The following is a 112,943-nucleotide window of genomic DNA, read 5'->3' on the forward strand; positions in this document are numbered from 1 at the left end:
AAATGGAATCGATCACGGACACGCTGGCCTCGTACCAGCTGCGGTTGGAAGCGGTCGACTCGAACAAGTACGGGGAGACGCGATCCTTCACAATCCCGTCCGGCGGCTCACTGGTAACCACCTTCCAGCGCGGGAACGCTTCGGCATACCCGGTGGTCGTGGTCAGCGGCAGCATGCCTGGCGGGTACGAGTTCGCCACGGCGGGCGGCACAACATTCCGGGTTACCCGTGCGCTGACGTCGGGCACACCGCACACCATCGACATGCGCAACGGCTCCCTGAAAGTCGGGTCCAGTTACGTGTCACTGGGGGTGGCTGAGGCTGGCATTTATCGGATCTTCCAAGCAGCCCAAGTCCCCGTGCGACTCACGGCAATCACAACCGGCAGTGGCACAGCCACAGCCTATGTCACCGACACGTACAGCTAGGAGGCCCTTTTGATAGTCGAAGAGAGGGTCTGGATTTGTGACACGATCACAGGCGCAAAGATCGGGCTGCTGCCCTCCGATGACATGACCTGGGCGCGGGTCCTAAACGGGGGCGCTGGCGGCTCAACCACAGTCCTGGTCAATGATCCTGACGTTCCCAAGTTCATCAAACCGCGGGATATCAAAGAAGTGCAGCACACCCTCGTCTATGAGGCAGACAAGAAGGTTGTAGCGGCCGGGATCATCACCAGCACGGACTATGACAAGGACGCCGGAACACTCACCCTCGGCCACGATGACCTGTGGTGGTTGCTGGCATTGCGTTTGGCCATTGATCACGGGCCGAATAACTCTGAGAAGACGATCCTGTCTTGGACGGGATTGTCTCTGGGAACTATTATCAAGCGGCTCTTGCAGGAGGCTGTCTGGCCGGACAGGTCTTGGTACGCGCTGCCGCTGGCACTACCCGCCGATGTGTCTGGGGCTGAGGCGCGGAAGTACTTCGGGTATTCGTACCAGTACATTGCTGATGCTATCCGTGAGCTGATGGAGGTTGATGGTGGGCCGGATGTGGACTTTGAGCCGCGCTGGTCTACCAGTGACCGCCTCGAGTACAACGTTCGCATGGGTGAGGGCATGACATCGGGCAAGGTATGGGAGATCAACCTTGACGCTCCGGAGTCGCCTGTGTCCGGGGTGAAGCGCAAGACGACCACTGACCGGATGACGACCAACGCGTACTCATTGGGCGAAGGTTCCGAGAAGAACATGCTCGTACGGTCCCACCCAAATCTGGATCCGGCCATCCCGGCCATGGAGCGCACCGAGCCTTACAAGACGGTGAAGGTCGCGGAGACTTTGTCCAAGCACGCACAGGAACGCATCCGGGCTTTGTCGCGGCCGACCGAGCAATGGTCCATGGACATCTTCAAAGACGGAGCGAATCAAGACAGCGTCGTCACCTTGGCCATGCCCCGCGTGTCAGACCTTCGCCTGGGCGATCAGATCCGTATTTACTCCACAGCGGACCCTGTCTTACCGGTGGGGTGGACGACGCTGCGGCTGATCCAATTCTCCGGCAGCCTGAGCTCACCTGACGTTTCTCTCCAATTCCAGCAGATAGGGGCATGACCATGGGCATCATCCATAACCTGGACAGCAGTCAGCTCCAAGACATCCTGCGCCGCCTCCGTCAGCTTGAAGCCGGATCCCCCATGAACAACTCCGCGATCGGATCCGGCGGCATCGAGGTGTACGACGGCGGCACAATCAACGTCAGCAATGGCTCAATCATCGTCAACGGTTCACTCACTGGCGGTGGGTCGTTCGGCTGGCAGGGTTCATTCAACCAGTCCGGCACAACCACTTTCAGCGGGGCCCTGACGATTGCCGGTCCCACTGGGATCACAGGCGCGTTGACCATTCAGGGAACAACATCTGTGACTGGCGCCTTCACGGTCACGGGGCCAACCAAGTTGAACGGAGTCACAGATGTTGGCGGGGCATTCACCGTCACTGGTGACACGAAGCTCAACGGCAAGACGGACGTTGGCGGCGCGTTCACTGTGACAGGTCTAACCAAACTGCAGGGCAACACCACCGTATCGGGCACACTCGACGTAACCGGTGCGATGGCCACCAAGGGCACACTCTCCGTCGAAGGTGTGACCACACTCAAGAACGATCTGAACGTGACCACAGGCGGGAAGATCAAGGTTGGTGCCCTTACGATTGAGCCAATCGCAGGGGGTCAGTTGAACTTCACAGGCGGGGCAATCAGCCGCAGCACCACATTCGGGATGCTCATCAACGACGCCATCGCCGTTGAACTAGCAGCCCCGGTAGTCAAATTCAACGGTCCCAATATCCAGATCCCGAATCTTCCATCCACCACCTCAGCGGCCAATGTGTACTACGACGCGACCAGTAAACGCCTCTACTACAAGGCGTAATCCGTGCAGTGGACCTACACGGATTTTCAAGGAGATGTCAGTCGTACCTGTTCCACATCCGAGCGTTAGCTTCATCCGTCGCAATCAGTGCGGCAGCGGCGGCGAGCCGATATGCGCTGACGGGCTCAGGTTGAGCCAGCGCCCATTTTTCGAGCTTGTCGGCGACGTTTTTGATGTCTTTTTCTTCTGGCAATTTCTGACCCCAACTATGACATGCGTGAAATGGCGGCGCGACACCCTGTCGCACCGTCACATCCTATACAACTTCTAACGATGTTGAGACCTGAGGAGCAACCATGAACCCCGACATTGAAGCGATCCACCAAGCAGTTCATGCCGAGTACAAGCAGCGTCTCGCTGATGCTGAGTGGGACGCAGTCGTGCAACGAGCCAACGTGAAAGAGCGTGAGGCACAGATTACCAAGCTCACCGCGCTACTCGACACGGCCACCACACCCTAGCCCCGACCAACTTTGACCGCCTGACATGGGCGGTTTTTTCATGCCCTCAGGAGGCGCACATGGCTACTGCCACAATGACCGGAACACTGCGGGATTTCTCTCGCGGCTCTATGTCCGGGAAGCAGGTCCGGATCGGCTTCTTCCCCTCGGACGTGGGCACGCGTGGCGGATACATTTTCCCGACAGATCCGCGTTGGGCGATCCCTGACAGCTCAGGGCTTTTCTCTATCGACCTTGAGGTGACGGCTGGGCTTGTTCCGCAGGTTTGGTACAACATCAAGATTGAGTGGCTCGATACTGGCGGGAATTACCAGTCGTTAGACACTCCGGATTGGGTGCTTGTCGTTCCTAGTAATGGTGGCACCGTCTCGGACAACATCGCCGAAGTGAAGCCGGACCGGATCATTACCAAGGGCGACCCTGGCGATGCTTCGGAAGTGACGGTGGCTGCGGCCATTGAGGCGGCCAAGAAGACTATCGGGCTATCCGACTTGTTGGGTGCGGATGATCCTGGTGCCCTGCGCATTGCGCCTGACGAGGTGAACTATGCGATCGCACTGACAGATGATGCCGGGTATGTTGCTGCCGGTGCGACCGCTGACGGTGACTTCAATCTAGAATCCCAGCTGCTAGTGCAGGGTGAGACAGGAATGGCGTTTCGTCCGGCTGATGCACCGGGCTGGCAGCACGTGTTCACCGATAAGGAAGGCTATCTTGCCCTCGGCATCACAGACAGTGGGACGGTCGTCATCCCTGACGGCAACTTCGCGGGTGGAGTCACGTCCCTACAGGCGGCCAATGATGCGCTCGGGTATACGCGTTCCAGCAGGCTCCGAGTGGCCTGCGTGGGCGACTCCCTCACGCGGGGCTTTGACAACGTTTCTGGTAACTGGACCCAAGGCGAATCGTGGCCGGGCGTTCTGCAAACACTGGTCACATCCGGGGTGACGGTTTTCAACCGTGCCATTGCTGGGTGGGCTACTGATGAGATCGGTATCCTACTCGGCGCGATTCCCCTGCCTCTCGCGGTAGCCGGTGGAAGCATCCCAGCATCGGGTCCCGTATCGGTCACCACGAGCGCATCTATTGGCTGGGTGCCCGGTAGCGCCCGCTCCTTGCCGGGATCTCTTGCAGGCATTCCGGGCACAGTGGACCGCACCACAGGCGGGGCCATGACGTTTACCCGCACCACAGCGGGGTCCGCCACGGCAGCCCCAGGCATCGTGGCTCTGGCCCCTAGTTGGGATGTGCACCAGCTTGACACGCTGATCCTGTTCCTTGGCCGCAATGATGTCACGTACGGCATCACAGGCGGGGACGGCAACGTCATCGACCACGTGGTGAACTCCACGAAGAAGATTGTCGACCACCTGTCAGTGGACTTGAAGGCAGTCATTGTCGTGGGAACGATCACCAAGACCACGGAAACAACCGGAACCGGAAATTACGTCCTCGTAACGGCCATCAACGACCAGCTCAAGGAACTCTACGGGCCCCGGTTTCTGGACATTCGCCACTACCTGGTCACACAAGCCATCTACGACCAGGGCATCACTCCAACCACGGATGACTTGGCCGCGATGGCTGGGGACACGTGGCCGTCGTCCATCGCCGCTCCGGGTGATGGCGGCACCCACTACAACAAGGCCACAGCCCGACTGCTCGCTGAGAAACAATTCGCGCCTTACCTGACCACGAGAGGATGGGTATAACCCATGCCCGCAAAAGTTATTTCTGGCCTCACCTCCTACGGTGACACGACCCGGCCCCGCATCAACCTCAGCTACACCCGGCCCCTAGCTGGAGCCGTTGTTGACTTTGCCGCTGACAACCTCCCCTTGGGCCCGTTGCCGGTCTGGTACGACCTCATCAACGGATTGGCAGCACCCACCCGAGCAAACTACACACAGCCCACGGTTGTGGATGACGGCGCTAACGGCAGGGTCGTGCGCTTCAATGGCACCTCAGACGCCATGCTGGCCAAGGTAGTGACCCCTCAGCCCATGACCATGGTCCTGGTAGGCAGGATTCGTGTACTGAACCCGACCACCTACCTCAAAACAGGTGGCGCCACACTTGGCACCAACTCGACCAGCAACTGGCTCGCATTCGCCGGAACAGGCGGTGCATACGGGCCTCCCGGGCTGCTAGCTAACACGAACCAGCACATACTCGTTGCCTCGTTCAATGGAAACAGCTCGGCGTTGAGTGTGGACGGAAACGACCGCGCAGGTCAGGCGGCTGGAACAAACGGCAGCTCCCTGATCGGATTCGGAACTGATCCCAACTCGACCGCGTTCATGGCCATCGACATCAACCGATTCGCCATACTGCCCTACGCCGCAACCCAAGCCCAGCGAGACGCCCTCTACCAGACCCTCGCAGCAAGGTACGGATCATGACCGGGATCTGGCCAACCCTCCCTAGGGTGGTGACGGATGCCTGACTGGCTCCCGTATCTGATAACAACCGTGATCGGCATGCTGATCGGCGCGGTCATCTGGCTTATCAAAGTGTTTTGGCCGTTCGTGAGGAAGGTCAGTCACTTTGTGGATGACGTGGCCGGCGAACCCGACCGACCCGGGGTGCCCGGGCGGCCGGGACTCATGGAGCGTGTAGCTCACATTGAGCATGAGGTGAAGACCAATCATGGATCCAGTCTCAAGGACGCCGTCAAACGCATCGAAGAAGTTCAAGAAGGCCAATCCGCCAAGATCAAAGATCTTCACGAGCGGTATACGCGGCCACGAGACCGCACTGCAGAACCACCACAAGCCACCTGACCGGGTGGCTTTTTCTATGCCCTCTGGAAGGGGACAGCATGACTCTCAACGGAATTGACATCAGCCGCTATCAGGCGGGCATCGACCTGAAAACCGTGCCAGCCGACTTCGTCATCATCGGGACCTCCGATGGTAGCTTCGTGAACCCTGAGGCTGACAAGCAGTACCAAGCCGCTGTGGCAGCCGGCAAGGAAGTAGGTGTTTACCATTACTTCCGCAATGACCCGATCACCGAGGCCCGGTTCTGGGCTGGGATCACCAAGGGGTACCAGGACGGCAAGACCGTGTTCTTCACGGACGCCGAGACTGATCACCCGAACATGGTGGCTTTGTCCAAGCAGTTCAGTGACGAGTTCCTGCGCTTGACCGGGGTCCGCCCAGTGACCTACACCTACTGGCACTTGCTGGCCAAGTACAACTGGCAGTCGCACGTCGATGCGAACATCGGCTTGTGGGGCGCTTGGTACCCGCTGCTGAACCAGCCTGCCGGATACACCATCCCTGATCGACAGTCTCCGCCGTATTGGGGCGAGAGCATGATGGCGTGGCAGTACACCTCAGCCGGTCGCCTTCCTGGCTGGAATGGTGACCTTGACCTGAATGTCTTCTACGGCGACAAGGCAGCGTGGCGCAAGTACGCCGCAAAGAACGGTGTCGTGACCGCACCGCCGTCCGCGGTGAAGCCCAAGCCCGCTCCTGTGAAGCCCGCCCCTGCGCCTACCAAGCCTGCTACGTCCGGCACGTACACCATCAAGGCTGGGGACTCGCTGTCGGGGATCGCTGCCCGGTACGGGACGACCTACACGGAGCTTGCCCGCATCAACGGCATCTCCAACCCGGACCGGATCAACGCAGGCCAGGTCATCAAGGTCACGGGCGGCGCGGCACCCGCGAAGCCCGCGACGTACACTGTGCGGGCCGGCGACAGCCTGTCCAGCATCGCCGACGCGAATGGCACCACGTGGCAGAAGCTCGCGCAGATCAATGGTCTGGCGAATCCGGATTACATCCAGGCCGGCCAGACGCTTCGCCTCCGATGAGTGCCAAGCCCAACATGCTCGTAGTGGCGGGGGCCCTCGTGGTCCCGGCCGCCGCGGTGTGGGCCGCCCTCATCTACATCTGTAATACCCTCGTGGCCGGCGCCGCCGTCGTACTCGACATCTTCTCAAGGAGCCTCTGAATGGAACACCTCGACACTCTCTCCACCGTCATCCTGGCACTGCTCACCGTGGCGTCCCCGCTGGCGATCTCCCGCGCCAAGAATGAATCTTGGACCAAGAGCGTCAAGGTGGGTGTCCCGATCCTCGTGTCCACCGTTCTCGCCCTTGCCTATCTCTTCCTGACGGGCAGCATCACCCAGGGCATGGACGTGATCACCATGATCCTGATGGTCTACGGCGCACAACAGCTCGCGTACACCACGATCATGCGCTGGTACTCGACCATCCTTGAACAACGCGGCCAGCCCGCCGCTGACGATGGACCCGACCACCGAGCCTGAACATCGCATAAAGAAGCGCCCCACCTAGTTCCTTCACGGAGCCGGGTGGGGCGCTTTTTTATTGGCGGATCTAGTTATCTAGAGCGACATCGACGTCGGACCAAACATGACTCCCGCCGCAGGCGTCGCACCCGCTGCTGTTGTTGGACATCGAGGCGCTCTGGAAGGATATTGCATCCATCCCTACCCCTGTTGGTACATACTTGTCGGTCACTGGACATTTCATAATTACGCTACTCATGTCCGCAGCTTACCGCCCGGGCCTCACCCTGACTAGGCGCGAACCTCGGGAACAGGCCGGCTCACGCAGCGACTGCGCTCATGGATCGGCACGTCCATGTTTCCCGGTCTTGACCCAAGACCAGCTCAAAGGTGACCAGCGGGCTCCTTACGTTGTGGCCTATGCGGGCTTGCACCTGCCACACCTGCACGTCCACGAGTCGCGGGATTCTTCTGGCCGTCTTCCACCAATCCACGCGCTCAAACCAACCGACCGGCTTCACTCCGACGTTCCAGGTACGCCCGTCGCGCACGAAGGAAACCGGCCCCGACTCACACATCATTACTTCCATACTGGCCATGATTGGCACAATACGGGCAGGTACCGACAAGCATTGTCTATTGCCAAACGGGGAAGTCTCCTGGACAAATAAAAGCAGCTCCCCTTCTGTGTCCTGACGGAGACAGAAGGGGAGCTGCTTTGATTTTGGGAGAAGGGCTAAGCGACAGCGAAACCGCTGAGTGCGTCCTTGACCATCTTCACTGATTCGCCGGTGAAGTAGTTGGCGTGCGTGACTTTGACTGTTTCGATCGAGTCGGAGCCGACCAGAACGATGTCGATCGCATGGGAGTCTCTGTAGATCTGCTCCATCTCGCCATACTTTTGTGTAGCTGCATGTGAATCAGTGCCGAAGCTTTTCTGTTCAATGAGCTTGTTGGTCCGGTGGTCGAACACCAGTAGGAAGTGTTGAATTGCACTCATGGTTGGTCCTTTCAGGCTTCATTAGAAGCGTCGAGGTACTCAATGACCTCATTCCTAAGTGTATGCATCCTGTCAAGCTGGCTCTGTGAGACGGTGACGCCGGTCTCTGAAAGTGCTGCATGCTCTGACATTAATCGCAGGAAGTCCTGAATCAGGTGGCCTCCGTCTTGTTTGAAGTTCTCACCAGCGACACCCGAAAAAGCTTCAACTAGGACGGCCCAACTATGCATCGCTTCAGTGCGCAACTGGATCTCGATCTGGAAGCCGTTCTCTTTGACAATCATATGAACTGCCCGATAGCCAGAATCTCTAGGCGATTCGATGTAGTCCTTGACGTGCCCAAGATTGTCACCCCAAGAACGCCTTACCTCTTCTTCCACAAGACGCAGGTGGGGGAGTGTTTCCACCACCATTCGGCAGCCTCCGATATCCTGCATTCGCGAAAGATCGAGACCAGATTCTCTGGTGAGCTTATCCAGAATTGTCGCAAGCTTCTTTAGTCGCTGGGTGACTTGCTGAGATGGCTCCCCCTGCATGTTTAGTGCTTCATGGATTCGTCTCAGCTCTGTCTGCACGACGACAAGGGGTTCGGAGAACTGGGCGCGAAACCCAATGACTGTCTTCAGTGCTTCATCGAACTGTTCAGGAGTGCACTCGCCAGTCTTAAATCTACGTAGGTTGCTTCCTGCTCTACGTACAGCAGATTTAGCGGGCGGGGTTGCAGTCATGCGCTGATGTTATCAAAGCTGCAGTTGGTGGACTGGCGCTAGATCAAACTGACTACTCGGAGAGTTGGCAAGAACTTGGGTGCTATCAGAATTTTGGTGGTCGTTTTGGTGGTCGTTGGTGTCGGTTCCTGCAGGTATGGGGCGGTTGGCGGGGGTGGAAGTTCCGCGTGTTCTGGCGGGTGCCTGACGTGATGCGGTGTGGGGCGGGCGGGCAGGCTTGGACTCATAATCCTAAGGTCCTCGGTTCAAGTCCGAGTGGCCCTACATGTAGAGCCGCAGGTCAGAGACTCTTTCGGGAGGAACTGGCCTGCGGCTTTTTCGTTTTGGTGAGAGTTTTGGCCGCTAACCCAGAGTTTTGGTGGGAATCTCGGCTCTGACGCCGCCTCCGTGTTGCCTGTGCCACATCAGATACGGTAAGTTACTCATCAGTAACAAGTTTGGTTTTCCGCCGAACAGCTGGTGTTTACCGATGAGAACAAGCAAAGGAATTTCCGTGCCCAAGGCTGCAGTAGATATTAACAACCTCCCCTACGCCGATGGTGACTTCTATGGATTTGAGCAGCTGCTCTCCGAGAAGGAACGCGGACGCTTGCAGGAACTCCGTGAATTCTTGGCCAAGGAAGTCAAGCCGATTGCCACAGACTGCTGGAACCGCGGTGAATTCCCCATGGAGATCATCCCCAAGTTGGCCCAGTTTGACATGATGAGTCCCGTTCACCGCCAGGGATATTCAAGCCTCTTTGCTGGATTGGCGCATGCAGAATTCACCCGCGCCGACGCCTCGATTGCAACGTTCATGGGCGTCCATGACGGACTGTTCACTGGCTCAATTGAAGCGCTGGCCTCCGAAGAGCAAAAAGCTGCTTGGCTTCCGGACATTTACGCATTGAAGAAAATTGGCGCGTTCGGACTGACCGAACCCCTGGGTGGGTCTGATGTGGCCGGCGGAACCCGAACCACTGCTGTGCGTGACGGCGACAACTGGATCCTCAACGGCGCCAAGCGCTGGATCGGCAACGCTACGTTCTCCGACTGGGTAGTCATTTACGCTCGCGACGTGGCCGATAACCAGGTCAAGGCCTTCATGGTGGACACCACGCTCGAGGGCTACAGTGCCACGAAGATCGAAAATAAGACGGCATTGCGCACCGTCCAGAACGCAGACATTGTTCTAGAGAACGTGGTGGTCCCGCACGATTTCAAGCTGGCTGGTGGCAACAGCTTCCGCGATACCAATAAGGTTCTCAAGGTCACCCGTCTGGCCGTTGCATGGCAGGCAGTCGGTCAGCAGCTGGCCGCCTTTGATGTGACCCGCCGCTACGCCATTGAACGCGAACAATTTGGCCGCCCCATCGCTTCCTTCCAGATGGTGCAGGATCAGCTGGTGAAGATGTTGGGCAACATTGTCGCTTCCACCGGCATGATGGTCCGGCTCTCACAGCTGGAAGACCTTGGTCAGGCTAAAGACGAGCAATCTGCACTCGCCAAAGCCTTCACCACGGCACGCATGCGCGAGACGGTTGCGATGGGTCGCAGCCTCTTCGGCGGCAATGGCATTGTTACCGACTACGAAATCGCCAAGATCTTCGCAGACTCCGAGGCCATCTACTCCTACGAAGGCACCTACGAGATCAACACGTTGGTTGCCGGACGCGCCATCACCGGAATCTCCGCCATCGTATAGCCCGACGGCAGTGTTTATGCGAATTAAATAGAACGCAGAAATAGAACGTAGATGAGTATGGCGCCAGTGAGCAACTGGCGCCATACTCATCTACGTTCCAGTGCGTAAGGAGCCGCAATTGTGCGACGTCTAGTCTGTTGATCATGAGTCGTGCGGCGATGCTCAGTCGATCAATGGCAGCAATACGGATGGGCGCAGATCGAGGATGAACTGAAGGGGATTGAGGTACTGGTCCCCGCGGCGAACGCCCCAGTGGAGGCACGACAGAGTCACGGATCCGTCGCAATGCGTGGGCCCCTCCACCTGGCCGATCACCTGTCCGCGTGCAACGGAGTCACCGGTTTTGAGGGATGTGGTTACGGGCTCAAAACTTAGCCGCAAGCCGTTGTTCACCGCAACGGTCACTACTGACCTATCAACTACGACGCCGGCGAAGGTCACCACTCCTGATGCTGGCGCCAGCACCGCTGATCCTTGGACGGCGGCTAAATCCACGCCCCGATGGCCCGCCAACCAGGGCTGGGCAGGCGGGTCAAAAGCGCGCACCACTAACGGCTTACCCACTAGTGGCCAACCCCAGGCGAGGGTTGACGGGAGGGGAGTGGCCGACGTCGTACTTGAAAAGGGATCGAGTGAAACTGCCGGAGTGGCTGGCGCGGATCCCGGCAAGAAGACCAGCCCCAGCAATGTGCTGAGAAGAAGTGGCAAGTGACTGAAGGTGAGGTGCATTTACCTAGCGTGCGCCGAGAGTGGACTGTCCGCGAGGGGAGCATGGGCAAATGTGAGGGGTGCACCGAAAAGCCGGGCCTGTGGGGGAAGGAAAGTGGTAAGTCGCCAGGGCCGCCTTGTAGTAACATTGACAGAGCAGTGTGCTGTTTGTGCACTGACTACGCGCATCCCACCCTGACGAGGCATCCAAGAATGATCTTGGATCCTGCTGATGGATTGTGCCCATACGGTCCGCCTCACGGCGGTTCATGGAATGCACGATGGGTGCCAGGAGCAAGGGAACCTGCCCGGGAAACCGGCGGAACCAAGGCTAAATAACCGTAAATTATCAAAAAGGAGCGTCGGCATGCCCGTCGTAACAATGCGCCAGCTGCTTGACAGCGGCGTCCACTTTGGACACCAGACCCGTCGTTGGAACCCGAAGATGAAGCGATTCATCCTCACAGAGCGCAACGGCATCTACATCATCGACCTGCAGCAGTCACTGTCTTTCATTGACCGCGCATACGAGTTCACGAAGTCCACCGTCGCACACGGCGGAACCGTACTCTTCGTCGGCACCAAGAAGCAGGCTCAGGAAGCCATCGCAGAGCAGGCCACCCGTGTTGGCATGCCTTACGTAAACCAGCGCTGGTTGGGCGGTATGCTCACCAACTTCCAGACGGTTTCCAAGCGTATTGCTCGCATGAAGGAACTCGAAGAGATCAACTTCGAGGACGTTGCTTCCTCGGGCCACACCAAGAAGGAGCTCTTGCTCCTCAAGCGTGAACTGACCAAGCTGCAGACCAACCTCGGTGGTATCCGCAACCTGACCAAGGCACCGTCCTTGCTCTGGGTCGTTGACACCCCGAAGGAACACCTCGCCATCGACGAGGCACACAAGCTGAACATCCCCGTTGTTGCCATCTTGGACTCCAACTGCAACCCTGACGAAGTTGATTTCCCGATCCCGGGTAACGACGACGCCATCCGCTCCGTTGCACTGTTGACCCGCGTTATCGCTGATGCTGTTGCAGAAGGCCTGATCGCCCGCAACAACAAGGCAACCGGCAACACCGAAGCACCGGCTGAGCCCTTGGCTGAGTGGGAGCGCGAACTCCTCGAGGCACCCGCCGCTGAAGCCGCTGTTGAAGCTGCTGTTGAAGCGCCGGTCGAGGCTGCTGTTGAAGCACCCGCCGAAGCTGCTGCTGAAGCTGCAACCGAGAAGTAAGAATCTTTTCCCGGTAACTGTGACGGATTCATCCGTCGTAGCTGCCACCTGAGGAACCAGACGCTGGCAGGATCGCACCGCTCACAAGGCAAAGTGGTCCTGCCAGAACTGGCCTAAAACCGATTTACATACTCAAACATTTATTCTGAGGAGTTCATATGGCGAACTACACCGCCGCTGATATTAAGGCTCTGCGCGAGCGCACGGGCGCAGGCATGATGGACGTCAAGAAGGCTCTCGACGAGGCGAACGGCGACGCCGATAAGGCGATGGAGCTCATCCGCATCAAGGGCCTCAAGGGCGCCACTAAGCGCGAAGGCCGCTCAACCGCTGAAGGCCTCGTTGCCGCAGCCGTTGAAAACGGTGTTGGCGTCATGGTTGAGGTCGCTTGCGAAACTGACTTCGTTGCCAAGGCTGCCCCCTTCATCGAATTCGCCAACAAGGTCCTGGCCACGGCCATCTCCTCCGGCGCGGCCGACGTTGAGGCACTGCTGGCCGTTGAGGTTGACGGCAAGCCCATGTCCGAGGCTGTCATTGCCGCCGGCGCACTGCTGGGCGAAAAGGTTGCCATCCGCCGCCTGGCCCGCGTTGAAGGTGCCACGGTTGACTCCTACCTGCACAAGACGTCCAAGGACCTCCCCGCACAGGTTGGCGTGCTCTTCGCCATCGACGGTGACAACCAGGAAGTTGCGCACGACGTAGCCGTGCACATTGCCGCCATGTCCCCGACGTTCCTGACCCGCGACGAAGTTGCACAGGACGTCGTTGACAGCGAACGCCGCATCGCCACCGAAACCGCACAGGCAGAGGGCAAGCCGGAAGCGGCCATGACGAAGATCGTTGAGGGTCGTTTGACCGGCTTCTTCAAGGAGATCGTCCTGGTTGACCAGGCTTTCGCCAAGGATGCCAAGAAGAGCGTTGCCGCTGTTCTTTCCGAAGCGGGCGTCAAGCCTGTTGCCTTCGCACGCTTCCGCGTCGGAGCATAATTCTAACTTTCTGAGTTGCACGACTCCGTGCAGCAATCAGGATGTGACGAAGAAGGGGTGGCCGCAAACTGCGGTTGCCCCTTCTTTGCGCCCAAGCATCGGATATGATCTTAGACGCACCCCTTCAGTCGACACCGCCCCGGCGGAGCGCATCTGCACGAGACATTAAAAGCACAACGGCACGCAGCCGTTGGTGTGAAGTAAACACTTACACCAGCAGCCAAGAATCTGTACCCACGGAAGGCACTATGACCACGAATATTTCGCAGACAGAGCAGAGCAGCGCAGCACCTACATCGGGGGTGGCCAAACGCCGTCGTGTGTTGTTGAAGCTCTCCGGCGAGGTCTTTGGCGCAGGCAAGCTCGGTGTTGATCCGGAGACCATCCGCGGCATCGCCAAGCAGATTGCCAGCACTGTTGGCCAGGTCGAGGTGGCCATTGTTGTAGGCGGTGGAAACTTCTTCCGGGGCGCCGAACTCTCCGCCTCTGGGATGGACCGCTCCCGCGCGGACTACATGGGCATGCTGGGCACCGTCATGAACTGCCTAGCCCTGCAGGACTTCCTCGAGCAGGCGGGTGTGGACACTCGTGTTCAGAGCGCCATCACCATGGGTCAGGTCGCAGAAGCCTACATCCCGCGGCGTGCCATTCGCCACCTCGAGAAGGGCCGCGTGGTCATCTTCGGTGCCGGCGCCGGCTTGCCGTACTTCTCCACCGATACTGTGGCCGCCCAGCGCGCGCTGGAAGTCCACGCCGACGAGGTACTCATGGCCAAGAATGGTGTTGATGGCGTCTATACCGCCGATCCCAAGAAGGACCCCACCGCCGTCAAGCTCGATAGCCTCAGCTACGACGAAGCCATGGCCCGTGACATCCGCGTCATGGACCAGACAGCGTTCAGCTTGTGCAAGGACAACAACGTGAACATGCTGGTCTTCGGCATGGAAGGCGAAGGCAATGTAGCCCGCGCCATTCTCGGTGAAGAACTGGGTACCCGGGTCACCCCGTAAATATCGCTAGACCTGCCCAGTGGCGGGGCGCTGTGGCGCGCCCGTCACGGTAGGATGGGTTCAGAATTGCCGTGAGCATGTGCCGCGGAAAGAAGTAAAGACACTTATTGAGGGAGAGACGCGTGATTGAAGATACCTTGCTCGAGGCTGAGGAAAAGATGGACAAGGCCGTTGAGGTAGCCAAGGAGGAATTCTCTGCGGTGCGCACCGGCCGAGCCAACCCCGCCATGTTCCATAAAGTCATGGTGGAGTACTACGGTTCGCCCACCCCCTTGCAGCAGCTGGCATCCTTCGCAGTGCCGGAAGCTCGCACCTTGCTCATCACACCGTTCGACAAGACGGCGTTGCATGACATTGAGCGCGCACTGAGCTCATCCGAGGTTGGCGCAAACCCCTCCAATGACGGCAATGTCATCCGCATCATGATGCCGGAACTGACGCAGGAACGCCGCAAGGAATACGTCAAGATTGTCCGCACCAAGGGTGAGGATGCCAAGATATCGGTCCGCAACATCCGCCGCAAAGCCAAGGAGCAGCTGGACAAGCTGGTCAAGGATGGCGATGCCGGTGAAGACGAGGGTAACCGCGCCGAAAAGGAATTGGATGCGCTGACCAAGGCCCACACAGACAACATCGATGAGTTGCTTAAGCGCAAGGAAGTCGAGCTTCTCGAGGTCTAATGAAGGACCCAAAGCGCACGCCGGCAGGCTCTGATCAGGAGCCTGCCGCGGCAAAACCGGACGTCCGGCTGGTGCCACCGCCAGCTGACTATCAATTTCCCACGCGGAAAGCGCGCCGTCACGCTGAGCTGACCGGCATGATTCCCATTGTCGTGCCCAAAAATAGCGTGCATGAAGCTCCCGTGGTCGCCGAACCGGTGACTGCGGAGCCTGAAGCAGCGGACCAGGAAAGTTCTGCGCAGGAATCAGTCACGTCATCATTGCAAGAGCAGGCGGAACCAGCAGTAGCCGGAGACGCTCAGGCCAGCACCGATGACAACTCTGATTCCAATGCTGCCAGCAGCACCGATAGCACTGACAGCTCGGACAATGCTGCCAGCAGCACCGATAGCACTGACAGCTCGGACAGCTCGGACAGCTCGGACAACGCTGATAGTGCGGCTCAGCTCGACGTCGGCGAGTCCGCCCCGGGCAACACCGCTGCGCCAATGGTCACCGTTCCCCATGTCATCGACGATGACACTCAGGAGGGGCAAGCTGAGGCAGCAGCTCCGGATGAGCTAACTCCCGCTTTGGCTGCCGCCGCTCCTGAGCCGGTATCGGCTTTGCAGGTGACGGGTCTTCCGCTCATTCCGGTTCCGGCAGGTCCCATTGCTGCGATGCCTTCCGGTGCCACCGCCTTGAAGGTGCCGAGGACTCCCAAAGCAGGACGTGATCTCCCAGCCGCTATCACTGTGGGCGTCATCTTGTTGGCGCTGGTCATCGGCTCGCTGTTGTTCTACCCGGTCGCTTTTGTTGCTCTCGCTACGGTGTTTGCTTGTGCCGGTGTTTGGGAAGTGACCCGTGCAGTGGCCGGTAGGGGGATCAAGGCCCCCCTGACTCCTGTCATGGTGGGAGCCTTTGCGATGCCATCCGCGGCGTACTTTGCCGGTTCTGAGGGGCTGTTGTTCGCCCTCGTTGCCAGTGCTGGAGCCACCGTCTTGTGGCGTTCTTTGGATCCTGAACCGGGTGCTATCAAGAGCATTCTGGCGGGTCTGTTCTCCCTCATGTGGATACCGTTCTTACTCAGCTTCGTCTTCCTCATGTTGCGTTCTGACAATGGCGCCACGCTTGGAATGACGCTGGATCTTGCACATATGAACCCCGGTGTAGTGCAGGTGATCATCATGCTCTTGCTGGTGGTTGCCAATGACACCTTTGGCTACCTAGTGGGTGTGTTGTTTGGCAAGCACCCCATGGCCCCAAAAATCAGTCCGAAAAAGTCCTGGGAAGGGTTCGCCGGATCGTTGGGTGGAGCCACCTTGGTGGCCATTCCGGCGACGGTGTTCTTGCTCGATCAGCACTGGTGGGTAGGCTTGGCTCTGGCCATCGGCATGGTCTTTGCCGGAACCGGAGGAGACTTCGCCGAATCCATGGTGAAGCGAGAACTCGGTGTCAAGGACATGAGTAATCTTCTACCCGGCCATGGCGGCGTCATGGACCGGCTGGACTCAATTTTGTTTGCTGCCCCCGTGGCATACGCGATCTTTACTGTTTTAGGCCGGTTCTAACACCAGGTCCCCGTGCCATGCAGCGTGAGTTGCACCTCGTAACGAGAAAAGTTCAAGGAATGACTGTGACTGTGGAAGAAAAACCCCGGACCACCTCCAAATTCAAATTGGTGGGTCCCAAGGAAGTTGGCTACAACGTCAAGCAAGTGGACGTGTTCTTAGAACGTGCCCGCGCCTACTTCCTGAACACAGACAGCCACGGCAAAGCCATCACCAGCCACGACGTGCGTACGGCGTCCTTTGACCCTGCCCGAGGTGGTTACAGTGCCCAAGCCGTGGATGCGGCGATGGATCGGATTGAAGACGAATTTGTGCTCCGGGAAAAGGAACTCCTCATCGCAGCCGAGGGCGAAAAAGCCTGGATGATGAAGATCGGCAAAACCGCTTCCGTGCTGCGGGCCCGACTGCACCGCCCCGACGGGGAACGCTTCCGCCGCCCCAACAGACGAAACGCACAAAGCTATAGCGTCGAAGACGTGGACCTGCTATGCCGTGAACTGCTCGTCTACGTTGAAGACAACGGCGAGCTCAGCGTCGATGTAGTTCGACGGGCAGTATTTGCCACAGCAAAGGGCGCCGACGGCTATGAGGAAAGCCAGGTTGACGCGTTCCTGGATCGCGTGGTTGAGCTCATGGCATCAATTGACCCGGTACCAGAGAAGTAACCCACCACCCTCTATGGCGCCCCAGCTGGCCAGGACGCTTAAACCGGCCTAAGTCCGGGGATTCTCCTGCGCCAAGGGGCGTTCGGGCACATGCAGCTTGGTCATGAAGCGGGAGACCGACGCGCTGCGCCGGTGCTTGGTTGCTCTGGAGACGATGATAGTGACCAAGAAAGCAGCCGGAACGGTCCACGCGGCGGGTTGGGTTAGAAGATCGCGCCACGGTGAATCTGGATCCACCCGGACGCCGGCCACAATCGCTGCACCACACAAGATGCCGCCCGTGACCATACCGGCAACCGCGCCAGCGTCGGTGAGTCCGCGCCACCAGATCCCCAGCAGCAGCAAGGGGCAAATGGTGGACGCTGTGAAGGCAAAAACGAGTCCCACACTGCCTGCCAGGGCCAGCGAATCGGTCATCATGGCAAAGCCAAAAGGTACCACGGCGGCCAGCACAGCCGCGAGCCTGAATCCCCTTACGCTTCCCCCTAGGAGGTCTTGGCTGATGACCCCAGCCAGTGAGACCACCAGTCCTGAGGTGGTGGACAAGAAGGCGGCGAAGGCACCAGCCACGACCAAGGCAGAAAGCAAGTCACCGGCCATGCCGCCCACCAAGGTGCCAGGCAGCAGCAACACGGTGGCGTCGGGGTAGCCGCCCTCTGCCAGTTCGGGCAGGAACACCCGTCCCAGTACCCCGTAAATGGTGGGGAACAGGTAAAAGAAGGAGAGTAGTCCCAGCACGATCAAGGTTGTGCGGCGGGCTGCTGCGCCGTCGGGGTTGGTATAAAAGCGCACTAGAACGTGCGGTAGGCCGAGGGTGCCAAAGAGCAGAGCAATGAGCAGGGATAGCGTGCGGTAGGTGGAGTCTCCGGTAATGGGACTGGTGGGTGGGAACAGTTCCGTGCCAGCGGGGATGGTGGGTCCGGTGCCGCCGCTGAGCATCAGCAGGATGAAGATGGCGGGGACAGCCAGTGCTGTGAGCTTGAGCCAGTATTGGAAAGCCTGCACGAAAGTGATGGACCGCATGCCACCGGTGACCACCGTCAGGACCACCACCACCACGACTGCTCCGGCGCCAACCCACGAAGGCAGGCCCGTGGTGGTGCGGATGGTTAGGGCCGCCCCATGCAATTGCGGAACGATGTAAAACCAGCCCACCACCACTACCAGAATGCTCGTGACATAACGGGCCGTAGCAGATTCCAGCCTAGCCTCGGCAAAATCTGGGATGGTGTAGGCCCCCGAACGGCGCAGGGGAGCGGCCACGAAAAACAGCAGCATGAGGTAGCCGGCGGTGTAGCCGATGGGAAACCACAGGGCGTCGACCCCGGTCATGACGATGAGACCGGCGATGCCGAGGAAGCTGGCGGCTGAGAGATATTCCCCGCCAATGGCCGAAGCATTCCACCATGGCTTGACGGTGCGTGATGCTACGTAGAAATCGCTGGTGGTCCGTGAGATTCGCAGCCCATAAAAGCCTATGACGGCGGTTACGACAGAGACGACGATGAGTGCCGTGTAGCCAATGGCAGGATTCATTTTTCCTCCACGAGGTCCCGGTACTGGGCCTCGTTCTTGGTGGCGGCACGGACATACAACCAAGCGCAGATCCCGATGATGGGATACGCGCCCACGCCCAGCAGCAACCACGGTGCGGGAATGCCCAAGATGCGCCAATCTGCGAAGAGCGGCACCCATCGGACCAGTGCCCAACACAGTAAGAGGGACGCCATGAACCCGGCTGTTACAACCAGAGCCAGCCGCAGTTGTGAACGAATCAGCGACTGGACCATGACCTCGCCCACGGCGGACTGTTCGGCAACTTCCTGCGAGACAGATGTTTGGGCGGGGATAGCCCGGGCTTGGGTGCGAGGGGCTGAGACCCGGACACGGCCTTGGGCCGGGGGACGGTTGGGACCGAAACTCATGGTGCAGGCCGTACCCGGGTGGCTTGTAAATGTTCACGCAGAACCGGCACGTGACGGCGGCTCACTGGCAAGACGGAGTTGCCCACCAACACAGTGGGCTTTGCCGCGCTGAGTTTCAAAGCGGTCACAAAGGACATGCACACCAAATACGAGCGGTGAATGCGGATAAAACCGGACTCGGCCCAGCGTTGTTCCAAGTCTGCCAACGGCACCCTGATGAGGTAGCTGGCTTCAGCCGTGTGGAGCCGGGCGTAGTCGCCCTGGGCCTGCACAAATTTCACTTCATCGAGCCGGATGATTCGGCTAATGCCACCTTGATCTACCGTGATCATTTCGACTTCTTCTGCGGCGATGGCCGGTTGGGTTACCAGTTCCACGACCCGGTCCACGGTGCGAGTAAGGCGTTCGGTGCGCAGCGGCTTGAGCAGGTAGTCCACTGCCGCCAGCTCGAAAGCTTCCAGAGCCCGGTCGTCGTCGGCCGTTACAAAAACCACTACGGGAGGGTTGCTGCGTTTGCCAATCACTGCCGCTAGCTCCAGCCCGGAGAGGCCAGGCATGTGGATGTCCAGGAACACCGCATCAACGGTGTGCACCGCCAGCAGGTCCAAGGCTTCGGCACCGCTCATGGCTCGATGGATGGTGCCCACACGCGGGTCACGGCCCAAAAGAAACGCCAACTCTTCCACAGCGGGCAGCTCATCATCAGCCACCAGGACATTAATCATGTATCCAAGGGTACGGCTTGGCGCGGCGGAGGAAGGCCTACGCGTCATGGCCGGGCTGGTTCTTGGGTACTGTCATGGTGATCAACATGCCGTGTCCAACGCCGGTGTCGATGGTGAGGCCGTGCTCGTCCCCGTAAACCTGGCGCAGGCGGGTGTCAACATTCCGCAGGCCCACGTGCGTCCCATCATGTCGCCCAGCGAGAACTAGCCGCAGTTGCTCGGGATCCATCCCCACGCCGTCGTCCTCGATGGTGACTTCGGTGTAGGCGCCAAGGTCCCGGGCGCTAATTTGCACCAGCCCCTTGCCGGGCTTGGTCTCAAAGCCGTGCCGGACCGCGTTTTCCACGAGGGGCTGCAGGCTGAGGAAGGGAATGACCGTGCTGAGGACCTCCGGGGCAATCTGCAAGCTGACCTGGAGGCGGTCCCCGAAACGGGCGTTTTCCAGCAGCAGGTATCGATCAATGCAGCGGAGCTCTTCGGCAAGGGTGGTGAAGTCCCCGTGCCGGCGGAAGGAATAGCGGGTGAAGTCGGCGAATTCCACCACTAGGTCACGGGCGCGTTGCGGATCGGTGTTGATGAAGGAGGCGATGGCGTTGAGGGAGTTGTAGATGAAATGTGGGCTGATCTGGGCGCGCAGGGCTCGTACTTCGGCCTCTGCGAGCAAAGTGCGGGAGGCACTCAACTCGGCCAATTCCAACTGGGCTGAGACCCAGGCGGCGACCTCGTTGGTGGCCCGTACCAGGCCGGCAGTGGGCGATTTTGACAGGATCATGACACACCCCACGGCGCGCGAATCCACCTTGAGAGGGCAGATCACGGCTGCCTTCATATCGCTGTCCGGCGCCAACCCCAGGGCCTTGCGCAGCGCCGGATCCAGCGTTGCCACCTGGGTGCGGCCGTTGCTCAGCGCCTTGGTCACAAGGCCCATGACGACGTCGGAATCAGGTTGCCGGGACGCGGCGCCGGTGCCATCCCAGGCCAGCAGACGGGTGTCGTCGGTCATGGCGAACGCGGCACAGTTCAGCAGTGTGCGCAATTGCTTGCTGGCTTTGAGAGCTCCTGCAGGTTCCAGCCCGTCCCGGAGCTGTTCCCCGGCTGCGGCCGCTGAATGCAGGGCAGTAAACGTGGCGTGCTCAGCCTCCGTGCCCAATTCGCGGTGCGAACGGGAGAGCCGGAATCCGACAGCGGCTACCACTGCGGCAGCGGCTACCACCACGGCGATAGCTGTTATGAGCAGGAGTGTTGATTCGCTCAACAGGGGAGTGGACATGCTGTAAAGAATAGCCGCCACAGCACCATTCAGCGCACTGACAATGCCGTTCACCGCGGCGCCGTGCAAAGCACGCATGAATGTGAGCTGGGGCACTTCATAGTGAAAGAGATCACATCACTCAAGGAGGAATGATGGGTAATTCTGCCCAAGCAAGTCACGAAGGACCCGTGGACTTTATTGCTGAACAGAACTCGGAAGAGTTCAAGCAGCTCAAGAAGTCGCACCGGAACTTTGTCTTCCCCGTAGCCATCGGATTTTTGGTTTGGTACTTCGCCTACGTCCTTTTGGCCGCCTACGCCCATGACTTCATGTCCATCAAGGTCTGGGGCAACATCAACATTGGCCTCATCATGGGTCTGTTCCAGTTCGTCACCACTTTTGGCATCACCACTTGGTATGTCAGCTACGCCAACCGCAAGCTCGATCCCCAGGCTGCGGTCATTCGCACACGCCTGGAACGACAGATCGATGCATCCGGCATGACCAAGGAAGAGGTTTAGTACATGAGCCTGTCCTCAGCACTTCTCAACGTTGCACCACTGGCCAAGTCGCTCAGTGACCAAACGAAAGAGAACTCCTGGATCAACATTTTGATCTTTATTGCCTTTGTTGCCGTCACCATGATTGTGGTGTTCCGGGCCAGTCGCAATAACAACACCGCGGCCGATTACTACGCCGCAGGACGGTCCTTCTCCGGTGGCCAGAACGGTACAGCCATTGCCGGCGACTACCTTTCCGCCGCATCCTTCTTGGGCATTACCGGTGCCATTGCCATCAACGGCTACGACGGCTTCCTCTACTCCATCGGCTTCCTCGTAGCCTGGCTCGTGGCACTTCTTCTCGTTGCCGAGCTGTTGCGCAACACGGGCAAGTTCACCATGGCGGATGTGCTCTCCTTCCGTCTGAAGCAGCGCCCCGTGCGCATCGCCGCGGCAACCACAACCTTGGTGGTTTGCTTCTTCTACCTGCTGGCCCAGATGGCTGGTGCCGGTGGTCTTGTGTCCCTGCTCCTCGGCTTGGACAACTCCAACAAGGCCGGCCAGAACATTGTCATCGCCGTTGTTGGCGTCTTGATGATCGTGTATGTACTGATCGGTGGCATGAAGGGCACCACCTGGGTACAGATCATCAAGGCATTCCTGCTGATCATTGGTGCAGCCATCATGACGATCATCGTCTTGGCTATGCACGGCTTCAACCTCTCCACCCTCATGGATGCGGCAGTTCAGACCTCCATCAATGAAGGCGGTGTAGGTGAAGCACTGCTGAACCCGGGAGCCCAGTACGGTAAGGCTCCGCTGGACTTCATCTCCCTGGCCTTGGCTCTTGTGCTCGGTACCGCGGCTCTGCCGCACGTGCTGATGCGCTTCTACACGGTTCCCACCGCCAAGGAAGCTCGCAAGTCCGTGGTTTGGGCCATCTGGCTCATCGGTGGCTTCTACATCTTCACCTTGGTGCTGGGCTACGGTGCCGGCGCACTCATCGGCAAGGAAGCCATTCTCTCCGCTCCCGGTGGCGTGAATGCTGCGGCTCCGCTGCTGGCATTCGTAATCGGTGGCCCCCTCCTGCTCGGCTTCATCTCCGCTGTTGCCTTCGCAACGATCCTTGCAGTGGTGGCCGGCCTGACCATCACGGCGGCAGCTTCCTTCGCTCACGACATTTACTCCAATGTGATCGTCAAGGGCGAGCCAAAGCCAGAAATGGAAGTCAAGGTTGCCCGACGCACCGTCATCGTGATCGGCCTGGTCGCCATCGGCGGCGGCATCCTGGCCAACGGTCAGAACATCGCGTTCCTGGTTGCCTTGGCCTTCGCCATTGCCGCCTCCGCGAACCTGCCCACCATCGTCTACTCGCTGTTCTGGAAGAAGTTCACCACCAAGGGTGCACTGTGGAGCATGTACGGCGGCCTGGCCTCGGCCATCTTGCTGATCGCCTTCTCACCGGTGGTTTCCGGCAACGAAAAGGCCATGATCCCCGGCGCCGACTTCTCCTGGTTCCCGCTGGCCAACCCCGGCATCATCTCTATCCCACTCGCCTTCTTCCTGGGCTGGTTGGGCACTGTCATGGATAAGAACACCGAGGATCCGCGCATCCAGGCTGAGATGGACGTCCGTTCACTCACCGGTGTTGGAGCCGAAAAGGCTTCCGAGCACTAGCCCTGAGGCACAAGGCCCCGTTCACCGTCACTTTCTCAAGTACGACGGCGGACGGGGCCTTTTGCTGTCATCTCGCCTCGGGCGGCAAGCGAAAGGCGGGAGACTTTTTAGTGGTGGTGTCCTTGGTCCTTGAGCCGCTGGAGGTTCTCGGGAATCACGTTGCTGTTATGGTCAATGTGGCCCGAACCGCCGGGACCGGAATCGCTGTGCCCCGAATGCGGTACAGCAAGCTCACCGGCCGTGGACGCCGCCATGCCGACGGTGGTCAACGCGGCAACGAACAGCGAGATGGCAAAGAGTGTCCCTACCACTGCAGCCGCCGTACGTGGCGTGGCCGCAGCTGACGAAGATCCGGCGACAGAATTTTTCTGGCCTTGGGGACTGCGTAGCGGGGCATTGCGGGCCCAGCCCAGAACTGCCGTCGCCGCGAGTTCCAGAACCAGCATTGCAGCGATCGTGATGTCAAAGGTACGCTCCGCCACAACCCCAGCAACAAGCCGATGAGGTGGATGCCAGCGGCGATCCCCAGGGCAGGGTTCAGGACTTCAGGCCTGATGAGCTTTCCATGTCGCAATGCCAGAAGCCCATAGGCAAGCGCCGCTAGCCCGTACATGGCCGAGAGAACACCGGCTACCCCCAACAAAGGTCCGCCGAGCCCGCTAGCCGAGGGTCCGCCGTCGACCGCTTCACCGAAGCCGGGCAACAAACTTGAGGCTGCCGCACTCGATAAGGCGGCGATTCCCAGCAGAGCCACGCACGTAAACAGCCACGAGGGCTCATTGGCGGTTTTCATGGTTAGGCAGTCGCGGTGGAGGTGGCGCGGTCCTGTGAGAGGCCCACGGCCAGCAGGACGATGGCGCTTCCAAGGTGCAGCACGTTGTCTGCGCCGTTGAGGGCGATGATGTTCAAAGCCGTGCCTGGCAGGAAGAGTCCGGCGATTCCTACCAGCAGGTACACCGAACCCACGGTGGAGTTCATGGTCTTGGCAGCCTTGGAAGAGGCCAGCCCGGCGAACAGAAGCGCGGCCCCAATGGCCAAGTGAATCACGTTGTGCAGCGGATTGACCTCAAAGAAGATCAAATTCCGGCCTTCGGTGGCAAAGAATCCGATGCCGCTGGTGACGAAGAAGCCAAGGATTCCGACCAAAAGATAGACCGCGCCAAAGACGGTGGCCAGCAGCCTGTTCGGTGAAGTGCGCATGATGAATACTCCTTTTTTCGTAGACGAATCGCGATGATGATTCGTCCGTTCCTGATACAGGCTCATGGTGAACCCGTGCCAGTAGTTCGGAGCGGCGGCTGGTGTGGATTGGCGGGCTAGGACTATTTTTTCAAATCCCGTTCCAGCAGCGGCGTCATGCGGAAAGGGACCAACTCCTGCATGGACAGCGAGGTTTCGGTCCGTTCAACCCCGTCACAGGCCAAAATCTTGCCGTTGATGCGGAAGAGATCCTCGGCTCCGGTAGAAACCACCCGCACCAGAAGATCCGCACGGCCACTGAGACCATGGGCTTCCACTACTTCCGGAATCGCCGCTAGGGACGTGGCCAGAGCGCCCAGTTTTTGCTGTTGCACATGGACCGAAATGAAGGCCGACAACGGATAACCCAGCGTGCTGGCGTTGATGCGGTGGTCAAACGGCAGGAACGCCTTGCGCTTTTCCAGCGACGCCATGCGGGCCTGGACCGTGTTGCGCGAGAGTCCCAATTGCGCGGCCATGGCAACTACCGTCTGCCGGGGATCGTGGATGAGCGCCAGCAAGATCCGGGCGTCTGTTCCGTCAAGTTCATTTAGATGAGGCATAGTGCGCAGATTAGCACGATAGCCTCGGCCCGCGCTTGGCACTATGCTTAATTATTTTCTTGGTTATTGCGCCGGATGTAGAGCGTGAGTAGGGTCACACTCATAGGGATTTATCCGGTCAGCACGCAAGGAGGCGAGCGCCATGAATGATTCGCGCCATGGGACCCCGGTCCCTGCAGGCATGCATATGCACCAACTCATTACGGCTACGGGGGAGCGCACCAGTGATGAGCTGTTGGATGAGTTTGTCAGCGATGTTGACAATGAAATGCTCCGTGGGTTGTACCGCGACATGCTAGTCATCCGTCGCATCGACTTCGAAGCCACAGCACTCCAGCGCCAAGGGCAGCTGGCCTTGTGGCCGCCCATGCTGGGACAGGAAGCGGCTCAGATTGGCTCCGTCCGTGCCCTTGAAACGGAAGACTTCATCTTCCCCACCTACCGCGAAAACGGTGTCGCTTACATCCGCGGCGCCAACCTTGCCGGCATCATGAGCACCTGGCGTGGCAGCGCCAATACCGGCTGGGACCCGCACGAATTCAACATGGCCACCCCGCAAATCATCATCGGCGCTCAGACATTGCACGCCACTGGTTACGCCATGGGAATTGCTATGGAGGGCAAGGAGTCCTTGTCCATCGCCTACTTGGGTGACGGCGCCACGAGCCAGGGCGATGTCCATGAATCCATGGTTTTCGCAGCCAGCTTCCAAGCACCTGTGGTCTTCTTCTGCCAAAACAACCACTGGGCCATCTCCGAACCCGTGGGCCTGCAATCGCACCTCCCGCTGGCCGGCCGCGCCCCCGGCTACGGCATTCCCAGCCTGCAAGTGGACGGCAACGACGTCCTGGCCGTGCTAGCCGCCACTCGCTGGGCCGCCCGCCGCGCCCGCACTGGCGGAGGCCCCAGCTTCATCGAAGCTGTCACCTACCGGATGGGCCCGCACACCACCGCCGATGACCCCACCCGCTACCGCGGCGTCACCGAACTGGAGGAATGGGCCGCCAAGGATCCGCTCTCCCGCCTGCGGACCTACCTTCTTAATGCTGGAATGCTCGACGCCGAAACTGAGGCCGCGATCGCAGCGGAGGCTGACGCTGTGGCCGCCGAGCTACGGGATGGCTGCATCAACCTTGCCGACCCGGAACCCATGAGCTCCTTTGAAAACGTTTATGTAGATCCTCATCCTGTACTCGATCGCCAACGCGAACAGTACCGGCGGTACCTGAGCTCTTTCGAAGGGAGCGCATCATGAGCAAGCTGAGCCTGACCCAGGCCATCAACGCCGGACTTCGCAAGGCGATGGAAGACGATCCCAAGGTGGTTCTTTTAGGGGAAGACATTGGCACCTTGGGTGGAGTCTTCCGCGTCACCGACGGTTTGATGAAGGACTTTGGTTCCCACCGCGTCATCGATACTCCGCTGGCGGAATCGGCCATCATCGGCACTGCCGTGGGCCTGGCCTACCGGGGTTTTAGGCCCGTGTGCGAGATTCAGTTCGACGGTTTCATTTACCCGGGGTTCGATCAGATCGTCTCCCAGGTGGCCAAGCTGCACATGCGTACCCATGGTCAGGTGCGGATGCCGCTGACCATCCGCGTACCTTTTGGTGGCGGCATTGGCTCCCCGGAGCACCACTCGGAATCGCCGGAAGCCTATTTTGTGCACACCTCGGGGCTACGCGTCATCAGTCCCTCCAGTCCGCAGGACGCCTACACCATGCTGCGCCAAGCCATCGCCAGCGATGACCCGGTCCTGTACTTCGAGCCCAAACGTCGCTATCACAGCAAGGGCGAAGTGGACCTGGCTGCACCGCTATCTGCCGCACCCGCCATGGGTTCAGCGCGTGTTGTTTCCGCCGGCACCGATGTCACCTTGCTTGCCTACGGGCCCATGGTGAAAACGGCCATGGATGCTGCCAGTGCAGCGGCCGATGAAGGAATCTCAATCGAGGTCATCGATCTGCGTTCCCTCTCGCCCGTTGACTACCCAACGCTGCTGGAATCAGTGCGACGCACCGGGCGGCTCGTGATTGTTCACGAGGCCGGGCGGACCATGGGACTCGGGGCTGAAGTTGCCGCGACCATCACCGAGCGTTGCTTCAACTACCTGGAAAGTGCGCCGGTTCGCGTCACCGGATTCGATATCCCGTACCCGCCGTCCAAGTTGGAAAAGCACCACCTCCCGGACCTTGACCGGATACTCGACGGCGTAGACCGCGCCTTGGGGCGCACCAACTCACAGACCGGCATGGAGGACTAACATGATCGCTGAATTCAAACTCCCCGACCTGGGCGAGGGCCTCACGGAATCTGAAATTGTCAGCTGGCAGGTGGGTGTAGGGGACACCGTGACGCTGAACCAGGTTCTGGGTGAAGTAGAAACGGCCAAGGCCGTGGTGGAACTGCCCTCGCCTTATGCTGGCGTGGTCACGGCCATCACCCATGAGCCCGGCACCATGGTGGAGGTTGGTGAAGTCATCATCGCCTTCGAGGTGGCTGGTCCGGCAGGTGGTTCCTCACCTGCGAAGGGAACCGAGCCCGAAACCGAGGAAGCCCCGAAGCGGGTACCTACGCTTGTTGGCTATGGTGCTGATCCGGAAACCTCTGCACGTCCTGCGCGGCGGTCACGAGCATTTGCTTCTAACACAGCGACTTCCCATGAGGCGGAGGCCCCGGATGTCCGGATGCAGGCCGATCGGCCTAGGTCCACACCGCCGGTGCGCAAGCTGGCCCGGGATCTTGGGATTGAGCTGGAACTTTTGACAGGGACCGGCGAGAAGGGACTGATCACCCGCGAGGACGTGGTCAGCTTTGCCAGGGACAAGTCCCAAGGTGCCGGGAGCCCGGTGGAGGGTCCGGCGTCGTCCGCTCAAGGCCAGGCGCCAAGCCTGCGGGAGGTGCGCACACCCATCAAGGGGGTCCGCAAATTCATGGCGCAGGCCATGGTGGAGAGTGCCTTCACGGCTCCGCACGTCACCGAATTTCTGACAGTCGACGTCACTGCCGGGATGGATTTCCTCGCTAGGCTGCGCACGTTCAAGGAGTTCGACGGCGTCAAGGTCACCCCGCTGACGCTAGCCGCCAAGGCAGTGACACTGGCTATTGCCAGGCAGCCGGCGCTGAACTCGCGGTGGGATCAGGAGCGCGGGGAGGTTGTCACGTACAACTACCTCAACCTGGGCATTGCCGCCGCCACGCCCCGTGGATTACTGGTGCCCAACATCAAGGATGTGCAGGATCTGGGGCTGCGCGCGCTCGCCGTGGCGTTGGGTGACTTGGCGAAGACGGCCAGGGACGGGAAGACCCCACCGACGGATCTGGCGGGCGGCACCTTCTCCATTACCAACATTGGCGTGTTTGGGATCGATGCCGGAACGCCCATCTTGAACCCGGGTGAGGCTGGCATTTTGGCCCTCGGTGCGGTGCGTCGCGTGCCATGGGAACACGAAGGTGGAATTGCCCTGCGGCAGGTTATGACGTTGAGCCTTTCCTTCGATCACCGGCTTGTGGACGGGGCGCAGGGATCACGCTTCCTAGCGGATGTCGGCGCCATGATGGCCGACCCCGCGATGGCGTTGGTTTTGGGCTAAGCCTTTTGGGGTAAGTATTGCAACCTTAGGGCTATGGTTCCGCAGGTAGTCACGGACGTATATTTTAAGTGACCCCCATTGTGGGAGCCAACTCTTAAGGAGGTTGGTATCGATGAAGACGTGGAATCGCTGGCAAGATTATGTTGCCGTGATCGCGGGTTTGTTTGCTGCTCTGTCAACACTGTGGACAACTCAGCAGGCCGGATCCATGGTCATGATGATTGGTTGCGGCGTACTGCTGATGGCATCTGGCGTTTGGAACCTGATGAGCCCCGGGCAACCAGTGGGCGAATGGGTGCAGATTGTCCTAGCTGCACTGTTGTTTGTTTCCCCGTGGCTTGTTGGCTACACGGGACACAGCGGTGCCGCCTGGACGTCCTGGATTGCCGGCGGCGTGGCCGTAATTGTTGGGGTGCTCGCTCTGGCGCCAAGCATGCACGGGCATTCCGAAGGTCACCACGGGGGAGTAGCGGCGCACTAATTCTCCGCTAACCCGCAGGTGAGAACCACATGTAAAACCAGCAGCGCCGAGCTTGCTCGGCGCTGCTGGTGGTTGCAGCGGTGCTGGCGGGCGTAGTGCCTCGAATCGCGAAAAAGGACCCGGTCGCGGAGGTCTAAGTAGGCGCCCTGCCCGGTGGGCCGCCCGCGCTAGACCCCGGTCAACCCCGCCCACGCCATGGCTTCGAGTACCGGCCGGGCCGTGGCGTCTTGCTCGCCGTGAATGCGGACGCTGTACGGGGTGGAGTTGATCAGGCCGAAAACCGCATGGGCTTGCAGGCGGCGCACCGTCACGGCCCGCTCCGGGAAGAGCCGGCCTAAAACCTCAACCCACAACTCAACATAGGCACGCTGCAAGGACCTCACCGCGGACCTGTCGGCAGCGCCCAAGCTGTCAAAATCTCTATCCTGGACCCGAATAACGTCAGGTTTGCTCAGCGCGAAGTCAACGTGGAAGGCCACGAGTGCTCGCAAGGAGGCAGCGTCGTCGTGCGTGGCATTGAGAACGGAGCGGCCCCCGGTCAGGAGGTCCTCGCTGACCTCCACTAACAGGGCGCCCAGCAGTGCCTGTTTGCCGTCGAAGTGCCGGTAGACGGCGGGTCCGCTGACGCCGGCTGCGGCGCCCAGGTCCTCGATCGAGACGCCATTGAAGCCGCGCTGGGCGAACAAGGTCGCGGCGGATCGCAGCAGCACGGAGCGGCGTTCGGCCTTGGCTTGCGTGCGGGCTGTGGTTGGTTGTGAACTCATGGCTCCCCCTGTGCTGGACATCACAGAATAGAAAGACTAACCTGAAACTCAGTTAGTGGTTATTAACTTAGTGTAACGCTCACGGAGCAGATGAGGGTCGATGGAGACTTTGCAGAGCCAGATAGAGCCCGCCGGAGAGGCGTTCGCTCGTAACGATGCTGGGCAGCGCGCCTTGGTGGCGGAGCTGCGCGAGCGGCTGAGGGTGACGGCTCGCGGCGGTCCGGAGCAATCTCGCCAGCGGCATGTGGCGCGCGGGAAGCTGCTGCCCCGGGACCGGATTGGGCACCTGCTCGATGAAGGCAGCCCGTTCCTGGAGATTTCCCCGCTGGCGGCCCATGACATGTACGACGGCGCGTCCCCCGGTGCCGGTGTCATCGCTGGCATTGGTGTGGTTGAAGGCCGCCACGTCATGGTGGTCTGTAATGACGCCACGGTCAAGGGCGGCACCTACTACCCATTGACGGTGAAGAAGCATCTGCGAGCGCAGGAGATTGCGCTGGAAAACAGGCTGCCCTGCATTTATTTGGTGGACTCAGGAGGCGCGTTCCTGCCCAAACAAGATGAGGTGTTCCCGGACAAGGAACACTTTGGTCGGATCTTCTTCAACCAGGCCCAAATGTCTGCCCGGAAGATTCCGCAGATTGCCGCCGTCATGGGTTCCTGCACGGCGGGCGGCGCGTACATGCCAGCGATGAGCGATGAGAGCGTCATTGTGCGCAACCAGGGCACCATTTTCCTGGGCGGCCCGCCGCTGGTGAAGGCAGCGATTGGTGAGATCGTCACGGCCGAGGAACTCGGTGGAGGTGAGGTGCACGCGGGAATCTCGGGCGTCGTGGACCATCTGGCGGAGAACGACGAGCATGCCCTGTCCATCATCCGCGACATTGTGGCCACGTTGCCGCCCAACCCGGCACCGGCGTGGGCCATACAGGAATCGGTGAGTCCCGCCGTCGACCCGCAAGAGCTCTACGGCGCCGTCCCCACGGATCTGAACACGCCCTACGATATCCGCGAGATCATCGCCCGGATTGTGGATGGCAGCAAGTTCCACGAATTCAAGAAGAATTACGGCACCACACTGGTCACCGGCTTCGCCACACTGCACGGGCACCCCGTGGGCATCGTGGCCAACAACGGCGTGCTGTTCAGCGAATCCGCGCTGAAGGGGGCGCACTTCATTGAACTGTGCGATCAGCGCGGCATTCCCCTGATCTTCCTACAAAACCTCAACGGTTTCATGGTGGGCAAGGATTACGAACACGGCGGCATTGCCAAGCACGGCGCCAAGATGGTCACGGCCGTTGCCACAGCGCGCGTGCCCAAACTGACGGTCATTGTGGGCGGATCCTTCGGCGCCGGCAACTACTCCATGTGCGGGCGCGCCTACAGCCCACGGTTCCTGTGGACCTGGCCGGCCTCGCGCATCTCCGTCATGGGCGGCAATCAGGCTTCCTCGGTACTGGCCACCGTCAAACGTGAGCAGCTGGAAAAACGCGGTGAAGACTGGTCCGCCGAGGCCGAAGCAGAGTTCAAGGCGCCGGTCCTGGCCCAGTATGAGGACCAAGGTAACCCCTATTACGCCACCGCCCGGCTCTGGGACGACGGCGTGATCGACCCCGCCGATACCCGCACCGTTCTAGGCCTGGCCCTTGACGTGTGCGCCCGAACCCCGCTGCCCGAGACCGCCTTCGGCCTCTTCAGAATGTGATGTGAGCTCATGACTTCCCCTGCGACACCTCTAGTTGACACCGCCCCTTTTGATACTGTCCTGGTCGCTAACCGCGGCGAGATTGCCTGCCGCGTCATCCGCACCCTGCGTGAAAAAAGCATCCGCTCGGTTGCCATTTATTCAACGGCCGACGCCGGAGCTCGCCACGTGCGTGAAGCGGACGAAGCCGTGTGCATCGGTCCCGCCGCGGCGTCCGAAAGCTACCTCAGTATTGCGGCCGTCCTCGCCGCCTGCCGTGGCACTGGCGCCCAAGCCGTCCACCCCGGCTACGGCTTCCTGTCCGAAAACCTGGAGTTCGCTCAGGCCGTGGCCGATGCTGGCATCACGTTCATCGGCCCCAACATTGAGGCCCTGAACGTCATGGGCGACAAGATCCGCTCCAAAAACCATGTTGCCGCAGCCGGCGTCCCCGTGGTGCCGGGCATCTCCGAACCCGGGCTCACGGATGCTGACTTGATTGCGGCAGCTCCGGGCATTGGCTACCCGCTGCTCATCAAACCCTCCGCCGGGGGAGGCGGCAAAGGCATGCACAGCGTGTTCACTCCGGAGGAGCTGCCGGCCACGCTGGCCACGGCCCGACGTGTGGCAGCGGCCGCGTTTGGCGATGACACCTTGTTTCTGGAACGTCTGGTGGCCAATCCGCGCCATATAGAGGTGCAGATCCTCGGCGATAATTTTGGCAACGTGGTTCACCTCGGGGAGCGCGAATGCTCGCTGCAGCGCCGCCACCAAAAAGTCATCGAGGAGGCACCCTCGCCCCTGCTCTCAGGGTTGGCGGACGGTGCTGCCATCCGTGCGCGCCTTGGCGCCGCAGCCTGCGATGCGGCAGCCAGTGTCAACTACACGGGTGCCGGGACCGTTGAATTCCTTGTCTCCAATGACAACCCCGGTGAGTTCTTCTTCATGGAGATGAACACCCGCCTACAGGTGGAACACCCCGTCACCGAGATGGTGGCCCGCGTCCGGGGCGAGGCCCTGGACCTGGTGGCGTGGCAGCTGCGCATCGCCGCTGGGGAGAAGCTCGACTTCGGCCAAGCCGATGTCACGCTTGAGGGCCATGCTGTTGAGGCACGCGTCTACGCTGAACAGCCATCCGAAGGATTCCTGCCTGCCACCGGAACCGTGGTGGTGCTGGATGAGTCCGTGACATCGCGTCCTGGCGTCCGAGTGGACTCTTCGCTGGCCCGCCGCTTGGAGATCTCGGCGCACTACGATCCCATGCTCTCTAAGGTCATCGCCTGGGGTACCGACAGGGCCGAGTCTCTTGAGCGCCTCGATGCAGCCCTGCGCGACTACGTGGTTCTCGGTGTCCCCACCAATGTTGAATACCTGCGCCTGCTGTTGGCCGATCCCGATGTCCAAGCTGGCCGCCTCGACACCAACATGATCGAACGTAAACTCCCCGACATGGCTTTCCGCACCGTGTCCGCCGACGAGTACGCCGCCGCGGCACTCGTGGCCCGGGCAGGTGATGCCGCGAAGCCCAATGCACTTGGCACGGAGTCGGCGGCATCCCTGTGGGCCCGCACCGACAACTGGCGCATCGGCGATCCCGCACCGTGGCGAATGACGTTCGCGGCACCCGGGCGCACCGGCGTGGTGACGGTCAGCGGGACGGAAGGCGACAGCGGCACCGAAGGTCCCGGCGTCGTCCATGTCACCGGACTGGGTGAGGCAGCACAGGAGGTGCACGGATCGTTCGAGGGCTACAGCGTGGCCATGTCCGGAGACACCGTGTTCCTGGGATCCGGCGGCTGGAGTGTTGCGCTGGAAAGGCTCGACCGGGACCAAGCAACGGCACGTATGCTGGCCGGGCTGGAGCGGACGGACGCCGCGGCCGATCCGCAGCTGCGCAGCCCCATGCCCGGCACCGTCACAGTGGTCAATGCGGCCACGGGCGACCGGGTCGAGGCCGGTGCTGTGCTGCTGGCGGTGGAGGCCATGAAGATGGAACACCAAATCATGGCTCCCATGGCCGGGATAGTGCATATTGCTGTCGCGGTGGGCGGGCTGGTCAAGGCTGACCAAATTGTTGCAAGCATCCAAGAAGATACTCCTGAAGGGGAATGACAGTGCCAAATTTTGAACTCAACGACGAGTACCAGGCCCTCAGCGACATGGTGCGCGAATTTGCTGACACCGTGGTGGCTCCGGTGTCCGCCAAGCACGACGAGGAACACAGCTTCCCCTACGAGGTTGTGGCACAGATGGGCGAGCTGGGCCTGTTCGGGCTGCCGTTCCCGGAAGAATTCGGTGGCATGGGTGGAGACTACTTCGCCCTGTCCCTGGCGCTGGAACAGCTGGGGCGCGTGGACCAGTCGGTGGCCATCACCCTCGAAGCCGGAGTCTCGCTCGGGGCGATGCCCGTGCACCGCTTCGGCACCCAGGCGCAGAAAGAGCAGTGGCTGCCGGAGCTGACCAGCGGTGCGGCGCTCGCAGGCTTTGGTCTGACCGAGCCCGACGCCGGATCTGACGCCGGCGGTACGGCCACCAAGGCTCGGGTCGAGAACGGCGAGTGGGTCATCGACGGTTCCAAGCAGTTCATCACCAACTCCGGCACGTCCATCACCAAGTTCGTCACTGTCACGGCTGTCACCGGCACCTCGGAGCGGCCGGACGGCTCGGTGAAGAAAGAAATCTCCACCATCATCGTGCCCAACGGCACCCCCGGCTTCACGGTGGAAAAGGCCTACAACAAGGTGGGCTGGAACGCCTCCGATACCCACCCGCTCACCTTTGCCGGAGCCCGCGTTCCGGAGGAAAACCTGCTGGGGGAGCGCGGCCGCGGCTACGCGAACTTCCTGTCCATCCTGGATGAAGGCCGCATTGCCATCGCAGCACTGGCAACCGGAGCGGCCCAAGGCTGCGTGGATGAGGCAGTCCGTTATGCCAAAGAGCGCAGCGCCTTCGGGCACAACATTGGCCACTACCAGGGCATCTCCTTCAAGATCGCCCGCATGCAGACCCGCGCCCACGTGGCCCGACTGGCCTATTACGACGCCGCCGCGCGCATGCTCGCCGGTAAGCCCTTCAAGACCGAAGCCGCCATCGCTAAGATGGTCGCAAGTGAGGCAGCCATGGACAACGCCCGTGACGCCACACAAGTATTCGGCGGCTACGGCTTCATCAATGAATTCTCTGTGGCTCGCCACTACCGCGATTCAAAGATTCTGGAGGTCGGCGAAGGAACCACGGAAGTCCAGCTGATGCTCATTGCCCGCGACTTGGGCCTCTAAGCCACCCGAAAGGCACCCGCCATGATCAACAAAGTAGTTGCATCCCCGGCCGCCGCAATCCACGACATCCACAATGGTGCCTCGCTTGCCGTCGGCGGTTTTGGCCTGTGCGGCATCCCCGTGGCGCTCATCCAAGCACTGCACGACGCCGGAACCTCCGGTTTGGAGACCATCTCCAATAACTGCGGCGTGGACGATTGGGGACTTGGCATCTTGCTCAGCGACGGGCGTATCCGCCGCACCATCTCCTCCTATGTGGGGGAGAACAAGGAATTCGCCCGCCAATTCCTCGCCGGCGAGCTCGAGGTGGAACTGACCCCGCAGGGAACCCTTGCGGAGAAGTTGCGGGCCGGTGGTGCCGGCATCCCCGCCTTCTACACGGCCGCCGGTGTGGGCACCCAGGTGTCCGAGGGTGGCCTGCCGCGCAAGTACGACGGCGCCGGCGGGGTTGCGATTGCCTCGCCACCCAAGGAGGTGCGCACCTTTGGGACGGACGAGTTTGTGCTGGAGGAATCGCTCACCCCGGACTTTGCGCTGGTGCACGCGTGGAAGGGTGACCGTCACGGGAACCTGGTCTTCCACGCAACGGCCATGAACTTCAACCCGCTGTGCGCCATGGCCGGGAAGATCACCATTGCCGAGGTGGAGGAGCTGGTGGAGCCGGGGGAGTTGGATCCCGAACACATCCACGTTCCCGGCATTTTTGTCCAGCGCGTGGTCCACGTACCCGCCGGTTCGCCCGGTAGCGAGAAGCGCATTGAAAAGCGCACCGTGACGGAACCGGCGTCGAACGTCTCAACAACCGCACAGGGAGCGTAACCGTGGCACTGACACGCAATGAACTGGCCGCTCGGGTGGCGCAGGAGCTACACAACGGGCAGTACGTGAATTTAGGGATTGGCATGCCCACGCTGATCCCCAACTACATTCCTGCCGGGGTGGAGGTGGTGCTGCATTCCGAGAATGGGATTTTGGGGACGGGACCCTACCCGGCCGAGTCCGACGTCGACCCTGATCTGATCAATGCCGGCAAGGAAACCGTCACCGTGAACAAGGGTGCCGCGTTCTTTGATTCGGCGCTGTCCTTTGGCATGGTGCGCGGCGGCCACGTGGATGTCGCCGTGTTGGGCGCCATGCAGGTTGCCGCCAACGGGGACCTGGCCAACTGGATGATCCCGGGAAAGATGGTCAAGGGTATGGGTGGTGCCATGGACCTGGTGTTCGGTGCCAAGAAGCTCATTGTCATGATGGAACACACCGATAGGGACGGCTTTCCCAAGATCGTCTCCGAGTGCACCTTGCCGCTGACAGGTAGGAAGTGTGTGGATTTGATCGTCACCGACCTAGCCGTCATTGAGGTGACAGCCGATGGTCTGGTTTTGAAGGAGCTGGCTCCGGATGTCACAGTGGAGCAGATTGTGGCTGCCACGGGAGCCCCGTTGAACTTGGAGATGCATGATGTGGACAACGTATGAGTGAGGGACACGCCGCTTACCCGAAGGACCCAGCGGTTCACGCTGCCCCGGTGGCTGGGCCTGTCGAGACCCAGCCCCCCGCCAACCCCAAAGTGGTGCTGCAGCGAGGACTGTACTTCGAGGAGTTGCAGCTTGGTACGGTGTATCAGCACCGGCCCGGGCGCACCATGACGGAGGCAGATAACGTGCAGTTCACCACCATGACCATGAACACCCAGGCTTTGCACCTGGATGCCGCCTGGAGTGCCGAGCAGCCTTTCGGCCAAAGGCTCATGAACTCCATGTTTACGCTGTCCACCATGGTGGGCCAGTCCGTGGCCCAGCTGACGCAGGGCACCATCGTGGCCCAGCTGGGCATGACCGATATTTCCTTCCCGCACCCGCTGTTTCATGGCGACACCTTGTACACCGAGACTGTGGTGGTGGAAAAGCGGCTTTCGGCATCCCGGCCAGGACAGGGGATTGTGGTGATGGAACATATCGGGCGGAACCAGTCCGGCGTCGTGGTTGGAAAAGCCAGCAGGAGCGCACTCTTTTGGCTGTTGCCCACCGAGCAGGACTAGGCTGCCTGCCCGCACCACCCCGATGGGCCGGCACCAGGCTGCCTGCCCGCACCACCCGATTCCATCAAATTTTAGGAGCACACGATTTCTGAGAGCCAGCACTTCACCATGGGCCCCGCCTTGCTGTTCGCCCCTGCGGACCGGCCGGAGCGGTTTGCCAAAGCGGCCGACCGCGCCGATGCCGTGATCATCGACCTCGAGGATGCGGTGGCCCCGGAGGCCAAGGCGCAGGCGAGGGAGCACATGGTTGCCAGCGGGCTGGATCCGGCAACCACCATGGTGCGCATCAACGCCCTGGACACCCCGGACGCCGCCTTGGACCTCGCCGCGTTGGAGCTAAGCCCGTTCCGGACCATCATGGTGGCGAAGGCCGCCGATCCCGACGCCGTCGCGGCGCTCGCGGACTTCACGGTGGTGGCGCTGTGCGAAAGCGCGGCCGGCATCCTTGCGGCGCCCGCCTTGGCGCAGCTGCCGAACGTTGTGGCCCTGATGTGGGGTGCAGAGGACCTGGTGGCCTCCTTGGGTGGAACCTCGAGCCGCTTCACTTCCGGGCCGCGCACCGGAGCCTACCGGGCAGTCGCCATGCAGGCGCGCTCGCAGCTGCTGCTGGCGGCCGGGGCTGCCGGGAAGGTTGCGATTGACTCCATCTATGCCGACTTTGCCGACCTCGACGGGCTGGCCGAGGAATCCGAGGACGCGGTGGCCAGCGGCTTTGGCGCGAAGGCGTGCATCCACCCGTCGCAGGTTGCCGTGGTCAGGGACGCGTACCGGCCCTCCGATGCTGCGGTTGCCGCAGCCCGGGAGTTGTTGGCGGCCGCGGACGCAGCGGGCACGGGTGTGTTTGCGTTCGAGGGCCAGATGGTGGACGGTCCAATCCTCCTCCACGCACGGCAAACTTTAAGCCGCGCCGGACTGTAGTTCCAACGCTCCCAACTATTGCCCTACAGACGCTAGCGCAGGCAATGGTCACTTTTTCCTCATCGCTAGCGCAGCAGCTGCGAGAGCGTCGGTGAAAAACCAGCCATTGCTGCGATAGCGATGGGAAGGTGGGGCGGTGATTAGACTGCAGCCAAAGCGCCGTCGCGGACGGTCTTCATGGCGTGGGTCCAGGAGATGAGCTGATCGAACATGGGCTCGACCGAAGCGGCCTGCTGCTCGGTGGGCTTGAAGACGGAGAAGTTCTCGAAGTCGGTGAAGAGGGAGAACATGCCGGTCTTCTGCACGTGAGCAACCTGCAGCTCGGAGAGGATGCCGCGCAGGTGCTCCATGGCGCGGACGCCGTATGCGGAGCCGTAGCCGACCATGCCGGCAGCCTTGTTGGCGAACTCTGCGTTCAGGTAGGAGATGGCGTTCGCCAGGGCAGGCTGTACCGAGTGGTTGTACTCGCCAGTGATGAAGATGTAGCCGTCGAACTCGTTCATCTTTGCAGCCCAGACCATGGTGTGTTCGTTCTGGTAGTTCTGGTAGGCGGCCGGGTAAGCCTCATCCAGAATCGGCAGGTTGAAGTCGGCAATGTCAACGAGTTCGTACTCGGCGTCTCCGCGGAGCTTAGCCTGAGCCAGAACCCACTGCGCAACACCGGAGTTGTTGCGGCCCGGGCGGGTTGAACCTGTGACGATGGCGATCTTGGTCATGTGAGATGCTCCTTGTGAGGTGGAGACCCGCACCCATAAGTGGGTGACGTGTCAACTAAAACTTGATGTTTCAATTATTGCGCGAGAAGATTGATGTGTCAACTAACTTTTCAGTGAATGTGAGCAACGCCGTGACCGAGCCCCGTTGGCTTAGCGCCGAGGAGCAAATCACCTGGTTGGAGCTGCGTGAATTCAACTCCGGCTTGCCGCGCGCAACCGACAGGCAGCTGCATCAAGAAGCCGGGATGTCAGGCGGCGAGTATGCCGTGCTGGCTGCAGTCTCCGAGGCTCCTGCCGGCGGCGTCCGCTCGGGCGACCTCGCCAGGATTCTCGGGTGGGAAAAATCCCGCGTTTCCCACCTGCTACGCCGCATGGAAGCCAAAGAACTGCTGGAGCGGTGTGCTGTCAGCGCTGACGGACGCGGGCAGGAGATCACGCTGACACCCCAAGGTTGGGACGTTGTCAGGACCGCGGCGCCAGGCCATGTCACCATGGTGCGCGAAATAGTTTTTGACCCCCTCACAGCCGACGAGCAGCTGCAATTACGCAACTCCCTGCGCAAAATCCGCGACGCAGCCATCGAACGCGGCCTCTGGTAGGCCGCGACTAGCTAGGAAACCGGGGCTTGCGAAGCGATCGGCGACCACCAAAGCCCGCATCACGGCGCAAGTGCGGAATACTGGCAGGTATGCAACATCGCAAAGTGATCATCCTCGGCTCAACTGGTTCCATCGGCACGCAGGCGATTGACGTCGTCGACCGTGCCAAACTCCCCGACGGCGCCCCGCGCTTCAGTGTTACGGCCATCAGTGCCGGCGGCGGAAATCTGCAATTGCTGGCCCAGCAGGCCGTGCACCTGCGGGTTTTGGCCGTAGGAACTGCAGCGGACGACGCCGGGACCTTGCGTTCTCTGATTGAGGCAGCTGCCGCCGCCGCTGGCTTGGGTGACTTCACCCCTGAGATCTTCACCGGCCCGGATGCCTCAACCGTTATCGCGGCCTGGGGTGCGGGCTCAGGCGACGGGGCCGACGTCGTGCTTAATGGCATCACCGGATCCATTGGCCTAGCACCAACCCTCGCCGCGCTGGCTACGCCCGCCATTTTGGCGCTGGCCAACAAGGAATCGCTCATTGTGGGTGGTGCGTTGGTCAAGGACGCAGCATCGCCCGGGCAGCTGGTGCCCGTTGATTCGGAGCATTCCGCACTGGCTCAGGCGCTGCGTTCCGGGAGTGCCGGCGAGGTGGACAAGCTCATCGTGACGGCGTCGGGTGGACCGTTCCGTGGCCGCAGCCGGGAAGAGCTCGCCGATGTGACGCCGGCGCAGGCACTCAAGCACCCCACCTGGGACATGGGCATGATGGTCACCACCAACTCGGCAACGCTGGTCAACAAGGGCCTTGAAATTATCGAAGCCCACCTGCTCTTCGATGTTCCGTTGGATCGGATCGAGGCCGTGGTGCATCCCCAATCTGTGGTCCATTCCATGGTGCAGTTCACCGATGGTTCCACCATTGCGCAGGCCTCGCCGCCGGACATGCGCCTCCCCATTGCTTTGGGTATGGGCTGGCCGGATCGGGTTCCCGGCGCCTCTGCTCCGTGTGACTGGAGCAAAGCGGCAATGTGGACTTTTGAGCCACTGGATAACGTGGCGTTTCCCGCCGTCGAACTTGCCAAGGAGGCGGCCCGGCGGGGGAGCACCTGCCCTGCTGTGTACAACGCAGCCAATGAGGAGGCGGTCCATGCCTTCCATGCGGGGCGGATAGGCTTCTTGGACATTGTGGATACTATTGCGCAAGTTCTCAGTGAACACACACCCAGTTCGCAGCTGACGCTCCATACTGTGTTGGAAGCTGAAGTGTGGGCACGTGAACGAGCCAACGAGCTGCTGGCCACTAAGGGCTAAGACACTTATTTGGCCAAGAAATCTTGAACGCAGGAAGTAAATTGTGACTGTATTGCTTTTCATCGGCGGAGTGCTTTTTGTAGCCGTCGGCATTGCCCTTTCCATCGCGCTGCACGAGGTGGGGCACTTGTTGCCTGCCAAGCTGTTCAAGGTCCGGGTCACTCGGTACATGATCGGCTTTGGGCCAACCATCTGGTCGCGGAAAAAGGGCGAAACCGAGTACGGTGTCAAAGCAATTCCGGCTGGTGGCTATGTGGCCATGGTGGGCATGTACCCACCGAATCCTACCGACGGCAGTGTCCGGCCCTCCAGTACAGGCATGTTCCAGACCCTGGCCACCGAGGCGCGCAGCGCAGCCCATGAAGAAGTGGGGCCGGAGGATGCCAATCGGGTCTTCTACAAGCTTCCCGTGTGGAAAAAGATCATCATCATGCTCGGCGGACCGTTCATGAACTTGCTCATCGGCGTGGTGCTCATGGGTATCTTGCTGATGGGCTTCGGCATGGCCCAGCCGACCACAACCGTCTCGTCGGTCAACGCCTGCCAGGTGGCCTACGGCGAACCCGTGCCCGAAGATTTGACTAACTGCACCAAGACTCCGGCCGCTGCCGCCGGTCTGTTGCCAGGGGATGTCATCACCTCCTTCGACGGCAAAGCGATCACCGATTGGAATTCCTTCACAGAACAAGTAAGGGCTTCGGCAGGCAAAGCGGTGCCGCTGGTGTACGAACGCGCTGGCGAATCCGTTGCCACCACCATCACCCCCGTTTTGACCGCCCGTCCCGTCATAGGCTCCAACGGTCAGGCAGAAGTGGACGCATCGGGAACCGCGGTCACCGTACAGGTTGGCTTCCTCGGCGTTGGGCCGGCCTCAGCCATGGTGCGGCAACCGGCGTCGAGCGTTCTTCCTACGGTGGGGGAGAATATTGTCCAGATTGGCGGGGTTGTCTTCCAGCTGCCGCAGAAGTTGGTGGGCGTGGCTCAGGCGGCGTTCAGTGCAGAACCGCGTGACCCCAATGGGCCCATCTCGGTGGTGGGCGTGGGTCGTGTGGCTGGCGAGGTCGCAGCCATGGAGCAGATTCCTTTGAGTTCGCGTGTCGCCACACTGATCAGCCTGATGGCCGGAGTTAACTTGGCGCTGTTCGTCTTCAACTTGATCCCGCTGTTGCCGCTCGACGGCGGACACGTCCTCGGCGCTCTCTACGAAGGTGTTCGGCGTTCTATTGCCAAGGTGTTCAAACGCAAGGATCCCGGACCGTTCGACATCGCCAAGATGCTGCCCGTAACCTACGTGGCTGCCGTGGTGCTGATCGCGATGGGTGCGCTATTGATCTACGCCGACATCGTGAAGCCGGTCAACCTGTTCGGCTAGGCACCTTCTCCGAATAGGAGTGGACGGGGGTGTGGGCGCAGCTTGGTTCCGAACCGAACCGAACTGACCGCCGGCCACAAAGCATCTTAAAATGGTTGATATATACGAAACAAACAATTATGGTTTAGTCATGTTTGTTTTGACCATTGACCAGCGTGGCAGCCGCACGCACGGCGACAGGGTTCCGAAGCTGTTGAGTCTACTTTCTGATTTAGACTCAGCGCTGGAATTTGAGCGTTCCGTGGGCGATGAAATTCAAGGTGTACTCACTGATCCTGAGGTGGTTGTCGAAACCGTTGCGCGGGTGCTCCGCAATCAGGACTGGTACATCGGCATTGGGATTGCTGCTGTTGATCTGCCGCTGCCGGAAAACTCCCGAGAAGCCTCGGGTGATGCTTTCATTGCGGCGCGGGAGGCGGTTGAATCCGCCAAGAAGACGGGGGGACGGGTGCCGCTGTGCGTGCGAACTCCAGTTCCGGCAGCAGCGCAATGGGCTGCCGCGGCGGAAGGAGTCCTCGTTCTCCTTGGAGATGTGGTTCGCAAACGCTCAGATGCCGAGTGGCGGGTCCTTGATGCACTGGATGCCGCACCTGGGTTAGCTCAAAAGGAAATCGCGCAGGGGCTCGAGATCAGTCCCCAGGCTGTCAGTAAAGCAATATACCGCTCGGGCCGACAGGAAGAGCTGGCCGGGCGGCGTGCCGCGGCACTGCTTCTCAGGGAGGCTCAACGGGCCATCAATGTCAGTGGCAGCGGCTAGATTTTAGGTAGGGCAATGTTAACGGGCGTCGCCGACGGTTGCTGATGCGAAGGAGGGTGCATGGAAGCGCTGTGGATAGCTACTGCACTAGTGGTGGCTGTTATGGGTGGGTGGCCCGTGACAGCCGGCATGCTCAAACTCGCCAGGTCCAAGACCGTGCGTGCTGCGGACGCGGCAGAAGCTACGCGCGGAGAACGAACTGAGACTGACGGCCTGGCCCTAACCCGGACCGAAACCCCGGCTAGCGAGGCCATTGAGGTTGAGGTTGAGGTTGAGGCCGTTGAGGCAGAAGCGCAGCCAGCACCACCAGCACCGAAAACGGAAGTGCTCCGTGGCGGCCTGCTGATCGGCTGCCTGGAACGTGCCGCCGTGGCGGTGGCGATCCTCGCCGGACAGCCAGTAGCCATCGCCTATGTGGTGGCCATCAAGGGCTTGGGTAGATATCCGGAACTCAAGGACACTCCAGCGGCAAGTGAGCGGTTCATCATCGGCACCTTGGCCTCAATGTTGTGGGCTGCCAGTGTTGCGGTCCTCGCGAAAGCTCTCCTGTTATAGGGTGAACGCATGTCTATCTTTGCTGTCGAGTATGTTTATGGTCCTGAAGCTGAAGCAGCGCGCGTGGAGCACCGCCCCAAGCACCGCGAATGGTTGTCTGCATTGGCAGAGGCCGATGTGGTTCTCGCATCCGGCCCCTACGCCGATGGGGCAGGCGCCCTGTTGATCTTCCGTGCCGAGAGCCAAGAAGCTGTTCAGGAACTGGTCGCCCAGGATCCAATGACCCTTGGCGGCGGCGTCACCGGATTGAAGATTTCGGGCTGGAACCCGGTGATTGGCAAACTCAGCGGCTACTTGGGATAAACCTCACCGATAACCAACCCCTGCCAGTCAGTGAAAAGCAGTCATCGAGCCTACAATCGAAGGTAGATGCTGCGAGATTCCTTTAGTGACGCCACTCAACGGCGCTACTGCCGCAACATTTGATTCGTTGAACTCCTAGGAGCATATTTTGACCTCCGTCAGTCTCGGCATGCCGCCGTTGCCACCGCCCGTTCTTGCGCCCCGCCGCAAGACCCGGCAAATCAAGGTCGGCCCCGTGGGTGTCGGCTCGGATTCGCCCATCAGCGTGCAGTCCATGACCACCACCCCCACCACTGACATCAACGCGACGTTGCAGCAAATTGCTGAACTGACCGCGTCCGGCTGTGACATTGTCCGTGTGGCCTGCCCTTCACAGGATGATGCGGACGCCTTGCCCATCATTGCCCGTAAATCACAGATACCCGTGATCGCGGACATTCATTTCCAGCCCAAGTATGTCTTTGCGGCGATTGAAGCTGGTTGTGCAGCGGTTCGCGTGAACCCCGGCAACATTCGCAAATTTGATGACCAGGTCAAGGAAATCGCCCGGGCCGCCAAGGACCACGGCACCTCCATCCGCATTGGCGTCAATGCCGGTTCGTTGGAGCCGGGCATCATGAAAAAGTACGGCAAGGCCACACCCGAGGCTCTCGTTGAATCCGCCGTCTGGGAAGCCTCGCTCTTTGAAGAGCACGGCTTCCACGACTTCAAGATCTCCGTCAAACACAATGACCCCGTCATCATGGTGGCCGCCTACGAGATGCTCGCAGAACAGGGCGACTGGCCCTTGCACCTCGGCGTCACCGAGGCCGGCCCCGCTTTCCAGGGCACCATCAAGTCGGCTGTGGCCTTCGGCTCGCTGCTCGCCAAGGGCATCGGGGACACCATCCGCGTTTCTCTCTCCGCTCCGCCGGTTGAGGAGATTAAGGTGGGTAACCAGATTCTGCAGTCGCTGAATCTGCGTCCGCGCAAGCTGGAAATTGTCTCCTGCCCCTCCTGCGGCCGCGCCCAGGTTGATGTGTACAAGTTGGCTGAAGAAGTCACCGCTGGCCTGGAGGGAATGGAAGTTCCCTTGCGCGTCGCCGTCATGGGTTGCGTCGTCAATGGTCCCGGAGAAGCCCGCGAAGCTGACTTGGGTGTTGCCTCCGGAAACGGTAAGGGCCAGATCTTTGTGAAGGGACAAGTCATCAAGACTGTTCCTGAGGATCAAATTGTTGAGACACTCATTGAAGAAGCCATGAAAATTGCCGAAGAGATGGAGTCCGACGCGGATGACACGACTCTCCAGGGCGGTCCCGTGGTCAGCGTCTCCTAGGAGACTCCGCCACGACCCGGTGCGCGTCCTCGGCCACGCCGACACGGACGCGCTCCGGCGCCTGATCGCGCGCGACCGGGTTGCTAACGTGTTCGCGGACTCGCTCATCAACCAGAACAACAGTGCCGTGCCCGGTATTCAAGGGGCCGTCATGTTGGGCTTTTTTATGGACGACGGCGTGAGCTTGGCTGCCGCTTGCTGGGTAGGCTCCAATGTGGTCCCCATAGAGGCCACGGCTGAGCATGCTCAAGCCTTTGGGCGTTGGATTGTGGATCATTGGCAGCCGCATGCCTCAATCTTTGGCCCGGCAGAATCCACCTTGGGCATCATGGAGGTGCTGCAAAAAGCTGGTATTTCAGCCCAAGAGATCAGGGCAAACCAGCCCTTGTTGAGTATTGCAGGCCCACCTCTCGTTGAACCCAATCCGGCTTTGATGGCCAGCCAAAGCGGACAGTTCAACGAAGTCCTCGTCGCGGCCGCGGCGATGTTTGAAGAAGAGGTTGGATACTCGCCGTTCCTAGGCGGCGAGGCCAACTATCGCCGGCGGGTTGCCTGGCTGATCAGCAGCGGATTCTCCTTTAGCGACGTCGAGCCTGAGGGAGAGGTCGTCTTTAAAGCCGATCTTGGCGCCGTGACACAACACGCCACCCAAGTCCAAGGCGTCTGGATGAATCCGCGCTACCGGGGTCGTGGCTTGAGCGCCGGATATATGGCCGCTGTGGTGGTCTTGGCACAAAAGTATGCACCGGTAACAAGCCTCTATGTCAACGACTACAACACTCCGGCCAGGGCGTTGTACGAACGTGTGGGCTTTGAACAGGTCGGCACCTTCGCCACAGTCCTGTTCTAGGCACTACGCCCTCCCCGACCTCACCGCCAAACCCGTCGAGTGTTCACTTGAGGTACTTTTTGCGCCCAAAAATGCCCGTAACCGTGCATTAGCTGCTCACTATCTGCGTACTCGGCAGGTCCTTAGATGTGATGCTGCTCCCATTGGGGCAATCGGTGCGATACGATTATGCAACTTGTTGCGCAAAGGAGTGCATTGATGAACGCTGGCCAGTACCCCCACCTCTTTACCCCTCTTGAATTGGGCTTCACCACCCTGCCCAACCGGGTGCTGATGGGTTCCATGCACGTCGGGCTGGAAGAGCTGCCCGGCGGTTTTGACCGCATGGCGGCGTTCTATGCCGAACGTGCCCGCGGGGGAGTGGCCTTGATGGTCACCGGTGGCATCTCACCCAATGAGGCTGGCCGGCCCATGAAGGGTGGAGCCAAAATTTCCACGCAGGAAGAAGCAGAACAACACAAAGTTGTCACCGCAGCTGTGCACGCCGAGGGTGGAAAAATTGCCCTGCAATTGCTCCATTTTGGCCGCTATGCATCGCACCGTGGCTTGGTCGCGCCCAGTGCGGTGCAGGCACCCATCAGTCCGCTGACCCCACACCCGCTCACGGGCGAGGAAGTGGAGACGACCATTGCGGACTTCGTGAATGCGGCGGCTCTGGCGCAATCGGCCGGGTACGACGGCGTAGAAATCATGGGATCAGAGGGTTACCTGATCAATGAATTCATTGCCAAGCGAACCAATCATCGCAGTGACGAATGGGGCGGGTCCTACGAAAACCGCATCCGCTTCGCCGTGGAGATTGTCCGCCGCGTCCGCGAACGTGTCGGGGAAAACTTCATCATCATCTACCGGCTCTCCATGCTGGATCTCGTTGAAGACGGCTCCACCTTGCCAGAAGTCATCACACTGGCCCAGGCCGTGGAAAAGGCTGGCGCCACTATCATCAACACGGGCATCGGGTGGCATGAAGCCCGCATCCCCACCATCGCCACCTCGGTGCCACGTGCCGGCTACGCGTGGGTGACCAAAAAGGTCATGGGTTCGGTCAAGATTCCCCTCATCACCACCAACCGCATCAACACCCCCGACGTTGCCGAGCAGCTCCTCGCCGACGGCACCGCCGACATGGTCTCCATGGCCCGACCATTCCTCGCCGATGCCTTCTTCATGCGCAAGGCCCGCGATGGTCGCAGCGATGAGATCAACAGCTGCATCGCCTGCAATCAGGCCTGCTTGGACCACACTTTCGTGGGCAAAACATCCTCTTGTTTGGTCAACCCGCGGGCCTGCCATGAAACAGAAATCATCATTGAAGCAACTCCAGCAACCAAGAAGTTCGCCGTAGTCGGTGCCGGTCCGGCCGGTTTGGCCTTCGCCGCAACCGCGGCCCAGCGTGGGCATGAGGTCACGATCATTGAGGGGTCCGGGGAGATTGGTGGACAGTTCAATATTGCCAAGCAGATCCCGGGCAAAGAAGAGTTTCACGAAACCATCCGGTACTTCAACCGTCAGCTTCAGCTGCTGGGCGTGGACGTCGCGCTGAACACGCAAGCCACGGTGGAGCAGCTTCTCAGTGGCGGCTTTGACGAGATCGTGCTGGCCACTGGTGTCACCCCCCGGGTTCCGGAGATCGCCGGGGTGGATCATCCCAGCGTGCTCACGTACCTCGACGTGCTCCGCGACAAGGCCGAGGTGGGCGCCAACGTTGCCATCCTCGGCGCCGGTGGCATCGGCTTCGATGTGGCCGAGTACATCACCGCGGGCGCTCCCAGTGCCACCCTCGTCCCCGAGAAGTTCTACCGGGAGTGGGGTATTGACACCGACTACGCCAACGCCGGCGGCATCACCGACCCCGACCCGGAGAAGCCACTGCGCCGCGTTGGCCTGTTCCAGCGCAAGGAGACCAAGGTTGGGGCGGGGCTGGGCAAGACCACCGGCTGGATCCACCGCACCGCCCTGAAGTACAAGGGTGTGCAGATGGTTCCCGGCGTGGAATACCAAAAGATAGACGACGCCGGACTCCACGTTCGCGTCAACGGCACCGACACGGTCCTCCCCGTAGATACTGTCATTTTGTGCACCGGTCAGGATCCCCGGCGGGAGCTGCAGGAGGGGCTGGAAGCCGCGGGCGCCGTCGTGCATCTTATTGGTGGGGCTGATGTGGCGGCCGAGTTGGACGCCAAGCGGGCCATCGATCAGGGGACGCGTTTGGCTGCGCGGCTCTAGTGTCGCTGACTCACGCAATCCTGACGTCGCTCTTGGAAAAGCCGTGCACGGGGGCCGAATTGGCGCGCCGCTTTGATAAGTCTCTGGGTTACTTTTGGCAGGCCACGCATCAGCAGATTTACCGGGAGCTGGGAAAGATGGAGCGTGATGGCTTGATCAAGGCTCACGGCTTGCCTACTACCCGAGGACAGCAACGCCACTTCGAGGTGCTGACCGGGGGGCGTGATGAGCTGGCCAGCTGGTGTGTGCAAGAGGGGGAGATGCGCCCCATCCGGGATTCCTTGTTGGTGCGGATGAGGGCGGCAGCCGTCCTAGGAACGGTGCAGGAATCCGTGGATGTCACGGATGAAATGCGGCGGCATCTGGGGCTTCATGAGCAGGTGTTGGAACGGTATGAGGCCATTGAGCAGCAGGATTTCCCCGCCGCTCAATCCGGTCAGGCACGGTCCACGGCGGAAGAATTGCAGCTGGCTGTTGTGCGAGCGGGCATCGCATATGAGAAGTCGTGGTTGGCATGGTGCCGGCACTCGCTGGCGGATCTCGGCCAAGAAGCTTAGGGGTTGACGGGCAGCCGGCGGGTGGGGATTATGCGCTGGCAGATTCTTGCTCAGCAGCCTGTGCCTTGATCAGCGCCGCGGTTTCTTCGAGCATAGTGGCCGTCTGGCTGATGACCGGTGAGTAGGAGGAACGCCAGGCGTGTTTGAAAACAAAGGCGTCCGGCCCTTCCCAGCGGAGGCTGCCGCTGATGCGTCGGCTTAGCTCGGAATTGACGCTTACCAGCACCGACCGGACATGTTCGAGTTCCCGGGCAAAATCCCGCAACTCCTCCGGGTCCCCGCCCTGCAGGTTGTTGCTCATTGACTCTCCTGCATTTGATGGTTCGCAAAGTGTATGGACCATGGCATTGTTGCCCGCCGTGGTGAGAACTCAAGCCTAGGTCCACCCATGAGTTCGAAGCGATGGGCAGAGGTACCCATGAGCCGGTTTCAGGCTGTTTGTCGGCGCAGTGTCAAGGACGAAAACAGCAGCCCGGCTAGGACAAAACCGGCAATGACCAACAGATCCCGGACCAGCTGGGAGGTTGGATCGCCATTAGCGGCCACCTGTTGCAGCCCGTCAACGGCGTAACTGAGCGGCAGCACATTGGAGGCCGCTTCCAGAACGCTATTCATCTGGTCCCTGGCAACGAATAGTCCGCACAGCAGAATCTGCGGGATCACTACAATCGGCATGAACTGCACGGCTTGGAATTCGGTGGTGGCAAACGCCGAACACAAGAGACCCAACACCACACCCAAAACCGCTGTCAGCACCGAAATTAAGACCACCCAGCCGGCGTTGCCAGCAATCTTCATGCCAAAGATCCAGTACGCCGTTCCCGTGGCGACCAGCGCTTGGGCCGTGGCCATGATGGAAAATGCCAGGGCGTAGCCAAAGAGAAGATCGGCCTTGTGAATGGGAGTGGTCAGCAACCGTTCAAGTGTGCCTGAGGTGCGTTCGCGCAACATGGTGATGGAGGTGACGAGGAACATCACCACGAACGGGAAGATGCCCAGCATCATGAGCCCCACCCGGTCAAAAGTGCGGGGCCTGCCGGGCGCCAGCGTTTCGTTTTGGTAGAGCCAATACACCAGCGCCAACAGTACGGCAGGCACCACCAGAATCATGGCGATGCTTCGGGGATCGCCGCGAAGTTGCAGTAGAACCCGCCGGCACGTGGACCACATCAGGGAAACGTTCATGATGCCGTCTTCGCATCGGATTCTGCCGACTGAATCAGCCGCAGAAAGGCCAGTTCCAGATCTTCTGTTTCGCCGTTGTGGCGTAACTGATCCGGAGTTAACTGTGCCAGCAGCATCCCCTCGCGCAGCATTAGCAGCGAATCACAGTGGCTGGCTTCCTCCATAACGTGGCTGGAAATGATGAGCGAGGTGCCCTCGGCAGCCATGCCCACAAACTGTTCCCACAGATCCGCCCGCAACACCGGATCAAGGCCCACCGTGGGTTCATCCAACACCAGCAGCCGGGGTTTGCCCACCAAAGCACAAGCCAAGGAGACCCGGCTGAACTGTCCACCGGATAAACTGCCCGCCTTGCGCTTGGCAAATTCAGAAAGTCCGACGGCGGCCAGTACCGCCTGCGCGTCCGCTCGGCTCCCGCCGTGGACAGATCCGAAATAGCGCACGTTGTCCAGAACACTCAAGTCTTTGTAGACGCTGGCCGCCTGGGTGACGTAGCCGACGTCGTGCCTGTTCTGGGGATCTCCGGCGCGGCGGCCCAGCACGGTGACGGTCCCGGCAGTGATTTTCTGGACCCCCACCAGCGCCCGCATCAGCGTGGTTTTGCCGCTGCCGGACGGGCCGAGGAGCCCGGTGATGCGGCCTTGCGGAATATTGGCGGTGATATTAGCCAGGACTGTTGCTTTCCCGCGGTGCACCCGCAGCCCTTCAATGCTGACGCAAAGGGGGCCCGTGGTGCCAGCAGGATCGGCTGGGACCGGGACCGGGGGAAGGGCCGGCATCGCTGCTCGGTGGGACATCAGTTCCTCCTGGGCTGCCGGTTCGTGGACGTCTGACTTCAAACTAGACCCGCAGTGGTGCACTGTCCAGCGTCTATCCGCCTACCCGGGGAAGCTGCTGGGGAACGCTCGGGGGCAGCCGCCGGGAAGCCGCCAGCAAGCCAGGTGTGCAACGGGCGCGCCTGAACCGGTAGATTAGTACCTGTTCGTCCTGAATGAGGACGGCGCCCACCCACTTCAAGAAATGGAATATTTCGCGTGGCACTTCGCCTTTCCACCCTCTTTTTACGTACCCTGCGTGAAGATCCCGCAGACGCCGAGGTAGACAGCCACCGGCTGCTTCTGCGCGCCGGCTACATCCGCCGCGCGGCACCTGGCATCTACACGTGGCTCCCGTTGGGCCTGCGCGTGCTGCGCAAGGTTGAAGCCATTGTGCGTGAGGAAATGGACGCGATCGGCGCCCAGGAAGTGCACTTTCCGGCACTGCTGCCCCGTGAACCGTACGAGGCCACCAACCGCTGGCAGGAATACGGTGACAACCTGTTCCGTCTGCAGGACCGCAAGGGCGCCGACTACCTGCTGGCCCCCACACATGAGGAAATGTTCACGCTGCTGGTCAAGGACCTGTACTCCTCGTACAAGGATCTGCCGCTGAGCCTGTACCAAATCCAGAACAAGTACCGCGACGAGGCTCGGCCGCGCGCAGGACTGCTGCGTGGACGCGAATTTATCATGAAGGATTCCTACTCCTTTGACATGGACGACGCCGGACTGGACGCCAGCTACATGGCTCACCGCGGCGCCTACGTGCGTATTTTTGAGCGCCTCGGCTTGGAAATCATCCCCGTCACGGCAACTGCCGGTGCCATGGGCGGTTCCAAGAGCGAAGAGTTCTTGCACCCCATGACCGTAGGTGAAGACACCTTTGTGCGCTCACCCGGCGGTTACGCAGCAAACGTTGAAGCCGTGACCACCGTGGTCCCGGCCGAGATTGACTTCAGCAACGCGCCTGCAGCTCAGGTTCTGGACACCCCGGACACCGCAACCATCGCCACGTTGGTGGCTGCCGCCAACCAGCACGCTCCCCGCGCCGAAGGCGAATGGACGGCCGCTGACACGTTGAAGAACGTGGTTCTAGCTGTTGACCTGCCTACCGGCGAACGCCAGATCGTGGTGGTGGGCTTGCCCGGCGACCGCGATGTTGACCTCAAGCGCATCGAAGCCAACATTGGTGCACACCTGCCCATCGGCGGCGAAGTAGGCGTTGAAGCCGCTGGTGAAGCTGATCTGAAGAAGCATGCTCTGTTGGTCAAGGGTTACATCGGCCCGGGCCTGAGCCTGGACGCCGCTGTGCTCGGCACAGAAGCAGCCACCAAGATCTTGTACCTGGTTGACCCCCGCGTGGTTTCCGGAACCAGCTGGATCACCGGTGCCAACGAAGAAGGCAAGCACGTCTTTGGCCTCGTTGCCGGGCGCGACTTCAGCTGGGACGGCACCGTTGAGGCCGCGCAGGTTCGTGAAGGAGATCCCGCACCTGATGGTTCCGGCCCCCTTGAAGCTGCCCGCGGCATTGAAATGGGCCACATCTTCGCACTTGGCACCAAGTACGCCGAGTCCTTGGGCCTGAAGGTTTTGGACAAGAACGGTAAACTCTCAGTGGTCACCATGGGCTCCTACGGCATCGGCGTTACCCGCGCCGTTGCCGCTCTGGCTGAATCCAACCACGATGACAAGGGCTTGATCTGGCCCGCCCAGGTTGCTCCCGCTGATGTTCATGTTGTGGCTGTCGGCCGTGGCGATGAAATCTTCGAGGCAGCAGCCCAGCTCACCGCCGATCTCGAAGCCAAGGGACTGGACGTCATTTACGATGACCGCCCCAAGGTTTCCCCCGGTGTGAAGTTCGGCGACGCTGAGCTCATCGGTGTCCCCACCATCCTGGCAGTAGGCCGCGGACTGGTGGACGGCGTCGTGGAGATCAAGAACCGCGCCACCGGAGTTGCTGAAAACATCGCCGTTGCCGAGGCCGTGCAGTACATCCTCGACCAGCAGTAACCGTGCTCTGCGAGGGGCCGGGCCCTCAGCCCGGCCCCTTGGTCTGCGTGCCACACTTAGCTTAGGAACCCATGATCTCCGGTTTTGAGAACATCACGATGGCCACCATTTTGTTGATCATTGTGGCTGGTTTTGCTGCCGGCTGGATTGATGCCGTGGTGGGCGGGGGCGGGCTGATTCAGCTCCCGGTCATGTTGATGATCCCCGGAATCACGCCCGTGCAGGCGTTGGCCACCAACAAAATGGGGTCCATCTTCGGGACCGCTACCAGCTCCGTGACGTATTACCGGCGCGTGAAACCGGACATGCGCACAGCCCTGCCCATGGCGGGGGTGGCGCTGGTGGGTAGCGTGGGCGGTGCGGTGGTGGCCGCCAGTTTGCCCGGTTCAGTGTTCAAGCCCATCATTGTTGCTGCGCTGATTGCGGTGCTGCTGTTCACGGCGTTCAAGCCGAGCATGGGTGAGTTGACAGCCCTAAGACATTCCGGCCGCACGCACTACGTTGTCGCCGCATGCATCGGCGGGATCATCGGCTTTTACGACGGCCTGATCGGCCCGGGAACCGGATCCTTCCTCGTCATCGCCATGGTCAGCCTCATGGGCTACGCGTTCCTTGAAGCCAGCGCCAAAGCAAAAATCGTGAATCTGGCCACGAACGCCGGCGCCCTGATGTTCTTCCTCCCGCACGGCTCACTGCTCTGGGGGGTCGGCCTGATTCTGGGCGCGGCCAACATGGCTGGCGGCTACCTCGGAGCACGTACGGCCGTGAAGCAAGGCAGCAAATTCATCCGAATCGTCTTCCTCGCCGTCGTCGCCGTGCTCATCCTCAAACTGGGATTTGACGTGCTCAACGAGAATTTCCTCAACCGCTAGTTCAGATGCTCACCGAAATTTTTAGTGGAGAGCCTTGAGCTCATGCGCACCGGGCAGATCCGGCAATGTCGTGCCAGCCATGGTGCTCGCCACCCAGAGCGAGCGTTTGGCGTCGCCGCTGTGCCCCGCTTCCTCCAAATAGCTCAGCGCATTTTCCACTTCTCGGACCACGGCCCAGCCCGCCACCAAATCCTCGTCCAGCCCAGCTGATTGGGCCAGCTCTGAAGCACGACGCCGGAGCCCGGCTTCGGCGTTTCGGTGCGGCAAATCCTGCAGGCGGTTCCACAGACACGGGGCCACGGCGAATTCTGCGTCACCCACTTGGGCTTGCGGATCGATAGCCACATAGTCATCGGTTCCGGGCTTCGCCAGAATGTTCAGGTAGTGCAGATCTGTGTGGACCAATACCTCATTGCTGCTGCGGCGGGACACTGCTCCCCGGGTTTGGCAGAGCTCCAGCGCGGCTTCGAGCAGCCACCGTGGAAAGGGTTCAGCAAGATCGCTCCAACGCTGGGGGAGTTCGTCACAGTACCTTTCGGCGGTGTCTGCGATGTGCGGAAGGAGACGCCATTCGGGGCGGACGTCGGGACGAATCGCCAAATCCCGGGCTAGACTTCCCCACACCGCGATGGCCTCATCCATGGGGAGATCCAGGAGGGCGCGTGTTTGATCCAGACGTTCCAGCAACAGCGCCCCGCGTGGGGCGTCACTATCCAGTAATGCCACCGCGCCTTGACCGCCCCACAAAGTTAGAGCGAGAGGTTCTAGTGTGGACTCATCATTGGGGAAGGCGAGTTTTAGTGCCGCTTGGGTTCCATCACGGCTCAGTACTGGGACCACCACCGCCGTGTGCCCATACCAAGGCGTGGCTCCGGATGGCAGGTCAACAAGAAGCTGCCACTGTTCAAGGGACTCGTTCAGGAAACCGGGAAGATGCCCCAACCACGCCCTGCCCTCATGGCTCTGGCGGTACCTCCGCAATAGCGGCTCAGGAATCTCTAGGTTGATGCTCACAGCACTGAGCCTAGCGGCTGGCACCTAGGCCAGCCCATCGCCGTCGTACTTTTCAGTGGTGAGCACAGCCAGAACAGCGCTTACAGGGGAGCAACTGATTAGCCCACCAAGCCGCTGGAGCCTAGCAGGGTGCCGATCGCGAAGGTCGCCGCGAGGGCAAGGGCGCCGCCAAGTACCACTCGGACAGCTGCCTTGATGCGGGAGCCCCCGCCGATCATGGCACCGATCCAGCCGGTGATGCCCAGAGCCAGCAGCACGGCAGCGAAGGTCACGGGAACACTGACTGACTCAGGTGGTAGCAAGATTGCCAGCATCGGCAAGATGGCGCCCAGCGTGAAGGCGATGGCTGAAGCGAAGGCCGCATGCCAAGGGTTGGCAACGTCTTCCACATGGAGGTTGAGTTCGGCCGACAAATGTGCGCTGAGGGCATCGTGTTCGCTCAGCTCTTGGGCCACGAGGGTAGCGGTGGCGGGGGAGAGTCCCTTGTTCTGGTAGGCCTGAACCAGTTGGGCCTGGCTCTGTTCAGGCGCATGTTTGAGCGCGGCTTCGGTGGTGGCGATCATGGCTTTCTGGCTGTCGCTCTGGCTGCTGACGGAGACGTACTCACCCAAAGCCATGGAGATAGCTCCGCCCACCAGAGCTGCCATGCCGGCAGTGAGGATTGGGCCTGCGCCTTGGGTGGCTCCAGCAACACCAACGACGACGGCGGCCACGGAAACTATGCCGTCATTGGCGCCGAGCACCCCGGCCCGCAACCAATTCAGGCGCTGTGCGATTTCCCCTGTTTTAGAGAGCTCCCGGGGCAGTACCAGCTCTGGCGTTTGCTTCATGCTTCAAGCAAAGCACTGAGTGAAAATCTCCGCTAGCAAGGAAAGGATGTCCTCGCGAAGGCATGCCTGCCCTCAATTAACGGGCAGGCACTGAAGCGATTACCGGCTCTGGCGCGATGCTCGGTGCGATGCCTGGCAGTGCCTCCACTGATCCGCCCCAAAAGGTGTGTGCCTGGGTGGAGTCCAACAGCCACAAGACGGCCATCTCACGGAGATTGCTGCCGTTGAGAGGAAGTGGGGTGGCCTTGGATTCAGTGGCTACGGATTCAGGAGTAGAAGACGCCGGTGCTGCCGGCTCCGTGGTGTTGGGGCTCTGGTCTGCACCCGGAGCGGTACTCAAAGCAGCCAGCTCACCATAGATGCTGCTCAGCTGAGTTTCCAAAATGCTGAGTGCTTGCTTGGGCAAGGTGGTGAAGGTGGAGTCCAGAGTGAAGCCTGCCACGGGTTCTGCCAAGGGGAGGCAGCGAAGGCGCAACTCTGCGTTGAGGAGTTTCAGCTTTTGCCGGTGTCGGGCCAACAATGTTGTGGCCTTGCTAAATTGCGGTTCGGTGAATCGGGTGGAAGCGGCTTGGTAGGCGTAGATAGCTTTCTGCTCGGCCTCGGCGGCGGCACTCAGCGCCGAGTCTACGGTGACACCGGGGCGCGGTTCCAGCGTAGAGGTGCAGGACGGGCCCGAAGCAGAAGGGAAGTCAACTGGTGCTGGCATATGCGCTGAGGTGGGAACGGTGATCCCCGCTACGGACGCCAGCTCGGCAGACTGCAGGAGTTGGCTGGTGCCCACGGAAGCAAAAACACGGCCCATGGAATGATCGGCGCTCAATGCGTTGTTCAGTAGTGCCTCGGCGTTGGCCGAAAGTTCCTGTATAAATCCAGTGAAGGTCATCGGGGTTGGCTCTGATGCTGGCCCTGTTGCGGTGGGGGCTTCGGTGGGTAGCCCGTCACTCAGTGCTGAAGCTTGGAGTCCCAAGTTTGTAGCGGTGATGGACAACGCCTTCTGCAATTGGGGTGTGCTACTTGCATCGGCCAAATTGAGGGCCTCACCTTGCAACTTAGTAGTTGCTTCCCAGGCAGCCTGACGCTGCAACTGAGTCGGCGACTGGTCGCCAGCGTTCACCTCCGGCCCTGACAGCACCGTACCCATGGCGACCACGAGGGCTGAAATCACCACAAGAAAAAACAGTCCACGGAAGAAAGTCACGAAGCTATTGCGCTTCCTAGGTGGCTTCCCCGGGTTAGTGCGGCCCGAGTCAGGGGCTGGTTCTTCCGTGGAAGCCGAGCTTTCTGAAGTGAGGCTTCCTGAATCTGTGCCTTCTGCAACTGTCGTTGCAACGGCGGCTGAGGTGGTGTTGTTCTCGTCTTGCTGCTCGGCTAGGCGCCGTTCACGGCGCGATAAGGAGACTGGAGTTACCTCCGCAACGGCTTCAACCGTGGTGCTCGGGGTATCGCCCTCGTCCGCTGCAGCCATGCTGGGCAGTGAGTCCGATGGCGCAGGTTCAGGCTCGGACTCAGACTCAGGCTCAGGCTCAGACTCTGATTTAGGCTCGGACTCAGGCTCAGGCTCAAGTTTCGGCGCGGACTCAGGCTCGGACTCAAGTTTCGAATCCTCCGGTGATGCAACCAAGGATCCAGACGCCGGGGAAGGGGTATCGGCAGTAGCCGCGGTATCAACGGACTTTGAATCAACCGGCCTTGACTCAACAACTTCTGACTCGACGGCTTCCGCCTCGACTGGCTCCGGTTTAGCTACCGCTGACTCAGCCACTTCGAGAGGTGCAGCATCGACGGCGGGGGACTTACCGGTGTCGGAGGTGTCCTGTGCCTGAGCTGGGCGCTCAATCTCGGGAGTTACGGGAGTTACAGGGGTTGGCACCATCATGCCGTTGGCATCAATGACCAGAATGGCTGGAGTCGATGATTCCACCGAAGCTGGTGCACCAGCAGCTGCCGTGGCGCGGCGGGGAGCCTTACGGGCAGGCTTGCCAGCGGTTCCGGGGGCTCCAGTAGCTCCGGGGGTAGCGGCGTCAAGGGTGGTGTCGGGCTCAGCCGTGGGATTGGGATGGGTCACAACCGTTGATCATCTCATGACTGCCCTGTACAGTGCACACGTTTGCCCACTAGCTGCCCGACAGCCGCTAGCCATCTACCCACCAGCTGCCCCTCGGCGCTGGCCAGTTCCCGTAAGCCGGGTGTGCCGTCGCCCAATGCGTCCATACTCACACCTCTACGGTTCAGCGGAGGTGGCGGAAACTCGGTAGTCTGTATATCTACAACATCATCAATAGGGAGGCGTGCGTTTTTATGACGAAGCCGGACAGGCCCAAAATGGCCGCACGCTCAGGGAACACGCCCTCAGCCATGGACTCAATAGCTGAAGCCCAGAGGCTGCACGTGTTTCTCGCCCCCACAGTGGCTGCCGCCGGACTGTTCCTTGAAGAAGTCAAGGTTCACTTTGCTGGCACCCACCGCACAGTTTCAGTGATTGTCGACCTTGTTGACGGCGAAAGCGGCGGTGTGGGCCTTGATGCTATCTCCGCCGTTTCCCGGGTGCTTTCCGACGCCATGGATGCAGACCCCAACGATGACGGCCAAGCCTACGATTTGGAAATCTCTTCCCCTGGAGCCACCCGGCCGATCACAGAGCCGCGCCACTGGCGCCGTGCTCTTGGTCGCATGGTCAAGGTCAACGCCGTCGATCGGGAAAACTTCATGGGTCGCGTCTTAGACGTGGACGATGAGGGTGTTTTGTTCAAGCCCGAACTGCCGGTCAAAAAGGGTATGAAACCCAAGCAGGGTGAACCGGAAAAAGTATTGTTTTCGGCCATTCGCCGTGGTGTTGTGGAACTGGAATTTGCTCGCCTGGATGAGGCAGAGCTGGACTTAGAATTTGAAGCGACCGGCGGCAACGCCGTCGATGGAGAGGGAAGCTGACTATGGACATAGATATGAGTGCGCTGCGGGAGTTGGAGCGCCAAAGGGAAATCCCCGTGGATGTGCTGATCCCCACCATTGAGCAGGCGCTGCTGATGGCCTACCACAAGTCACCGGGCTGCCACGATATGGCCCGTGCCGAGATTGACCGCAAGAGCGGGCACGTCACCATTTGGGCTGCCGAGCTCGACGACGACGGCGCCGCCATTGGCGAATTCGACGACACGCCCAAGGGCTTTGGTCGCATTGCTGCCAGCACGGCACGCCAGATCATCCTGCAGCGTCTTCGCGACGCCGAGGATGACAATGTGGTCGGCGAATACCGCGGCAAAGAAGGTGAACTGGTCTCCGGTCAGATCCAGCAGGGCAACAACCCCAACATGATCCAGATCGATCTGGGTGCTGTTGAGGGTGTGCTGCCACCGAACGAGCAGGTTCCCGGCGAAAGCTACCGCCACGGAAATCGCATCCGCACGTTCGTGGTGGATGTTCACCGCGGCACCAAGGGCCCCGCAATCACCTTGTCCCGTTCACACCCGGGCCTGGTACGCAAGCTCTTTGAAATGGAAGTTCCCGAGATCGCTGATGGCACCGTAGAAATCGTTGCCTTGGCCCGTGAAGCTGGCCACCGCACCAAGATTGCCGTGCAGGCCAACAAAGCCGGCGTCAATGCCAAGGGCTCTTGCATCGGAGAGATGGGTTCGCGTGTGCGGGCCGTCATGACCGAGCTCAACGACGAGAAGATCGACATCGTCGACTTCAATGAGGATCCGGCAACTTTCATCGCCAATTCACTGTCCCCGTCGAAGGTGATTTCAGTCACCATTATTGATGAGGCTGCGCGCTCAGCACGGGTTGTGGTCCCTGATTATCAGCTGTCCTTGGCTATCGGCAAGGAAGGCCAGAATGCACGTCTGGCGGCCAAGCTCACAGGCTGGCGCATCGACATCGTCTCTGACGCGGCCGCGGTTTAGGTAAGAGGTCAGGCCGCGCGGTAGAATGAAGAGAACCGGGCCTGATTTGGCCCCGACACCCAAATAGCGTGAAGGCATAGCAGAATTGACTCAGAAAGCAGTGGCAGCGCACAGCGATGCGACTGACTCTAAGTTTGCTGTGCGGACATGCATTGGGTGCCGGAAAACTTCAGACCGGCTCCAGCTAGTGCGTCTGGTGAGGTCACGCAACACTTCTGGTGAATTGGAAGCGTTGGTTGATGTGGCTCGGCGCATGCCTGGACGGGGAGCGTGGCTGCACCCTAACCTTGAATGTTGGAACTTAGCGATCAAACGTCGCGCCGTTGGCAGGGCCCTTCCTGGGGTCACTAAACTGTCCGACGTCGAGGCATTTGCGCAACAGAATTTGCCACCTTCGGCAGAGTAAGTAAGTTACGAACCAATTGTCCCTTTTGTGAAAGCGGGTCAGAAAACCGATGGAAACCCGATGAGTACCCAGCGATGAGTGCCCAAAAATGAGCAATTTCATGTGCTCTCACGCCGCCCGTTCCGACATGGAGCGGCGCAGTAAGAATTAAGCGGTTCGTACCTGTCCGGTGCGGGCCGAGACAGGAGAAATGTGGCCAAGGCCCGCGTACACGAGCTTGCAAAAGAGCTCGGCATCACCTCAAAAGAAGCAGTAAGTAAACTGCAGGAAATGGGCGAATTCGTTCGCTCAGCATCCTCCACCATTGAGGCCCCCGTTGTGAAGAAACTTCGCGACGCATTCCCCCAGGCGGCCCCGGTTGCAGAAGCTGCCCCGGCAGCAGCACCGAAGGTGGAGGCAGCTCCCAAGGCTGACGCCCCCAAGGCATCCGCAACACCCGGAGCAGCTGTGCCCGGCCCCAAGGCCGCTGCAAAGCCCGGCGCCAAGGCAACACCGGCAGCACCTGCTGCACCTGTTGCTGAAGCTACCCCGGCAGCTCCGGCTACCCCGGCCGCTCCGGCAGCTCCGGCTCCCGTTGAGGCTGCGGCAGCAACCCCGGCACCGAAGGCCGCACCGGCTCCGAAGGCTGCAACACCCGGCGCCCCGCGCCCCGGTAACAACCCCTTCGCAACCTCACAGGGCATGCCCCGCTCCGGTGCACGCACCGAGCGTTCGGACAACCGTGGGAACGACAACCGTGGAAACGACAATCGTGGAAGCGACAACCGTGGCGAAGGCCGCGGCGGCGACAACCGCGCCCCGCGTCCCGCAGGTGCCGGTGCTCCTCGCCCCGGAAACAACCCGTTTGCACCCTCTCAGGGCATGCCCCGACCGGGTACTCCTCGCAGCACCGAAGCCGGCGCTGCAGGACCCCGTCCCGGTGGTCCCCGTCCGCCTGCAGGGGCACCCCGTCCGGGCGCTCCGCGTCCGGCAGGTGCTGCTGGTGCAGGTGGCCCCCGTCCCGGCGCTCCGCGTCCCGGTGGTCCCCGCCCCACTCCCGGCATGATGCCCAACCGCACCGAGCGCCCCGCTGCGCCCGGCCGCGGTAACGACCGTCCGGGTGCTCCCGGCCGTGGACGTCCGGGTGCTCCCGGCGCAACCCCCGGAGCAACTCCAGGCGGCGCTCCCGCCGGCGGTGGCTTCGGCAAGGGTGGTCGCGGTCGCGGTGGTACCCAGGGTGCCTTCGGTAAGGGTGGCGCAGGCCGTGGCAAGCAGCGCAAGTCGAAGCGTGCCAAGCGCCAAGAGCTAGAGCAGATGAGTGCTCCTTCACTTGGTGGCGTATCGGTTCCCCGCGGTAACGGAGAAACTGTGGTGCGTTTGCGCCGCGGTGCCTCCATCACCGACTTCGCTGACAAGATTGAGGCCAACCCGGCTGCACTGGTAACGGTGCTGTTCCACCTCGGTGAAATGGCAACTGCTACCCAGTCATTGGATGAAGACACCTTTGCACTGTTGGGTGTTGAGCTGGGCTACAAGGTCCAGGTCGTTTCCCCCGAGGACGAAGAGCGCGAACTGCTCAGCAGCTTCGACATCGACTTTGAAGCCGAGCTGGAATCAGAAGGCGACGAGGACCTCGAGGTTCGTCCTCCGGTGGTCACCGTCATGGGTCACGTTGACCATGGTAAGACCCGCCTGCTCGATGCCATCCGGAAGTCGGACGTTGTTGCCGACGAGCACGGTGGCATCACCCAGCACATCGGTGCTTACCAGATCGTGCACGAGCATGAAGGCATCGATCGCAGCATCACCTTCATTGACACCCCCGGTCACGAGGCGTTCACCGCCATGCGTGCCCGTGGTGCCAAGGTCACTGACATCGCCATCTTGGTGGTTGCAGCGGACGACGGCGTCATGCCCCAGACGGTGGAAGCGCTCAACCACGCACAGGCCGCCAATGTGCCGATCGTGGTTGCGGTGAACAAGATTGACAAGGATTCAGCCAACCCGGAGAAGATCCGTGGCCAGCTGACCGAGTACGGTCTGGTTCCGGAAGAATACGGTGGCGACACCATGTTCGTTGACGTCTCTGCACGCAACAACATCAACATCGAGGAACTCCTCGAAGCTGTGCTGTTGACCGCTGACGCCGCTCTGGACATGCGCGCCAACCCGAACAAGGACGCTCGAGGCATCGCCATCGAAGCGAACCTGGATAAGGGCCGCGGTTCCGTGGCAACTGTTCTGGTTCAGTCCGGAACCTTGCACGTCGGTGACACGATCGTTGCCGGTACCGCACACGGCCGTGTGCGTGCCATGTTCGATGAGAACGGTGACGTCATCTCTGAAGCCGGACCTTCACGTCCGGTGCAGGTTCTGGGTCTGTCCAACGTTCCCCGTGCAGGTGACACGTTCTTCGTTACAGGCGATGAGCGAACTGCCCGCCAGATCGCTGAAAAGCGTGAAGCAGCGGACCGTAACGCAGCCTTGGCTAAGCGTCGTAAGCGCATCAGCCTGGAAGACTTCGACCAGGCCGTTGCTGACGGCAAGGTTGACACCCTTAACCTCATCCTCAAGGGTGACGTGTCCGGTGCCGTTGAGGCACTGGAAGACTCGTTGCTCAAGATCGATGTTGGCGAAGGCGTGCAGCTGCGCGTCATCCACCGCGGTGTGGGTGCCATCACGCAGAACGACGTCAACTTGGCCACTGTGGATAACGCGATCATCATCGGCTTCAACGTCAAGCCTGCTGAGCGTGTTGCTGAACTGGCCGACCGTGAAGGCGTGGACATGCGCTTCTACTCGGTCATCTACGGCGCCATCGATGACATTGAGCTGGCTCTCAAGGGCATGCTCAAGCCTGAGTACGAAGAGGCTCAGTTGGGCACCGCGGAAATCCGCGAAGTGTTCAGCTCCTCCAAGCACGGCAACATCGCCGGCTCGATCGTACGTTCCGGTATCATCCGCCGTAACTCCAAGGCCCGTGTGCTCCGTGACGGCAAGATCATCGGTGACAACCTCACCATTGACTCGCTCAAGCGTTTCAAGGATGACGCAACCGAAGTCCGGACAGACTTCGAGTGTGGTATCGGTTTGGGATCGTTCAACGATCTGCAGCCCGAGGACATCATCCAGACGTTCGAAATGCGCGAGAAGCCCCGCGTCTAACACTGCATAGCCGGTTGGGTGTCCACTTGGGCACCCAACCGGCTTTGTTTTCCCTAAGATGGTTTCACGACCGTCTCACGTCTTAGAAGTTTGAAGGAGAACATCATGGCTGATTCAGCCCGCGCGTCCAAGTTGGCGCAGCGCATCAAGGTTGTGGTGGCCGAGGGTCTTCGCTCCAGGGTCAAGGACCCCCGTGTCGAGGGCATCACTGTCACAGATGCACGCGTCACCAACGATCTTCAGCACGCCACCATTTACTACACGGTTTTCGGTGACGAGACCGCAAGCTCCGAAGCCAAGATCGGTTTGGAGCGCGCCAAGGGCGTGCTGCGTGCCGAGGTCGGCAAGAACATCACCGTGCGCCTGACGCCCACGTTGGAGTTCATTGCCGATGTCATCCCCGAGAACGCCTCCAATCTGGAAGCGCTCCTGCGGGTAGCCAAGGAACGCGACGCGAAGCTTGCGGAGATCTCCGCCAACGCGGAGTTCGCTGGCGAAGCTGATCCGTACAAGAAGGATGAGGAAGAAGAAGACGCTTAGTCTTCGCTCTCTCCACATTTTTTAGGCACGACGGCGGCCGGTCACCTTTGTAGAAAAGGTGACCGGCCGCCGTCGTACTTTATTCTCTTTGCGCTACTGACTGCGCCATTCTAGTGACTACGCTGCCTAGCGCAGGCGCATGGTGACCAGGCTGCCCCCTGTCTCTGCCAAAGCGTTGGTCACCGCCGCGAGTGTCTTCCCGCTGATCGCCACATCGGAGACCATCGGGGCTGGGAGCACGGTAGTCACCTTTCCGTTCCTAATAACGCTCACGCCGTCGCCCATGAGCTGGGCCACGTAGACGTTGTTGTTGCGGTCAACGGCGATGCCTGTGGGTGCGGAGAGGTTCTGCGCGAGCAGCTGGGTCTTTCCGCTGTGCAGATTCATCCGGTAGGCCTTGCCAACGCCTAGGGACTCGCCGGGCACTCCTGGCAGCACGGTGTAGTACAGCCACTGGCCACTGATTTCAATATCAGTGGGCACGGCTTGGGCGTAGTATTTCAGGCCCATCATGCAGTCCGGAACCACCATGCCCACCTCGGCAGCAACGGCCACTACAGCGGCATCGATGGTGATGGGCTCGGCAGGCACCGCCTTGACGAGCTTGACATTGCCGCGCTTGTTCACAAACAAGATGGCGTTGGCTCCGGCATCGCCCACATACACGCCATTATTAGCCGGTGCTGAGGAATACGGGTGCGAGAACAGTTCACCCAGCGACTGCATGTACGGGGCCTGGCTCAGACATTCGGGAGCGGCGTCACGAACACCGTAAACGGTGTTGCCGTCTGGATTGTGAGTTCCTTCAAAGACGCTCAGGTCCACAATCTGGGTGCTATTGCCCCGTTTGTCGAGCTTCATCAGTCGGGCTGGCAGCAATTCTCCGCCAGGTTCAGGGCCGGCACCTTGATCGTTGTTGAAGTAGTAGGTGGTTCCATCGCCGTAGGACACACCAGCAATTTCTTGTCCCGGGGCGCTGACCAGAACACTCTTGACACCCTTGGCGGAGATACTGCTGAGTTGACCGGCAAAGGATTCAGCTACCAAGTAACTGTCGCGTGGGCCGAAAGCCACCCTGAGGGGACTGATCAGCTGGGAAGCCACCTCGTTGACGGGGGAGGGGTGGCGGTTCCCATGGCCTGAGCCGTGGTGTCCGCCAGAATGGTTTCCAGAATTGTTGCCGGGGTAGTGGCCGGAGTTATTTCCGGAGTGGGCCAGAGCAGGCCCGGCAGTCATGGATATGGCAAAAACGCATGCGGCTGCAACAGCCACAAATCTTGACCTCATAATTAACCCTTGGAAAGGGCCCTGTGATGAAGGGCTGGGGAAAAAACTGGTGCCGTGGCCATGAAGAAGTCATGAATCCACAACATGCCTGCCTTCTCAGGCGAACAGGATCTTTGCCCCCAGCGTCATCATTCCGCGTGGCTCGTCGGGTCACCGTGGACCAACAATGAGTGTCTCAACCCTAGATCTCCCGCTCTGACACGGTCAACAAACAGTTTTTGCTGTCCTGCACCAACGGTAAACAACAAAGGGCGCCTCCCGCGGGGGAAACGCCCTTTACTCAAGTTGTTCGAACTGGAATAGCTGAACAAGCCGCGATGGCTTGAGGAGCTGCTACTTGCCCCAGGTGATGGGGTTTTTGTTGTACTCGTTATCGGAGTACTTCTCGTAGCTGTAGGAAGAGCTGGAGTAGCTGGCCGAGGTTACGGCGTCACCGGAGGGTGCCAAGAACACGCTGCAGGAGCTCTTGGTGGAACCGACCACGTAGCTGAAGGTGTCATCCTTGCCTTCGGTCTCAAAGGAGCCGGACTTGCAGTCGCCCAATGTACCGAACACGATGAGCTTCTGGGCCTTGGTGCCGTCCTTGAGGTGGGCATCCAGGTACGCATCCGACATGCCCGCGGAAGGCTTGGACAGTGAGGTCAGCTTGGATTCGAAGAACACGTAGTAAGGAGTCTGGCCGGCAAACTTCGCGGCGCCTTCCAACTTGGCCAAGTCAGCAGGATCGCCAGGGACGATCTTGGTGACGGTGGTGTCAAAGGTGGCTTCCTTGTACTTCTCGTCGCCCTGCTTGCCCGAGTTGCTGCGAGTCTTGGCGATTTCGCCGAATTTCAGTGCGGTTCCGGGAGGGGTGAGCTCGCCGGCGGCAACAGGTTCCTTCGCGGCTTCCGAGGTAGCTTCCTTGCTGGGCTCGGCGGACGCTTCAGCGGACTCCGTCTTCTTAGAGTCGTCGCCGCCGCGCTCGGCGATAGCGGCGTCCTTGGCAGATGATCCCGAGCTTTGCTGGGCGCTGCTCTCCACCGGCTCCTGCGGAGTGTCATTGCCGCCGCCGAGGCAACCCGTCAGGGCCATCATCAAAGCCGCGCTGACGCCCAGGGCTGTGATGGATCGTTTGTACATGCTCGAGGCGTGCTTGGCCATGATTCTCCGTCTTAAAAAGTGTAAGAGTGATGTGCTGCGTAATTACTAATGCGAATTACTACTGCGAATAGCGTATCCACAAGGGCACGGTCCCCGCGATGGGGACAACTCACCATGCGGGGCTACCACCACGGCGGAGGGCGCAGAGCGGATATACTTCAAAGCGTGCTTTCTGGACTGGTAATTGTAGATAAACCGCAGGGATGGACCAGCCACGATGTGGTTGGCCGGATGCGAAGGCTCGCAGGGACCCGAAAAGTAGGTCATGCGGGCACCTTAGACCCTATGGCTACGGGAGTTTTGGTGGTGGGCGTCAACAAAGCCACCCGCCTGCTGACGTACATCGTAGGAACCTCCAAAACGTACGAGGCCACCATCCGGCTCGGTGTCGCCACAGTCACCGACGACGCCGAGGGTGAGGTTACTCACACCATCTCCGCTCATGGGGTCACTGATGAAGCCATCGAGGCGGGCATTGCACCACTGCGCGGACCCATTGAACAAGTTCCCAGCAGCGTCAGTGCCATCAAGGTCAACGGCGAGCGGGCCTATGCTCGGGTGCGCTCAGGAGAAGACGTCAAGCTGGCCGCCCGCCCCGTCACCATTCACGAATTCAAGGTCCTAGAGATCCGCCGCGGCACCCATGAGACGGACGACGGCGTTGCTTGGGTTGACGTCGATGTCACCGTGAGCTGCTCCTCGGGTACCTATATCCGCGCCTTGGCTAGGGACCTGGGCAATGGCCTCGGAGTAGGTGGTCACCTGACGGCGTTACGGCGCAGCAGTGTGGGCCCGTACACCTTGGACCAGGCCCGGACTGTGGAGGAGCTGGCGGAGGACTTGCGCATCCTGGACATTGCCGACGCCGCCAGGGCTCTCATGCCCGTCCGTGAACTCACAGCCGATGAAGCCATCGAGCTGTCCTTTGGCAGGCGCATCCCTGCCAGTGCCGATGGCCTCCACACCGTCGCCGCACCGGCGGCCGCCTTCGCACCCGATGGCACCTTGATTGCTTTGCTGGCGGACGCCGGCAAATATGCCAAGCCTGTTCTAGTCTTCCCGCCGGACCCAGCACCTGAATCGTCTTCGGAGCTGAACAAATGACTCTGGACCCCTGGCTGATTAGTGGCATGGTGGTGGGCCTGGCCTCCACCATCGTGTGCATCGTTGCTGCGGTGATGAAAAAGAAACCGAACGATGTCACGTTGCTGGCTCTGGCCGCCGTCGAACTTTTCATTATTATTTACGCCATCGCAGCAGCTATCCGCCTGTTCAGCGGGGAGACGCTGGCCGGTGCAGGGTGGGAGTTCTGGGGCTACGTCTTCACGGTGGCCATGCTGCCGGTGGCCGCCTTCTATTGGGCCATGGTGGAGCGCACCCATTGGTCGAACTACGTTATGGGCGCCGTGGGCATCACCTCGGTGGTCATGCTGGCCCGCATGGGACAGATCTGGTACGGGACCTCCGTACCCGCGCAAGCGCTTAACCCCCTCTTAGGACTATGAATATGCGCCTCACCGGCAAGACCACCAAGGCCGGCACTGCCACGAGTGCTGAACAGATTCCGCACGGCCGAACCTCTGGTCCTGGCCGACTGCTGATCGCTGTGTACGGAATTTTTGCTCTGTCGGCAACGGCCCGGGCAAGCTTTCAGATCGCCACGGCTTTTGACGAGGCACCGTTGGCTTACTCGCTCTCCGCGTTTGCTGCCGTGGTGTACATCGTGGCGACTATTTCCTTGGCTAAGCCGGGTGCCACCTGGGCCAAGGTTGCCACGATCGCCATCTGTATTGAATTGATCGGTGTGCTGGTGGTGGGTGCCTTGAGTTTCTTGGACCCAGCCGACTTTGAGCATGCCAGTGTCTGGAGCAAGTTTGGCCAGGGCTACGGCTACATCCCGCTGTTGCTGCCCATCATCGGGCTAATCTGGCTCTACCGTAACCGCGAAGTGAAGTGAGCTCACACAAAAGCGTGGCTACCAACCCCGTCCTAAGTGATGGCGTTACTACACTGCGCCGTTTTAGTGCCGCGGATGCTGACGCTTTTGCGGCGATCCACCGGGATCCGCTAAACATTGCGTGGACCGGATCTGTGGCCAGTATGGATCATGCAGCGGCCCTAGGTTTCATTGAGGGGCACATTGCGGACGGCTGGCAAGCCGGCACCAACTTGCGCTTCGCCATCGTTGAGGTTCTTCGCGGTACCCCTGAGGTGGTGGGGACATTGAGACTGCAGGACATCTTTTCCACTGAGCTTGGAGGATCGGCCCATGTCGGCATCAAGATGTTGCCAACAGGCCGTGGCACCGGAGCTGCGCAGCGAGCCATGGAGTTGTTGTGTGGCTACGCCTTCGGAAATCTGGGGCTGAGCCACCTGCATTGGGCCTGCACAGCAGGGAACCGGGGGAGCACCTCCTTGGCGCTCCGCAGCGGATTCACCTTGGCGGCCCAGATCCCCGGCTACGGTCAGGTAGGCGGCGAAGTAGCCGACGGCTTGGTCTACACCCAGAGCGCTGAGTCCTGGAACAAGCGTGAGCTGCGCCTAGAACCAGTGGTCCCTGTGCTCAGTGGCGAGAAAGTTCTCCTGCGTGCCCTGACGCTGGCCGATGCGCCGGCGCTGGTGGAGAACTGCCGAGACCTTGAAGCGGTTCGGTGGACAACGGTACCGCTGAACTATTCCCTAGAGCACGCCGAATACTTCATCAAGAACATCACCGTCGATGGTTGGCGTCAGGGCCATACGCTGACCTTTGCTGTGGCGGACGCGGTCACAGACCAGCTACTTGGCACCGTTGATTTGCAATGTAAGAACCCCGGCGTGGCCTCGATCGGTATTAATATGGGCGCCCCGGCCCGAGGCGGCGGTGCTTCAGAAGCGGCCGTACGTCTACTCCTTGAGTACGCTTTCGATCAGCTCAATCTCAGCTTTGTCCACTGGCACGCCATGGTGCCGAACTGGGCCAGCCGCAAGCTGGCCTGGAAGCTGGGTTTCACCTTTGATGGGGAACTCCGCGGCGCCTATAACGATCGTGGCACGCCGGCAGATAGCTGGGTGCTCTCGCTAGCAGCGGGGGATCCGCAGACACCCCAACAACCGTGGACCGGAGCAGTAGCTGCTAAAGGGTAATCTTGAAGTTGCTTGAGACATCTGTGATTGATTCGCGCACAACCGCCATGGGCCAAATACCTAATGAATGAGGAAACGTAGTGCAGATTTGGAACTCATTAGAGGAAGTTCCCCAGGACTTTGGCCCGTGTGTGGTCACCCTGGGCAACTTCGATGGGCTCCACCGTGGGCACCAGGAGGTACTTGCCCAGGTGCGTGCCGCAGCGCAAGCACGTGGTGCCAAGTCGGTGGCGTTGACATTCGATCCGCACCCGGCCCTCATTCACCGCCCGGAATCGGCACCTGAACAAATCATGGGGCTGGCGGACAAGCTGGCGGCCATGGCCAAGCTGGGTCTGGACGGGGTGCTGGTTATGCCCTACACGCTGGAATTTGCGGCACAAACCCCCGAAGAATTTGTCCGCAACGTCTTCGTTGACGGACTGCGAGCTTGTGCCGTGGTGGTGGGCCACGATGTCCGCTTTGGCAAAGGCAACACGGGGGATCTATCCACCATGGTGGACTTGGGCACCCAACTCGGATTCGACGTCGTGGTTGTCAATGATGAAGGACACGACCGCCGCTGGTCCTCCACCTGGGTGCGTGAGGCGCTGCACAATGGCGAGGTAGATACCGCTGGGGAGGTTTTGGGCCGGGCACACACCATGAGTGGGGAAGTAGTCCATGGCGCCGCCCGCGGACGGGAACTGGGATTTCCGACGGCGAACCTCTCACCGGACGCGTGCGGCATCATCCCCTCCGACGGTGTCTACGCCGGCTGGTTGACCGATGCGCACGGACACCGCTGGCCTGCCGCAATTTCCGTAGGCTCAAATCCCACCTTCGTGGGGGTCAGCCGCCAAGTTGAGGCCTATGTCATTGACCGGCCCGAAGAGCCGCTCGAGGCGTTCAACCTCTACGGCCAGCACGTGGTGGTGGAGTTTGTGCAGCGTCTGCGCGGCATGGTCGCCTACACCGGGCCCGAGGCGCTCATTGAACAGATGCATCAGGATGTGGATCAGGCCCGCGAGATCTTGGCTTGAGTGATTAGTCACCTCGCTTCGACATTAGGGCGCTCTCTGCACTAAACTGAAAGGTGGAATCCGGCTGCAGTCCGTGGTGGCTGGAATTTCCTGTGTGTGGCCCAGTCATGGGCTTCGTTGCAGTTATTTGTTCACGGCACATTCAAGGAGTTACTTGTGGCATTAGACGCCGCTGTAAAGCAAGAAATCATGCAGGCTTTCGCAACCAGCGAAGGCGACACCGGTTCACCTGAGGTTCAGGTTGCAATGCTCTCGCGTCGCATCTCTGACCTCACGGAGCACCTGAAGATGCACAAGCATGACCACCACACCCGCCGCGGCCTCATGGCCCTGGTTGGTCGCCGTCGTCGCCTGCTTGCGTACCTGAAGGACACCGACATCGCCCGCTACCGTACGCTCATCGAGCGCCTCGGCCTGCGCCGCTAGTCTGCGATCCAAGGCGGCCTTCCCATGCTTGCGACGCTTGCGTCATTGCTTCGGGAGGGCCGCCTTTCACAGTGTTTATAAGGTTTTCAAGGTTCGCAAGAATAAATAACCACTGTGAGAAACGTGCCAGCCCGCAAAAGCTGGCGCAGTAGTGCAATAGTTGTTAATTGCAGTACAAAACCCCTGATCTACAAGGCACAAGACGACGCATTCACGCATTCGCGGTCCTCGGTAGTGGCCTCCGGGAAGAAACTCTCAATGAAGTTTCATACCCGTGGGCCTCGATCGAAGACCGGGTGTTGTACAGAGAGCCACAGCAGTATCCGGTGGTGTCCTGGGAAGAACGCGGCACTGTTCCTTGGCAGGGGTTCATTAGGATCATCTACGAAGGAAATGGAGGTGACTCTCATATGGAGGGTCCCGAGATTCAGTATTCAGAAACCGTCATTGACAACGGCCGTTATGGCAAGCGCGTTATCCGCTTCGAAACCGGACGCCTTGCCCAGCAGGCAGCAGGTGCTGCCATGGTTTACATTGACGAAGACACCGTTCTGCTGTCGGCCACCACGGCCGGCAAGCACCCGCGCGAAGGCTTTGACTTCTTCCCGCTGACAGTTGATGTGGAAGAGCGTATGTATGCTGCTGGCCGCATCCCGGGCAGCTTCTTCCGCCGCGAAGGCCGCCCCTCGACGGAAGCCATCTTGGCTTGCCGTTTGATGGACCGCCCGCTGCGCCCGGCATTCGTCAAGGGTCTGCGCAACGAAGTACAGATCGTTGTGACCGTCCTGGCCATCAACCCCGACGTGCTCTACGACGTGGTAGCTATCAACGCTTCCTCCATGTCCACCCAGCTCTCCGGCTTGCCGTTCTCCGGCCCGATTGGTGGCGTCCGCGTTGCTCTGATCGACGACGGCCAGGGCCCCCAGTGGGTTGCCTTCCCGAAGCACTCCGAGCTGGAAAACGCCGTGTTCAACATGGTTGTTGCCGGCCGCATTGCCGGTGACGACGTTGCCATCATGATGGTGGAAGCTGAAGCAACCGACAACTCCTGGAAGCTCATCAAAGAACAGGGCCACCAGGCTCCTACCGAAGAGATCGTTTCCGAGGGCCTCGAGGCTGCCAAACCGTTCATCAAGGCACTGTGTGAGGCTCAGGCTGATTTGGCTGCTCGCGCCGCCAAGCCTACGGTTGAATTCCCGATCTTCCTGGACTTCCAGGACGACGTTTACGACGCCGTTGAGAAGACTGCCGCTACCAAGCTCGCAGCCGTGTTCTCGATCGCCGACAAGCAGGAGCGCGACAACGCCTCTGACGCTTTGAAGGACCAGACCGTTGCTGCCTTGGCTGGCAACTTCGAAGGCCGCGAGAAGGAACTCTCCGCAGCTTTCCGCGCCGTCACCAAGCACGTCATCCGCCAGCGCATCCTCACCGAGCAGGTTCGCATCGACGGCCGTGGCCTGACGGACATCCGCCAGCTCACCGCCGAGGTTGAGGTTCTGCCTCGCGTACACGGTTCGGCCATCTTCGAACGCGGCGAGACCCAGATCCTGGGTGTCACCACGTTGAACATGCTCAAGATGGAACAGCAGATTGACTCGCTGAGCCCGGTAACGCGCAAGCGCTACATGCACAACTACAACTTCCCGCCGTACTCCACCGGTGAAACCGGCCGCGTGGGTTCGCCCAAGCGCCGCGAAATCGGTCACGGTGCCCTGGCTGAACGCGCCATCATGCCCGTTCTGCCAACGCGTGAAGAGTTCCCTTACGCCATCCGCCAGGTCTCCGAGGCACTGAGCTCCAACGGCTCCACCTCCATGGGTTCCGTTTGCGCCTCGACCCTGTCGCTGCTCAACGCCGGCGTTCCCTTGAAGGCACCTGTTGCAGGTATCGCCATGGGCTTGGTCTCCGACCAGGTTGACGGCCAGACCCGCTACGCAGCCCTGACCGATATCCTCGGTGCCGAAGATGCTTTCGGTGACATGGACTTCAAGGTTGCCGGTACCTCCGAGTTCGTCACGGCCATCCAGCTGGACACCAAGCTCGACGGCATCCCGGCCTCCGTTTTGGCTGCTGCCCTGAAGCAGGCACGCGAAGCACGCCTGCACATCCTCAGCGTTCTGACCAGCGCCATTGACGTTCCGGACGAGCTCTCCGAGTTCGCTCCCCGCGTCATCGCGGTCAAGATCCCCGTGGATAAGATCGGCGAGGTCATTGGGCCCAAGGGCAAGATGATCAACCAGATCCAGGAAGACACCGGCGCCGACATCTCCATTGAAGATGACGGCACCGTGTACATCGGTGCAACGAACGGCCCGTCAGCTGACGCCGCTCGTTCAGCGATCAACGCCATCGCCAACCCTCAGGTTCCTGAAATTGGCGAGCGTTACCTGGGCACAGTTGTTAAGACCACCACGTTCGGTGCGTTCATTTCGCTCACACCGGGCAAGGATGGTCTGTTGCACATCTCCGAGCTCCGCAAGCTAGCCGATGGCAAGCGCGTGGACAACGTTGATGACGTAGTTTCCGTTGGACAGAAGATCCAGGTGGAAATCACCAAGATCGATGACCGCGGCAAGCTCTCACTCTCACCGGTTGTTGCCGGCGACGAGGACGCCGCTGAAGAAGCAGCTACCGAAGGTGCTGCTGAATAATTCATGGCGATCACCCTTTTGCCGCTTCTTAGCGCTGCTGACGGCCACAATGGCAGTGACTCCACCATAATTTCCGGACAGCTCGGCGGCGCCGTTGTGCGCCGCTCGGTCCTGCCCGGTGGTGTGCGGGTCCTGACTGAGTCCATGCCCGGACAGCGCAGTGCGACAATCGGGTTCTGGGTTGGTGTTGGCTCTCGGGATGAAACCGAGGGCCAACACGGCTCAACCCATTTCCTTGAACACCTGCTGTTCAAGGGCACCAAGCGCCGGACCGCGCTGGAAATTGCGTCCGCTTTCGACGAGGTGGGCGGAGAGTCCAACGCTGCCACCGCCAAGGAAAGCACCTGCTACTACGCACGTGTACTTGATACTGATTTACCCATGGCCATAGATGTCATAGCCGATATGGTCACCTCTGCCGTGATTGATCCGGCAGAGCTCGAGCAAGAGCGCGACGTCATCTTGGAGGAAATCGCCATGGATGGCGATGACCCCATGGATGTTGCGCACGAAAAATTTGTTGCCGCAGTGCTGGGCGAGCATGCACTGGGCCGTCCCATCGGAGGTACCCCGGAGGCCATCAAGGCTGTTCCGCGGGCTTCCGTGTGGGACCACTACCAAAAGCACTACCGCCCCGAAACGCTGGTCATCACAGCGGCTGGCGGACTTGACCACGACACCGTGTGTGCACTGGTGATGGACGCGTTGCGCACCGCTGGCTGGTCTCTGGATGCGGGAGTTGCCCCCGTGCCGCGGCGCTCCAGCGATCCCGTTTCAGTTTCCGGCACAGCCGGGCTGCACGTGATAAACCGCCAGGTTGAACAGGCGAACATCATCCTGGGCTGCCCGTCTCTGCGTGCCACGGATCCGCGCCGCTTCGTTATGAGCGTCCTGAACTCTATTCTTGGCGGCGGCATGTCTTCACGGCTGTTCCAAGAAATCCGGGAAAAGCGCGGCCTGGTCTACTCCACATACTCCTTCGCCTCCTCCTACGCCGACACCGGCTATTTTGGCATGTATGCCGGCTGCGCCCCCGCCAAGGTGGGACAGGTCATCGGACTGCTGGAAGCCGAGCTGGAGAAGCTGGCCGAACATGGTGTCTCCGACGAAGAACTGAAGAAGGCCCTAGGTCAGCTCTCCGGCGGCATTGTGCTCGCCCTCGAGGACAGCGGATCACGCATGTCCCGTCTGGGGCGAGCCGAGCTCGTCACGGGCGAATACCTAGACATCGACGAATCTCTAGCCCGCATCCGCGAAGTTACCGCCGCTGAAGTTCAGGACCTGGCCCGCGAGTTGGCCGCTGCGCCCCGCACCATCACAGTGGTGGGCCCCTTCGAGGAAACTGAGACCTTCGGCCTCTGATTTTTGTCTCCGCGCAAAAATGCCGCCGTTCCTGTCTCTTGGCTCCTAGCGCTGGCGGGTCCGCCCTCGTGAGTGCTGGCCGACCCACTGAACCTGCGCACCGTTAAGACGTAATGGCACGCAACTCTTGGAGTTGAGCGCCATTACGTCTTAACGGTGCGCAGCTTCAAAGTCCGGATGGCCCCGTCGCGTCTATCCGCCGGCGAAAGGCGGGAGCACATCGACGACGTCGCCCGGGGACAGTGCCAAACTCAGGTCTCGGGTGGAGACCTCGTTCAGCAGGAAGCTGCAGCGGGTCAGGATTTCGGCCAGCGGGGGAGTATGGTTGGAGGCCGACACCGGGAAGCTCGCCACGAGCAGCTCGGACAAGTCAGCCAATGTGAACGGCGCGGTGCCTGCCAATGTAGCTAGGTCTACGCGCTGTTCCTCGACACCTGTGGCTGCTGCGGCTGCGGCAAAGAATCGTATGTGCATGCTCATCCTCCAATAGCACTCATGCTGCGGTCCGGCTGGACAAAGTCTGCATCTCCCAGACCCGGGTGTCCCATGCCGTGAGCTTTTGGCTTCGCCCACATGGCATCCTGCCAGCGGGCGGTGACGGCATCGTCGTCGTTCTTGGAATCACCAGCGCGCAGCAGCTCCAGCAGATCAACTTCGGTCCGGGAGAACAAGCAGCTCATGACCTTGCCCTCGGCCGTGATGCGGGTGCGGCGGCAGTCGGCGCAGAACGGTTCGGTGACCGAGGCGATGATGCCCACGGTGCCCAGCAACTGCGTTGACCCGGGGCGGCGGACCTCGAAGCGTTCAGCAGGTGCACCGTCTCGGGCACGCGGATCTGGTGTCAGTTCAAAGTCGGTGGCGATCAGGGTGCGGATTTCGGCGGCGGTGATCATGCCATCGCGCGTCCAACCGTGATCGGCGTCGAGAGGCATTTGTTCGATGAAACGCAGTTCGTAGCCGCGCTCAAGGGACCATTGCAGTAACTCCGCGGCGGTGGTGTCATTGATTCCGCGCAACAGTACGGCGTTGATCTTAATGGGTTTCAGCCCTGCTGCCGCAGCCGCCTCGATGCCGGCCTTGACCTGGTCAAGGAACGGGCGGCGGGTCAGCTGCAGGAAAGCATCGTGGCGAAGGGTGTCCATGGAGACGTTGAGCCGCGTCAGCCCGGCGTCGGCCAGGGCCTGTGCTTTCTTGGCTAGGCCTACGCCGTTGGTGGTTAGCGAGATGGGTAAGTCAGGGTGGTTCTCTCGCAGCGCTGCAATGATCTGTACCAGATCGGCCCGCACTAGCGGCTCGCCGCCGGTCAACCGCAGCTCGCGCACACCGAGCCGGTTCACGCCCAGACCTACGAGGCGAACGATTTCCTCGGCCGTCAGCAGCTTGTCTTTTTTGAGCCATTCCAGGCCGGCTTCAGGCATGCAGTACGTGCAGCGCAAATTGCATTTGTCCGTGAGGGACAAGCGCATGTCCGTGGCCACGCGGCCGAATTGGTCTAACAGGCCCGTTTCGGTGCCGCCGGGGCGGGGCACACCAAGTCCGGGCGAAACGGGGCGAAGTTCCGGCATGCCCAGTGCCACAGCTTTGGTATCCATTCCTTAACGCTACGCCATTATTGGGTTTTCGGGGCTTACGCCGTTACGGCCAGCCATGTCAGCTTCGTAAACCTGAGGAAAGGTGTGCTCCGCCGTGTCTGGCAGCCTGGCCGAGGGCCAGCTCGACGAATGACTTGGAGACCTCGATATTGCGCAAGATCTTGTCTTTACGCCGGCAGTCAGGAAGGGCCATCGCGGCAGCAATGTCCTCGCGGCGCCACGGCAGAACTTTGCGGTTTCCCCCGGCAGCACGCCATTGGCGGTACCACTTTGGTCCTAGGCACGCTGGCCACCAAGCGATGGAGAGCATCAAAGGTGCCATGGCAGTCCAAAAAGGTACGGTCCACATCAACACCCTCGCCTCTTCCATGTTCAGCGCCTCAAAGACCAAGGAAGGCATCACGGTGAGGAGTACCAGAGCAGAGCAAAGCAATGAGAAAGAGAAGTACGTTGTTGGCCGATGCTTGAGTCTGGGGATGGCTGGAGGTGCCACCGTCCATGAACGCCAGTTGCCACGGAGCGCCATGCAGGCCGGGATGACCAAGGCAACAAGTACCACCGAGAGTAGCGGGACACCGATCAGGAGGGCGTCGTCGAGCAGCCAGCTCATGGATCCGGGCAACGGAGGCAAAGCAGACAAGGGGCCAAAACCGGGAGCGCTTTCGGTCGGAGGGAAGGTTCAAGACTAACAAACGCTCCTGGCCAACAGCGCGTGGAAGCCACAGTGCCGCCAACACAGTGCCGCCAACACAGTGCAGGACATGGAAGGTGGCCTCGCATAGGCCTCGCATAGGACTCGCCTAGGATGGTGGAACAGCGGTGCCACACGGCGCCCGCCGAAAGGAAACCATGCGCAGAACCCTTGCTGAACACCAACGAGCCGTTGAGCAACTGCTGCGGGAGGCCTGGGAGCTCTTGCCACAGTCCGTGCTGGCTGGTGCCTCGCTTCTGGGCGAGGGCCCGGTGCCCAGCCCCGCCATAGAGTTACTGCCTGTAGGAGAGTCCCGGGGGCGAGTGTTGGCGAGCGAGCTGGTGGCGCCCCTGGACTTACCCCCTTTCCCTAATTCGCAGATGGATGGTTATGCCATCCAGGTCACTGACGCCATCGATGATCAGTCGAATACCGTTGATTTGGACAAATCAACCACATACTTGGTGGCGGAAACCATCGCCGCCGGTGCCGTGCCTGCCCGGCTGGAAGCTGGCTTCGCCGCACCCATCATGACCGGGGCCATGATGCCAGCGGGTGCCAATGCCGTGGTGCCGATTGAGAAGGCCCTGCCTGCACAGTTTGCCGCACCGGGGGAGAAAGTAGCCTTGCCGCCCACGGCTGTCGGAAGCTATGTCAGGGTGCAAGGCAGTGACATCCAGTCCGGAAGCACAGTCATAACTGCTGGAACGCTCCTTAACTCTGCGCACGTGGGCCTTGCTGCTGCTCTAGGTTTGACCGAACTGCCCGTACGCCGCAGGCTCAAGGCGCTGCTGATCAGTACCGGCGATGAAGTGTTGGCTCCAGGCGATCCCGCTGCCGCTGATGGGCTGCCCCTTGGGAAGATCTTTGACGCGAATCAGGCGATGCTCAAAGCCGCATTGGAGCAGGCCCAGGTTGAGGTTTTCCGTCCTGAGCGAGTCAGCGACGATCCTGCCAAGTTGTGGCAACTCATGGATGCCTCGACACGGTCGACCGGGGACGACGGCGCAGCGGTGCCGGCCTACGATCTATTGATCACCGTGGGTGGCATCAGCGCAGGTGCCTTTGAAGTAGTCCGGCAAGCAATCGACCTTGCCGGAAGAAGTGCCGCAGTGGACTTTCTTTCTGTAGCCATGCAACCGGGAGGGCCTCAAGGGCTGGGAACAGTGAACGGCGTCCCGTTTATTGGGTTCCCCGGCAATCCTGTCAGTTCCTTCGTCTCCTTGGAGATGTTCCTGCGGCCTGCACTCTCGGCAATCGTGGGAGTTCCGGCACCGCGCCAGCGCGTGGTCGCTGCGCTGGAAACCGCCATGAGTTCGCCAGCCGGAAAACACCAGCTCCGGCGCGGGATCTATTCGGGTCCCGAATATGAATCTTCCCCATCCGTGCGTCAAGTGGGCGGGGAATCATCACATTTGCTGGGGGCCCTAGCGAACGCCAACGCCCTGATTCATATCCCAGCAGGTGTCACTGAACTGCAGGCTGGCGCAAAAGTGGAAGTATGGCTGTTGTGACTACACCCGAAAATTCTTCCCTGACACACCTGACACACCTGCGCCAGGACGGCACCGCCGCCATGGTGGATGTCTCCGAGAAAGCAGTGACCACCCGCGAAGCAACTGCCACCGGAACCGTGAGCACCACGCCCGAGGTCATGGCGCTGTTGGGCGCTGGCGGACTGCCCAAGGGTGACGCTCTTGCCGTGGCCCGCGTTGCTGGCATCATGGCTGCCAAGAAAACACCGGATCTGATCGCGCTCTGCCATCCACTGCCCATCTCCAAAGTCACTGTCGATTTCGAACTGGGGGACACTGCCGTCACGGTGCTGGCCACCGTGAAAACCCGTGGCGTAACAGGGGTGGAAATGGAGGCTCTGACAGCTGTGTCCGTGGCCGCACTCAACGTCTACGACATGATCAAGGCCGTGGACAAACATGCCGTCATCTCCGGCATCCAGGTTCTGGCCAAGAGTGGCGGAAAAAGCGGCGGCTGGGCTGTGGACGCAACAGCAGCAGACCCAGCAGCAGCCACATCCGAATCAGCGGCACCTTCACGAGGAGACCTAGCATGAGTGCCTGCGAACCCGGCACCTCACAGGGAACAGCCGCCGTGATCATTGCCTCCACCCGGGCAGCACTGGGCGCTTACGAAGACACCACCGGTCCGGTCATTGTCGACTGGCTGCGCGAACATGGCTTCGAGGCCATGGAACCCATTGTGGTGCCGGACGGTACCCCGGTAGGAGCGGCGCTGCGGGCCGTGCTCACGCAACATCCCGCCGTCGTGCTGACCAGCGGGGGGACAGGTCTGAGCGCAGACGATCAGACTCCGGAGATGACCCTGCCGCTGCTCGAGCGCGAGATTCCGGGCATCATGGAGGCCATGCGCGCCGCCGGACTGGCCAAGACGCCCATGGCGGCGCTGAGCCGGGGCCACGCCGGGATCGCCGGAACCACCTTGATTGTGAACTTGCCGGGATCGCCGTCGGGCGTCATGGACGGACTGGCCGTGCTGGATCCGATCATCGTGCATGTGTGCGATCAGATAGCGGGCCGTCATGGACACTAACGTGCAGATCGTGGCCGCGCTGCTCAGCGCCGAACCCATCTCGGTGGACGCCGCTATCGCCGCCGTCGAATCCGACACCGCAGGCGCCGTGGTCAGCTTCAGCGGCGTGGTGCGAAACCACGACGGCGGAGCATCCGTTGAGCGCTTGAGCTACACAGCCCATCCACTCGCCAAAAAAGTGCTCGGTGAGGTGGTGGCCTCCCTGATCGAGGCCGTCAGCGACCCCGACGGGCACCCCGTCCGCATTTGGGTGGCACACCGCGTGGGACCGCTGGAGATCGGCGAACCCGCCTTGGTGTGCGCCGTAGCGTCTTCGCACCGCGCCGAAGCCTTCGAGCTGTGCTCGGCATTGGTGGAGCGGATCAAGGCTGAGGTGCCCATTTGGAAGGAACAGTTCTTCAGCGACGGTTCGGTGGAATGGGTCGGCGCCGGGAAGGTCCCCGGCGAAGGCGACCCGGGAGAAAACACGGAGCCAGGCGCGGATCAGGGCCCCGGCAAAAACCAGTAGGCTTAAAGCTATGAGTGAAATGCTGAAGGTGGCCGTGCTCGGCGCCAAGGGACGAATGGGAACGGCTGCCGTTGCGGCCATCGACGCCGCACCGGATATGGAATTGGTAGCGGCGTTGGGTCGGTCCGATTCCCTAGACGTGCTGTTGGAACGCGGTGCGCAGCTGATAGTTGACCTAACGGTGCCCGATTCCACCGAGGCGAATGTGCACTTTGCCGTTGCGCACGGCATCCACGCCGTGGTCGGCACTACCGGTTGGGACGCCACCAGGCTCGCAGCGTTGGAATCCCTGCTGACGCAGCACCCGGAAACCGGCGTGCTGATCGCCCCCAACTTTGCGCTGGGCTCTGTGCTGGCCAGCTACTTTGCCGCCAAGGCCGCCAAGTACTTTGACTCGGTGGAGATCATTGAATTGCACCACCCCCGCAAGGTCGACGCGCCCTCGGGCACGGCGTTGCGCACGGCCCAGCTGATCGCCGCCGCCCGCCGCGAGGCCGGCGTTCCGGGCGCCCCTGACGCCACTGAAACCGAGCTCGACGGCGCTCGTGGCGCCTCGGTGGATGGCGTGCCCGTGCACAGCGTCCGCCTCGCCGGCTTGGTGGCCCACCAGGAAGTGCTCTTCGGCAGCCACGGTGAGGGCCTGACCATTCGTCACGATTCCTACAACCACGAATCGTTCATGCCCGGCGTGCTGCTCGGTGTCCGCACCGTGGGCACCCGCCCCGGACTCACCGTAGGCCTTGACGGCTACCTAGACCTCGAAGGCTAGGACCATGGCAGAGACAACGAATTCCAGCGCGAAGGCACCGAAAATGAAAATTTCCAAGACCAAGATCTGGGTGGCATTGATCGCCCTGCTGCTGGTGTTTTACATGGTGGTCATGCTCCAGCGCGCCGTCCTGCTGCTGGGTGACTCCGACTGGGTCGCCAAGCTGATGGGTGCCGCCTACCTGGTCATCCCGTTCGTGGCAGCCTGGGCGCTGATCGCCGAGATTATGTTTGGCGCCCGCACCGAGAAGATGGCCGGCATTTTGGAAGCCGAAGGTGGCTTGCCCGAGGACAATCTGCCCAGGTCACCCGGTGGCCGGATTGACCGGGCCGCCGCTGACGCGGAGTTCGGCAAGTACAAGCTCGAGGCCGAGGCTGCGCCGGAGGACTGGCGCTCTTGGTTCCGGCTGTCCTGCGCCTACGATGCCGCCGGTGACCGCAAGCGCGCCCGCAAATCCATGCGTGACGCCATCGCACTGTTCAAACAGGCTTAAGCCGTGCCTATTGCGCATAACCCGCACGACGGCGTCGAACTCGCCTTTGACGTGGTGGGGGAGGGCACACCCCTGCTGCTGGTCCACGGAAGCGCGCTGAGCAAGGCTATTTGGCGCGGATTCGGCTACACCAAGGCGTTCCGCGATCAGTACCAGGTCATCACCATGGACCTGCGTGGGCACGGCCGCAGCGCCAAACCGGCCACGCCGGACGCGTACCGCATGGAAACTCTGGTGGCGGACGCCCTCGCGGTCCTGGACGCCGTTGGCGCGCAACAGGCCCATTACGGCGGCTACTCGGTGGGTGCGCGCATGGCCTTTTCGCTGGCCGTCACGGCCCCGGAACGGCTGCGCTCCGTCACCTCGCTGGGCGGCAGCTACCAGATTGAGACCGGCAGTATTGGGCGGCTGTTCTTTCCCGAGTACGACGGCGCTCTCGCCTCGGGCGGCATGCCCGCCTTTGTTGAGGGTTGGGAAGCGCGGATCGGGCGCCCGCTGGATGCCCAGACCAAGGCTGCCTTCCTGGCCAACGACGCCGCGGCCCTGCGTGCCTACTTCGCTCAGACACAGGCTGACGCTGCAGTTCCCGAGGACGCCCTGGCGGCCATCACCACCCCGGCTTTGCTGATGGCCGGAACCGCGGACACCGGACGGTTTGCCGATTCGCAACGTGCTGCCAGCCTGATGGCCCAGGCCCGCTTCGTGGAACTGCCCGGCCGCAATCACGGCAACACTCTTTTTCCAGCGCAAGCCGTGCTTGATGAATGGTTGCCGTTCCTAGAATCCCTGCGCTAGGAATAACAGGTTTAGCGGTGCCGGCGGCGACGTCGTGTTGCCTGCGTTGGTGGACGCCGTTGCGTGAAAACAGCAAGTAGCGGGTAACGTTTTAGCTATGTCTGCCTCAAAGATTTCACTTCGCCCGTTTGGAACCTTGGTGCCCGCGATGGTCACCCCTTTCACCGTCGATGGTGAAGTGGATTATCAAGCAGCCGGGGAACTGGCCAACAAGCTCGTGGACGACGGCTGCGACGGCATCCTGGTCACCGGCACAACAGGTGAAACCTCCACCCTGACCGATGAAGAAAACCTTGGCATGTTCCAGGCCGTCATCGACGCCGTGGGCGGGCGCGCCCGCGTGATCGCCGGCACCGGAACCAATGACACCCGCCACTCGATCAGCCTGTCCCAGCGCGCGGCCAAGCTGGACATCGACGGACTGCTCTTGGTGACCCCGTACTACAACAAGCCCAGCCAAGCCGGCATTCAAGCCCACTTTGAAGCCATTGCCAGCTCCACCGATCTTCCCGTGATGCTCTACGACATCCCCGGCCGCGCCGGTGTCCCCATCACCACCGAAACCATCATCAAGCTGGCCGATCACCCACAGATCACTGCCCTGAAGGACGCCAAGGCAGACTTCACCGAAACCAGCCGGGTCCTGGCCAACACGGACCTCGATGTGTACTCGGGCGACGACGGACTGACGCTGCCGCTCATGGCTGCTGGCGCCGTCGGACTTGTCAGTGTGAGTGCCCACGTGGCGCCCCAGCAGTTCCGCGCGCTCATTGATGCTGCCGCCGCAGGGGACTTTGTCACGGCACGCGCCATTCACTTCGCGCTGGATCCGGTTATCCGGGCCACCATGGGCCATGTTCAGGGCGCCGTGGCCGTCAAACAAATTCTTAAGTGGCAGGGAATCCTGTCCAACTCGGTTGTCCGTCTGCCCCTCGTGGAGCCAGGCGTTGCCGAGATCGCACTGATCAAGGCTGACCTTGCGGAAGCTGGAATGGAACTCTAAACATGACCCAAATTGCTGAGCCGGGCCTGCGGACCCCGCCGGAATTAGCTCCGGGGACCCTGCGGATTGTGCCGCTGGGCGGCATCGGCGAGATCGGCCGGAACATGACCGTCTTTGAGATGGACGGCAAGCTGCTCATCGTTGACTGCGGTGTGCTCTTCCCCGAAGAGGACCAGCCCGGCGTCGATGTCATTCTGCCGGACTTCTCCTACATCAAGGACCGGCTCGACGATGTAGTGGGCGTGGTTCTCACGCACGGCCACGAAGACCACATTGGTGCCGTCCCGTACCTTTTGCGTCTGCGCAATGACATTCCCCTGATCGGCTCGCAGCTGACGCTGGCGTTTGTTGAGGCGAAGCTCATGGAGCACCGCATCAAGCCGTACACGCTGACCGTCAAGGAAGAACAGGTGGAACAGCTCGGCCCGTTCCAGTGCGAGTTCATTGCCGTCAACCACTCCATTCCGGACGCGCTGGCCGTCTTCATCCGCACGGCGGGCGGCTCCGTGCTGCACACCGGCGACTTCAAGATGGACCAGCTGCCGCTCGATGGCCGCATCACCGACCTGCGCCACTTTGCCCGGCTGGGCGAAGAAGGCGTGGATTTGTTCCTCGTGGACTCCACCAACGCCGACGTGCCCGGCTTCACCACCAGTGAGGCAGAGATTGGGCCCACCTTGGAGGCCTTGTTCGGCAAAGCTGACAAGCGCATCATCGTGGCCAGTTTCTCCTCCCACGTACACCGCGTGCAACAGGTCCTCAACGCCGCTGTCCTGCACGGACGCAAGGTAGCTTTTGTGGGCCGCTCCATGGTCCGCAATATGGGCATTGCCGAAAAGCTGGGCTACCTGCACGTGCCGGCCGATGTTGTGGTGGACCTGAAGAACGTGGACAACTTGCCCGATAACCAGGTGGTGCTGATGTCCACCGGTTCACAGGGTGAGCCCATGGCCGCATTGTCCCGCATGGCGAACGGGGACCACAAGGTTTCCGTGGGCCACGGCGACACCGTCATCCTGGCGTCATCGCTGATCCCGGGCAACGAAAATGCCGTGTTCCGGATCATCAACGGCCTGCTCAAGCGCGGCGCCGACGTGATCCACAAGGGCACCGCCAAGGTGCACGTCTCGGGCCACGCCGCTGCCGGTGAGCTGCTGTACTGCTACAACATTCTGACGCCGAAGAACGTCATGCCGGTGCACGGAGAAACCCGCCACCTGATCGCCAACGCCAAGATCGCCATCTCCTCCGGCGTGCCGGCCGAAAACGTGCTGCTCACCGAAGACGGCTCTGTCATCGATTTGCGCGACGGCGTGGCCCAGATTGTGGGCCAGGTGGAATGCGGCTTTGTCTATGTGGATGGCCACAGCGTTGGCGAGATCACCGATGCCGATCTGAAGGACCGCCGCGTCCTGGGCGATGAAGGCTTCATCTCCATCATCACCGTGGTCAACCGCGCCACCGGCAAGATTGTCTCCGGCCCGGACATCCACGCCCGTGGTGTTGCCGAGGACGATTCCGTCTTTGACGAGATCAAGCCCAAGATCGCCGCAGCGTTGGAAGAAGCCGTTATGGCCAGCACCGATCACACCGCGCATCAGCTCCAGCAAGTGGTTCGTCGCGTGATTGGCACCTGGGTCAACCGGAAGCTGCGCCGCCGCCCCATGATCATCCCGGTGGTCCTGGAGGCTTAGCCCGGATTGTTGTATTGGTGGCCCGCAGTAGAATTTCCCTGCTGCGGGCCACTTTGCGTATGCGCACGTTCTTCACGTACGACGCCGGATCCTCTCACCTTGCTCTGCCATCGGGTGTGGGGTGGGTATAAACCACGCAGTTAAACCACACAGTTAAACCACACGGTGGTTGTGGACCCGGCGCGTCGCTGTGCCTGCCACCACGGCCGGTTCGAGGGGCAAATTCGTGTTGTTCCGGGCCGTGGCAGGTACCGTTAGAGGCATGGCGACTCGTTCTACACCCACCCGTCCGTCCTCTGGTCAGAAGGGCGGCGCATCTTCGCGCGCCCCCAAGACCAGCAAGATGCCCGTGCCCCGCAACAAATCAACCGCTGCCGAGCCAGAGGTTCACTTGGTGTGGCCTGTGCGCATGGTTGTGGCATTCTGGCAGGGTTTCGGCCACCTGGTGGGCGGCGCTGTCCGTCGGATGGGCACGGACAAGAGCCAAATGCCCGCAGAGGAACGCCGAGATGGCTCGGGTCTGTTGTTCTTTTTGCTGGCCGTACTCATTGCCACCTTTGAATGGTGGGGCTTGGGCGGCCCTGTCGCTGACGGCGTACGTGGCATCTTCCAGGGCACCTTTGGCTGGTTCGCAGCATTGCTCCCGCCGATGTTCTTGATCTTCTCGGTGCTGGTCTTCCGCCAGCCCAGCAATATGTCCACCAATAACAGGGTGGCTCTGGGCTTCGCCATCATGACCTTAGCCGGCTGTGCCCTGGCGCATGTGGTCGCCGGGAACCCCGACATTGCTGACGGCTTTGACGGCCTCAGCGCTGCAGGCGGCATGGTGGGTGCTCTCAGCGGTAGCCTCGTCGCGAAACTGGGCAACATCACCGCCATTATTTTCTTCTCCCTCGTGGCATTCGCCAGCGTCCTTGTCCTGACGAATACCCCAGTACGGCACATTCCGGCCCGCCTGCGTGGAGTCTACGAACAGCTCATGGGCACCGCCCCGGCCACTGCACCACGCGGCGACGGGCACGATCAAAGCTACCTGTACGAAAATGACGGGCAAGCCGCTGGCAAGAAGCCTCGCAGTCTGCGAGCCCGCCAGAAGGCGGCCAAGACAGCCGAGGAAGAAGCGGAGCTGCTCGGTATTGAAGCTTTCGACACCCCGCTCATCGCGGCCGATGACAGCGAGACCGAGGAGCCGGCGTCGTCCGCTCCTGCGCTCCGCCCCGGAGTCCGGCGGCCCACACGGGATCAGCTGGCGGCCGATAAGATCAAGGCCCGCCAAGGGCTGCCCACCTCCTCTGACGTGTTTGACGCGCAGCAGGAAAATGCCGAACCGGTCACCGAGGCAATCGGCGTCGTTGCCGATAACTCGCCGCGTGAACCACGTGCTGGCGCACCGGCCGCCGGGGGAGTGTATGACGTCGATGCGGCGGTGGCACGTGCCATTCCCGCCCCGCCGATGGCGCCGCCAACGCCCATCCCGGCACGTTCGGAACAGCTCCAGCTCTCCGGCGATGTCACCTACACGCTGCCCGATTCGGAATACTTGCCAGCCGGACCTCCCGGCAAAGATGCCACGGCCGCCAATGACGCCGTGGTGGATGCGCTGACCAACACTTTGCAGCAGTTCAATGTTGATGCTGCCGTCACCGGTTTCAGCCGCGGACCCACCGTGACCCGCTACGAAATTGAGCTGGCGCCGGGCACCAAGGTGGAAAAGGTCACAGCACTGAGCAAGAACATTTCTTACGCCGTGGCGTCCTCCGATGTGCGTATCCTCAGCCCCATCCCGGGCAAGAGTGCCATTGGTATTGAGATCCCCAACGCCGATAAGGAAATTGTTGTCCTGGGCGATGTGCTGCGTTCAGCCAATGCCCGCCGCACCGAACACCCCATGGTTATGGGTGTGGGCAAGGACGTTGAGGGTGGCTTTGTGGTGGCCAACCTGGCCAAGATGCCGCACTTGCTGGTGGCCGGTGCTACCGGTGCTGGTAAGTCGTCTTTTGTGAACTCCATGATCGTTTCCATCCTGATGCGTGCCACACCGGATGAGGTGCGCATGGTCATGGTGGACCCCAAGCGCGTGGAATTGACGGCGTATGAGGGTGTGCCGCACCTGATCACTCCCATCATCACCAATCCGAAGAAGGCCGCCGAAGCCCTGCAGTGGGTAGTGCGCGAAATGGATACGCGTTACGACGATCTGGCCAACTTCGGCTTCAAGCACATTGACGAGTTCAACAAAGCCGTCAAGGCTGGCAACGTCCATCCGCCCGAAGGGTCCAAGCGCGTGGTTCGGCCCTACCCGTACCTGCTGGTGATTGTGGACGAGCTCGCCGACCTCATGATGGTGGCTCCGCGCGATGTGGAAGATTCCATTGTGCGTATCACCCAGCTGGCCCGTGCCGCCGGTATCCATTTGGTCCTTGCCACCCAGCGTCCTTCCGTGGATGTGGTGACGGGTCTGATCAAGGCGAACGTGCCCTCGCGTATGGCTTTTGCCACCTCATCCGTCACCGACTCCCGCGTGGTCTTGGATCAGCCCGGTGCTGAGAAGTTGCTGGGTCAAGGTGACGCATTGTTCCTGCCCATGGGCAAGTCCAAGCCCGTACGTGTGCAGGGTGCGTGGGTTACCGAGGCTGAAATCAAGGCAGTGGTGGATCACGTCAAGGGCCAGCTCAAGGCCACCTATCGCGACGTCATTGCCACCGAGGCGCCCAAGAAGGTCATCGAGGATGACATTGGCGATGACATGGATCTGCTGCTGCAGGCCACCGAACTGGTGGTCACCACACAGTTCGGCTCCACCTCCATGTTGCAGCGCAAGCTCCGCGTGGGCTTTGCCAAGGCTGGCCGCCTCATGGACCTGCTGGAGTCACGTGGCGTGGTGGGCCCCTCAGAGGGTTCCAAGGCCCGCGATGTGCTGGTCAAGCCGGACGATCTCGCCGAAACCCTGGCCGCCATCCGCGGTGACGGGCCGCTGGCAGGAGGGGCCGGCGTCGAACCTTCATCGGGTGGGCCCACTCCCGCCCTGGATCCTATGACCGCGGCACTGGCCGAGAACGCCAACGCCAACCATGGTTGGGGTGGTGACCTGGTAGCTGATGATCTGGCCAGTCGCCCCCAAGCTGTGGAGTACAACGACGGTGATGACGATGAAGAAGGTGGCGAGGACGCATGGTCGTTGACCGGACGCTAACCAAAGTCTCGGCAGCCCCAGCTGATGTTCCGGCGGAGAATGCTGCGCAAGCTCACTTTGCCGATAGCCTTGCACTGTGAGTGAAACGGTGGCGCCGCGCCCTTCGAATTGGAACCTTCCCAACGCTTTGACGCTCTTTCGCATTGTCATGGTGCCTTTCTTCGTCTGGGCTTTCATCGCCGACGACGGCCAGTACGGACCTTTGCGCTGGCTGGCCGTAGGACTGTTTGTGGTGGCCATTTATACTGACAAGCTCGACGGCGACATCGCCCGGGCGCGCGGGCTCATCACGAGCTTCGGCAAGATTGCCGATCCCATAGCCGATAAATTGCTGATTGGCTCGGCCCTGATCATGCTCTCGGCAGTGGGTGAGCTGTGGTGGTGGGTCACCATAGTCATGCTGGTGCGTGAAATCGGTATTACCCTGTTGCGCTTTGTGGTGATCCGATATGGTGTCATGGCCGCCTCCAAGGGCGGCAAGCTCAAGACCGTCCTGCAGACGGTAGCCATCTTCTTCTATCTGCTTCCCGTCACCCCGGCACACGACTGGCTGAGTATTATTGCGCTCGTGGTCATGCTGGTGGCCTTGGCCGTCACGGTTGTCACGGGCGTGGACTACCTCGTCAAGGCCGGACAGTTGGTCCGGTCGGGGCGCGGGAACAACGGGGGCAACGGCGCTACCCGCAATGGGGCACAGGGCTAAGGACGCTCCATGGACTCACTCGTAGCCGCATTCGTGCCCAGTGGATTGGCCGCCCTCGTGGCCAGTGCCATTGCGAAAAACGTCACGGTAGGCACAGCGGAATCACTCACAGCTGGAATGGTGGCCGCAACCATCGCAGAGGTTCCTGGTGCCTCTGCCATGCTGCAAGGTGGGGTGATCGCCTACCAGAATTCGGTCAAGGAGAAGCAGCTCGGGGTTTCAGCGGCGCTCTTGGCCAGTAGGGGAGCCGTGGATCCCGAAGTGGCCTGCGGTATGGCATTGGGCGCCTGTCTTGCAGTGGGGGCACGGTTAGGAATCTCCACCACCGGCGTGGCTGGGCCTGAACCGCACCAAGGCAAAGCAGTGGGCTTGGTCTATATTGGGGTGGCCCTTGACGGGGTGGCCCATGCTCAAGAATTCCACTTTGACGGAGACCGGGAAGCTATCCGAGTGCAGGCCACCCAGGCTGCCTTGACGCTCGTGGCTGAAGCAGTTAAAGCTGCTCGGGAACAAAAGTTGTAACCAGATAGTTAGTCATGATGAACGCTAAATGCTCCCTTTCCCTCTAGGATGGGAACACCAAGCGGGCAAAGGGGTTTCCAGTGGACCATTCACTGGGGAAGCCCAACCCATTGAACTGCAGTGAATAATCTAGGAGTTAGGCGATACCGATGGTGAAACAACCCGTATCCGTAAACGGCGTGGTGCGCTGGCGGGATGTGGGTTTGGCGGACGCAAAACCACATCAGCAGAAGGAACGCAAAATGGTGGTACTACGCCACGAAATTGGCGACGTTCTGCGAGATGTACGTCAACGTCAAGGCCGCACTCTCCGCGAAGTCTCACACAATGCACGCGTCTCACTGGGCTATTTGAGTGAAGTCGAGCGCGGACAAAAAGAAGCATCCTCAGAGTTGCTCTCTTCCATTTGTTCCGCCCTGGACGTTCCCTTGTCACTCATGCTCCGTGAAGTGAGCGACCGTCTGGCCATTGCCGAAGGCGTGGCTGTCCCGGACACTGTTCCCCAGGAATTTGCTGCACGCTATGGCAGAGACCTGAACGAGGAACTCTCCGACGAACTCAACAAGGGCTTGATGTCCAACGTCTAGCATTCCAAGGGCATCAGTCCTGTGCAGCGTCTACTAACAAGCAATAAAAAACCGGCCCCATCTACGGTGAGGGCCGGTTTTTTATTGCTGAAAATTCTGCTCTTCGAGTTTCGGGCTAGCGTCTGGGGCTAGCGACCGTAGTCGGCGTTGAGCTTCTCAAGCAGCCGGGCCAGATCGGTGAGATCGCGCTCATCCCATCCAGCCAACTGCTCATGGAAGGCCAGTTGGCGTCCGGCGTGCAGCGAGTTCATCTTCGCTAGGCCGGCGGGAGTTAAATTAATGAGTTGGGCACGCCCGTCAAGCCGGTCTGCTTCCTTAGCCACCAGTCCAAGGGAAACCAGGAAAGTAACCTGGCGGCTGACCGAGGGTTTGCCGACGCCAATCCGTTTTGCCAACTCCGTCAGACGCATCCCACCCTGACGCATCAGGACGGACAAGAGACCGTAAGCTGCTGGTTCCAAATCTGGGTGGACGCTTCGTGTCAGCTGGTGGTTGATGGCTCGGGCCCTGCGCGAGAAGAGGCTTAGTTGGGAATCAAGAAGCTCTATGGCAGCGACCTTGGCGCTGCTCGCAGGTGTGCCGGGCGCGGCAGGACTTGTCATGGATCAATTCTAAGTGAACCACCCCTGTGCAACGGTCTGCCGCAGGAGGCTGTCGTGCGAGAATGGGGGAGTGAGAGTTAGCGAATTTTGGCGTTTGATGGATGAAGAATTTAGTCCCTCCTATTCACGGGTGCTTGCCCGGGATCTGGTTTTAGCTGGGGTAGGGGGGAACACCGCAAGTGAGGCGTTACGTGCCGGATTCGACCCCAAGGAAATCTGGCACGAGGTGTGCAAGATGCAAGATGTGCCTCCCTCGCGATGGCTAGGCAGGGACGTAGCGCCCAAGAGCTAGTGGTGCCCAGGCACTCGAGGGGGCTCTAGATTTGCTTTGCGTCTCGGACGTTTCCGGTACTTCGACAAACGAGGACCTAGCGACACGCCCTGAAATGTTCGAATACTTATTCTATTTTCTTTATACTGGTTTAGTGCCGTCCTGTGGAGGAAACAAAAAAGTTCTCCACAATTTTGGGCTTGAGCGCCGGTGACAGCAGACAATGTCAGACCCTTGAACTAGCGTTTTAGGTATGGAGAAAAGCCTGCAGAGCCATGGGCTTGGCAGGATGCCGGGAAACCGGTGAAGAACCACAAAGTGTCCAGGCTATTGAGTCAGGGCACTGAGCACTGACCGTATCAACCACAGACCGTGAATGGCGCCCAATGCGCAGTTCAAGGGGCCGGAAACGGCGCACAGGAAAGACCGAGGTGAATCATGGCCGCTCCCGCAGACCGTGACAAAGCGCTGGCAGCAGCATTGGCTCAAATTGATAAGCAATTTGGCAAGGGCTCCGTCATGCGCTTGGGTGATGACATCCGTGCACCCATTGAAGTGATCCCCACCGGATCCATCGCCTTGGATGTGGCTCTGGGTATAGGTGGCCTGCCTCGCGGGCGAGTTGTTGAGATATATGGGCCGGAGTCTTCCGGTAAGACCACCCTGGCTCTTCACGCGGTGGCTAGCGCCCAAAAGCTTGGCGGTCTTGCCGCATTTATCGATGCTGAGCACGCACTAGATCCCGACTACGCCGCCAAGCTCGGTGTCGACACTGATGCCTTGCTGGTGTCCCAGCCGGATACCGGTGAGCAAGCCTTGGAAATCATGGACATGCTCATTGGTTCAGGGTCTTTGGATGTCATTGTCATTGACTCCGTGGCAGCCTTGGTGCCGCGCGCGGAAATTGAAGGCGACATGGGCGACAGCCACGTCGGCCTCCAGGCACGGTTGATGAGCCAGGCGCTCCGGAAGATTACCGGACGCCTGAGCCAGACAAAAACCACCGCCATTTTCATCAACCAGTTGCGTGAAAAGATCGGTGTGTTCTTTGGTAGCCCGGAGACCACCACGGGTGGAAAGGCGCTGAAGTTCTACGCCTCCATCCGTATCGATGTACGCCGCATCCAGACCTTGAAGGAAGGTGCGGACGCCGTTGGTAACCGCACCAAGGCCAAGGTTGTCAAGAATAAGATGGCCCCGCCCTTCAAAATCGCCGAATTCGACATCATTTACGGTGTGGGTATTTCGCGTGAAGGCGGAATCATTGACATGGGTGTGGAGCACGGCATCATCCGCAAGTCCGGTTCTTGGTACACCTACGATGGCGACCAGCTGGGTCAGGGTATGGAAAACTCACGTCGATTCTTGAAAGACAACCCGGAACTCACCGATGAACTGGAGCGTTTGATCAAGGCCAAGCTCGGTGTTGGGGTCATTGCTCCCACCGAAGATGAGGAAGCCCCCAAGCTTAAAGCAGTGGACGGCTTCTAGGCCGAGATGAATTCCGTACCTCGCGGCTCGGATCCGGCAGTTGACGCCAACCCGGCGTCAACTGCCAGATCCATTGTGTTGCGCCAACTCTCACACTCTGCCAAGAGTCGCTTCCAGCTCAGCCAAAAACTGGCCGAACGGGAGATCCCTGCGGATGTTGCCGAAGCAGTGCTGGACCGCTTCGAGGTGGTCAAGCTTATTGACGACGCCGAGTTCGCCCAAGAATGGGTCCGCACCCGGTCACTGTACAAATCACTGGCCCGTGGTGCGTTACGGCGTGAATTGGCAGAGAAGGGCATTGCTGAAGATCTCATTGACGAGGCCCTTGCACAGGTTGATGACGATACGGAGCGGGAACAGGCTCGTGATCTGGTGCAGCGCAAGGTCCGTCCGTCCATGAATCTAGGGGACCGGACCGAACGGGATAAATACACCCGTCGGTGGGTTGCCATGCTGGCGAGGAAAGGCTTCAACCCGTCCAACGCCTTCGCAATTGTCGGCGAAGTGATTGATGAAAGTTTGATAGCAGAATGATGGAAGCCTGAGCTGAAAGCTGCTGCAGCTAGGGGAGCTGGTGTCTTTTTCTGCATGAAAGCTCCGGTACCCGCTATGCTGGCGACATATGCGTACTCAACTTCCACCCCTGAGTAGATTCCTTGCTGGCACCGTGACGGCAGGGATTTTTCTCGTCTACGGAGTCACGATGGGGCCCGCACTTGCGCAAGACGCGCCGCCGTCGGGCTTCCCTACATGGGCTGAAGTCCAAGCTGCCAAGGGCGATGCGGCAGCTACAGCCGCGGCGGTGTCCAAGATTGGGCAGTTGCTGGACTCACTGGAAAATGATGCCGGCACCTTGGGCACAGCCGCCGTTGACGCAGGGGCCAATTATGCCCTGACTGAACGCAAACTAGACGCCGCCGCTGCGGAGGTGAGCGTCTTGAGTGAGCAGGCCAGCCGCGCTGCTGAGGAGGCCGCGAAACACAAAAAAGACGCCGTTGCCATCGCCGTGCAAAGCTACAAGAACGGTGGCACCGATCTAGGCTTTTTTGCCACCATGGCCGCACTAGAAACACCGGAAAGTCTCAACGGTGTGGAACTGCTGCAACAAGTGGGGGAGCAGGCAGCCCAAAAACAGGCCAGGGCTCAACAATCACAGGCGGCAGCGACTGCCCTCGAGAAGACCCGCCAAGCAGCGCAGGACGCACAAGCGCTACTCGCTGCCGAAGCGCTGGTATCTAGGGACGCCGCCGTTGCCGCCCAAAATGCCGTGGTGGCTCAGTTGGATGCAAAAAAGGAGCAAAGCGCCACGCTCACGGCCCAGTTGGCTACTCTCAACAACACCACCGCAGCCAAAGAAGCGCAGTACAGGCAGGGGCAGGAAGCACTGGCCGCCTACAACGAGGCACAGGAAGCTAAACGCCAAGCGGCCGCGGCGGCCGAAGCCGCCCGACAAGCCGAAGCTGATCGCAAAGCAGAGGCCGCACAACAAAACCCAGCGGCCACCCACCCGGCGCCGCGGCCTGGCAATCCGAATCCGGCGCCCCAACCCGCTGCTCCTAAGCCTGTTGTGCCCAAACCTGTTGCCCCGCCGGTAGAGACCAACCCTGGGGGTTATATTCCTGTAGAGGTTCTACTGCCCAATATCCCTGGCGGTGCCGTCAACGATCCAGCTGGGGCCAAGGCCTACGCGTCGTCGCGATTGGGCGCTTATGGATGGGCGCAGAGCGAATTTCAGTGCCTGAACCTGCTATGGGAACGGGAATCGAATTGGCGTACCAACGCCACCAACCCTTACAGCGGCGCCTATGGCATTGCCCAGTCGCTGCCCCCAGGGAAGTACGCTTCCGCCGGATCAGACTGGCTGACCAACTACCGCACCCAGATCGAATGGGGCATGGGGTACATCAAGAACCGTTACGTTTCACCGTGCGGAGCATGGAACCACTCCCAAAGCGTCGGCTGGTACTGATCCCCACTCGCTGGCGCGCCAGTGGAGCCGTTTAGCTGTTCCGCGACGGTTGGTCTTAAGCTGGATGGGTGAGCCTGATCCCAAATAGCGTAGATCCTTCCGCCAGCCCCGTAAGCACAGTAGTCCCAGCCAGCCATCCCCGCACCTATCAGGTACGCACGTATGGCTGCCAGATGAACGTCCATGACTCAGAGCGCATGGCAGGGCTGTTGGAAACAGCAGGAATGGTGGCCGTTGAAGAAGCCGGTCCGGCACGCATTATTGACGCCAACGGTGATGCTGTTCCCGATGTGGTGGTTTTCAACACCTGCGCGGTCCGCGAGAACGCTGACAATAAGCTCTATGGCAACTTGGGAATGCTCGCGCACATCAAGGAAACCAACCCCGGTATGCAGATTGCCGTGGGCGGCTGCTTAGCGCAAAAGGATCGCGACACCATCCAAAAGCGGGCACCCTGGGTGGACGTTGTCTTCGGTACACACAATGTGGGTGCCCTGCCCGTTCTGCTAGAGCGTGCCCGGCACAACGCCGATGCACAATTGGAGATCCTCGAGTCCCTCGAAGTGTTCCCCTCGACCCTGCCCACCCGCCGCGATTCGGTGTACTCGGGCTGGGTCAGCATCTCCGTCGGCTGCAACAACACCTGCACCTTCTGCATTGTGCCTTCACTGCGCGGCAAGGAACGCGACCGCCGCCCCGGGGAAATCTTGGCCGAGATCCAGGCACTGGTCGACGACGGCGCCATCGAAGTCACGCTACTGGGCCAAAATGTGAACTCCTACGGCGTCGAATTCGGAGACAAACTAGCTTTTGGCAAATTGCTGCGCGCCTGCGGCGAGATCAAGGGCTTGGAACGGCTCCGCTTCACCAGCCCGCACCCAGCCGCATTCACCGACGATGTGATTGCCGCCATGGCCGAAACTCCCAATGTCATGCCGCAGCTGCACATGCCGCTGCAATCCGGTTCCGATAAGGTCCTCAAGGACATGCGCCGCTCGTACCGGTCAGCTAAGTTCTTGGGAATTCTGGACCGTGTGCGCGAACAAATCCCGCACGCCGCCATCTCTACTGACATCATTGTCGGCTTCCCTGGTGAAACCGAGGAAGACTTCCAAGCCACGCTCGACGTCGTTGAAAAGTCACGCTTCGCCACCGCTTTCACCTACCAATATTCCAAACGCCCCGGCACTCCTGCCGCGGATCTGCCAGATCAGTTGCCCAAGGAAATTGTTCAGGAACGCTTCTTGCGTTTGACAGCACTCCAGGACCGGATCTGTGCCGAGGAAAACGCTTTGCAGATTGGTCGCAAGGTGGAGGTCATGGTGACGGCCACTTCCGGACGCAAGGCCGCGGAGACCAATCGTTTGTCCGGTCGTGCCCGGGATCAACGGCTGGTCCACTTCAGCGTCCCCGAGGGCGCCCAGGCCCCGCGCCCCGGCGATCTGGTTACCGTCACCATTACCGATGCTGCAGCCTTCCATCTCGTGGCTGACCCGGATCTGGCCAATTACCAGCTGCGCCGCTCACGTGCCGGAGATGCCTGGGATTTGGCCCAAGCCGAATCCTGCGGCGTCCCAACGGCGTCTGGAACTTCCGACGCCGTCCGGCCCAAGGTAAGCCTGGGCATGCCGACGCTTCCGGTTCGTTCAGCATGACCCCAGCACCGGAGGCTTCTGCGAACGCCCCTGTGGTGGCAGCGCCGGAGATGCTTCCAGTGGTGGCTATTGTTGGCCCCACGGGCTCAGGGAAATCGGAGCTGGCCCTAGCACTGGCGGAGCGTTTCGATGGCGAGGCCATTAACGCAGACTCGATGCAGTTTTACTGGGGTATGGACATTGGTACGGCCAAACTTCCCCTGGCAGAACGGCGCGGCATCCCGCACCATCTGATGGATTTCCTCAGCGTCAAAGAGGACACCACGGTGGCTGCCTTCCAGCAGCTGGCCCGTGCCGCCATTGCGGACATCCGATCACGGGGTAAGCTGCCCATTCTGGTGGGTGGTTCCGGTCTGTACAACCGGGCGGCATTGGATGTTTTGGAGTTCCCTGGCACCGAGCCCACCGTCAGAGCAGCCCTCGAGGCTGAACTGGAGAGCGATGGCTTGGCCACCCTCCTGCACCGACTCAACGAGGTGGACCCAGTCTCCGCTGCCCGTATCAACGACGGTAAACGCGCGGTGCGGGCCCTGGAAGTACACGCGATTACGGGCCGGCCTTTCAGTTCCTTCATGCCCGATCGCCAATATGTGAGCCCCACCGTGCAGATCGGGCTCAACGGCGACCGTGCCCAGCTGCACCAGCGTTTAGGTACACGGGTTCACAAGATGGTGGATGCTGGCCTGCTCGATGAAGTCGCGGCACTCATTCCCGAAGGACTGCGGGAGGGGCGCACCGCACACAAAGCACTCGGCTATCAGCAGTTCCTGCGCGTTATTGACGGCGAGTCCACCGTGGAGCGGGCCAGCGAAGAAACCATTGTGGCCACGCGCCAATTCGCTCGTCGCCAGCTCACCTGGTTCCGAGCCGATCCGCGTGTGCAGTGGCTGGATTGGTCCCAGCCGGACCTCGTTGAATCGGCGGCGGCACTCGTCGCGGCGGCCAGCCCAGCCAGCCCAGCCAGCAGCTGAGTAAAGCCGGCGCATAGTAAGCCAAGTACCGGCGTCGTGCGTGGGGTGCTTTAGAGTTATTCCATGACTGCAACCAGCACCTCCCTGACAGGCCTGCGCTTTGGAAAAGGCCACGGCACCGGCAACGACTTTGTGCTCGTGGCCGATCCCGGGGGGGAGCGTGAACTGGCGCCAGAACAGGTTGCCAGGCTCTGCGATCGGCGCCGTGGACTGGGCGGAGATGGCCTGATCCGTGCCGTCCGCTCCAAGAACATCCCCGAGGGAACGGCGCTGCTGGAGGAAAATCCGGGCGCCGAATGGTTCATGGATTACTACAACGGCGACGGTTCCATCTCTGAGATGTGCGGCAACGGGGTGCGCGTTTTTGCCCACTTCCTCGTGACGCAGGGCCTCGTGGAGCTGGGCGCCGGTGACGAGCTCGTGATCGGCACCCGGGCCGGCGTCAAGGTGGTGGCTCGCACTGCAGACGGGTACAGCGTGGACATGGGCCACTGGGGTTTCATTCACCCCGAGCAGGCCCCGAGCGGTAGCGACTCGCTGGTCGAGACGGCCGGGCTGGCCGTGGCGCGCCCCGCCCTGTCCATCACCATGGGCAACCCGCACACGGTGGTGGCGCTGGCGGATCTGAGTGAGATGGCAGCAGCCAACCTCACCGTGGCGCCCGCCGTCACTCCGGAGCCCCTGCACGGGACCAATGTGGAGTTTGCGGTGCCTGCCGAGCCTTTGGTGACGGACGACGTCGGACGCATCAGTATGCGTGTTCACGAACGTGGCGTGGGGGAGACTCTCTCCTGCGGGACCGGTGCCTGTGCTGCGGCAGCCGCCACCCGTTTTTGGGCCGGTGACCAGGCCCCGGACAGCTGGGCCGTAGCAGTGCCGGGCGGCATTCTCGGTGTGCGTTTCTTCCCCGGATCCGATGGTCGCGAGCATGTGGAGCTGAGCGGGCCCGCCGTCATCGTGGCAGAAGGTGTTTTTGCCGACGGGTTGAGCGCTTAAGGCTTGGTGCGGGTCACCTTCAGAATCCTGAAGGCCTTATTCGTGGAATCGCGAGCCACCGTAAAGCCGGCTTCAGGGAACTGCTCGCTAAGTTCGGCGGTCAGCCAGCGCTGTAACGAATCAGCGCCCAAGTTCTTTTGCACCACAAGGTAGGCCGTGCCGTTGTGGGCCAAACGGGGCAGCCACATCAGCAGGATCGAGTGCAGCTCGGCCTTGCCCACGCGGATGGGCGGATTGGACCAGATGGTCGTGAAGCGCAGCTCTGCATCAACGGCGTCGGGAGTTGACGCCTTGACGTTGGCCAATCCCAGAGCCTTGGCGTTGTCCTGGGTCAGCTCGATGGAACGCTCATTGACGTCCACCGCGTACACCGTTGCTGCAGGGGAGCGCAGCGCCAGAGTGAGCGCAATGGGTCCCCAGCCGCAGCCGATGTCCAAGAGGTTACCGGCAGTGGCCGGTGGTGGTGCTTCATTGAGCAAGATGGTGGTGCCTTTGTCCACACCATCAGGGCTGAAGATGCCCCCGGCTGTGTGGAGATTGCGCTCCTCGCCAGCCAAAACTACGCGAAGTGGCCGGCGTTTCATCGGCGTGGACGGTTGTGAACTGAAATAGTGATCTGCACCCTGAGTACCCATAGTCATGCCAGATTAGTGCCCAACGACCGCTTTGTGTATCTAGGCGCGCCTAAGCGCAGCACATGCACACGTGTGATTATCCACAAGCCAAGAACCTCAAAAGGTGTGAGTGTCGGTGGCTCGGACTACGATTGAGGGTAACAGCCTATAAGGAGAATATGTCCCACGCATCTGCACACAATGGTTCCGACGGCAACGAGCTGCCCCGTGACGGGGAGAACACGGCACCTTCACAGGGCCACAGCACGGGGGAGGAGTCCCTTTCTGCCGCGGAGATTGAAGCCGTGATTGACCGGATTTTGGCCAAGGACGCGGCCGCTTCCCGTGCCACGCGTGCGGATGAGGACATTGAGGCCCAAGATCCGTTCGGTGGGGCCCCTGCCACCAGGCCGCTTGAAGGACGGGCGCAAGCCGTGTCCACCCTGAATTTCCAGCACAGCCTCTCTGATGGTGATCAGAGCGAGTTGGCTGACCGCAACGCGCTGCGCCGTCAGGCAAGCCTGTCCACTGAGCTCGAAGACGTCAGCGAAGTCGAATACCGCCAGTTGCGCCTTGAACGCGTAGTGCTCGCTGGTCTGTGGTCCTCTGGCACCATGGCCGATGCCGAGAACTCGCTGCGAGAGCTGGCTGCTCTGGCTGAAACGGCAGGATCGGAAGTCCTGGACGGTTTGGTGCAGCGCAGGGCCAAGCCTGATCCGGCAACGTTCTTGGGACAGGGCAAGGCCCAGGAACTCAAGGAGATGGTGCACGCCACCGGCGCAGACACCGTGGTCATTGACGGTGACCTCTCACCGTCCCAGCGGCGCACGCTTGAAGAGGTTGTCAAGGTTAAGGTTATTGACCGGACTGCACTGATTCTGGATATTTTTGCCCAGCATGCCCAATCCCGTGAAGGCCGGGCTCAAGTTGAACTGGCCCAGATGGAATACCTTTTGCCACGACTGCGTGGCTGGGGTGAATCCATGTCTCGTCAGGCTGGTGGCCGGGTGGGTGCTGCAGGTGGCGGTATTGGTTCCCGTGGTCCCGGTGAAACAAAGATGGAACTGGACCGACGCAAGATCCGCACCCGCATGGCGAAACTGCGCCGCGAGATCGCAGCAATGGCTCCTGCCCGGGAAACCAAACGCGCCAACCGCAAACGCAACAATGTGCCTTCAGTGGCCATTGCCGGCTACACCAATGCTGGCAAGTCCTCGCTGCTGAACCGTCTCACTGATGCGGGCGTGCTCGTGGAGAACGCACTGTTCGCAACACTGGATCCAACGGTCCGTAAAACCGAGACTTCTGACGGCTTGGGCTACACCTTGGTTGACACTGTAGGGTTTGTCCGCGCACTGCCCACCCAACTGGTGGAAGCCTTCCGCTCCACTTTGGAGGAAGTCGCCGACGCGGATCTGATCCTGCACATTGTCGATGCTTCCCACCCAGACCCGGAGGGGCAGATCTCTGCGGTTCGCTCGGTGTTTGCCGAAGTCGAGGCACTCCAGATCCCGGAAATCATCATCCTGAACAAGGTAGATATCGCCGATCCCTTTGTGGTGGAGCGTCTTCGCCAGCGTGAGTCCCGCTCTGTGGTGGTCTCGGCCAGGACAGGACAAGGCATCGAGGAGTTGCTCGAAGCCATCAAGGAAGGGATTCCGCACCCCAGCGTCGTGCTGACATTGCTGGTCCCTTATGACCGTGGCGATGTGCTGAACAAATTGCATCGCAGCGATGCTGAGATCATCAGTCTGGAACATGGAGAGCAGGGCACCTTGGCTCAGGTTCGTGTCCGTGAAGACTTGGCTGCAGAGGTTGAACCGTTTGTCCAGCATGCCTGATAGTGAACTTTCGCAGCAGGCACTGGACCTTTTGGATCGGGCCGTTGACGCCATGGGCGGGCAACGCCGCGATGGCCAGCATGAAATGGTACGCCGGGTAGTTGCCGCTCTTGAGAGCGGGGACCACCTGCTGGTTCAGGCGGGCACGGGGACCGGAAAGTCCCTCGCCTACCTGATACCACTGATCGTCAACTCCCTGACCAGCGACAAGCCTGCGGTGATTGCCACCGCGACCCTTGCCCTCCAAGCACAGATCGTGGGCAGGGACGTACCTAGGTTGTTGGCTGCCCTGAAACCGATGTTGCCGCGGGCCATTGACGTTGCTTTAGTCAAGGGCCGCAGCAACTATGTGTGCCGGCAAAAACTGGCAGGTGGTTTCCCTACCGAAGACACCGGCGAGGGCGCCCTTTTTAGTCTTGGCGAAGACAACGTGGCTCACCCTCCCAGTGCCACCTCCGGGCCCACCTCACAGCTCGGCAAGGAAGTGGTGCGTCTGCGCGAATGGGCGCAGGAAACAGACACCGGCGACAGGGACGAGATTGTTCCGGGAGTGACGGACAAAGCCTGGCGGCAGGTCTCTGTAACCTCCATGGAATGTCTGGGCGCCCAGAAGTGCCCGATGGCTACCGAGTGCTTCTCGGAGCTGGCCCGTGCCCGCGGAGCAGAGGCTGACATTGTGGTCACCAACCACGCCATGCTGGCCATCAGTGCCTTTGAAGGCATCGCCGTGCTTCCCGACTATGACGTGGTGGTGGTCGATGAAGCACATGAGCTCCAGGATCGCGTAACAGGCGCGGTCACCGGGCAACTCTCTGTGCAGATGGTGCAGGCGGCGGCGTCAAGCACGCGCAAGCACACCGCTGTTTCCGTGGACGCCTTGCAGGCCAGCGCCGCGGCACTGGACCTTGCCTTAGCTGGTGTTCCCGAGGGGCTATTCCCACAGGGGCTCAACGAGGTGCAATCTCAAGCTGTGGAGCAATTGCGTGACGCGGTACGTGCCGCCTTGTCCGATTCTAAGCCTGAGGGTAATGCTGCCGCCGACGGCGGGCGTTCGATTGCCCGATCCAGGCTCAATCTGATCTTCGATTTGTGCGAGCGTCTGCTGGTTGCCAATGATGCCCGTGAGGTGGTGTGGGCCTCGCGGCCGGGTTCCTTCGCACCGGGCAAGGGCTATCAGAAGGCGGATGAAAATGAGCCGGCAGTGCTCAACATCGCACCCTTGAGCGTGGCGATGAAATTGCGGGAGGGCTTGTTTGCCGATCGGACGGTAGTGCTCACCTCGGCCACTCTTGCTATTGGCGAGTCCTTCCAAGCCACAGCTGGCGGGCTCGGTCTTTTGGGGCCCAGCGCTCCCACTTGGACGGGGGCCGATGTCGGTTCGCCGTTCGACTACCCCAAACAAGGCATGCTCTATGTCGCCGCCCATCTGCAGAAACCCGGCTTCGGGATGTCCGCTGAGCAATTAGATGAATTGGAAGCGCTCATCACCGCCGCCGGTGGCGGAACCTTGGCTCTGTTCTCTTCGCGGCGTGCTGCAGAAGACGCAGCCGAGAAGCTCCGCAAAAAGCTCAAGGTGAAGATCCTGTGCCAGGGGGACTCCTCCATGTCCGGGCTCATTAAACAGTTCGCCGATGAACCGGACACCTGCCTGTTCGGTACCATGTCGCTCTGGCAAGGTGTTGATGTGCAAGGAGCCTCCTGCCGTCTTGTGGTGATAGATAGGATCCCGTTCCCGCGCCCGGATGATCCGCTGGTCACTGCCCGCGCCCGTGCCGTGGCGCAAAGTGGCGGTGACGGATTTATTGCCATCTCTGCCACCCATGCAGCGGTGCGCCTCGCGCAGGGGGTGGGCCGGTTGATCCGTTCCAGCCAAGACCGGGGCGTGGTTGCTGTACTTGATTCCCGTCTGGCCAATGCCAGCTACGGCGGTTTCCTGCGTGCCGCTCTACCGCCTTTCTGGTCCACTAAGGACAGAACCGTGGCGTTGGGCGCGCTGAAGCGGCTCTCCGGCAAGTAGTGCCACCCACGAAGGCAGGGTTACGGGCTGGATTTGAAAACGCAGATGATGCGATGAAAATCGCGGATTTGTCGCGTCTTCTGCAGTCTCGAACTGGTTAAGCGCGTCATCTGCTGTTTGGAAGCAGAAGCCACTGACACTCCGGGCTGTACACACATTTTGGCTGCCACACACGAAGGCACCCCATCAGCTCATGAGCTGACGGGGTGCCTTCGTACTTCTTCGGCACGCGCCAACGGCGGCCGGCTATCGGTTTTTTCGTTAGAGACTTCGGTTAGAGGCTTCGCAGCACCGAGACGACCTTGCCCATGATGGTGGCATGGTCGCCCAGAATCGGCTCATAGCGAGTGTTCTGTGGCAGGAGCCAGGTGTGACCGTCACGCTGACGGAACGTCTTGACGGTCGCCTCATCCTCGAGCAATGCCGCCACAATGTCGCCGTTGTTGGCTGTTGGCTGTTGACGCACAACAACCCAGTCGCCGTCGCAGATGGCGGCGTCGATCATGGAATCACCCTGGACCCTGAGCATGAACAATTCACCGCTGCCCACGATCTGCCGCGGCAAAGGCATGATGTCATCCACTGACTGATCAGCCAAGATGGGGCCACCTGCTGCGATGCGGCCCACGAGAGGCACAAAAGCGGTGTCCGAAGAACTGCTCAGTTCGGCAAAGTTCAGACCGTTCGAACTGCGCAGAGTCTTCGGTGCGCTAACGCCTTCGATTTCGACAACTCCGCTGTCCAATACCAGCGGGATGAGAACTTCCATGGCGCGGGGACGCTTGGGATCACGGCGCAAATAGCCGTGGCGCTCCAACTGGGTCAGCTGATGAGTGACGCTGGAAAGGCTAGCCAGCCCCACGGAATCGCCAATTTCGCGCATTGAGGGCGGGTAGCCCTTGTCGGCAATGCACCGTTGGATGCACTCGAGAATTTTCTTCTGCCTTACCGTCAGGCCCTTCATTCCAGCGCGGCTGGGTGCTTGGGGAATGCGGTGCGGCGGGTCTGGAAGCGCCATGGTTCCGTCGGTCCTTTCGTGGCTGCCCTGAACAATGTCAGTGCCTGCTGGTGGACTGCATCTAGCGGCCAATCCTTGTTCTGCAAGTTTAAGCCACGAAGAGACGAATTTCAAACATTTGTTCTATTTGCTCTTGGCAAGTGTCGTCTATAGATGCTAAAACTGTACTAGTAGCAAATTAGAACATACGTTCTATCGAAGATGTTGAGTGTGGAATCTTGGTCCGATGGCTGCAGTTGGCCCCTGGGCAGTGGATTCACGGTGAAAGGACCAGAAGTCATGAACGCATTGCTTATCTCCCACGCATCCTTTGGCGTGTCCCTGCCCGGCCCTGCACCGACCATGGATCGTGCTGCCCAACATGGAGCTGTTCGATCAGGGGAAGTGAAGATCGGTGGAGCAGATTGTGGCACAGCGGACTTCGCTGGCAGCACTCGGCTCAGCTTGACCCGTCGTGGTCGGTTGGTGTTCTTCGGCATCCCGACTCTCGCTGTCGCGGCGCTGATCTTGTTTGTCTCCTTTGCCATCATGGCCGGATCTCTCGCGAGTCCGGCAAACGCGGCCGCTGAGGTGAAGGCGGTCAACATGGCCGACTACGCCGTCGCCGTGACGGTCTTGCAGGGCGACAGCTTGTGGAGCATTGCCGGTGCTGCCGATCCCACCCGCGATGTACGCCATGTGGTTCGCGAAATCGTTGCACTGAACGATCTGGGCACCGGTGTCCTGCAGGCAGGTCAGCGGCTTTACGTTCCCATCCCGAAGTAGCGCTCCTGCAGGTGATGGTGTCCGCATTGTGTCGCCGTTTCGAACTTTTCCACGGCAAGCAAATATGCTGGAGGGCATGGACCAGTTTGAACGCCTAAGTCAATTGCCGCTTCGTGACGACTTGCGTGGACAGCACCCCTACGGTGCACCTCAGCTTGATGTTCCGGTGCTGCTGAATGTTAATGAAAACACCTTTGGTGTTCCGGCCGATGCCAAGGAAGCAATCCTTGCAGCAGTGGCCGAAGAGCTAAATGGTCTCAACCGCTACCCGGACAGAGAATTCACCGTTCTGCGCCAAGAGCTGGCGGCTTATCTTGGCCACGGCTTGAGTGAAGATAATCTTTGGGCGGCCAATGGATCCAATGAAGTGCTCCAGCAGTTACTGCAGGCATTCGGAGGTCCGGGCCGCACCGTCATGGGATTCCCTCCCACATATTCCATGTATCCGCTACTCGCCAGCGGAACCGGGACAGGCTACATCGCTGGTGTTCGCGCCCAGGACTACAGTCTTTCTGCGGAATCTGCCGCCGAGCAGGTTCGCCAGCATGCTCCGAACCTCGTGTTCCTCTGCTCGCCCAACAATCCCACCGGAACGGCTTTGGGCCTGGACGTTGTGGAAGCCGTCTATGCAGCCGGCGAGGCATCTCAAACAATGGTTATTGTTGACGAGGCCTACGCAGAATTTGCCCACACAGGAACCGAGAGTGCTCTGAGCTTGCTCGAGGGGCGGCCTCGACTGGTGGTCTCACGCACCATGAGCAAGGCCTTCGCCTTAGCAGGGGCACGACTGGGATACCTGGCTGCTGCGCCGGAAGTCACCGACGCCCTGCGTCTGGTCCGCCTGCCCTACCACCTCTCCGCCATTACCCAAGCAACAGCTGTGGCAGCCCTACGGAACTCCACCTCACTGCTAGCCAATGTCGAACAGATCAAAGTCCAGCGGGACCGGATCGTCAACGAGCTCATTGCTCTAGGGCTTAGCCCGGCGCCGTCCGATTCAAACTTTGTCTTCTTTGGTGGACTTGAGAATCCGCATGCGGTCTGGGAAGCCTTGCTGGCCGACGGCGTACTCATTCGCGACGTTGGAATTCCGGGCCACTTGCGTGTCACCGCAGGTACGGAAGCCGAGACCACAGCTTTCCTTGAAGGACTGCGCGCCTTCCTTGCCGCCTGAGGACGCCTCTTTAGTTCTGTGAGGAGGATCCGCCGTCGAACATGGCTGGTTCCTTCTCGCCAGGGGAGAGGTTTGGGTATAACCATGTCTTCTCTCCTAAACTGGTAGCACTACACCAATTCGTTTACGCGCCCGTCCCTGCCCGGCAACTGCCGGCTGCGAAGGCGCACCACAACAAAGGACTGCCGCAATGACTCAGAACAGCCCGAATCCCGGCCAGGGACGCACTGCCCGCCTGGAGCGTGCCACGAGCGAGTCAAGCGTCATGGTGGAGATCAACCTCGACGGCACCGGCGTGTCAAACATTGACACTTCCGTGCCTTTTTACGATCACATGCTCACGGCTTTGTCCAAGCACTCCCTGATCGACATGAACATCAAGGCCACTGGCGATACCCACATCGATGCCCACCACACGGTAGAAGACGTGGCCATCTCCTTGGGTGAAGTCCTCAAGGAGGCCCTAGGGAACAAGGCCGGGATCCGCCGCTTCGGCGAAGCCACGGTCCCCTTGGATGAAGCCCTCGCCAACGCCGTGGTTGATCTTTCCGGCCGTCCTTACTTGGTACATGGTGGCGAGCCTGCCGGACAGGAATACCACCTGATCGGTGGTCACTTCACTGGCTCGCTCACCCGCCACGTCTTTGAAGCCATCACCTTGCATGCCCAGATCTGCCTGCACATGACAGTCATTGCTGGCCGGGATCCGCACCACATCGTCGAGGCACAGTTCAAGGCCTTCGCCCGGGCACTGCGCTCGGCCGTTGAAGCCGATCCCCGCGTCACCGGCATCCCGTCCACGAAGGGCCTTTTGTGAGTTCGGCAGCTACCGAGTCAGCAGTAAGCAACAAAGCAGGTAGTGACAAGCCCACGGTTACGGTGCTGGACTATGGTTCGGGCAACGTCCGTTCAGCCGTCCGCGCGCTGGAACGTGCCGGGGCAGTGGTAACGCTCAGTGCTAAACCCGAGGATGTTCTAAACGCCGACGGCTTAGTTGTCCCTGGCGTGGGCGCCTTTGCCTCGGTCATGGACGAGCTCAAAGCCGTTGATGCGCTGCGCATGATCGGCCGCCGCGTTGCCGGTGGCCGGGCAGTTCTAGGCATCTGCGTCGGTATGCAGGTCCTCTTTGACGCCGGCGTAGAACACGGCACCCACCGCGAAGGCATGGGGGAGTGGCCGGGGACTGTCGAGTTATTGCCAGCCCCCGTGGTCCCGCACATGGGGTGGAATACCGTCACAGCAGCTGAAGGCTCCATGCTTTTTGAAGGCGTTGAATCTGAGCGCTTCTACTTTGTGCATTCTTATGGTGTGCAGAAGTGGGACTTTGAGGTATTGCAGCCCAAAATGCGTCCGCCCATGGTGACCTGGTCCGAGCACGGTGCCCCGTTCATCGCGGCCGTTGAAAACGGCCCGCTCTGCGCAACACAATTCCATCCGGAAAAGTCCGGTGACGCAGGAGCCCGCATGCTGCGTAACTGGGTCAATTCCCTGACTAAGGCGGCTCGCTGATGTACTCGTTGTTGTTGATGGCACTGGCAGGCTTGCTGATCGGTGGAGCCTATACGTTCTACCAGCAGAAAACCCCGCGCTGGATCCCCATCAGCTTTGCCGCGTTGGCCGCCATGTCTCTCATAGCCGCCTACATGTTCACGCTCTAGCTTGATGCTCGTCTAGTTTCACGCTCGTCAAGTTTCACGCAGTAACCCGCGGCTACGCCGCAGCTTTCTTCCTGTAGTTTCCACCCGTAGGACAAACAACGTTGAGGACCCCATGACCACCCCCATTTTGGAATTGCTGCCCGCTGTCGACGTTGTGGACGGCCAGGCCGTGCGCTTGGTGCAGGGCGAGGCTGGCTCGGAAACGAGTTACGGCTCCCCGCTCGACGCCGCCATGAAGTGGCAGAACGACGGCGCCGAATGGGTTCACCTCGTGGACCTTGACGCGGCCTTTGGTCGCGGCTCAAACACGGAACTGCTGCGCGAAATGGTGCAGGTCCTGGACGTCAAGGTCGAGCTCTCCGGTGGGCTGCGCGATGACGCAACGCTGGAAGCCGCCCTGGAATTGGGTGTGGGCCGTGTAAATCTGGGCACGGCTGCGCTGGAGAACCCGGAGTGGACCGCCAAGGTCATTGACCGCTTTGGTGACAAAATCGCCGTCGGACTTGATGTTCGCGGCACCACTTTGGCAGGCCGCGGCTGGACCAAGGAAGGCGGGGACATCTGGGAGGTCCTGGCTCGCCTTGAAGATGCCGGCTGCGCACGATACGTGGTCACCGATGTCACCAAGGACGGCACCTTGCGCGGTCCCAACGTAGAACTGCTGCGCGAAATGTGCACCCGCACCTCAAAGCCTGTGGTGGCGTCGGGCGGAATTTCCAGCCTCGAGGACCTGCGCGTTTTGCGCGAATTGGTCGGCGAAGGTGTTGAGGGTGCCATCGTTGGCAAGGCTCTGTACTCCGGCGCATTCACGCTCCCGCAGGCCCTTGACGTTGCAGGCCGTCGCTAAATCATGACCGAGATGCCCAAGAAGCATCTGCCCGGACACATCGCAGCAGCTCTGGCCGGGGCTGGCGGCAGCACCGATTCTGCTGGACAGCCCTGGGCGGGCCGCGATCTTCCTGCGCAGGAAAAGTACCACAACTTTGACACCGACGACGGCGCCATGGACGCCGGGTTTGCGGCCGCCCTCGCGGCGCTAGCCTCCGGTGACGGCAGCGAAGCGCAGGTAGTTGCCTCCCTCGCCACCGCCCGGGTGTTCATTCCGATCGTGGCGCAGCTGGCGGAACAGACAGTAGGTGAAAACGGTCTGGTCTCGGATAAGGAATCGGACATGGCTCTGGTGACAGTGCAAGGTCCCGATGGCCGCCGGGCCCTCCCTGTTTTTTCCAATGCCGAAGCTCTCACACGGTGGCATCCCGAAGCGCGACCGGTTGCTGTTTATGCGGCGCGGGCAGCGTTGTCTGCGGTGGCCGAGGAAGCACAACTGCTGGTGGTAGACCCTGGCTCGGAGCGGCCCTTTGTGGTCCGCCGCCCGGCAATGTGGTCGCTGGCGCAACAGCAACAGTGGGAGCCCAGCTACGGGGATGCAGCGGTTGAGCGCGTTCTGCGCGAGTCTGTGTCGGCCCTTGGTAACACAGCCGTTGTGGACATTTCTGCCAGCGCCGGTCAGGGCATACAATCCCAGTGGTACCCAAAAGCGGAACCGTCGGCACTGTTGGTCTCCGGCGGTGGAGTGGGCCCAGAACTCTGTGTCACCATCACCTTATTGCCCGGGCTGGACCAAGCCGCGGTAAACGGTGTGCTCGCTGCGCTGCAAGCGTCCTGGGCGGCGAATGAGTACTTTGCTCAGGCAGTGGATTCAATTCATGTTCGCCTACGGCATCCCCACATTCAGGACAACCTCATCGCATGGTAGCCTCGGCGCTCTCTTGTGATGGATCACGAAAGAGAGCCCCCAGGTGAACTTTGCCGCCTACCGTGAAATACTCGCGGTCGGACCCGTGCGCAGGCTGCTGATTGTAGCCATGTTTGCGCGCATCCCGCATGCAGCTGCAGGTGTGCTGTTGACTCTGCATGTGGTTGAAACGATGCAGCTTAGCTATGCCTCAGCAGGCCTTGTTGCAGCGGCCATCACCATCGGCATGGCGTTCGGCGCCCCGTGGCGCGGTCGACTCGTGGACGTCTATGGACTGCGTAAGGCACTCCTGCCGTCAGTAGTTGCCGAAGTAGTGGTGTGGAGCCTGGCTCCATTCCTGAGCTTCCAGCTTCTGGTAGTGGCTGCCGTCATTGGCGGCATCTTCGCCGTTCCGATCTTCTCTGTGGTGCGTCAAGCACTCAGCGTGATGGTGCCCCAAGAGCAGCGGCGCACCGCCTACGCACTGGATTCCATGGGCGCTGAAATCACGTTCATGATCGGGCCCGCCGCCGGAGTCTTGCTAGCAACCACCATTCACACGGTGGTGGGCCTAGTCATCATCGGTGTCACCGCGTCCATGGCCGGAGTCTTTCTGATGGTGTTCAACCCGCCCACAAGAACTGGCCAAAAAGGATCCTTCGTTTCCGTCGGTGTGGTTGAGGCGCATCCTCTGGATGCAGTTGAGGACCGCGAAGCACCAGACCTCTCGGGCAAGAGCGCGCTGGTCCGATTGTGGGGTGGGACTCGGCACAATCTGCGCTGGGTCAATATTGCGGTACTGGCCATTTTGGGCACCTCCCTGGGCGCCGGGCTGGTCTTGGCTGGAACCAATGTGGGAATGGTCGCGGTCATGCGCGAAAACGACGTCGTCGGCGATCTTGGGATCGTGTTCATCTTCTGGTGTGGTGCCTCGATCGTTGGTGGCATTCTCTACGGCGCCCTCAAGCGCTCCGTCAATCCCCTGTGGCTGCTGATGGCCATGGCGATCCTGATCATCCCAATGGGGTTTGCCACCAATGCTTGGACGCTGGGACTGTTATCGATTCTTCCTGGTCTACTGTGTGCTCCGGTCTTGACCTCAAGTGCCGAACACATTGCCGATCTGGTTTCAGAACGCCGCCGCGGTGAAGCTATGGGTTGGTACGGCTCGTCCATGACGATCGGTAGCGCCATGGGTTCTCCTTTTGCAGGGGCCATGATCGATGGCATCGGTCCCTGGGCTGGCTTTGCCATCATCGGTTTGGTCTGTGGCGTCTTGTCGATCATCGGATTGGTGAGCATGGCTATCTGGCGCCGCCGTAAGCCACTAATAACTGACACAAAATCGACGGAATCAAAGCAGACAGATAACTTTGATGACCTTCTAGGTGAGCCGGACCCGGTGTAGCTGCCCTAAATCTTCCTTTAAGCACCGCGAACGGTGAGTAGATGACAATGTTTGTGCGTGACATTGCTAACTACTCACCGTTTGCGGTGAAGGTGAAGCTGATAGTGGAGCGAGCGAGCGAGTGGGTGGGCCCACGCTCGCGGGGGTCCCAGCGTAAAGGCGCGCCAGCGGCTTAGCGCTGGGAGCGAGTGGGACCTAGTTGACGGCGCCAGTGAACTTCTCGCCCGGGCCCTTACCCGGTGCGTCCGGGAACTCTGAGGCTTCACGGAAAGCGAGCTGCAGTGAACGCAGGCCATCGCGCAACGGTCCGGCGTGCTGGCTACCAATTTCCGGTGCTGCAGCGGTGACGAAGCCGGCTAGGGCGGTGATGAGCTTGCGGGCCTCGTCTAGATCCTTGAGCTCCTCGGCATCCGGGCCTGCAGCCAGGCCGCACTTGACCGCTGCTGCGCTCATGAGGTGAACGGCCGCCGTGGTGATGACCTCAATGGCGGGAACTTCAGCGATATCGCGCACTACGGAAGCTGCCTGACTATCACTCAGGGCCTCTTCGGGGGCGGGTTGGAAGGTGTTACGTGTGTCCGAATTACTATCTGAGCTACTCATACTGCTAAGCTTGTCATAGACCGACGCGATGCTGTTATTTCGCCAGCTTTCCAGAGGATCCCCAGACGGGTTCTCTGTGGGATGGGGAATGTACTATAATCGTGTTTGCAAGTGGAGTCCTCTCCCACCTTTCGACCCAGTAATGGAGTTGTCTGGTTTAGGTTGGCGCTTTCCGTAGTACGGAGAGCCAGATTGTTCCCGTTAAGGGGGACTGCAAGCCAATCCCTCGAGGCCTCCATTGCATCAGCAAATTGGGGGCCTTCTTCGTTGCTGATGGTACTCACACTTTTCAAGTAACAGGAGCCACACATTAGCGAGCCACGCATCAATGATCGAATCCGCGTCCCCGAGGTGCGGTTGGTTGGGCCAGCAGGCGAACAGGTAGGTGTCGTCCGCATTGAAGACGCCCTCCGTTTAGCAGCAGAGTCCGACTTGGATCTGGTTGAGGTCGCACCGACGGCTAAGCCGCCGGTGTGCAAACTGATGGACTTCGGCAAGTACAAGTACGAAGCCGCCGTCAAGGCTCGTGAAGCCCGCAAGAACCAGACCAACACCGTTTTGAAGGAAATCCGTTTCCGACTCAAAATCGATAAGCACGACTACGAGACCAAGCGCGGTCACGCACTGCGCTTCCTCGGCACCGGTGACAAGGTCAAGGCCATGATCCAGTTCCGCGGTCGTGAGCAGCAGCGTCCTGAGATGGGCATCCGTCTCCTGCAGAAGTTTGCAGAAGATGTTGCTGAAGTTGGCATCATCGAGTCCAGCCCTCGCATTGACGGGCGCAACATGGTCATGGTCATCGGTCCGTTGAAGAACAAGGCCGAAGCCAAGGCAGAGGTACGCCGCAACCAGCAGCGCGCCGATGCGAAAGCACACAACGAGGCTGTGGCCAATGGCACCGCTCGCGTGGACGTAGACCGTGACAACAAGGCCCCCATGACCCAGTCACTGGCTGATCTGTTGCCTGATGGTTTGCACCTTAACGAGGACCTGCCGGCTCCCGGCGCTCAAGCTGTTCAGGAAGTTGCCGCTTCGGTTGCGGAGGAAGTCGTTGAGACTGCCGCTGTAACCGAAGCCGCGGCGCCCGAAGCAGCCCCCGTGAAGGAAGCTCCGGCAGAAAAGCCGGCTCCCGCCGTCGTACCTGCCAAGGCCGCTGCCACTAAGGCTCCTGCAGCCAAGGCACCTGCTGCTAAGGCCGCTCCGGTGAAAGCCGCAGCAAAGGCTCCCGCGACCAAACCGGCCGCAGCACCCAAGCCGGCAGTTGCTCCCAAGCCCGTGGCTGCAAAGCCCATCCCCATGCCGAAGCCCATGGCCAAGCCCGTAGCAGCCAAGCCTGCCGCCAAGCCCGCCAAGGCAGCAGCAAAACCGACCGCCAAGCCCGCATCTGCAAAGAGCGAACCGGCAGTCGAAACCCCCAGCTCAGCTGAATAAGGTTCACACCTTTCAGCGGTGAATACACCCACACAGTGACCCAACCAGTCGCTGCAAGAGAACCACAGGCAGCGCCGGTGGATACGTAAGGAGATAGGTCCTCATGCCTAAAATGAAGACACATAGTGGTGCGAAGAAGCGATTCAAGCTGACCGGTTCCGGTAAGCTGCGTCGCCAGCAGGCTAACCGCCGCCACTACCTGGAGCACAAGCCCTCCAGCTTGAAGCGTCGTCTGAAGGGTGACCTGTTGGTCGCCAAGGCAGATGTGCGCAACATCAAGAAGATGCTCGGCATCTAATTTCGTAAGTCAATCGGTGTCATTCCCAGTTCAGGGTCTAACACCATTTCATCAAAGCCTTCCCTGGCATGATTGGCTTGGGATCTTTAAACTTGAAGGAGTACGCACGTGGCACGTGTGAAGAGGGCTGTAAACGCCCACAAAAAGCGTCGGGTTGTTCTTGAGCGCGCAAAGGGTTACCGCGGACAGCGTTCACGTCTGTACCGTAAGGCCAAAGAGCAGCTGCTGCACTCGTTTGTGTACAGCTACGGCGACCGCCGCAAGCGCAAGGGTGACTTCCGTCGCCTGTGGATCCAGCGTATCAACGCTGCATCACGCGCCAACGGCCTGACCTACAACCGCTTGATCCAGGGCCTGAAGGCTGCGCAGATCGAGGTTGACCGTCGCATGCTGGCCGATCTGGCCGTCAACGACGCCGGTGCTTTCACCGCACTGGTTGGCCTGGCCAAGGCTGCACTGCCTGCTGACACCTCAGCACCGGTTGCAAAGTAGTTTTTCGTTTTATTGTTTGACCGTTTCACCTTGGAGCCGTTGAGTTCTAAGATCCTGTGCAGTGACTGCTAAAGTCCTAAGCATGAACGAAACCGGGCGCCCTCCAGCAGATGCAATGACCAATCCTCGAGCAGATCGGGTGCGGGATGTTGCCAAGCTGGTTGGGCGCTCGGGCCGTTTAAAGCGTCGCCAATTCTTGGCTGAAGGTCCCCAGGCTGTTCGTGAAGCGCTGCGTGCCCACCGCGACTGCCTGGACGCCGGCGGGACGCCGGTGGTGGAGGCGCTGTACGCCACCGTTGAATGCCTGAAGAAGTTTCCGGAGCTGCTGGAAACGGCCTCGGCCCCCGGCTCCCGCCTGCAAGTTCGAATCGCCAGTGACATGGTCCTCTCCGCCATGACAGATACTGTCTCGCCGCAGGGCGTGGTGGCTGTGTGCAATTTTGTGGACGTTCCCCTTGAGGCAGTCTTGGCTACCAAGCCGAAACTGATCGCAATGCTGTGCCGTGTGCAAGACCCGGGCAATGCTGGAACAGTTCTCC

General features: G+C 60.6%; 117 protein-coding genes and 1 tRNA gene (2 of these 118 cut by a window edge). 90 read left to right on the plus strand and 28 right to left on the minus strand.

The annotated features are described in order from the left end of the window. The 3 genes in view from AB0O97_RS00790 to AB0O97_RS00800 are tightly spaced (at most 9 nt apart) and all read left to right on the plus strand, a layout consistent with a single transcriptional unit that may run on beyond the window. On the plus strand, positions 1-428 hold the 3' portion of the coding sequence (locus tag AB0O97_RS00790; RefSeq protein ID WP_363878890.1) for a hypothetical protein. The gene continues 361 nt to the left of window position 1, outside the view; 428 of the gene's 789 nt are visible here — the last part of the coding sequence; the start codon falls outside the window, past its left edge; it ends in the stop codon at positions 426-428. Positions 429-437: 9 nt separating this feature from the next. Then, the gene (locus AB0O97_RS00795; RefSeq protein WP_363878893.1) at positions 438-1,559 is read left to right on the plus strand and encodes a hypothetical protein; all 1,122 of its coding nucleotides are present in this window, start codon (positions 438-440) and stop codon (positions 1,557-1,559) included. 2 nt (positions 1,560-1,561) lie between these two features. Beyond that, entirely contained in the window at positions 1,562-2,380 is an 819-nt protein-coding gene (locus AB0O97_RS00800; protein WP_363878895.1) for a hypothetical protein, read from the plus strand. Between the two features lie 37 nt (positions 2,381-2,417). Here AB0O97_RS00800 and AB0O97_RS00805 read toward each other — a convergent pair whose 3' ends face one another. Further along, positions 2,418-2,573 (minus strand): hypothetical protein, encoded by a 156-nt coding sequence (locus AB0O97_RS00805; RefSeq protein ID WP_363878898.1) that lies wholly within the window; start codon positions 2,571-2,573, stop codon positions 2,418-2,420. A gap of 103 nt (positions 2,574-2,676) precedes the next feature. Here AB0O97_RS00805 and AB0O97_RS00810 point away from each other — a divergent pair, with 103 nt between their 5' ends. From AB0O97_RS00810 to AB0O97_RS00840, 7 genes are read left to right on the plus strand one after another with little or no spacing between them, the layout of a single operon-like run. After that, positions 2,677-2,841: a hypothetical protein gene (locus AB0O97_RS00810; protein ID WP_363878901.1), complete on the plus strand. Its 165-nt coding sequence runs from the start codon at positions 2,677-2,679 to the stop codon at positions 2,839-2,841. A 59-nt stretch (positions 2,842-2,900) separates the two neighbouring features. Then, positions 2,901-4,553 (plus strand): hypothetical protein, encoded by a 1,653-nt coding sequence (locus AB0O97_RS00815; RefSeq protein ID WP_363878904.1) that lies wholly within the window; start codon positions 2,901-2,903, stop codon positions 4,551-4,553. Between the two features lie 3 nt (positions 4,554-4,556). Beyond that, a complete protein-coding gene (locus AB0O97_RS00820) occupies positions 4,557-5,243 on the plus strand; it encodes a hypothetical protein (protein ID WP_363878907.1) in 687 nt (228 codons plus the stop codon). A gap of 36 nt (positions 5,244-5,279) precedes the next feature. After that, on the plus strand, positions 5,280-5,624 hold the full coding sequence (locus AB0O97_RS00825) for a hypothetical protein (protein ID WP_363878910.1): 345 nt from the start codon (positions 5,280-5,282) through the stop codon (positions 5,622-5,624). Positions 5,625-5,662: 38 nt separating this feature from the next. Next, positions 5,663-6,664, plus strand: coding sequence for a LysM peptidoglycan-binding domain-containing protein (locus tag AB0O97_RS00830; RefSeq protein ID WP_363878913.1), 1,002 nt, complete (start codon positions 5,663-5,665; stop codon positions 6,662-6,664). Next, positions 6,661-6,804, plus strand: a complete 144-nt coding sequence (locus AB0O97_RS00835) for a hypothetical protein (RefSeq protein WP_363878916.1) — start codon at positions 6,661-6,663, stop codon at positions 6,802-6,804. The genes AB0O97_RS00830 and AB0O97_RS00835 overlap by 4 nt, the downstream gene beginning before the upstream one ends. After that, the gene (locus tag AB0O97_RS00840; protein WP_363878919.1) at positions 6,805-7,125 is read left to right on the plus strand and encodes a hypothetical protein; all 321 of its coding nucleotides are present in this window, start codon (positions 6,805-6,807) and stop codon (positions 7,123-7,125) included. It begins immediately after the preceding gene. Positions 7,126-7,843: 718 nt separating this feature from the next. Here AB0O97_RS00840 and AB0O97_RS00845 read toward each other — a convergent pair. Together AB0O97_RS00845 and AB0O97_RS00850 are read right to left on the minus strand one after the other, a co-directional pair. After that, the gene (locus AB0O97_RS00845; RefSeq protein ID WP_363878922.1) at positions 7,844-8,107 is read right to left on the minus strand and encodes a hypothetical protein; all 264 of its coding nucleotides are present in this window, start codon (positions 8,105-8,107) and stop codon (positions 7,844-7,846) included. Between the two features lie 11 nt (positions 8,108-8,118). Continuing rightward, on the minus strand, positions 8,119-8,835 hold the full coding sequence (locus AB0O97_RS00850; RefSeq protein WP_363878925.1) for a hypothetical protein: 717 nt from the start codon (positions 8,833-8,835) through the stop codon (positions 8,119-8,121). A 176-nt stretch (positions 8,836-9,011) separates the two neighbouring features. On the opposite strand from AB0O97_RS00850, the gene AB0O97_RS00855 reads away from it, so the two are divergent. Both AB0O97_RS00855 and AB0O97_RS00860 read left to right on the plus strand, forming a co-directional pair. After that, positions 9,012-9,099: transfer RNA gene (locus tag AB0O97_RS00855), tRNA-Ile, on the plus strand. 205 nt (positions 9,100-9,304) lie between these two features. Then, a complete protein-coding gene (locus AB0O97_RS00860) occupies positions 9,305-10,519 on the plus strand; it encodes an acyl-CoA dehydrogenase family protein (protein ID WP_363836583.1) in 1,215 nt (404 codons plus the stop codon). A 162-nt stretch (positions 10,520-10,681) separates the two neighbouring features. On the opposite strand, the gene AB0O97_RS00865 is transcribed toward AB0O97_RS00860, so the two are convergent. Next, on the minus strand, positions 10,682-11,248 hold the full coding sequence (locus AB0O97_RS00865; protein WP_363878928.1) for a M23 family metallopeptidase: 567 nt from the start codon (positions 11,246-11,248) through the stop codon (positions 10,682-10,684). A gap of 346 nt (positions 11,249-11,594) precedes the next feature. Between AB0O97_RS00865 and rpsB the strand changes: the two genes are divergently transcribed. The 6 genes from rpsB to AB0O97_RS00895 all read left to right on the plus strand — a co-directional run bounded on the left by rpsB (position 11,595) and on the right by AB0O97_RS00895 (position 17,349). Next, positions 11,595-12,458, plus strand: coding sequence for a 30S ribosomal protein S2 (gene rpsB, locus AB0O97_RS00870; RefSeq protein WP_363878931.1), 864 nt, complete (start codon positions 11,595-11,597; stop codon positions 12,456-12,458). Positions 12,459-12,616: 158 nt separating this feature from the next. Further along, the gene (gene tsf / locus AB0O97_RS00875) at positions 12,617-13,444 is read left to right on the plus strand and encodes a translation elongation factor Ts (RefSeq protein ID WP_363878934.1); all 828 of its coding nucleotides are present in this window, start codon (positions 12,617-12,619) and stop codon (positions 13,442-13,444) included. A gap of 248 nt (positions 13,445-13,692) precedes the next feature. Next, positions 13,693-14,454 carry a UMP kinase gene (gene pyrH / locus AB0O97_RS00880; RefSeq protein WP_363878937.1) on the plus strand — a complete coding sequence of 254 codons (762 nt, stop codon included), beginning with the start codon at positions 13,693-13,695 and terminating at the stop codon, positions 14,452-14,454. Between the two features lie 122 nt (positions 14,455-14,576). Further along, positions 14,577-15,134, plus strand: a complete 558-nt coding sequence (gene frr, locus AB0O97_RS00885) for a ribosome recycling factor (protein WP_363836575.1) — start codon at positions 14,577-14,579, stop codon at positions 15,132-15,134. A 137-nt stretch (positions 15,135-15,271) separates the two neighbouring features. Further along, a complete protein-coding gene (locus AB0O97_RS00890) occupies positions 15,272-16,684 on the plus strand; it encodes a phosphatidate cytidylyltransferase (RefSeq protein ID WP_363878940.1) in 1,413 nt (470 codons plus the stop codon). A gap of 59 nt (positions 16,685-16,743) precedes the next feature. Next, positions 16,744-17,349: a DivIVA domain-containing protein gene (locus AB0O97_RS00895; protein ID WP_363878943.1), complete on the plus strand. Its 606-nt coding sequence runs from the start codon at positions 16,744-16,746 to the stop codon at positions 17,347-17,349. Positions 17,350-17,397: 48 nt separating this feature from the next. On the opposite strand, the gene AB0O97_RS00900 is transcribed toward AB0O97_RS00895, so the two are convergent. The 4 genes from AB0O97_RS00900 to AB0O97_RS00915 are packed head-to-tail and all read right to left on the minus strand — an operon-like array spanning position 17,398 to position 21,269. After that, positions 17,398-18,885 carry a cation acetate symporter gene (locus AB0O97_RS00900; RefSeq protein ID WP_363878946.1) on the minus strand — a complete coding sequence of 496 codons (1,488 nt, stop codon included), beginning with the start codon at positions 18,883-18,885 and terminating at the stop codon, positions 17,398-17,400. Beyond that, positions 18,882-19,274 (minus strand): hypothetical protein, encoded by a 393-nt coding sequence (locus AB0O97_RS00905; protein ID WP_363836570.1) that lies wholly within the window; start codon positions 19,272-19,274, stop codon positions 18,882-18,884. The genes AB0O97_RS00900 and AB0O97_RS00905 overlap by 4 nt, the downstream gene beginning before the upstream one ends. After that, a complete protein-coding gene (locus AB0O97_RS00910) occupies positions 19,271-19,999 on the minus strand; it encodes a LytTR family DNA-binding domain-containing protein (protein ID WP_363836568.1) in 729 nt (242 codons plus the stop codon). Before AB0O97_RS00910 ends, AB0O97_RS00905 begins: the two co-directional genes overlap by 4 nt. Before the next feature lie 37 nt (positions 20,000-20,036). Further along, a complete protein-coding gene (locus tag AB0O97_RS00915; protein WP_363838098.1) occupies positions 20,037-21,269 on the minus strand; it encodes a histidine kinase in 1,233 nt (410 codons plus the stop codon). Between the two features lie 134 nt (positions 21,270-21,403). Here AB0O97_RS00915 and AB0O97_RS00920 point away from each other — a divergent pair, with 134 nt between their 5' ends. After that, positions 21,404-21,772 carry a DUF485 domain-containing protein gene (locus AB0O97_RS00920; protein ID WP_363836567.1) on the plus strand — a complete coding sequence of 123 codons (369 nt, stop codon included), beginning with the start codon at positions 21,404-21,406 and terminating at the stop codon, positions 21,770-21,772. A gap of 3 nt (positions 21,773-21,775) precedes the next feature. Further along, on the plus strand, positions 21,776-23,428 hold the full coding sequence (locus AB0O97_RS00925; RefSeq protein WP_363878949.1) for a sodium/solute symporter: 1,653 nt from the start codon (positions 21,776-21,778) through the stop codon (positions 23,426-23,428). 107 nt (positions 23,429-23,535) lie between these two features. On the opposite strand, the gene AB0O97_RS00930 is transcribed toward AB0O97_RS00925, so the two are convergent. From AB0O97_RS00930 to AB0O97_RS00940, 3 genes are all read right to left on the minus strand, one after another. Further along, positions 23,536-23,910 (minus strand): hypothetical protein, encoded by a 375-nt coding sequence (locus AB0O97_RS00930; RefSeq protein ID WP_363878952.1) that lies wholly within the window; start codon positions 23,908-23,910, stop codon positions 23,536-23,538. 313 nt (positions 23,911-24,223) lie between these two features. Next, positions 24,224-24,628 (minus strand): DUF4383 domain-containing protein, encoded by a 405-nt coding sequence (locus AB0O97_RS00935; RefSeq protein ID WP_363836562.1) that lies wholly within the window; start codon positions 24,626-24,628, stop codon positions 24,224-24,226. Positions 24,629-24,750: 122 nt separating this feature from the next. Then, complete coding sequence (locus AB0O97_RS00940) at positions 24,751-25,230, minus strand: Lrp/AsnC family transcriptional regulator (RefSeq protein ID WP_363878955.1); 480 nt, start codon at positions 25,228-25,230, stop codon at positions 24,751-24,753. 142 nt (positions 25,231-25,372) lie between these two features. Between AB0O97_RS00940 and pdhA the strand changes: the two genes are divergently transcribed. The 4 genes from pdhA (at position 25,373) to AB0O97_RS00960 (ending at position 29,303) form a co-directional block, all read left to right on the plus strand. Then, positions 25,373-26,485, plus strand: a complete 1,113-nt coding sequence (gene pdhA, locus AB0O97_RS00945; protein ID WP_363878958.1) for a pyruvate dehydrogenase (acetyl-transferring) E1 component subunit alpha — start codon at positions 25,373-25,375, stop codon at positions 26,483-26,485. Further along, positions 26,482-27,492: an alpha-ketoacid dehydrogenase subunit beta gene (locus tag AB0O97_RS00950; protein WP_363836557.1), complete on the plus strand. Its 1,011-nt coding sequence runs from the start codon at positions 26,482-26,484 to the stop codon at positions 27,490-27,492. The genes pdhA and AB0O97_RS00950 overlap by 4 nt, the downstream gene beginning before the upstream one ends. 1 nt (position 27,493) lies before the next feature. Further along, a complete protein-coding gene (locus tag AB0O97_RS00955) occupies positions 27,494-28,822 on the plus strand; it encodes a dihydrolipoamide acetyltransferase family protein (RefSeq protein WP_363878961.1) in 1,329 nt (442 codons plus the stop codon). A gap of 112 nt (positions 28,823-28,934) precedes the next feature. Beyond that, a complete protein-coding gene (locus AB0O97_RS00960) occupies positions 28,935-29,303 on the plus strand; it encodes an SPW repeat protein (RefSeq protein WP_363836553.1) in 369 nt (122 codons plus the stop codon). Between the two features lie 167 nt (positions 29,304-29,470). Here the strand turns inward: AB0O97_RS00960 and AB0O97_RS00965 are convergent, their stop codons facing one another. Beyond that, positions 29,471-30,067 carry a TetR/AcrR family transcriptional regulator gene (locus AB0O97_RS00965; protein WP_363878964.1) on the minus strand — a complete coding sequence of 199 codons (597 nt, stop codon included), beginning with the start codon at positions 30,065-30,067 and terminating at the stop codon, positions 29,471-29,473. Positions 30,068-30,167: 100 nt separating this feature from the next. Between AB0O97_RS00965 and AB0O97_RS00970 the strand changes: the two genes are divergently transcribed. The 7 genes from AB0O97_RS00970 (at position 30,168) to AB0O97_RS01000 (ending at position 37,988) form a co-directional block, all read left to right on the plus strand. Then, positions 30,168-31,775 carry a carboxyl transferase domain-containing protein gene (locus AB0O97_RS00970; protein ID WP_363878967.1) on the plus strand — a complete coding sequence of 536 codons (1,608 nt, stop codon included), beginning with the start codon at positions 30,168-30,170 and terminating at the stop codon, positions 31,773-31,775. 9 nt (positions 31,776-31,784) lie between these two features. After that, positions 31,785-33,866, plus strand: coding sequence for a biotin carboxylase N-terminal domain-containing protein (locus AB0O97_RS00975; RefSeq protein WP_363878969.1), 2,082 nt, complete (start codon positions 31,785-31,787; stop codon positions 33,864-33,866). 2 nt (positions 33,867-33,868) lie between these two features. Then, on the plus strand, positions 33,869-35,032 hold the full coding sequence (locus AB0O97_RS00980) for an acyl-CoA dehydrogenase family protein (protein WP_363836546.1): 1,164 nt from the start codon (positions 33,869-33,871) through the stop codon (positions 35,030-35,032). A 21-nt stretch (positions 35,033-35,053) separates the two neighbouring features. Beyond that, complete coding sequence (locus AB0O97_RS00985; RefSeq protein ID WP_363836544.1) at positions 35,054-35,851, plus strand: CoA transferase subunit A; 798 nt, start codon at positions 35,054-35,056, stop codon at positions 35,849-35,851. A 2-nt stretch (positions 35,852-35,853) separates the two neighbouring features. After that, the gene (locus tag AB0O97_RS00990; RefSeq protein WP_363836542.1) at positions 35,854-36,507 is read left to right on the plus strand and encodes a CoA transferase subunit B; all 654 of its coding nucleotides are present in this window, start codon (positions 35,854-35,856) and stop codon (positions 36,505-36,507) included. Continuing rightward, positions 36,504-37,070, plus strand: coding sequence for a MaoC family dehydratase (locus AB0O97_RS00995; RefSeq protein WP_363878972.1), 567 nt, complete (start codon positions 36,504-36,506; stop codon positions 37,068-37,070). Before AB0O97_RS00990 ends, AB0O97_RS00995 begins: the two co-directional genes overlap by 4 nt. A 108-nt stretch (positions 37,071-37,178) precedes the next feature. Then, a complete protein-coding gene (locus AB0O97_RS01000; protein WP_363878975.1) occupies positions 37,179-37,988 on the plus strand; it encodes a CoA ester lyase in 810 nt (269 codons plus the stop codon). 140 nt (positions 37,989-38,128) lie between these two features. On the opposite strand, the gene AB0O97_RS01005 is transcribed toward AB0O97_RS01000, so the two are convergent. After that, the gene (locus AB0O97_RS01005) at positions 38,129-38,704 is read right to left on the minus strand and encodes an NAD(P)H-dependent oxidoreductase (RefSeq protein WP_363836537.1); all 576 of its coding nucleotides are present in this window, start codon (positions 38,702-38,704) and stop codon (positions 38,129-38,131) included. 95 nt (positions 38,705-38,799) lie between these two features. Here AB0O97_RS01005 and AB0O97_RS01010 point away from each other — a divergent pair, with 95 nt between their 5' ends. The 10 genes from AB0O97_RS01010 to AB0O97_RS01055 all read left to right on the plus strand — a co-directional run bounded on the left by AB0O97_RS01010 (position 38,800) and on the right by AB0O97_RS01055 (position 48,542). Then, on the plus strand, positions 38,800-39,303 hold the full coding sequence (locus AB0O97_RS01010) for a MarR family winged helix-turn-helix transcriptional regulator (protein ID WP_363878978.1): 504 nt from the start codon (positions 38,800-38,802) through the stop codon (positions 39,301-39,303). 89 nt (positions 39,304-39,392) lie between these two features. After that, on the plus strand, positions 39,393-40,607 hold the full coding sequence (dxr, locus tag AB0O97_RS01015) for a 1-deoxy-D-xylulose-5-phosphate reductoisomerase (protein WP_363878981.1): 1,215 nt from the start codon (positions 39,393-39,395) through the stop codon (positions 40,605-40,607). Between the two features lie 40 nt (positions 40,608-40,647). Continuing rightward, positions 40,648-41,979, plus strand: coding sequence for a site-2 protease family protein (locus AB0O97_RS01020; protein ID WP_363879101.1), 1,332 nt, complete (start codon positions 40,648-40,650; stop codon positions 41,977-41,979). A gap of 130 nt (positions 41,980-42,109) precedes the next feature. After that, positions 42,110-42,736 (plus strand): helix-turn-helix domain-containing protein, encoded by a 627-nt coding sequence (locus tag AB0O97_RS01025; RefSeq protein ID WP_363836531.1) that lies wholly within the window; start codon positions 42,110-42,112, stop codon positions 42,734-42,736. Between the two features lie 60 nt (positions 42,737-42,796). Continuing rightward, positions 42,797-43,291, plus strand: coding sequence for a hypothetical protein (locus AB0O97_RS01030; protein ID WP_363878984.1), 495 nt, complete (start codon positions 42,797-42,799; stop codon positions 43,289-43,291). Positions 43,292-43,300: 9 nt separating this feature from the next. After that, positions 43,301-43,594, plus strand: a complete 294-nt coding sequence (locus AB0O97_RS01035) for a YciI family protein (protein ID WP_363836528.1) — start codon at positions 43,301-43,303, stop codon at positions 43,592-43,594. Positions 43,595-43,742: 148 nt separating this feature from the next. After that, positions 43,743-44,909: a flavodoxin-dependent (E)-4-hydroxy-3-methylbut-2-enyl-diphosphate synthase gene (gene ispG / locus AB0O97_RS01040; RefSeq protein WP_363836526.1), complete on the plus strand. Its 1,167-nt coding sequence runs from the start codon at positions 43,743-43,745 to the stop codon at positions 44,907-44,909. Then, positions 44,866-45,759, plus strand: a complete 894-nt coding sequence (locus AB0O97_RS01045) for a GNAT family N-acetyltransferase (RefSeq protein WP_363836524.1) — start codon at positions 44,866-44,868, stop codon at positions 45,757-45,759. The genes ispG and AB0O97_RS01045 overlap by 44 nt, the downstream gene beginning before the upstream one ends. Positions 45,760-45,957: 198 nt before the next feature. Beyond that, positions 45,958-47,985, plus strand: a complete 2,028-nt coding sequence (locus AB0O97_RS01050; RefSeq protein WP_363836523.1) for an NADPH-dependent 2,4-dienoyl-CoA reductase — start codon at positions 45,958-45,960, stop codon at positions 47,983-47,985. Beyond that, positions 47,985-48,542, plus strand: a complete 558-nt coding sequence (locus AB0O97_RS01055) for a PadR family transcriptional regulator (protein ID WP_363836521.1) — start codon at positions 47,985-47,987, stop codon at positions 48,540-48,542. Before AB0O97_RS01050 ends, AB0O97_RS01055 begins: the two co-directional genes overlap by 1 nt. A 28-nt stretch (positions 48,543-48,570) precedes the next feature. Here the strand turns inward: AB0O97_RS01055 and AB0O97_RS01060 are convergent, their stop codons facing one another. The 3 genes from AB0O97_RS01060 to AB0O97_RS01070 all read right to left on the minus strand — a co-directional run bounded on the left by AB0O97_RS01060 (position 48,571) and on the right by AB0O97_RS01070 (position 50,524). Next, a complete protein-coding gene (locus AB0O97_RS01060) occupies positions 48,571-48,843 on the minus strand; it encodes a hypothetical protein (RefSeq protein ID WP_363836519.1) in 273 nt (90 codons plus the stop codon). Positions 48,844-48,971: 128 nt separating this feature from the next. Further along, a complete protein-coding gene (locus tag AB0O97_RS01065; RefSeq protein ID WP_363878987.1) occupies positions 48,972-49,727 on the minus strand; it encodes an ABC transporter permease in 756 nt (251 codons plus the stop codon). Further along, positions 49,724-50,524: an ABC transporter ATP-binding protein gene (locus tag AB0O97_RS01070; RefSeq protein ID WP_363878990.1), complete on the minus strand. Its 801-nt coding sequence runs from the start codon at positions 50,522-50,524 to the stop codon at positions 49,724-49,726. The genes AB0O97_RS01065 and AB0O97_RS01070 overlap by 4 nt, the downstream gene beginning before the upstream one ends. A gap of 237 nt (positions 50,525-50,761) precedes the next feature. On the opposite strand from AB0O97_RS01070, the gene AB0O97_RS01075 reads away from it, so the two are divergent. Continuing rightward, entirely contained in the window at positions 50,762-52,555 is a 1,794-nt protein-coding gene (locus tag AB0O97_RS01075; protein ID WP_363836514.1) for a proline--tRNA ligase, read from the plus strand. A 71-nt stretch (positions 52,556-52,626) separates the two neighbouring features. After that, a complete protein-coding gene (locus tag AB0O97_RS01080; protein WP_363836512.1) occupies positions 52,627-53,427 on the plus strand; it encodes a TSUP family transporter in 801 nt (266 codons plus the stop codon). Positions 53,428-53,448: 21 nt separating this feature from the next. Here the strand turns inward: AB0O97_RS01080 and AB0O97_RS01085 are convergent, their stop codons facing one another. From AB0O97_RS01085 to AB0O97_RS01095, 3 genes are all read right to left on the minus strand, one after another. After that, positions 53,449-54,441: an aminoglycoside phosphotransferase family protein gene (locus AB0O97_RS01085; protein WP_363836510.1), complete on the minus strand. Its 993-nt coding sequence runs from the start codon at positions 54,439-54,441 to the stop codon at positions 53,449-53,451. Positions 54,442-54,539: 98 nt separating this feature from the next. Continuing rightward, entirely contained in the window at positions 54,540-55,271 is a 732-nt protein-coding gene (locus tag AB0O97_RS01090; RefSeq protein ID WP_363836508.1) for a VIT family protein, read from the minus strand. Between the two features lie 76 nt (positions 55,272-55,347). Further along, the gene (locus tag AB0O97_RS01095; RefSeq protein ID WP_363878993.1) at positions 55,348-57,336 is read right to left on the minus strand and encodes a DUF4439 domain-containing protein; all 1,989 of its coding nucleotides are present in this window, start codon (positions 57,334-57,336) and stop codon (positions 55,348-55,350) included. Positions 57,337-57,626: 290 nt separating this feature from the next. Between AB0O97_RS01095 and AB0O97_RS01100 the strand changes: the two genes are divergently transcribed. The 5 genes from AB0O97_RS01100 to rbfA all read left to right on the plus strand — a co-directional run bounded on the left by AB0O97_RS01100 (position 57,627) and on the right by rbfA (position 63,263). Further along, the gene (locus tag AB0O97_RS01100) at positions 57,627-58,199 is read left to right on the plus strand and encodes a ribosome maturation factor RimP (RefSeq protein ID WP_363836505.1); all 573 of its coding nucleotides are present in this window, start codon (positions 57,627-57,629) and stop codon (positions 58,197-58,199) included. A gap of 2 nt (positions 58,200-58,201) precedes the next feature. Beyond that, entirely contained in the window at positions 58,202-59,173 is a 972-nt protein-coding gene (gene nusA / locus AB0O97_RS01105) for a transcription termination factor NusA (RefSeq protein WP_363836503.1), read from the plus strand. A 139-nt stretch (positions 59,174-59,312) separates the two neighbouring features. After that, a complete protein-coding gene (locus tag AB0O97_RS01110; protein ID WP_363879104.1) occupies positions 59,313-59,579 on the plus strand; it encodes a YlxR family protein in 267 nt (88 codons plus the stop codon). 192 nt (positions 59,580-59,771) lie between these two features. Then, on the plus strand, positions 59,772-62,723 hold the full coding sequence (gene infB / locus AB0O97_RS01115; RefSeq protein ID WP_363878996.1) for a translation initiation factor IF-2: 2,952 nt from the start codon (positions 59,772-59,774) through the stop codon (positions 62,721-62,723). 105 nt (positions 62,724-62,828) lie between these two features. After that, positions 62,829-63,263: a 30S ribosome-binding factor RbfA gene (gene rbfA / locus AB0O97_RS01120; protein ID WP_363836500.1), complete on the plus strand. Its 435-nt coding sequence runs from the start codon at positions 62,829-62,831 to the stop codon at positions 63,261-63,263. 126 nt (positions 63,264-63,389) lie between these two features. On the opposite strand, the gene AB0O97_RS01125 is transcribed toward rbfA, so the two are convergent. Together AB0O97_RS01125 and AB0O97_RS01130 are read right to left on the minus strand one after the other, a co-directional pair. Further along, positions 63,390-64,550, minus strand: coding sequence for a ScyD/ScyE family protein (locus AB0O97_RS01125; protein ID WP_363836499.1), 1,161 nt, complete (start codon positions 64,548-64,550; stop codon positions 63,390-63,392). Between the two features lie 333 nt (positions 64,551-64,883). Next, positions 64,884-65,690, minus strand: a complete 807-nt coding sequence (locus AB0O97_RS01130; RefSeq protein WP_363836497.1) for a hypothetical protein — start codon at positions 65,688-65,690, stop codon at positions 64,884-64,886. Positions 65,691-65,855: 165 nt separating this feature from the next. On the opposite strand from AB0O97_RS01130, the gene truB reads away from it, so the two are divergent. From truB to AB0O97_RS01170, 8 genes are all read left to right on the plus strand, one after another. Continuing rightward, positions 65,856-66,794 (plus strand): tRNA pseudouridine(55) synthase TruB, encoded by a 939-nt coding sequence (gene truB / locus AB0O97_RS01135; RefSeq protein WP_363836496.1) that lies wholly within the window; start codon positions 65,856-65,858, stop codon positions 66,792-66,794. Then, positions 66,791-67,195: a hypothetical protein gene (locus AB0O97_RS01140; RefSeq protein ID WP_363836495.1), complete on the plus strand. Its 405-nt coding sequence runs from the start codon at positions 66,791-66,793 to the stop codon at positions 67,193-67,195. Before truB ends, AB0O97_RS01140 begins: the two co-directional genes overlap by 4 nt. 2 nt (positions 67,196-67,197) lie before the next feature. Then, positions 67,198-67,647: a hypothetical protein gene (locus AB0O97_RS01145; RefSeq protein ID WP_363838090.1), complete on the plus strand. Its 450-nt coding sequence runs from the start codon at positions 67,198-67,200 to the stop codon at positions 67,645-67,647. Between the two features lie 14 nt (positions 67,648-67,661). Next, positions 67,662-68,816: a GNAT family protein gene (locus AB0O97_RS01150; RefSeq protein WP_363878999.1), complete on the plus strand. Its 1,155-nt coding sequence runs from the start codon at positions 67,662-67,664 to the stop codon at positions 68,814-68,816. Positions 68,817-68,896: 80 nt separating this feature from the next. After that, complete coding sequence (locus tag AB0O97_RS01155; RefSeq protein ID WP_363836491.1) at positions 68,897-69,838, plus strand: bifunctional riboflavin kinase/FAD synthetase; 942 nt, start codon at positions 68,897-68,899, stop codon at positions 69,836-69,838. Between the two features lie 156 nt (positions 69,839-69,994). After that, positions 69,995-70,264, plus strand: a complete 270-nt coding sequence (gene rpsO, locus AB0O97_RS01160; RefSeq protein WP_363836490.1) for a 30S ribosomal protein S15 — start codon at positions 69,995-69,997, stop codon at positions 70,262-70,264. Between the two features lie 410 nt (positions 70,265-70,674). Then, positions 70,675-72,915 (plus strand): polyribonucleotide nucleotidyltransferase, encoded by a 2,241-nt coding sequence (locus AB0O97_RS01165; RefSeq protein WP_363879002.1) that lies wholly within the window; start codon positions 70,675-70,677, stop codon positions 72,913-72,915. A gap of 3 nt (positions 72,916-72,918) precedes the next feature. Continuing rightward, positions 72,919-74,277 carry a pitrilysin family protein gene (locus AB0O97_RS01170; protein WP_363879005.1) on the plus strand — a complete coding sequence of 453 codons (1,359 nt, stop codon included), beginning with the start codon at positions 72,919-72,921 and terminating at the stop codon, positions 74,275-74,277. A 192-nt stretch (positions 74,278-74,469) separates the two neighbouring features. On the opposite strand, the gene AB0O97_RS01175 is transcribed toward AB0O97_RS01170, so the two are convergent. From AB0O97_RS01175 to AB0O97_RS01185, 3 genes are read right to left on the minus strand one after another with little or no spacing between them, the layout of a single operon-like run. After that, the gene (locus tag AB0O97_RS01175; RefSeq protein WP_363879008.1) at positions 74,470-74,757 is read right to left on the minus strand and encodes a MoaD/ThiS family protein; all 288 of its coding nucleotides are present in this window, start codon (positions 74,755-74,757) and stop codon (positions 74,470-74,472) included. After that, positions 74,754-75,869 (minus strand): GTP 3',8-cyclase MoaA, encoded by a 1,116-nt coding sequence (moaA, locus tag AB0O97_RS01180; protein WP_363836486.1) that lies wholly within the window; start codon positions 75,867-75,869, stop codon positions 74,754-74,756. The genes AB0O97_RS01175 and moaA overlap by 4 nt, the downstream gene beginning before the upstream one ends. Before the next feature lie 58 nt (positions 75,870-75,927). Then, positions 75,928-76,479 (minus strand): hypothetical protein, encoded by a 552-nt coding sequence (locus AB0O97_RS01185; protein ID WP_363879011.1) that lies wholly within the window; start codon positions 76,477-76,479, stop codon positions 75,928-75,930. A gap of 239 nt (positions 76,480-76,718) precedes the next feature. Here AB0O97_RS01185 and glp point away from each other — a divergent pair, with 239 nt between their 5' ends. The 13 genes from glp (at position 76,719) to AB0O97_RS01250 (ending at position 89,395) form a co-directional block, all read left to right on the plus strand. Then, positions 76,719-78,074: a gephyrin-like molybdotransferase Glp gene (glp, locus tag AB0O97_RS01190; RefSeq protein WP_363879014.1), complete on the plus strand. Its 1,356-nt coding sequence runs from the start codon at positions 76,719-76,721 to the stop codon at positions 78,072-78,074. Then, positions 78,062-78,631, plus strand: coding sequence for a cyclic pyranopterin monophosphate synthase MoaC (gene moaC / locus AB0O97_RS01195; protein WP_363879017.1), 570 nt, complete (start codon positions 78,062-78,064; stop codon positions 78,629-78,631). Before glp ends, moaC begins: the two co-directional genes overlap by 13 nt. Beyond that, on the plus strand, positions 78,628-79,128 hold the full coding sequence (locus AB0O97_RS01200) for a MogA/MoaB family molybdenum cofactor biosynthesis protein (RefSeq protein WP_363879020.1): 501 nt from the start codon (positions 78,628-78,630) through the stop codon (positions 79,126-79,128). Before moaC ends, AB0O97_RS01200 begins: the two co-directional genes overlap by 4 nt. Then, positions 79,118-79,636 (plus strand): molybdenum cofactor biosynthesis protein MoaE, encoded by a 519-nt coding sequence (locus tag AB0O97_RS01205; RefSeq protein ID WP_363879023.1) that lies wholly within the window; start codon positions 79,118-79,120, stop codon positions 79,634-79,636. The genes AB0O97_RS01200 and AB0O97_RS01205 overlap by 11 nt, the downstream gene beginning before the upstream one ends. 10 nt (positions 79,637-79,646) lie before the next feature. Next, a complete protein-coding gene (gene dapB, locus AB0O97_RS01210) occupies positions 79,647-80,405 on the plus strand; it encodes a 4-hydroxy-tetrahydrodipicolinate reductase (RefSeq protein ID WP_363836475.1) in 759 nt (252 codons plus the stop codon). Positions 80,406-80,409: 4 nt separating this feature from the next. After that, positions 80,410-80,898: a hypothetical protein gene (locus AB0O97_RS01215; RefSeq protein ID WP_363836473.1), complete on the plus strand. Its 489-nt coding sequence runs from the start codon at positions 80,410-80,412 to the stop codon at positions 80,896-80,898. A gap of 3 nt (positions 80,899-80,901) precedes the next feature. After that, on the plus strand, positions 80,902-81,693 hold the full coding sequence (locus tag AB0O97_RS01220) for an alpha/beta hydrolase (protein WP_363836471.1): 792 nt from the start codon (positions 80,902-80,904) through the stop codon (positions 81,691-81,693). Positions 81,694-81,790: 97 nt separating this feature from the next. Further along, positions 81,791-82,696, plus strand: coding sequence for a 4-hydroxy-tetrahydrodipicolinate synthase (gene dapA, locus AB0O97_RS01225; RefSeq protein WP_363879025.1), 906 nt, complete (start codon positions 81,791-81,793; stop codon positions 82,694-82,696). Between the two features lie 2 nt (positions 82,697-82,698). Continuing rightward, entirely contained in the window at positions 82,699-84,390 is a 1,692-nt protein-coding gene (locus AB0O97_RS01230; RefSeq protein ID WP_363836467.1) for a ribonuclease J, read from the plus strand. Between the two features lie 262 nt (positions 84,391-84,652). After that, the gene (locus AB0O97_RS01235; protein WP_363879028.1) at positions 84,653-87,583 is read left to right on the plus strand and encodes a DNA translocase FtsK; all 2,931 of its coding nucleotides are present in this window, start codon (positions 84,653-84,655) and stop codon (positions 87,581-87,583) included. A gap of 76 nt (positions 87,584-87,659) precedes the next feature. Continuing rightward, positions 87,660-88,286 (plus strand): CDP-diacylglycerol--glycerol-3-phosphate 3-phosphatidyltransferase, encoded by a 627-nt coding sequence (pgsA, locus tag AB0O97_RS01240; RefSeq protein WP_363836464.1) that lies wholly within the window; start codon positions 87,660-87,662, stop codon positions 88,284-88,286. Positions 88,287-88,295: 9 nt separating this feature from the next. Beyond that, positions 88,296-88,808: a CinA family protein gene (locus tag AB0O97_RS01245; protein ID WP_363836462.1), complete on the plus strand. Its 513-nt coding sequence runs from the start codon at positions 88,296-88,298 to the stop codon at positions 88,806-88,808. A gap of 149 nt (positions 88,809-88,957) precedes the next feature. Next, complete coding sequence (locus tag AB0O97_RS01250) at positions 88,958-89,395, plus strand: helix-turn-helix transcriptional regulator (protein ID WP_363836460.1); 438 nt, start codon at positions 88,958-88,960, stop codon at positions 89,393-89,395. 128 nt (positions 89,396-89,523) lie between these two features. Here the strand turns inward: AB0O97_RS01250 and AB0O97_RS01255 are convergent, their stop codons facing one another. Then, positions 89,524-89,997 (minus strand): MarR family transcriptional regulator, encoded by a 474-nt coding sequence (locus AB0O97_RS01255; protein WP_363836458.1) that lies wholly within the window; start codon positions 89,995-89,997, stop codon positions 89,524-89,526. 70 nt (positions 89,998-90,067) lie between these two features. Here AB0O97_RS01255 and AB0O97_RS01260 point away from each other — a divergent pair, with 70 nt between their 5' ends. From AB0O97_RS01260 to dapF, 7 genes are all read left to right on the plus strand, one after another. Then, the gene (locus tag AB0O97_RS01260; protein WP_363879031.1) at positions 90,068-90,289 is read left to right on the plus strand and encodes a DUF3046 domain-containing protein; all 222 of its coding nucleotides are present in this window, start codon (positions 90,068-90,070) and stop codon (positions 90,287-90,289) included. 417 nt (positions 90,290-90,706) lie between these two features. After that, positions 90,707-91,759, plus strand: a complete 1,053-nt coding sequence (recA, locus tag AB0O97_RS01265; protein WP_363836454.1) for a recombinase RecA — start codon at positions 90,707-90,709, stop codon at positions 91,757-91,759. 6 nt (positions 91,760-91,765) lie between these two features. Beyond that, positions 91,766-92,293, plus strand: coding sequence for a regulatory protein RecX (locus tag AB0O97_RS01270; protein WP_363836452.1), 528 nt, complete (start codon positions 91,766-91,768; stop codon positions 92,291-92,293). An 88-nt stretch (positions 92,294-92,381) separates the two neighbouring features. Next, a complete protein-coding gene (locus AB0O97_RS01275; RefSeq protein ID WP_363879034.1) occupies positions 92,382-93,728 on the plus strand; it encodes a lytic transglycosylase domain-containing protein in 1,347 nt (448 codons plus the stop codon). Positions 93,729-93,805: 77 nt separating this feature from the next. Beyond that, entirely contained in the window at positions 93,806-95,383 is a 1,578-nt protein-coding gene (gene miaB, locus AB0O97_RS01280) for a tRNA (N6-isopentenyl adenosine(37)-C2)-methylthiotransferase MiaB (protein ID WP_363838085.1), read from the plus strand. Then, complete coding sequence (gene miaA / locus AB0O97_RS01285) at positions 95,380-96,354, plus strand: tRNA (adenosine(37)-N6)-dimethylallyltransferase MiaA (RefSeq protein ID WP_363879037.1); 975 nt, start codon at positions 95,380-95,382, stop codon at positions 96,352-96,354. The genes miaB and miaA overlap by 4 nt, the downstream gene beginning before the upstream one ends. A gap of 63 nt (positions 96,355-96,417) precedes the next feature. Further along, positions 96,418-97,350 (plus strand): diaminopimelate epimerase, encoded by a 933-nt coding sequence (gene dapF / locus AB0O97_RS01290; RefSeq protein WP_363879040.1) that lies wholly within the window; start codon positions 96,418-96,420, stop codon positions 97,348-97,350. Here the strand turns inward: dapF and AB0O97_RS01295 are convergent. Then, positions 97,347-97,985, minus strand: a complete 639-nt coding sequence (locus tag AB0O97_RS01295) for a methyltransferase (protein ID WP_363879107.1) — start codon at positions 97,983-97,985, stop codon at positions 97,347-97,349. The genes dapF and AB0O97_RS01295 overlap by 4 nt on opposite strands. Positions 97,986-98,143: 158 nt before the next feature. On the opposite strand from AB0O97_RS01295, the gene hflX reads away from it, so the two are divergent. Together hflX and AB0O97_RS01305 are read left to right on the plus strand one after the other, a co-directional pair. Next, positions 98,144-99,805: a GTPase HflX gene (gene hflX, locus AB0O97_RS01300; protein WP_363879043.1), complete on the plus strand. Its 1,662-nt coding sequence runs from the start codon at positions 98,144-98,146 to the stop codon at positions 99,803-99,805. Continuing rightward, positions 99,798-101,822, plus strand: coding sequence for an ATP-dependent DNA helicase (locus tag AB0O97_RS01305; protein ID WP_363879046.1), 2,025 nt, complete (start codon positions 99,798-99,800; stop codon positions 101,820-101,822). The genes hflX and AB0O97_RS01305 overlap by 8 nt, the downstream gene beginning before the upstream one ends. A 274-nt stretch (positions 101,823-102,096) precedes the next feature. Here AB0O97_RS01305 and lexA read toward each other — a convergent pair whose 3' ends face one another. Beyond that, positions 102,097-102,786, minus strand: coding sequence for a transcriptional repressor LexA (gene lexA / locus AB0O97_RS01310; RefSeq protein WP_363838079.1), 690 nt, complete (start codon positions 102,784-102,786; stop codon positions 102,097-102,099). A 333-nt stretch (positions 102,787-103,119) separates the two neighbouring features. Between lexA and AB0O97_RS01315 the strand changes: the two genes are divergently transcribed. The 8 genes from AB0O97_RS01315 (at position 103,120) to AB0O97_RS01350 (ending at position 109,580) form a co-directional block, all read left to right on the plus strand. Beyond that, positions 103,120-103,605, plus strand: a complete 486-nt coding sequence (locus AB0O97_RS01315) for a LysM peptidoglycan-binding domain-containing protein (RefSeq protein ID WP_363836441.1) — start codon at positions 103,120-103,122, stop codon at positions 103,603-103,605. 76 nt (positions 103,606-103,681) lie between these two features. Further along, positions 103,682-104,779: a histidinol-phosphate transaminase gene (locus tag AB0O97_RS01320; protein WP_363879049.1), complete on the plus strand. Its 1,098-nt coding sequence runs from the start codon at positions 103,682-103,684 to the stop codon at positions 104,777-104,779. Positions 104,780-104,969: 190 nt separating this feature from the next. Continuing rightward, entirely contained in the window at positions 104,970-105,596 is a 627-nt protein-coding gene (gene hisB, locus AB0O97_RS01325; protein WP_363836438.1) for an imidazoleglycerol-phosphate dehydratase HisB, read from the plus strand. Further along, the gene (gene hisH, locus AB0O97_RS01330; RefSeq protein WP_363879052.1) at positions 105,593-106,288 is read left to right on the plus strand and encodes an imidazole glycerol phosphate synthase subunit HisH; all 696 of its coding nucleotides are present in this window, start codon (positions 105,593-105,595) and stop codon (positions 106,286-106,288) included. The genes hisB and hisH overlap by 4 nt, the downstream gene beginning before the upstream one ends. Further along, a complete protein-coding gene (locus AB0O97_RS01335) occupies positions 106,288-106,437 on the plus strand; it encodes a hypothetical protein (RefSeq protein ID WP_363836434.1) in 150 nt (49 codons plus the stop codon). The genes hisH and AB0O97_RS01335 overlap by 1 nt, the downstream gene beginning before the upstream one ends. 112 nt (positions 106,438-106,549) lie before the next feature. Then, on the plus strand, positions 106,550-107,284 hold the full coding sequence (gene priA / locus AB0O97_RS01340) for a bifunctional 1-(5-phosphoribosyl)-5-((5-phosphoribosylamino)methylideneamino)imidazole-4-carboxamide isomerase/phosphoribosylanthranilate isomerase PriA (protein ID WP_363836433.1): 735 nt from the start codon (positions 106,550-106,552) through the stop codon (positions 107,282-107,284). A gap of 3 nt (positions 107,285-107,287) precedes the next feature. Then, a complete protein-coding gene (locus AB0O97_RS01345) occupies positions 107,288-108,193 on the plus strand; it encodes an SseB family protein (protein WP_363836431.1) in 906 nt (301 codons plus the stop codon). Between the two features lie 43 nt (positions 108,194-108,236). Next, complete coding sequence (locus AB0O97_RS01350; protein WP_363879055.1) at positions 108,237-109,580, plus strand: MFS transporter; 1,344 nt, start codon at positions 108,237-108,239, stop codon at positions 109,578-109,580. A 195-nt stretch (positions 109,581-109,775) separates the two neighbouring features. Here the strand turns inward: AB0O97_RS01350 and AB0O97_RS01355 are convergent, their stop codons facing one another. Beyond that, positions 109,776-110,183, minus strand: a complete 408-nt coding sequence (locus AB0O97_RS01355; RefSeq protein WP_363879058.1) for a DUF1844 domain-containing protein — start codon at positions 110,181-110,183, stop codon at positions 109,776-109,778. A 351-nt stretch (positions 110,184-110,534) separates the two neighbouring features. Here AB0O97_RS01355 and infC point away from each other — a divergent pair, with 351 nt between their 5' ends. From infC to AB0O97_RS01375, 4 genes are all read left to right on the plus strand, one after another. Further along, a complete protein-coding gene (gene infC, locus AB0O97_RS01360; protein WP_363879061.1) occupies positions 110,535-111,614 on the plus strand; it encodes a translation initiation factor IF-3 in 1,080 nt (359 codons plus the stop codon). A gap of 103 nt (positions 111,615-111,717) precedes the next feature. Further along, positions 111,718-111,912 (plus strand): 50S ribosomal protein L35, encoded by a 195-nt coding sequence (gene rpmI, locus AB0O97_RS01365; RefSeq protein ID WP_038467906.1) that lies wholly within the window; start codon positions 111,718-111,720, stop codon positions 111,910-111,912. A gap of 108 nt (positions 111,913-112,020) precedes the next feature. Beyond that, positions 112,021-112,404: a 50S ribosomal protein L20 gene (rplT, locus tag AB0O97_RS01370; protein ID WP_363836423.1), complete on the plus strand. Its 384-nt coding sequence runs from the start codon at positions 112,021-112,023 to the stop codon at positions 112,402-112,404. Positions 112,405-112,486: 82 nt separating this feature from the next. Then, positions 112,487-112,943, plus strand: partial view of an RNA methyltransferase gene (locus AB0O97_RS01375; RefSeq protein WP_363836421.1) — the 5' portion only. Its footprint extends 455 nt past the window's final position; the window shows 457 of its 912 coding nt (coding positions 1-457); it begins with the start codon at positions 112,487-112,489; its stop codon lies beyond the right edge, outside the window.

This window comes from Specibacter sp. NPDC078692 (genome assembly GCF_040686835.1).
In the GTDB taxonomy this organism is placed as follows: Bacteria; Actinomycetota; Actinomycetes; order Actinomycetales; family Micrococcaceae; genus Specibacter.

Bases quoted from the DNA above. Each gene is read 5' to 3' on its own strand.
- AB0O97_RS00995 (WP_363878972.1), top strand. From the start codon at position 36,504: ATGAGTGAGGGACACGCCGCTTACCCGAAGGACCCAGCGGTTCACGCT.
- AB0O97_RS00840 (WP_363878919.1), top strand. From the start codon at position 6,805: ATGGAACACCTCGACACTCTCTCCACCGTCATCCTGGCACTGCTCACC.
- AB0O97_RS01335 (WP_363836434.1), top strand. From the start codon at position 106,288: ATGTACTCGTTGTTGTTGATGGCACTGGCAGGCTTGCTGATCGGTGGA.
- AB0O97_RS01305 (WP_363879046.1), top strand. From the start codon at position 99,798: ATGCCTGATAGTGAACTTTCGCAGCAGGCACTGGACCTTTTGGATCGG.
- pdhA (WP_363878958.1), top strand. From the start codon at position 25,373: ATGAATGATTCGCGCCATGGGACCCCGGTCCCTGCAGGCATGCATATG.
- dapA (WP_363879025.1), top strand. From the start codon at position 81,791: ATGTCTGCCTCAAAGATTTCACTTCGCCCGTTTGGAACCTTGGTGCCC.
- AB0O97_RS01090 (WP_363836508.1), bottom strand. From the start codon at position 55,271: ATGAAGCAAACGCCAGAGCTGGTACTGCCCCGGGAGCTCTCTAAAACA.
- tsf (WP_363878934.1), top strand. From the start codon at position 12,617: ATGGCGAACTACACCGCCGCTGATATTAAGGCTCTGCGCGAGCGCACG.
- AB0O97_RS01345 (WP_363836431.1), top strand. From the start codon at position 107,288: ATGACCGAGATGCCCAAGAAGCATCTGCCCGGACACATCGCAGCAGCT.
- AB0O97_RS00850 (WP_363878925.1), bottom strand. From the start codon at position 8,835: ATGACTGCAACCCCGCCCGCTAAATCTGCTGTACGTAGAGCAGGAAGC.
- AB0O97_RS01230 (WP_363836467.1), top strand. From the start codon at position 82,699: ATGACCCAAATTGCTGAGCCGGGCCTGCGGACCCCGCCGGAATTAGCT.
- hflX (WP_363879043.1), top strand. From the start codon at position 98,144: ATGTCCCACGCATCTGCACACAATGGTTCCGACGGCAACGAGCTGCCC.
- AB0O97_RS01005 (WP_363836537.1), bottom strand. From the start codon at position 38,704: ATGACCAAGATCGCCATCGTCACAGGTTCAACCCGCCCGGGCCGCAAC.
- glp (WP_363879014.1), top strand. From the start codon at position 76,719: ATGCGCAGAACCCTTGCTGAACACCAACGAGCCGTTGAGCAACTGCTG.
- moaA (WP_363836486.1), bottom strand. From the start codon at position 75,869: ATGGATACCAAAGCTGTGGCACTGGGCATGCCGGAACTTCGCCCCGTT.
- AB0O97_RS01030 (WP_363878984.1), top strand. From the start codon at position 42,797: ATGGAAGCGCTGTGGATAGCTACTGCACTAGTGGTGGCTGTTATGGGT.
- AB0O97_RS00830 (WP_363878913.1), top strand. From the start codon at position 5,663: ATGACTCTCAACGGAATTGACATCAGCCGCTATCAGGCGGGCATCGAC.
- AB0O97_RS01185 (WP_363879011.1), bottom strand. From the start codon at position 76,479: ATGAGCTGGCTGCTCGACGACGCCCTCCTGATCGGTGTCCCGCTACTC.
- miaA (WP_363879037.1), top strand. From the start codon at position 95,380: ATGACCCCAGCACCGGAGGCTTCTGCGAACGCCCCTGTGGTGGCAGCG.
- AB0O97_RS00835 (WP_363878916.1), top strand. From the start codon at position 6,661: ATGAGTGCCAAGCCCAACATGCTCGTAGTGGCGGGGGCCCTCGTGGTC.
- AB0O97_RS01080 (WP_363836512.1), top strand. From the start codon at position 52,627: ATGATCTCCGGTTTTGAGAACATCACGATGGCCACCATTTTGTTGATC.
- AB0O97_RS00845 (WP_363878922.1), bottom strand. From the start codon at position 8,107: ATGAGTGCAATTCAACACTTCCTACTGGTGTTCGACCACCGGACCAAC.
- AB0O97_RS00895 (WP_363878943.1), top strand. From the start codon at position 16,744: ATGACTGTGACTGTGGAAGAAAAACCCCGGACCACCTCCAAATTCAAA.
- AB0O97_RS00815 (WP_363878904.1), top strand. From the start codon at position 2,901: ATGGCTACTGCCACAATGACCGGAACACTGCGGGATTTCTCTCGCGGC.
- AB0O97_RS01250 (WP_363836460.1), top strand. From the start codon at position 88,958: ATGGTGAAACAACCCGTATCCGTAAACGGCGTGGTGCGCTGGCGGGAT.
- dapF (WP_363879040.1), top strand. From the start codon at position 96,418: ATGACTGCAACCAGCACCTCCCTGACAGGCCTGCGCTTTGGAAAAGGC.
- AB0O97_RS01130 (WP_363836497.1), bottom strand. From the start codon at position 65,690: ATGGCCAAGCACGCCTCGAGCATGTACAAACGATCCATCACAGCCCTG.
- AB0O97_RS00905 (WP_363836570.1), bottom strand. From the start codon at position 19,274: ATGAGTTTCGGTCCCAACCGTCCCCCGGCCCAAGGCCGTGTCCGGGTC.
- AB0O97_RS01140 (WP_363836495.1), top strand. From the start codon at position 66,791: ATGACTCTGGACCCCTGGCTGATTAGTGGCATGGTGGTGGGCCTGGCC.
- AB0O97_RS01235 (WP_363879028.1), top strand. From the start codon at position 84,653: ATGGCGACTCGTTCTACACCCACCCGTCCGTCCTCTGGTCAGAAGGGC.
- AB0O97_RS01205 (WP_363879023.1), top strand. From the start codon at position 79,118: ATGGACACTAACGTGCAGATCGTGGCCGCGCTGCTCAGCGCCGAACCC.
- rpmI (WP_038467906.1), top strand. From the start codon at position 111,718: ATGCCTAAAATGAAGACACATAGTGGTGCGAAGAAGCGATTCAAGCTG.
- AB0O97_RS00820 (WP_363878907.1), top strand. From the start codon at position 4,557: ATGCCCGCAAAAGTTATTTCTGGCCTCACCTCCTACGGTGACACGACC.
- AB0O97_RS01045 (WP_363836524.1), top strand. From the start codon at position 44,866: ATGACACGACTCTCCAGGGCGGTCCCGTGGTCAGCGTCTCCTAGGAGA.
- hisB (WP_363836438.1), top strand. From the start codon at position 104,970: ATGACTCAGAACAGCCCGAATCCCGGCCAGGGACGCACTGCCCGCCTG.
- rbfA (WP_363836500.1), top strand. From the start codon at position 62,829: ATGGCTGATTCAGCCCGCGCGTCCAAGTTGGCGCAGCGCATCAAGGTT.
- lexA (WP_363838079.1), bottom strand. From the start codon at position 102,786: ATGAAGGGCCTGACGGTAAGGCAGAAGAAAATTCTCGAGTGCATCCAA.
- recA (WP_363836454.1), top strand. From the start codon at position 90,707: ATGGCCGCTCCCGCAGACCGTGACAAAGCGCTGGCAGCAGCATTGGCT.
- AB0O97_RS00955 (WP_363878961.1), top strand. From the start codon at position 27,494: ATGATCGCTGAATTCAAACTCCCCGACCTGGGCGAGGGCCTCACGGAA.
- pyrH (WP_363878937.1), top strand. From the start codon at position 13,693: ATGACCACGAATATTTCGCAGACAGAGCAGAGCAGCGCAGCACCTACA.
- AB0O97_RS01270 (WP_363836452.1), top strand. From the start codon at position 91,766: ATGAATTCCGTACCTCGCGGCTCGGATCCGGCAGTTGACGCCAACCCG.
- nusA (WP_363836503.1), top strand. From the start codon at position 58,202: ATGGACATAGATATGAGTGCGCTGCGGGAGTTGGAGCGCCAAAGGGAA.
- AB0O97_RS01275 (WP_363879034.1), top strand. From the start codon at position 92,382: ATGCGTACTCAACTTCCACCCCTGAGTAGATTCCTTGCTGGCACCGTG.
- AB0O97_RS00890 (WP_363878940.1), top strand. From the start codon at position 15,272: ATGATTCCCATTGTCGTGCCCAAAAATAGCGTGCATGAAGCTCCCGTG.
- AB0O97_RS00825 (WP_363878910.1), top strand. From the start codon at position 5,280: ATGCCTGACTGGCTCCCGTATCTGATAACAACCGTGATCGGCATGCTG.
- dapB (WP_363836475.1), top strand. From the start codon at position 79,647: ATGAGTGAAATGCTGAAGGTGGCCGTGCTCGGCGCCAAGGGACGAATG.
- priA (WP_363836433.1), top strand. From the start codon at position 106,550: ATGACCACCCCCATTTTGGAATTGCTGCCCGCTGTCGACGTTGTGGAC.
- AB0O97_RS01125 (WP_363836499.1), bottom strand. From the start codon at position 64,550: ATGAGGTCAAGATTTGTGGCTGTTGCAGCCGCATGCGTTTTTGCCATA.
- dxr (WP_363878981.1), top strand. From the start codon at position 39,393: ATGCAACATCGCAAAGTGATCATCCTCGGCTCAACTGGTTCCATCGGC.
- AB0O97_RS01145 (WP_363838090.1), top strand. From the start codon at position 67,198: ATGCGCCTCACCGGCAAGACCACCAAGGCCGGCACTGCCACGAGTGCT.
- AB0O97_RS00970 (WP_363878967.1), top strand. From the start codon at position 30,168: ATGGAGACTTTGCAGAGCCAGATAGAGCCCGCCGGAGAGGCGTTCGCT.
- AB0O97_RS01170 (WP_363879005.1), top strand. From the start codon at position 72,919: ATGGCGATCACCCTTTTGCCGCTTCTTAGCGCTGCTGACGGCCACAAT.
- AB0O97_RS00800 (WP_363878895.1), top strand. From the start codon at position 1,562: ATGGGCATCATCCATAACCTGGACAGCAGTCAGCTCCAAGACATCCTG.
- AB0O97_RS01060 (WP_363836519.1), bottom strand. From the start codon at position 48,843: ATGAGCAACAACCTGCAGGGCGGGGACCCGGAGGAGTTGCGGGATTTT.
- AB0O97_RS00985 (WP_363836544.1), top strand. From the start codon at position 35,054: ATGATCAACAAAGTAGTTGCATCCCCGGCCGCCGCAATCCACGACATC.
- AB0O97_RS01215 (WP_363836473.1), top strand. From the start codon at position 80,410: ATGGCAGAGACAACGAATTCCAGCGCGAAGGCACCGAAAATGAAAATT.
- AB0O97_RS01165 (WP_363879002.1), top strand. From the start codon at position 70,675: ATGGAGGGTCCCGAGATTCAGTATTCAGAAACCGTCATTGACAACGGC.
- AB0O97_RS00975 (WP_363878969.1), top strand. From the start codon at position 31,785: ATGACTTCCCCTGCGACACCTCTAGTTGACACCGCCCCTTTTGATACT.
- AB0O97_RS01315 (WP_363836441.1), top strand. From the start codon at position 103,120: ATGAACGCATTGCTTATCTCCCACGCATCCTTTGGCGTGTCCCTGCCC.
- AB0O97_RS01070 (WP_363878990.1), bottom strand. From the start codon at position 50,524: ATGTCCCACCGAGCAGCGATGCCGGCCCTTCCCCCGGTCCCGGTCCCA.
- AB0O97_RS00900 (WP_363878946.1), bottom strand. From the start codon at position 18,885: ATGAATCCTGCCATTGGCTACACGGCACTCATCGTCGTCTCTGTCGTA.
- AB0O97_RS01295 (WP_363879107.1), bottom strand. From the start codon at position 97,985: ATGGGTACTCAGGGTGCAGATCACTATTTCAGTTCACAACCGTCCACG.
- AB0O97_RS00860 (WP_363836583.1), top strand. From the start codon at position 9,305: ATGAGAACAAGCAAAGGAATTTCCGTGCCCAAGGCTGCAGTAGATATT.
- AB0O97_RS00915 (WP_363838098.1), bottom strand. From the start codon at position 21,269: ATGTCCACTCCCCTGTTGAGCGAATCAACACTCCTGCTCATAACAGCT.
- AB0O97_RS01065 (WP_363878987.1), bottom strand. From the start codon at position 49,727: ATGAACGTTTCCCTGATGTGGTCCACGTGCCGGCGGGTTCTACTGCAA.
- AB0O97_RS00940 (WP_363878955.1), bottom strand. From the start codon at position 25,230: ATGCCTCATCTAAATGAACTTGACGGAACAGACGCCCGGATCTTGCTG.
- AB0O97_RS01255 (WP_363836458.1), bottom strand. From the start codon at position 89,997: ATGACAAGTCCTGCCGCGCCCGGCACACCTGCGAGCAGCGCCAAGGTC.
- AB0O97_RS00950 (WP_363836557.1), top strand. From the start codon at position 26,482: ATGAGCAAGCTGAGCCTGACCCAGGCCATCAACGCCGGACTTCGCAAG.
- moaC (WP_363879017.1), top strand. From the start codon at position 78,062: ATGGCTGTTGTGACTACACCCGAAAATTCTTCCCTGACACACCTGACA.
- AB0O97_RS00925 (WP_363878949.1), top strand. From the start codon at position 21,776: ATGAGCCTGTCCTCAGCACTTCTCAACGTTGCACCACTGGCCAAGTCG.
- AB0O97_RS00920 (WP_363836567.1), top strand. From the start codon at position 21,404: ATGGGTAATTCTGCCCAAGCAAGTCACGAAGGACCCGTGGACTTTATT.
- AB0O97_RS00865 (WP_363878928.1), bottom strand. From the start codon at position 11,248: ATGCACCTCACCTTCAGTCACTTGCCACTTCTTCTCAGCACATTGCTG.
- AB0O97_RS01000 (WP_363878975.1), top strand. From the start codon at position 37,179: ATGGGCCCCGCCTTGCTGTTCGCCCCTGCGGACCGGCCGGAGCGGTTT.
- AB0O97_RS01200 (WP_363879020.1), top strand. From the start codon at position 78,628: ATGAGTGCCTGCGAACCCGGCACCTCACAGGGAACAGCCGCCGTGATC.
- AB0O97_RS00965 (WP_363878964.1), bottom strand. From the start codon at position 30,067: ATGAGTTCACAACCAACCACAGCCCGCACGCAAGCCAAGGCCGAACGC.
- AB0O97_RS01050 (WP_363836523.1), top strand. From the start codon at position 45,958: ATGAACGCTGGCCAGTACCCCCACCTCTTTACCCCTCTTGAATTGGGC.
- AB0O97_RS01035 (WP_363836528.1), top strand. From the start codon at position 43,301: ATGTCTATCTTTGCTGTCGAGTATGTTTATGGTCCTGAAGCTGAAGCA.
- rpsB (WP_363878931.1), top strand. From the start codon at position 11,595: ATGCCCGTCGTAACAATGCGCCAGCTGCTTGACAGCGGCGTCCACTTT.
- AB0O97_RS00935 (WP_363836562.1), bottom strand. From the start codon at position 24,628: ATGCGCACTTCACCGAACAGGCTGCTGGCCACCGTCTTTGGCGCGGTC.
- AB0O97_RS00810 (WP_363878901.1), top strand. From the start codon at position 2,677: ATGAACCCCGACATTGAAGCGATCCACCAAGCAGTTCATGCCGAGTAC.
- AB0O97_RS01175 (WP_363879008.1), bottom strand. From the start codon at position 74,757: ATGAGCATGCACATACGATTCTTTGCCGCAGCCGCAGCAGCCACAGGT.
- AB0O97_RS00960 (WP_363836553.1), top strand. From the start codon at position 28,935: ATGAAGACGTGGAATCGCTGGCAAGATTATGTTGCCGTGATCGCGGGT.
- AB0O97_RS01025 (WP_363836531.1), top strand. From the start codon at position 42,110: ATGTTTGTTTTGACCATTGACCAGCGTGGCAGCCGCACGCACGGCGAC.
- AB0O97_RS01100 (WP_363836505.1), top strand. From the start codon at position 57,627: ATGGACTCAATAGCTGAAGCCCAGAGGCTGCACGTGTTTCTCGCCCCC.
- AB0O97_RS00910 (WP_363836568.1), bottom strand. From the start codon at position 19,999: ATGATTAATGTCCTGGTGGCTGATGATGAGCTGCCCGCTGTGGAAGAG.
- AB0O97_RS01320 (WP_363879049.1), top strand. From the start codon at position 103,682: ATGGACCAGTTTGAACGCCTAAGTCAATTGCCGCTTCGTGACGACTTG.
- AB0O97_RS01355 (WP_363879058.1), bottom strand. From the start codon at position 110,183: ATGAGTAGCTCAGATAGTAATTCGGACACACGTAACACCTTCCAACCC.
- AB0O97_RS01245 (WP_363836462.1), top strand. From the start codon at position 88,296: ATGGACTCACTCGTAGCCGCATTCGTGCCCAGTGGATTGGCCGCCCTC.